This is a genomic window from Haloarchaeobius sp. HME9146, from assembly GCF_025399835.1.
Lineage (GTDB): Archaea > Halobacteriota > Halobacteria > Halobacteriales > Natrialbaceae > Haloarchaeobius.
Genome location: NZ_JAODVR010000001.1, coordinates 662843 through 775849 on the forward strand (window position 1 = coordinate 662843; position 113007 = coordinate 775849).

Annotated in this window: 99 protein-coding genes, 3 tRNA genes, 3 rRNA genes and 1 pseudogene (2 of these 106 only partly in view); 49 read left to right on the forward strand and 57 right to left on the reverse strand. The window is 65.6% G+C overall.

Annotated features, from left to right (window positions below; all coding sequences use genetic code 11):
* Positions 1 to 109, forward strand: partial view of a hypothetical protein gene (locus N6C22_RS03460; RefSeq protein WP_261649400.1) — the end only. It extends 263 nt beyond the left edge of the window; only the last 109 of its 372 coding nucleotides appear in the window; its start codon lies beyond the left edge, outside the window; its stop codon occupies positions 107 to 109.
* Between the two features lie 31 nt (positions 110 to 140).
* On the opposite strand, the gene N6C22_RS03465 is transcribed toward N6C22_RS03460, so the two are convergent.
* The 8 genes from N6C22_RS03465 to N6C22_RS03500 form a co-directional block, all read right to left on the reverse strand.
* Positions 141 to 1430, reverse strand: coding sequence for an MFS transporter (locus N6C22_RS03465; RefSeq protein ID WP_261649402.1), 1290 nt, complete (start codon positions 1428 to 1430; stop codon positions 141 to 143).
* Between the two features lie 588 nt (positions 1431 to 2018).
* Entirely contained in the window at positions 2019 to 3056 is a 1038-nt protein-coding gene (locus tag N6C22_RS03470) for a 3-oxoacyl-ACP synthase (RefSeq protein ID WP_261649404.1), read from the reverse strand.
* Positions 3053 to 4216: a branched-chain amino acid ABC transporter permease gene (locus N6C22_RS03475; RefSeq protein ID WP_369684430.1), complete on the reverse strand. Its 1164-nt coding sequence runs from the start codon at positions 4214 to 4216 to the stop codon at positions 3053 to 3055. The genes N6C22_RS03470 and N6C22_RS03475 overlap by 4 nt, the downstream gene beginning before the upstream one ends.
* A 193-nt stretch (positions 4217 to 4409) precedes the next feature.
* Positions 4410 to 5414 carry a branched-chain amino acid ABC transporter permease gene (locus tag N6C22_RS03480; RefSeq protein WP_261652531.1) on the reverse strand — a complete coding sequence of 335 codons (1005 nt, stop codon included), beginning with the start codon at positions 5412 to 5414 and terminating at the stop codon, positions 4410 to 4412.
* 5 nt (positions 5415 to 5419) lie between these two features.
* Positions 5420 to 6184, reverse strand: coding sequence for an ABC transporter ATP-binding protein (locus tag N6C22_RS03485; RefSeq protein ID WP_261649406.1), 765 nt, complete (start codon positions 6182 to 6184; stop codon positions 5420 to 5422).
* Positions 6181 to 7008, reverse strand: coding sequence for an ABC transporter ATP-binding protein (locus tag N6C22_RS03490; protein ID WP_369684386.1), 828 nt, complete (start codon positions 7006 to 7008; stop codon positions 6181 to 6183). The genes N6C22_RS03485 and N6C22_RS03490 overlap by 4 nt, the downstream gene beginning before the upstream one ends.
* Positions 7009 to 7012: 4 nt before the next feature.
* Positions 7013 to 8440 carry an ABC transporter substrate-binding protein gene (locus tag N6C22_RS03495; protein ID WP_369684387.1) on the reverse strand — a complete coding sequence of 476 codons (1428 nt, stop codon included), beginning with the start codon at positions 8438 to 8440 and terminating at the stop codon, positions 7013 to 7015.
* A gap of 89 nt (positions 8441 to 8529) precedes the next feature.
* On the reverse strand, positions 8530 to 9234 hold the full coding sequence (locus N6C22_RS03500) for a helix-turn-helix domain-containing protein (RefSeq protein WP_261649410.1): 705 nt from the start codon (positions 9232 to 9234) through the stop codon (positions 8530 to 8532).
* 133 nt (positions 9235 to 9367) lie between these two features.
* Between N6C22_RS03500 and N6C22_RS03505 the strand changes: the two genes are divergently transcribed.
* Together N6C22_RS03505 and N6C22_RS03510 are read left to right on the forward strand one after the other, a co-directional pair.
* Positions 9368 to 10126: a DUF429 domain-containing protein gene (locus N6C22_RS03505; protein WP_261649412.1), complete on the forward strand. Its 759-nt coding sequence runs from the start codon at positions 9368 to 9370 to the stop codon at positions 10124 to 10126.
* 32 nt (positions 10127 to 10158) lie between these two features.
* Positions 10159 to 10527, forward strand: coding sequence for a hypothetical protein (locus tag N6C22_RS03510; RefSeq protein WP_261649413.1), 369 nt, complete (start codon positions 10159 to 10161; stop codon positions 10525 to 10527).
* A 1-nt stretch (position 10528) separates the two neighbouring features.
* On the opposite strand, the gene N6C22_RS03515 is transcribed toward N6C22_RS03510, so the two are convergent.
* Positions 10529 to 12094, reverse strand: coding sequence for an AMP-binding protein (locus N6C22_RS03515; RefSeq protein WP_261649414.1), 1566 nt, complete (start codon positions 12092 to 12094; stop codon positions 10529 to 10531).
* Complete coding sequence (locus N6C22_RS03520; protein WP_261649416.1) at positions 12084 to 12917, reverse strand: alpha/beta fold hydrolase; 834 nt, start codon at positions 12915 to 12917, stop codon at positions 12084 to 12086. The genes N6C22_RS03515 and N6C22_RS03520 overlap by 11 nt, the downstream gene beginning before the upstream one ends.
* 215 nt (positions 12918 to 13132) lie before the next feature.
* Between N6C22_RS03520 and N6C22_RS03525 the strand changes: the two genes are divergently transcribed.
* Both N6C22_RS03525 and N6C22_RS03530 read left to right on the forward strand, forming a co-directional pair.
* On the forward strand, positions 13133 to 13573 hold the full coding sequence (locus tag N6C22_RS03525; RefSeq protein WP_261649419.1) for a MaoC family dehydratase: 441 nt from the start codon (positions 13133 to 13135) through the stop codon (positions 13571 to 13573).
* Between the two features lie 90 nt (positions 13574 to 13663).
* On the forward strand, positions 13664 to 14692 hold the full coding sequence (locus N6C22_RS03530; RefSeq protein ID WP_261649421.1) for a DNA primase large subunit PriL: 1029 nt from the start codon (positions 13664 to 13666) through the stop codon (positions 14690 to 14692).
* A 27-nt stretch (positions 14693 to 14719) separates the two neighbouring features.
* Here N6C22_RS03530 and N6C22_RS03535 read toward each other — a convergent pair whose 3' ends face one another.
* From N6C22_RS03535 to N6C22_RS03555, 5 genes are all read right to left on the reverse strand, one after another.
* The gene (locus N6C22_RS03535) at positions 14720 to 14938 is read right to left on the reverse strand and encodes a hypothetical protein (RefSeq protein WP_261649422.1); all 219 of its coding nucleotides are present in this window, start codon (positions 14936 to 14938) and stop codon (positions 14720 to 14722) included.
* A 46-nt stretch (positions 14939 to 14984) separates the two neighbouring features.
* The gene (locus tag N6C22_RS03540; RefSeq protein WP_261649423.1) at positions 14985 to 16037 is read right to left on the reverse strand and encodes a hypothetical protein; all 1053 of its coding nucleotides are present in this window, start codon (positions 16035 to 16037) and stop codon (positions 14985 to 14987) included.
* 77 nt (positions 16038 to 16114) lie between these two features.
* Positions 16115 to 17425, reverse strand: a complete 1311-nt coding sequence (locus tag N6C22_RS03545) for a Dyp-type peroxidase (protein WP_261649424.1) — start codon at positions 17423 to 17425, stop codon at positions 16115 to 16117.
* A 207-nt stretch (positions 17426 to 17632) separates the two neighbouring features.
* Positions 17633 to 18145, reverse strand: a complete 513-nt coding sequence (locus tag N6C22_RS03550; protein WP_261649426.1) for a winged helix-turn-helix transcriptional regulator — start codon at positions 18143 to 18145, stop codon at positions 17633 to 17635.
* Positions 18142 to 18486 carry a hypothetical protein gene (locus tag N6C22_RS03555; protein ID WP_261649428.1) on the reverse strand — a complete coding sequence of 115 codons (345 nt, stop codon included), beginning with the start codon at positions 18484 to 18486 and terminating at the stop codon, positions 18142 to 18144. Before N6C22_RS03555 ends, N6C22_RS03550 begins: the two co-directional genes overlap by 4 nt.
* Positions 18487 to 18693: 207 nt before the next feature.
* Here N6C22_RS03555 and N6C22_RS03560 point away from each other — a divergent pair, with 207 nt between their 5' ends.
* Positions 18694 to 19332, forward strand: coding sequence for an SWIM zinc finger family protein (locus N6C22_RS03560; protein WP_261649430.1), 639 nt, complete (start codon positions 18694 to 18696; stop codon positions 19330 to 19332).
* Complete coding sequence (locus tag N6C22_RS21135) at positions 19259 to 19474, forward strand: plastocyanin/azurin family copper-binding protein (RefSeq protein WP_369684388.1); 216 nt, start codon at positions 19259 to 19261, stop codon at positions 19472 to 19474. The genes N6C22_RS03560 and N6C22_RS21135 overlap by 74 nt, the downstream gene beginning before the upstream one ends.
* 194 nt (positions 19475 to 19668) lie before the next feature.
* Here the strand turns inward: N6C22_RS21135 and hjc are convergent, their stop codons facing one another.
* From hjc to N6C22_RS03575, 3 genes are all read right to left on the reverse strand, one after another.
* Positions 19669 to 20097, reverse strand: coding sequence for a Holliday junction resolvase Hjc (gene hjc / locus N6C22_RS03565; protein ID WP_261649431.1), 429 nt, complete (start codon positions 20095 to 20097; stop codon positions 19669 to 19671).
* Positions 20098 to 20162: 65 nt separating this feature from the next.
* The gene (locus N6C22_RS03570; protein WP_261649433.1) at positions 20163 to 22334 is read right to left on the reverse strand and encodes a hypothetical protein; all 2172 of its coding nucleotides are present in this window, start codon (positions 22332 to 22334) and stop codon (positions 20163 to 20165) included.
* A 154-nt stretch (positions 22335 to 22488) separates the two neighbouring features.
* Positions 22489 to 23772 (reverse strand): adenosylhomocysteinase, encoded by a 1284-nt coding sequence (locus N6C22_RS03575; protein ID WP_261649435.1) that lies wholly within the window; start codon positions 23770 to 23772, stop codon positions 22489 to 22491.
* Between the two features lie 140 nt (positions 23773 to 23912).
* Between N6C22_RS03575 and N6C22_RS03580 the strand changes: the two genes are divergently transcribed.
* Positions 23913 to 26303: a PAS domain S-box protein gene (locus N6C22_RS03580; RefSeq protein WP_261649436.1), complete on the forward strand. Its 2391-nt coding sequence runs from the start codon at positions 23913 to 23915 to the stop codon at positions 26301 to 26303.
* 125 nt (positions 26304 to 26428) lie between these two features.
* Here the strand turns inward: N6C22_RS03580 and N6C22_RS03585 are convergent, their stop codons facing one another.
* Together N6C22_RS03585 and N6C22_RS03590 are read right to left on the reverse strand one after the other, a co-directional pair.
* The gene (locus N6C22_RS03585; protein WP_261649438.1) at positions 26429 to 27016 is read right to left on the reverse strand and encodes a hypothetical protein; all 588 of its coding nucleotides are present in this window, start codon (positions 27014 to 27016) and stop codon (positions 26429 to 26431) included.
* Between the two features lie 213 nt (positions 27017 to 27229).
* On the reverse strand, positions 27230 to 28513 hold the full coding sequence (locus N6C22_RS03590; RefSeq protein WP_261649439.1) for an amidohydrolase: 1284 nt from the start codon (positions 28511 to 28513) through the stop codon (positions 27230 to 27232).
* Positions 28514 to 28586: 73 nt separating this feature from the next.
* Here N6C22_RS03590 and N6C22_RS03595 point away from each other — a divergent pair, with 73 nt between their 5' ends.
* Entirely contained in the window at positions 28587 to 29279 is a 693-nt protein-coding gene (locus N6C22_RS03595) for a stage II sporulation protein M (protein ID WP_261649440.1), read from the forward strand.
* Positions 29280 to 29338: 59 nt separating this feature from the next.
* On the forward strand, positions 29339 to 30187 hold the full coding sequence (gene hisG / locus N6C22_RS03600; RefSeq protein ID WP_261649441.1) for an ATP phosphoribosyltransferase: 849 nt from the start codon (positions 29339 to 29341) through the stop codon (positions 30185 to 30187).
* A 16-nt stretch (positions 30188 to 30203) separates the two neighbouring features.
* Here the strand turns inward: hisG and N6C22_RS03605 are convergent, their stop codons facing one another.
* The 3 genes from N6C22_RS03605 to N6C22_RS03615 all read right to left on the reverse strand — a co-directional run bounded on the left by N6C22_RS03605 (position 30204) and on the right by N6C22_RS03615 (position 31555).
* A complete protein-coding gene (locus N6C22_RS03605) occupies positions 30204 to 30527 on the reverse strand; it encodes a hypothetical protein (protein WP_261649442.1) in 324 nt (107 codons plus the stop codon).
* A gap of 61 nt (positions 30528 to 30588) precedes the next feature.
* Positions 30589 to 30960: a hypothetical protein gene (locus N6C22_RS03610; RefSeq protein ID WP_261649444.1), complete on the reverse strand. Its 372-nt coding sequence runs from the start codon at positions 30958 to 30960 to the stop codon at positions 30589 to 30591.
* Between the two features lie 34 nt (positions 30961 to 30994).
* Positions 30995 to 31555, reverse strand: a complete 561-nt coding sequence (locus N6C22_RS03615; RefSeq protein WP_261649445.1) for a TATA-box-binding protein — start codon at positions 31553 to 31555, stop codon at positions 30995 to 30997.
* A gap of 268 nt (positions 31556 to 31823) precedes the next feature.
* Between N6C22_RS03615 and N6C22_RS03620 the strand changes: the two genes are divergently transcribed.
* A complete protein-coding gene (locus N6C22_RS03620; RefSeq protein WP_261649447.1) occupies positions 31824 to 32864 on the forward strand; it encodes a methyltransferase domain-containing protein in 1041 nt (346 codons plus the stop codon).
* 5 nt (positions 32865 to 32869) lie between these two features.
* On the opposite strand, the gene N6C22_RS03625 is transcribed toward N6C22_RS03620, so the two are convergent.
* From N6C22_RS03625 to N6C22_RS03635, 3 genes are all read right to left on the reverse strand, one after another.
* A complete protein-coding gene (locus N6C22_RS03625; protein WP_261649448.1) occupies positions 32870 to 33313 on the reverse strand; it encodes an acyl-CoA thioesterase in 444 nt (147 codons plus the stop codon).
* A gap of 201 nt (positions 33314 to 33514) precedes the next feature.
* Positions 33515 to 34522, reverse strand: a complete 1008-nt coding sequence (locus N6C22_RS03630; protein ID WP_261649450.1) for an AAA family ATPase — start codon at positions 34520 to 34522, stop codon at positions 33515 to 33517.
* Positions 34523 to 34589: 67 nt separating this feature from the next.
* Positions 34590 to 35822 (reverse strand): DUF4382 domain-containing protein, encoded by a 1233-nt coding sequence (locus tag N6C22_RS03635; RefSeq protein WP_261649452.1) that lies wholly within the window; start codon positions 35820 to 35822, stop codon positions 34590 to 34592.
* Between the two features lie 184 nt (positions 35823 to 36006).
* Here N6C22_RS03635 and rnz point away from each other — a divergent pair, with 184 nt between their 5' ends.
* On the forward strand, positions 36007 to 36936 hold the full coding sequence (rnz, locus tag N6C22_RS03640) for a ribonuclease Z (protein ID WP_261649453.1): 930 nt from the start codon (positions 36007 to 36009) through the stop codon (positions 36934 to 36936).
* Between the two features lie 72 nt (positions 36937 to 37008).
* On the opposite strand, the gene N6C22_RS03645 is transcribed toward rnz, so the two are convergent.
* Positions 37009 to 37443 (reverse strand): rhodanese-like domain-containing protein, encoded by a 435-nt coding sequence (locus N6C22_RS03645; protein ID WP_261649455.1) that lies wholly within the window; start codon positions 37441 to 37443, stop codon positions 37009 to 37011.
* 137 nt (positions 37444 to 37580) lie between these two features.
* Here N6C22_RS03645 and N6C22_RS03650 point away from each other — a divergent pair, with 137 nt between their 5' ends.
* Complete coding sequence (locus tag N6C22_RS03650; protein ID WP_369684389.1) at positions 37581 to 39560, forward strand: DUF460 domain-containing protein; 1980 nt, start codon at positions 37581 to 37583, stop codon at positions 39558 to 39560.
* Between the two features lie 229 nt (positions 39561 to 39789).
* Positions 39790 to 40752: an oxidoreductase gene (locus N6C22_RS03655; RefSeq protein ID WP_261649458.1), complete on the forward strand. Its 963-nt coding sequence runs from the start codon at positions 39790 to 39792 to the stop codon at positions 40750 to 40752.
* Positions 40753 to 40842: 90 nt separating this feature from the next.
* On the opposite strand, the gene N6C22_RS03660 is transcribed toward N6C22_RS03655, so the two are convergent.
* The 3 genes from N6C22_RS03660 to N6C22_RS03670 are packed head-to-tail and all read right to left on the reverse strand — an operon-like array spanning position 40843 to position 42311.
* Positions 40843 to 41256 carry an HIT family protein gene (locus N6C22_RS03660; RefSeq protein WP_261649460.1) on the reverse strand — a complete coding sequence of 138 codons (414 nt, stop codon included), beginning with the start codon at positions 41254 to 41256 and terminating at the stop codon, positions 40843 to 40845.
* Positions 41257 to 41310: 54 nt separating this feature from the next.
* The gene (locus N6C22_RS03665) at positions 41311 to 42030 is read right to left on the reverse strand and encodes a cytochrome c biogenesis CcdA family protein (protein ID WP_261649462.1); all 720 of its coding nucleotides are present in this window, start codon (positions 42028 to 42030) and stop codon (positions 41311 to 41313) included.
* Positions 42031 to 42080: 50 nt separating this feature from the next.
* On the reverse strand, positions 42081 to 42311 hold the full coding sequence (locus N6C22_RS03670) for a hypothetical protein (RefSeq protein ID WP_261649464.1): 231 nt from the start codon (positions 42309 to 42311) through the stop codon (positions 42081 to 42083).
* 153 nt (positions 42312 to 42464) lie between these two features.
* Between N6C22_RS03670 and eif1A the strand changes: the two genes are divergently transcribed.
* The 10 genes and pseudogenes from eif1A to N6C22_RS03720 all read left to right on the forward strand — a co-directional run bounded on the left by eif1A (position 42465) and on the right by N6C22_RS03720 (position 53031).
* On the forward strand, positions 42465 to 42755 hold the full coding sequence (gene eif1A / locus N6C22_RS03675; RefSeq protein ID WP_261649466.1) for a translation initiation factor eIF-1A: 291 nt from the start codon (positions 42465 to 42467) through the stop codon (positions 42753 to 42755).
* A 260-nt stretch (positions 42756 to 43015) separates the two neighbouring features.
* Positions 43016 to 43914, forward strand: a pseudogene (rio1, locus tag N6C22_RS03680) (serine/threonine-protein kinase Rio1).
* Positions 43915 to 44125: 211 nt separating this feature from the next.
* Positions 44126 to 45331 (forward strand): tryptophan--tRNA ligase, encoded by a 1206-nt coding sequence (locus N6C22_RS03685; RefSeq protein WP_261649468.1) that lies wholly within the window; start codon positions 44126 to 44128, stop codon positions 45329 to 45331.
* 49 nt (positions 45332 to 45380) lie between these two features.
* Positions 45381 to 46301 (forward strand): helix-turn-helix transcriptional regulator, encoded by a 921-nt coding sequence (locus N6C22_RS03690; protein ID WP_261649469.1) that lies wholly within the window; start codon positions 45381 to 45383, stop codon positions 46299 to 46301.
* A gap of 139 nt (positions 46302 to 46440) precedes the next feature.
* Positions 46441 to 47784, forward strand: coding sequence for an MFS transporter (locus tag N6C22_RS03695; protein WP_261649471.1), 1344 nt, complete (start codon positions 46441 to 46443; stop codon positions 47782 to 47784).
* Positions 47785 to 47877: 93 nt separating this feature from the next.
* A complete protein-coding gene (locus N6C22_RS03700; RefSeq protein WP_261649473.1) occupies positions 47878 to 48432 on the forward strand; it encodes a pre-rRNA-processing protein PNO1 in 555 nt (184 codons plus the stop codon).
* Between the two features lie 227 nt (positions 48433 to 48659).
* Positions 48660 to 50348, forward strand: a complete 1689-nt coding sequence (gene thsA, locus N6C22_RS03705; RefSeq protein WP_261649475.1) for a thermosome subunit alpha — start codon at positions 48660 to 48662, stop codon at positions 50346 to 50348.
* A gap of 195 nt (positions 50349 to 50543) precedes the next feature.
* Positions 50544 to 50987: a cyclic nucleotide-binding/CBS domain-containing protein gene (locus N6C22_RS03710; protein WP_261649477.1), complete on the forward strand. Its 444-nt coding sequence runs from the start codon at positions 50544 to 50546 to the stop codon at positions 50985 to 50987.
* Positions 50988 to 51088: 101 nt separating this feature from the next.
* Entirely contained in the window at positions 51089 to 51967 is an 879-nt protein-coding gene (locus tag N6C22_RS03715; protein ID WP_261649478.1) for a hypothetical protein, read from the forward strand.
* 71 nt (positions 51968 to 52038) lie between these two features.
* On the forward strand, positions 52039 to 53031 hold the full coding sequence (locus N6C22_RS03720) for an ornithine cyclodeaminase family protein (RefSeq protein ID WP_261649479.1): 993 nt from the start codon (positions 52039 to 52041) through the stop codon (positions 53029 to 53031).
* Between the two features lie 17 nt (positions 53032 to 53048).
* Here the strand turns inward: N6C22_RS03720 and N6C22_RS03725 are convergent, their stop codons facing one another.
* Both N6C22_RS03725 and leuS (N6C22_RS03730) read right to left on the reverse strand, forming a co-directional pair.
* Entirely contained in the window at positions 53049 to 53264 is a 216-nt protein-coding gene (locus tag N6C22_RS03725; RefSeq protein ID WP_261649480.1) for a hypothetical protein, read from the reverse strand.
* A 68-nt stretch (positions 53265 to 53332) separates the two neighbouring features.
* The gene (gene leuS, locus N6C22_RS03730) at positions 53333 to 56206 is read right to left on the reverse strand and encodes a leucine--tRNA ligase (protein WP_261649482.1); all 2874 of its coding nucleotides are present in this window, start codon (positions 56204 to 56206) and stop codon (positions 53333 to 53335) included.
* Between the two features lie 156 nt (positions 56207 to 56362).
* On the opposite strand from leuS (N6C22_RS03730), the gene leuS (N6C22_RS03735) reads away from it, so the two are divergent.
* The gene (leuS, locus tag N6C22_RS03735; RefSeq protein WP_261649484.1) at positions 56363 to 59023 is read left to right on the forward strand and encodes a leucine--tRNA ligase; all 2661 of its coding nucleotides are present in this window, start codon (positions 56363 to 56365) and stop codon (positions 59021 to 59023) included.
* 291 nt (positions 59024 to 59314) lie between these two features.
* On the opposite strand, the gene N6C22_RS03740 is transcribed toward leuS (N6C22_RS03735), so the two are convergent.
* The 3 genes from N6C22_RS03740 to N6C22_RS03750 form a co-directional block, all read right to left on the reverse strand.
* On the reverse strand, positions 59315 to 59725 hold the full coding sequence (locus N6C22_RS03740) for an Hsp20/alpha crystallin family protein (protein WP_261649486.1): 411 nt from the start codon (positions 59723 to 59725) through the stop codon (positions 59315 to 59317).
* A 242-nt stretch (positions 59726 to 59967) separates the two neighbouring features.
* A complete protein-coding gene (locus tag N6C22_RS03745; protein WP_261649488.1) occupies positions 59968 to 60243 on the reverse strand; it encodes a hypothetical protein in 276 nt (91 codons plus the stop codon).
* 2 nt (positions 60244 to 60245) lie between these two features.
* The gene (locus N6C22_RS03750) at positions 60246 to 60620 is read right to left on the reverse strand and encodes a helix-turn-helix domain-containing protein (RefSeq protein ID WP_261649489.1); all 375 of its coding nucleotides are present in this window, start codon (positions 60618 to 60620) and stop codon (positions 60246 to 60248) included.
* 89 nt (positions 60621 to 60709) lie between these two features.
* On the opposite strand from N6C22_RS03750, the gene N6C22_RS03755 reads away from it, so the two are divergent.
* On the forward strand, positions 60710 to 61414 hold the full coding sequence (locus N6C22_RS03755; RefSeq protein ID WP_261649490.1) for a plastocyanin/azurin family copper-binding protein: 705 nt from the start codon (positions 60710 to 60712) through the stop codon (positions 61412 to 61414).
* Between the two features lie 118 nt (positions 61415 to 61532).
* Here the strand turns inward: N6C22_RS03755 and pheA are convergent, their stop codons facing one another.
* The 7 genes from pheA to lipA form a co-directional block, all read right to left on the reverse strand.
* Positions 61533 to 62339 carry a prephenate dehydratase gene (gene pheA / locus N6C22_RS03760; protein ID WP_261649491.1) on the reverse strand — a complete coding sequence of 269 codons (807 nt, stop codon included), beginning with the start codon at positions 62337 to 62339 and terminating at the stop codon, positions 61533 to 61535.
* A 55-nt stretch (positions 62340 to 62394) separates the two neighbouring features.
* Positions 62395 to 62661 (reverse strand): hypothetical protein, encoded by a 267-nt coding sequence (locus N6C22_RS03765; RefSeq protein ID WP_261649492.1) that lies wholly within the window; start codon positions 62659 to 62661, stop codon positions 62395 to 62397.
* 89 nt (positions 62662 to 62750) lie between these two features.
* Positions 62751 to 64211 (reverse strand): dihydrolipoyl dehydrogenase, encoded by a 1461-nt coding sequence (gene lpdA, locus N6C22_RS03770; protein WP_261649493.1) that lies wholly within the window; start codon positions 64209 to 64211, stop codon positions 62751 to 62753.
* 1 nt (position 64212) lies between these two features.
* Positions 64213 to 65736, reverse strand: coding sequence for a 2-oxo acid dehydrogenase subunit E2 (locus N6C22_RS03775; RefSeq protein ID WP_261649494.1), 1524 nt, complete (start codon positions 65734 to 65736; stop codon positions 64213 to 64215).
* A 1-nt stretch (position 65737) separates the two neighbouring features.
* Positions 65738 to 66745 carry an alpha-ketoacid dehydrogenase subunit beta gene (locus N6C22_RS03780; RefSeq protein WP_261649496.1) on the reverse strand — a complete coding sequence of 336 codons (1008 nt, stop codon included), beginning with the start codon at positions 66743 to 66745 and terminating at the stop codon, positions 65738 to 65740.
* Between the two features lie 5 nt (positions 66746 to 66750).
* Positions 66751 to 67857, reverse strand: a complete 1107-nt coding sequence (gene pdhA, locus N6C22_RS03785; protein ID WP_261649498.1) for a pyruvate dehydrogenase (acetyl-transferring) E1 component subunit alpha — start codon at positions 67855 to 67857, stop codon at positions 66751 to 66753.
* A 406-nt stretch (positions 67858 to 68263) separates the two neighbouring features.
* Positions 68264 to 69208, reverse strand: a complete 945-nt coding sequence (gene lipA, locus N6C22_RS03790; RefSeq protein WP_261649500.1) for a lipoyl synthase — start codon at positions 69206 to 69208, stop codon at positions 68264 to 68266.
* Between the two features lie 138 nt (positions 69209 to 69346).
* Here lipA and N6C22_RS03795 point away from each other — a divergent pair, with 138 nt between their 5' ends.
* The 3 genes from N6C22_RS03795 (at position 69347) to N6C22_RS03805 (ending at position 73835) form a co-directional block, all read left to right on the forward strand.
* Entirely contained in the window at positions 69347 to 70756 is a 1410-nt protein-coding gene (locus tag N6C22_RS03795; protein ID WP_261649501.1) for an MATE family efflux transporter, read from the forward strand.
* 77 nt (positions 70757 to 70833) lie between these two features.
* Positions 70834 to 73179 carry a DEAD/DEAH box helicase gene (locus N6C22_RS03800; RefSeq protein ID WP_261649502.1) on the forward strand — a complete coding sequence of 782 codons (2346 nt, stop codon included), beginning with the start codon at positions 70834 to 70836 and terminating at the stop codon, positions 73177 to 73179.
* 77 nt (positions 73180 to 73256) lie between these two features.
* The gene (locus tag N6C22_RS03805) at positions 73257 to 73835 is read left to right on the forward strand and encodes a hypothetical protein (RefSeq protein WP_261649503.1); all 579 of its coding nucleotides are present in this window, start codon (positions 73257 to 73259) and stop codon (positions 73833 to 73835) included.
* Here the strand turns inward: N6C22_RS03805 and N6C22_RS03810 are convergent.
* Complete coding sequence (locus N6C22_RS03810) at positions 73727 to 74386, reverse strand: HAD family phosphatase (RefSeq protein ID WP_261649504.1); 660 nt, start codon at positions 74384 to 74386, stop codon at positions 73727 to 73729. The genes N6C22_RS03805 and N6C22_RS03810 overlap by 109 nt on opposite strands.
* A gap of 389 nt (positions 74387 to 74775) precedes the next feature.
* On the opposite strand from N6C22_RS03810, the gene N6C22_RS03815 reads away from it, so the two are divergent.
* Positions 74776 to 75546, forward strand: coding sequence for a topoisomerase DNA-binding C4 zinc finger domain-containing protein (locus N6C22_RS03815; protein WP_261649506.1), 771 nt, complete (start codon positions 74776 to 74778; stop codon positions 75544 to 75546).
* Positions 75547 to 75556: 10 nt separating this feature from the next.
* Here N6C22_RS03815 and N6C22_RS03820 read toward each other — a convergent pair whose 3' ends face one another.
* On the reverse strand, positions 75557 to 76627 hold the full coding sequence (locus N6C22_RS03820) for a response regulator (protein WP_261649508.1): 1071 nt from the start codon (positions 76625 to 76627) through the stop codon (positions 75557 to 75559).
* A gap of 147 nt (positions 76628 to 76774) precedes the next feature.
* On the opposite strand from N6C22_RS03820, the gene endA reads away from it, so the two are divergent.
* From endA to N6C22_RS03835, 3 genes are all read left to right on the forward strand, one after another.
* Entirely contained in the window at positions 76775 to 77806 is a 1032-nt protein-coding gene (endA, locus tag N6C22_RS03825) for a tRNA-intron lyase (RefSeq protein WP_261649509.1), read from the forward strand.
* A gap of 317 nt (positions 77807 to 78123) precedes the next feature.
* Positions 78124 to 79701 (forward strand): tryptophan--tRNA ligase, encoded by a 1578-nt coding sequence (locus tag N6C22_RS03830; protein ID WP_261649511.1) that lies wholly within the window; start codon positions 78124 to 78126, stop codon positions 79699 to 79701.
* A 137-nt stretch (positions 79702 to 79838) separates the two neighbouring features.
* Positions 79839 to 81575, forward strand: a complete 1737-nt coding sequence (locus N6C22_RS03835; RefSeq protein ID WP_261649513.1) for a hypothetical protein — start codon at positions 79839 to 79841, stop codon at positions 81573 to 81575.
* 11 nt (positions 81576 to 81586) lie between these two features.
* On the opposite strand, the gene N6C22_RS03840 is transcribed toward N6C22_RS03835, so the two are convergent.
* Together N6C22_RS03840 and N6C22_RS03845 are read right to left on the reverse strand one after the other, a co-directional pair.
* Complete coding sequence (locus N6C22_RS03840) at positions 81587 to 82297, reverse strand: class I SAM-dependent methyltransferase (RefSeq protein WP_261649516.1); 711 nt, start codon at positions 82295 to 82297, stop codon at positions 81587 to 81589.
* Positions 82298 to 82366: 69 nt separating this feature from the next.
* Positions 82367 to 83020 carry a trans-aconitate 2-methyltransferase gene (locus N6C22_RS03845; protein ID WP_261649517.1) on the reverse strand — a complete coding sequence of 218 codons (654 nt, stop codon included), beginning with the start codon at positions 83018 to 83020 and terminating at the stop codon, positions 82367 to 82369.
* Between the two features lie 192 nt (positions 83021 to 83212).
* Here N6C22_RS03845 and N6C22_RS03850 point away from each other — a divergent pair, with 192 nt between their 5' ends.
* The 4 genes from N6C22_RS03850 to pheT all read left to right on the forward strand — a co-directional run bounded on the left by N6C22_RS03850 (position 83213) and on the right by pheT (position 88069).
* Positions 83213 to 83818, forward strand: coding sequence for a hypothetical protein (locus N6C22_RS03850; protein WP_261649519.1), 606 nt, complete (start codon positions 83213 to 83215; stop codon positions 83816 to 83818).
* Between the two features lie 123 nt (positions 83819 to 83941).
* Positions 83942 to 84577, forward strand: coding sequence for a hypothetical protein (locus N6C22_RS03855; protein ID WP_261649521.1), 636 nt, complete (start codon positions 83942 to 83944; stop codon positions 84575 to 84577).
* A gap of 229 nt (positions 84578 to 84806) precedes the next feature.
* Positions 84807 to 86309: a phenylalanine--tRNA ligase subunit alpha gene (locus N6C22_RS03860; RefSeq protein WP_261649523.1), complete on the forward strand. Its 1503-nt coding sequence runs from the start codon at positions 84807 to 84809 to the stop codon at positions 86307 to 86309.
* Positions 86309 to 88069 carry a phenylalanine--tRNA ligase subunit beta gene (gene pheT / locus N6C22_RS03865; RefSeq protein ID WP_261649525.1) on the forward strand — a complete coding sequence of 587 codons (1761 nt, stop codon included), beginning with the start codon at positions 86309 to 86311 and terminating at the stop codon, positions 88067 to 88069. The genes N6C22_RS03860 and pheT overlap by 1 nt, the downstream gene beginning before the upstream one ends.
* Positions 88070 to 88202: 133 nt before the next feature.
* Here pheT and N6C22_RS03870 read toward each other — a convergent pair whose 3' ends face one another.
* From N6C22_RS03870 to N6C22_RS03880, 3 genes are all read right to left on the reverse strand, one after another.
* Positions 88203 to 90983, reverse strand: a complete 2781-nt coding sequence (locus N6C22_RS03870) for a PGF-CTERM sorting domain-containing protein (protein ID WP_261649527.1) — start codon at positions 90981 to 90983, stop codon at positions 88203 to 88205.
* A gap of 183 nt (positions 90984 to 91166) precedes the next feature.
* On the reverse strand, positions 91167 to 92222 hold the full coding sequence (locus tag N6C22_RS03875; RefSeq protein ID WP_261649528.1) for a quinone-dependent dihydroorotate dehydrogenase: 1056 nt from the start codon (positions 92220 to 92222) through the stop codon (positions 91167 to 91169).
* 66 nt (positions 92223 to 92288) lie between these two features.
* Positions 92289 to 92486 carry a hypothetical protein gene (locus tag N6C22_RS03880; protein WP_121816299.1) on the reverse strand — a complete coding sequence of 66 codons (198 nt, stop codon included), beginning with the start codon at positions 92484 to 92486 and terminating at the stop codon, positions 92289 to 92291.
* 244 nt (positions 92487 to 92730) lie between these two features.
* Between N6C22_RS03880 and N6C22_RS03885 the strand changes: the two genes are divergently transcribed.
* The 6 genes from N6C22_RS03885 to N6C22_RS03910 all read left to right on the forward strand — a co-directional run bounded on the left by N6C22_RS03885 (position 92731) and on the right by N6C22_RS03910 (position 99082).
* Positions 92731 to 93036, forward strand: coding sequence for a non-histone chromosomal MC1 family protein (locus tag N6C22_RS03885; RefSeq protein ID WP_261649530.1), 306 nt, complete (start codon positions 92731 to 92733; stop codon positions 93034 to 93036).
* A gap of 771 nt (positions 93037 to 93807) precedes the next feature.
* Positions 93808 to 95280, forward strand: a 16S ribosomal RNA gene (locus N6C22_RS03890).
* 118 nt (positions 95281 to 95398) lie between these two features.
* Positions 95399 to 95470, forward strand: a tRNA-Ala gene (locus N6C22_RS03895).
* A 210-nt stretch (positions 95471 to 95680) separates the two neighbouring features.
* Positions 95681 to 98596: ribosomal RNA gene (locus N6C22_RS03900) — 23S ribosomal RNA — on the forward strand.
* Positions 98597 to 98724: 128 nt separating this feature from the next.
* Positions 98725 to 98846: ribosomal RNA gene (gene rrf / locus N6C22_RS03905) — 5S ribosomal RNA — on the forward strand.
* Together the 16S, 23S and 5S rRNA genes with 2 tRNA genes alongside form the textbook arrangement of a ribosomal RNA operon.
* A 160-nt stretch (positions 98847 to 99006) precedes the next feature.
* A tRNA-Cys gene (locus tag N6C22_RS03910) sits at positions 99007 to 99082 on the forward strand.
* Between the two features lie 219 nt (positions 99083 to 99301).
* Here N6C22_RS03910 and N6C22_RS03915 read toward each other — a convergent pair.
* A complete protein-coding gene (locus N6C22_RS03915) occupies positions 99302 to 99667 on the reverse strand; it encodes a hypothetical protein (protein WP_261649531.1) in 366 nt (121 codons plus the stop codon).
* A 340-nt stretch (positions 99668 to 100007) separates the two neighbouring features.
* On the opposite strand from N6C22_RS03915, the gene N6C22_RS03920 reads away from it, so the two are divergent.
* Positions 100008 to 101195, forward strand: coding sequence for a hypothetical protein (locus tag N6C22_RS03920; RefSeq protein WP_261649532.1), 1188 nt, complete (start codon positions 100008 to 100010; stop codon positions 101193 to 101195).
* Here the strand turns inward: N6C22_RS03920 and N6C22_RS03925 are convergent.
* Positions 101192 to 102325 (reverse strand): DNA cytosine methyltransferase, encoded by a 1134-nt coding sequence (locus tag N6C22_RS03925; protein WP_261649534.1) that lies wholly within the window; start codon positions 102323 to 102325, stop codon positions 101192 to 101194. The genes N6C22_RS03920 and N6C22_RS03925 overlap by 4 nt on opposite strands.
* A gap of 164 nt (positions 102326 to 102489) precedes the next feature.
* On the opposite strand from N6C22_RS03925, the gene N6C22_RS03930 reads away from it, so the two are divergent.
* From N6C22_RS03930 to N6C22_RS03940, 3 genes are read left to right on the forward strand one after another with little or no spacing between them, the layout of a single operon-like run.
* Positions 102490 to 102669, forward strand: a complete 180-nt coding sequence (locus N6C22_RS03930; RefSeq protein ID WP_261649536.1) for a hypothetical protein — start codon at positions 102490 to 102492, stop codon at positions 102667 to 102669.
* Positions 102669 to 103460, forward strand: coding sequence for a hypothetical protein (locus tag N6C22_RS03935; protein WP_261649537.1), 792 nt, complete (start codon positions 102669 to 102671; stop codon positions 103458 to 103460). The genes N6C22_RS03930 and N6C22_RS03935 overlap by 1 nt, the downstream gene beginning before the upstream one ends.
* 3 nt (positions 103461 to 103463) lie before the next feature.
* Complete coding sequence (locus tag N6C22_RS03940) at positions 103464 to 103886, forward strand: EVE domain-containing protein (protein ID WP_261649539.1); 423 nt, start codon at positions 103464 to 103466, stop codon at positions 103884 to 103886.
* 73 nt (positions 103887 to 103959) lie between these two features.
* On the opposite strand, the gene N6C22_RS03945 is transcribed toward N6C22_RS03940, so the two are convergent.
* From N6C22_RS03945 to N6C22_RS03955, 3 genes are all read right to left on the reverse strand, one after another.
* Complete coding sequence (locus N6C22_RS03945) at positions 103960 to 104091, reverse strand: hypothetical protein (protein ID WP_261649540.1); 132 nt, start codon at positions 104089 to 104091, stop codon at positions 103960 to 103962.
* 520 nt (positions 104092 to 104611) lie between these two features.
* Positions 104612 to 105082, reverse strand: a complete 471-nt coding sequence (locus N6C22_RS03950) for a hypothetical protein (RefSeq protein ID WP_261649542.1) — start codon at positions 105080 to 105082, stop codon at positions 104612 to 104614.
* A gap of 268 nt (positions 105083 to 105350) precedes the next feature.
* A complete protein-coding gene (locus N6C22_RS03955; protein WP_261649543.1) occupies positions 105351 to 106397 on the reverse strand; it encodes a hypothetical protein in 1047 nt (348 codons plus the stop codon).
* Positions 106398 to 106550: 153 nt separating this feature from the next.
* Between N6C22_RS03955 and N6C22_RS03960 the strand changes: the two genes are divergently transcribed.
* Complete coding sequence (locus N6C22_RS03960) at positions 106551 to 107408, forward strand: hypothetical protein (RefSeq protein ID WP_261649545.1); 858 nt, start codon at positions 106551 to 106553, stop codon at positions 107406 to 107408.
* A gap of 166 nt (positions 107409 to 107574) precedes the next feature.
* Here the strand turns inward: N6C22_RS03960 and N6C22_RS03965 are convergent, their stop codons facing one another.
* The 3 genes from N6C22_RS03965 to N6C22_RS03975 all read right to left on the reverse strand — a co-directional run bounded on the left by N6C22_RS03965 (position 107575) and on the right by N6C22_RS03975 (position 111840).
* Complete coding sequence (locus N6C22_RS03965) at positions 107575 to 109890, reverse strand: methyl-accepting chemotaxis protein (RefSeq protein ID WP_261649546.1); 2316 nt, start codon at positions 109888 to 109890, stop codon at positions 107575 to 107577.
* 2 nt (positions 109891 to 109892) lie between these two features.
* Positions 109893 to 111242 (reverse strand): Tat pathway signal protein, encoded by a 1350-nt coding sequence (locus N6C22_RS03970; RefSeq protein WP_261649547.1) that lies wholly within the window; start codon positions 111240 to 111242, stop codon positions 109893 to 109895.
* A 524-nt stretch (positions 111243 to 111766) separates the two neighbouring features.
* Positions 111767 to 111840, reverse strand: a tRNA-Lys gene (locus N6C22_RS03975).
* 94 nt (positions 111841 to 111934) lie between these two features.
* Here N6C22_RS03975 and N6C22_RS03980 point away from each other — a divergent pair.
* Positions 111935 to 113007, forward strand: partial view of an ArgE/DapE family deacylase gene (locus N6C22_RS03980; protein WP_261649548.1) — the 5' portion only. 184 nt of this gene lie beyond the right edge of the window; 1073 of the gene's 1257 nt are visible here — the first part of the coding sequence; its start codon is at positions 111935 to 111937; its stop codon lies beyond the right edge, outside the window.

Consider the following 113007-nt stretch of genomic DNA (forward strand, 5'->3'; position numbering starts at 1 on the left):
CACGGACGTCTTCGGCCCGGTCGCCGCGCTCCTCGTCGGGGCGCTCTCGCTCTATCTCGCGGCGGTCTCGGTCGCCATCGAGCCGAACAGCGTCGTGGTCGGGGCCTGACGCCCGCCCGATTCCGTTCTCCTCCTCCTCCTTACTCCCGAACGAACGCCAGCAACAGCCCCAGCACCGGGAGGAGCAACAGCCCGCCCACGATGAACGGGACCCAGTGGAACGCGAAGGCGTAGAGCCCGGCCATCGCCGGGGGTCCCACCGTCCGGCCGAGGCTCCCGGCACCCTGGGTGACACCGAAGGCGCTGCCCTGTGATTCCGCGCTCGCCGACTTCGACACCAGCGCGCCCAGCGCCGCATTGAGTAGTCCATTTCCGAACGAGAGCAGCGGCAGGACGAGCACGACCGCCAGTGCGCCGGCCGGCAGTGGCCCGAGGCTCGGCAGGAGCGTCCCCAGCGTCGGCGCGAACGGGATGCTCGCGACGCCGAGGGCCAGCGCCGACCCGCCCAGGACAGCCATGCGCTCGTCGCCCAGTCGCCTCGAGACCTTCCCGACGAGGCCGGCCTGGACGATGACGCCGAGCACGCCCACGTAGGTCATGAACAGCGCGGCCTGCTCGGACTCGTAGCCGAAGGTGTCCGCGAGCCACGGGATGAACGCGATGGTGACACCCGAGAACGCGACCGAGACGAGGAAGAACGCGAGGACCAGTCCTCGCAGGTCGGGGTCGCCCAGCGCGTTGCGGAACTGCCCGACCAGCGTCTGGCGCTCCCCCGCGGGCCGTAACCGGTCGGGCTCGGGCAGGAACGCCAGCGCGACCCCCACGCCCAGCAGCGACATCCCGGCCGCGGCGAAGCTCGGGATGGAGAACTGGGTCACCGGAACCGCCGCCGGGAGCACGTCGCGCGCCACGGCCAGCACCGGGTCGCTGGCGAAGAATCCGCCGAGGGCCGGTCCGAAGATGAACCCCAGCGCGAACGACGCGCCGAGGATGCCCAGCGCCTTCGCCCGCTCCGCGGCCGGCGTCACGTCCGCGACGTACGCCTGCGCGGTCGCGATGTTCCCGCCCATCGCCCCGGCGAGCATCCGCGCCAGGAACAGCACCCAGAGCGCGCCCGCCAGCCCGAAGATGATCCACGCGACGACGCTCCCCAGGAGGGAGAGCACGAGGACCGGTCGCCGTCCCCGCTGGTCCGAGAGGCGACCGAGCCACGGCGCGGCCAGGAACTGCATGATGGAGTACGAGGCCGCGAGCAGCCCGATGAAGAAATCCGACACCGCGAACGACCGGACGTAAAAGGGCAGGATGGGGATGACGATGCCGAACCCCACGAGGTCGAGGAAGACCACGAGGACGACCACCGCCATGGCGCGCTTGCGGGGTATCTCCGTGGGGTCCGGGACCGCCTCCTGCGCGTGGGTCGCCGCCATTTGGTTGGGCGTCGCAGGGTGGCAGGTTAGGTGTTGGGTTGCTGTCGGGCGTTCGACGGGGTGGTTTCGATGTTCGCCGGTTGTCGGTAGAGTCTGGGTGGGTGACGGTCGCTGCTGACCCGGGTGTTCGTGACGACGAGCAGGTCACTCGCGCTGGTGCAATGGGGACCGCCCCGCACCACAGCCTCCCCAGCCGACTCCCTCCGTTCCGCTGTGCTTCACTCCCGTCGTCCCTCGCGCGGCACCGGCTCGTGGCCTCGCTCGCGCTCGGCACACTCACCAGCGCACGCCAGACCGTCGTCGAGACAGCAATCGCTGGCAGATGCATCTGCTGTTGGCGCGCGTGGTCGAGACCGGTGAGCGACAGCGAACCGTGTCGGTGGCGACGCGCGAGGGATGAGCACCGCAGCGAAGCGGAGCGTAGCGAGGAGCACAGTCGGCTGGGGAGGGCGAGGTGCGGTGCTGTGCGGGGCGGTTTCCACTGCCATCGGCGCGAGCACGCTGCTCGTCGAATCTGATTACGGTACCTGGTGGCCCCCGAAGGACTGCATCGACCGACTCGAAAATCGGTCGTTCACCTCGACGAACTCACGACTGCCAGGTCAGACAGGTCGCGGCCCAGGTGTAGCCGGTCCCGGCAGCCAGGAACAGCACCGAATCCCCACTAGCCACCAGCCCGCGCTCCAGCCCCTCAGACAGGGCCAGAATCTGGTCGGCGGACTGGACGTGGCCGTAGTCGTCGAGGTAGTAGCTCTCCGAGCCGGGGTCACACCCCAGCTCTTCACACAGTAACTCGTGGAACGACCGCTTCATGTGCGTCAGCGAGACGAAATCCACGTCCTCCACGCTGGAGCGCTCCATCGCGGTCTCGGCGACTTCGCGGAAGTTCGGGAGGCTGACCTCGGCGAGGCGTTCCTTCATGCCCTGCTGGTCGGGCACGTCGAGGGTATGCAGGCCGTGCTGGACCGTCTCGGCGCTGGCGGGGCGGGCCGAGCCACCGGCGGGCATCACCACGTCGCGGGAGAACGACCCGTCGGTGATTGCGGCGCTCTCGTGGACGTGGGCGCGAACCTGCCCCGGTTCAGCATCGGACTCCAGCACCATCGCGGTGGCCCCGGAACCGAAGTTGAACATGAACGAGGAGCGCTCATTGTCGTAGTCGACGAGGTCTTCCTCGCGGCTGGCCGTCACGAGCAGTGCGGTGTCGACGTGGTCGGCGAGCAGTTGCGCTTTGACCTGCCGGATGGCGATTGGCGCGCCGGCACAGAGCGAGTAGCTCTCGGTGGCGAACGCGTCCGAACAGCCCAGGCGGGCCGCGATGTCGGCCGCGGCCGACCAGACGACGTGGTCCTTGTACTCGCTGCCGTGGTAGAGCACGAGGTCCACCTCGTCCGGGTCCACCCCGGCGTCCGCGAGTGCGTCTCGGCCCGCCTCCACACACATGTCGCTGCAGTGGTCCGCCTCCGGTGGGCAGACGTGCTTCCGGCGCAGGCCCATCTTCTCGGTGACCACGTCCTCGGGAATCCCGCTCCGCGCGGCGATTTCCGCGCCAGAAACGGTCTGGTCGGGAACGTAGGTCCCGAAGCCGGTGAGGGCGACTGCCCCTGCGTACTCCTCCCGGCTCACTTCAGGTACCTCTGGATGTGCGCCGGCAGTCGCTTCGCGACCGTCCCACCGAGGCGCACCCGGAGCGTCCCGAGCAGGCCGTGGGGGACGTAGAGGACGAACACGACGAACAGCAGGCCGATGTAGAGGCCGGCCCGGCCGTTCAGGAACACCTCGATACCCTCACCGACGGTGAAGCCGTTCAGGAGCACCGTGTCGAGGGTGCCCTGGCCGAGGGTCTCGCGGAGGTACGGCAGGAGCCCGCCGCCCTCCTTCGAGAGGAACTCGTGCAGCCCCTCGTGGAACAGGCGACCGAACAGCGGCCCGGCGAGGGTGCCGAACCCGCCGATGATCGATGCCAGGAGCGCGTCACCCGCCGCGAGGAAGTAGAAGGAGTTCTCGGGGGCGACCGAGCCTTTGAACCCGGCGAGCAGGCCGCCACCGATGGCTCCGAAGAACCCGGAGATGGCGAACGCGCCCATCTTGACCCGGAAGGTGTCGTAGCCGACGGCGCGGGCGCGTTCCTCGTTCTCGCGGATGGCGACCATGGCGCGGCCGAAGGGCGAGTGGAGGATGCGCTGCATCGCGAAGTAACACACCACGACCACGAGACCGACCATGTAGTACGACACCTCGGTCGGGCCGAGCGCGATGGTGTGGCTGATGGGCGCCAGGAAGCCCAGTCCGGTGAGCTGGACGAAGTCCATCCCCCAGACGAACTGGTCGCCGAGCAGCCGCCCGATGCGCATGTTCAGCGCGTCGACGTAGGGCACGCCGATGGCGAAGCCCTCCTGGATGGAGGCGGAGACGCCGTCTTGCGGGCTGTCGGAGACGAAGTCCCAGTTCGAGAACAGCACGTAGAGGATCTGGGAGAATCCCAACGTGATCATCGCGAAGTACACCCCGGAGAGCCGGAACGACACCGCCCCGACGAGCAGGGCGAGCAGCGCCGCCAGGATACCGGCGACGACCAGGCTCACCATGAACGGGGTCTCCGGCCCCAGCACCGGTATCTTCCCGTTGGCTACGAGGATGACGAAGTACGCGCCGAGACCGTAGAAGGCCGCGTGGCCGAACGAGAGGTAGCCGGTGTAGCCGCTGATGAAATCGAACGACATGGCGAACAGGCCGAAGTAGAACACCGTGACCATGGTGTCCACGCGCGGCAGGAACATCGCCATCTCGGCGGCGACCGGGGATTCGAGCAGGAAGGTGTAGACGAACGGGTACAGTCCCAGCAGCACGATGACCGCGAGGTGGACAGACTGCTCGCGGGCGTACTGGAGCAGGTAGTGCTCGTCGGTCGATTCCGTGGTCTGCGTGGCCGACCCGGACCGTGTGGACTCCCCTGCCGGGGACTCCGCGGTCGCGTCGCTAATGGCCACCCACCTCCTCGACGCCGTAGAGGCCCTGCGGTTTCACGACCAGCATCACCACCAGGATGAGGAATATCATCAGCTCCGGCAACGCGGAGAAGCTGACGATGTTGCTGGTGAACAGTTCGGTCGTGACCGCGTCGACGAAGCCGACGAGGATGCCCGCGATGACGGTCCCCCGGAAGGTCCCGAGGCCGCCGACGATGACGACGACGAACGCGGGCAACAGCACCTCGGCCCCGAGGCCGATGCTGGCGGCCCACGCCACGTCCCACATCAGCAGCGTCCCGGCGATACCGGTGACGCCGACGCCGATGCCGAAGACGACGGTGAACGCCTGCCGGATGTTGATGCCGAGCGCCTCGGCCATCTCGGTGTCCTCGCTCCCGGCGCGGATGTAGAGGCCGTACCGGGTCTTCGTGAGGAACGCCCAGAGGCCGGCGACGACGACGGCCCCGAAGACGATCTCGAACAGTTCGAGCCCCTGCACACGTGCGCCGAGCACGAGGAAGCTGTTCTCCGGCGACAGGAGGTCGGGCTTCGTGCCGAGGGCCTCCTGCCAGTCCGTCGAGGGCTGGACGTCGTAGAACAGCAGCACCATCCGGAGCACCTCCTCGAGGACCAGCGTCACCCCGAAGGTGAGCAGTATCTGGTACAGCGGCGGCCGGTCGTACAGCGGCCGGATGAGCTTCACCTCGAGCAGGCTCCCGAAGCCGGTCAGGAGCGCGAACACGACGACGACCGCGACGAAGAACAACCCGAGCCGCGCCACGTCGCCGCTGGCCTGCGAGACGAGTGTCACCATCAGCAGGCCGCCGAGGTACGCCCCGATGGTCGTCAGCGAGCCGTGGGCGAAGTTGAGTACGCCCATCAGGCCGAAGATGAGGGTCAACCCGGCGGCGATCATGATGTAGAGCGACGCCTTCGCCAGCCCGTCGAGCACGATGCCGACGAGGACGCCGAGGTCGAGGAAGTGCAGGATGGCGTCGACGAAGGAGACCATGGGAATCACGTCAGGTACCTCCGTATCTCCTCGTCGTCCGCACTGACGCCGTCGGTGGTGTCCGAGTGGACGACCTGCCCGTTGTCCATCAGGTAGAACCGGTCGGCGAGGTCCATCGCCAGCGGGAAGTTCTGCTCGACGAGCAGGAGCGAGGCCTCCTCCGAGACCTCACGGAGCGCCTGCGCGACGTTCTCGACGATCTGCGGGGCGAGTCCCTCACTGGGTTCGTCTACCAGCAAGAGGTCGTTCTCGCCGACGAGCCCGCGGGCGATGGCGACCATCTGTTGCTGGCCGCCCGAGAGGTTCCCGGCCTTCTTCTCGCGGAACTCCACGAGGTCGGGGAACGCCGAGAACGCGGTGTCGAGGTGTGACTCGACGTCCTCGCCATCCTTGACCGCGACGCGGATGTTCTCCTCGACGGAGAGTTGCGAGAACATCCGGCGGTCCTCGGGAATCCAGCCCATGCCGGCGCGGGCGACCTCGTGGGTCGCCGAACCGGTGACGTCCTCGCCACGGAGGCGAACCGTCCCTTCCCGGGGCGGCGTGAGCTGGAGCGCGGTCCGGAGCGTCGTCGTCTTGCCGACGCCGTTTCGCCCGACGAGGGCGACCGTCTCACCGGGGTCGACGTGGAGCGAGACGCCCTCGAGGATGTGGCTCTCGCCGTAGTAGGTGTGGACGTCGGACAGTTCGAGCAGATGACTCCCCCTGTCGCTCGAACGATTTCCCCCGTCGGTCGTGCTGTCCTGTCCACCCGTGCTGGACTCGCTCATACGGCACCCCCTCCGGTACCGCCAGTCGTGCCGCTGTTCGAACTCGCGACGTGCTCGGCGTCGGCGTCGTAGCCGCCGAGGTACGCCTCCTGGACCGCCTCGTCCTCGCGGACGGCCTCGGGCTCACCGTCGGCGATGAGGCTGCCGCGGTGCAACACGGCGATTCGGTCGGCGAGGTCCATCACCACGTCCATGTTATGCTCGACGAGCAGGACGGCGTGGTCGCCCGCGACGTCCCGGATGAGGTCGACGATGTCGCCGACGCTCTCGGAGGAGACGCCCGCGGCGGGTTCGTCCAGCAGGAGCACGTCGGGGTCGCCCGCGAGGGCGATGCCGAGTTCGAGCTGGCGCTTCTCGCCGTGACTGAGGTTCTGTGCGACCGTCTCCGTCTTCCCACCAAGGCCGACCCGGTCGAGGATGGCCTCGGCCTCCGCGACGAACTCGGGGAACGCGTCGACGTTGCGCCAGAAGCGCACCGTCGCGTCGCTGTGGGCCTGGGCGGCCACGCGGACGTTCTCCAGGACCGTCGCGGTCGGGAAGACGTTCGTTATCTGGTACGAGCGGTGGAGCCCGACCGACGCGGTCTGGTCGGGCCCGTGGTCCGTGATGTCTCGCCAGTCGCCGTCGACGCGGAACTCGACGCGCCCCTCGGAGGGCGCGAGCGCCCCCGTGAGCAGGTTGAAGAACGTCGTCTTGCCGGCCCCGTTCGGGCCGATGAGCGCACAGCACTCGTCGTCCGCGAGCCCGAAGTCCACGCCGTCGACCGCCGTCACACCGCCGAACCGTTTCGTCAGGCCGCTCGTCCTGAGCAGCTGTGCGGCCATCGGCCTACAGCGAGCACCCCATCTGGTCCGACCCTTCAGGGATGGTGACCTCGTCCGCGCTGACCCGGGCGACCGGGTCGCCGGGCATGATGGCTGCGCCCCAGTTGGACTTCCACTGGTCGCTGGTCGGCACCGGGTACGCGACCGTCATCTCGGAGCGCGCCTGGCCGTTGTACTCCTGGTAGGTGTAGCCGTCGGGCCCCTTCGGGGTATCCGCGACGGTCATGCCGGTGAGCGCCTCCCGGATATCGACGCCCTCGGTCGACCCCGACACCTGCACCGCCTGGTGCAGCGAGGAGGCCGCGGTGAACGTCCCCGAGGTGAACAGGTCGGGCACCTTCCCGTAGGCGCTGGTGTACATGTCGACGAAGGCGCTGTTGATCTCGTTGTCGTACTGGTTCCAGTGGTAGCGGGTGGTGAACGGCCCGACCTCGGCGTCCTGGATCTTCTGGGTCGTCAGCGGCTTGCCGAGGATGTTCTGGAGGACCGACCCGACCACGGAGTTCGTGATCTCGGTGGCGAACCCACCGAAGACGCGCACGTCGTAGTTCGCGGCCGTGGTCATGAAGTTCGGCAGCGTCGCGACGGTGAACCCGCCGACGACGGCGTCTGCCCCCGAATCGACGGCGGCCTGGAACAGCCCGTCGAACTCGGAGTAGCCCTGCGGGACGAACCGTTCGCCCGTGATGGTGATGCCGTTCGCCTCGAGCACGTTCCGGTAGTTGTTGACGACGGCCTTCCCGAAGGAGTAGTCCGCGCCCATCAGGAACACCTTCTCGATGTCGGTCTCCTTGGCGACGTAGGTCCCGCCGGAGCGGGCGTCCATCGCGGTGTTCTCGTTCGCGCGGAACACCTGGTTCGAGCAGGTGCTCTCGCTGGAGGTGATGTCCGCCGACGCCGCGGGCCCGGCGATGAACGGGATGTCGACCGCCGGGGTCTTCACGACCGTCTCGATGACGCGGGTCGCCGAGGCCGAGGAGGTACAGCCGAACAGCACGTCGACCTCCTCGTTCTGGACGAGGTCGGTCGCGATCGTCTGGGCCTTGTCGGCCGAGAAGCCGGTGTCCTTGAAGTGCAGCTCCCAGGTCACGTCCCCATCCTCGACGGTCCGGGTGCCGGTCTTCACGTCGGTCAGCGGGTCGGTGTCGGTCCGGTAGGCCAGCCCCGAGAGGAAGCCCCAGATGGACTGCATCCCGTAGTACTGGAGGTCACCCGACATCGGCTGCATGACGCCGACCTTGACCGTCCCCGACGCCGACACGTCGGCCTGCGTCGTGGTCTTGGTTCCGCCACCGCCGCCACCGCCACCGTCGGTGGCCGTGGTGTCTGTCTCGGTCTCCTGTCCGCCACTCGTACACCCGGCGAGGCCGCCGACCCCGAGTGCACCCAACGTTCCCAGCATTCGTCTTCGTGAGATGTCCACGCGCGACATGTTAAGGTCTATCGGGGAATATTAGGCAATAATTACAAGGTTAACATATCAACCTCTGCCGAGAACGGGCCGTACTCCGGCGGTCGCCGCTACTCGTCGAGTTCCGAGAGTGCGTCGACCACGCGCTCGACCATCTTCTGTTGACCGCGCCGGAGGTTCTTCGACACCGCCGGTTTCGAGACGCCGAACTCGTCGGCGAGGTCGCCCAATGTGGTCTCCCGGGGGCTCTCGAAGTAGCCCTCGCTGGCGGCGGTCTCGAGGGTCTTCCGTTCGACGTCCGAGAGGTCGCGACAGCCGTCGATGAGCGACATGGCGGCACCCGCGTTCCGGACGATATCGTTCATCGAGGGGAGCGTGGTCGACTCCCGTTCGAGCACCTCGAACTCGTTGTGCTTCTCCAGTTCCGAGAGGGTGCCGTTCGCGCGCCCCTCGTCGTCGAACCCGACGTGCCACATCTCGCTGCCGTCCTCGATGTAGAACGGGCCGGTGATGTAGCCGTCGTTGCGGCGGATGGTCGCCATCGCGTCGGTCTGTCCCATCACGGTCCGCAGGTGCGCGACGTTCTCCCGCTTGGCGAGCAGGTCGATATCGTGCATCTGGCCGTGGTCCTGCAAGGCGTGCAGGCCGTTGTCGAGCGCGCCTCTATCCGCTCCTTCGACGACCATCCGACACTCCAGCTCCTCCGCGACCGGGTTGAACTCCCAGTGAGCGGCCGCGAAGGCGACGTCATGGTCCGCAGTGGTGTCGATGAACGGGCAGTCGTACTGCTCCATGTCCATCGAGATGTCTATCATGATAGTGTGTGACTAGTACACAGGCAACGGGCCGGGCGTTGATAAGGGTTTTCGTACTGGTAGCTCCATTCCGGTTACTGCTTTCGATGGCAAGCCTGCGAGGGTTTTTGCCGATACGGGCTAACGTCGAGATATGAATTCAACCCCGCAGTTCGTCGGCGTCGATGGGAGTCCCGACGGATGGGTGGCGGTGCGGTACAGCGAGGCTGGCTTCGAAGACGTGCAGCGATACGACGCCATTCAGGAGCTGTGGGAAGAGAATTCGGCAGCGGAGACGATTCTGGTGGACATTCCTATCGGGCTGGCGAAGGACGCGGCTGCGCGGGAGCCCGAGAAGGCAACCCGAGAGAAGTTGACGGGACGCACCAGCAGCGTGTTCAACGTCCCGATTCGCGGGGTGCTGGATATCGAGGACTACGACGAAGCCAACGAGGAACAGAAGGACGAGATAGACAAGGGACTCCAGAAGCAGACGTTCAACATCACCCCGCGTATCCGCGAGGTAGACGAGTTGTTGCTGGACGACAATTCGGACGCGACACAGGAAACGCTCCGAGAATCACACCCCGAAGTCTGCTTCTGGGCGTTTCATGGAGAACCGATGCAGTACTCGAAGACCGGGCAGCCAGCCGCCGCCTTCTGGGAGCGCGTCGAGGTGTTAAAAGAGGTCGACAACTCCTTCACCAGCAATCTTGCCACGGCCGGGGAGACAATTGTCGGATGGGGGAAACCCGAACTCTCCAACGACGACCTACTGGACGCCTTCGTGCTTGCGCTGACGGCGAAGCAGGGTCACGAAAACGACTACCAGACGCTGCCGGAGAAGCCGACGCGGGACGAAAAGGAACTCAACATGGAGATGGTGTACGCCCAGCCTGAGTCAGGGAACTGACTTTTTTCAGACACGGCCACCTACCGCCGGCCATGCAGGCACGAATCAGGTCGATCTACGGTGCGTTCCTCCTCGCACTCGCCGCCTCGATGGCCGTCCTCGTCCCCGACGCGCGGTCGGAGCCACTCACGGCGCTCTACGTCGTCCTGTTTGGACTCGCCGGTGTGTTGTATCTGGCGAGCAGTCACCCGCCGGCAGGGTTCGACCGATTCCAGTTCCGGGGTGCCGGCGAGGTGAGTCTCGGACTGGCCTTCTTCGTCATGGTGGTCGGCGGGGCGTTCGGGCCGGACCCGTGGTGGGCAACCGCCGTTCTCGGCACGCTCGTCGGCGTCTCGATGGTGTGGATAGGCGTCCAGCGCGTTCGCGGTGTCGCCAGTCCCGGGACGTCGTGGCCGTGGTGACCTACTCCCCGCCGAACCGCGCTTTCACGGCTTCACGGTCTATCTTTGACGGCCCCGAGGTCGGCATCTCGTCGACGAAGTCGAGGTGTCGGGGACGCTTGAACCGCGCCAGCTTCCCCTCCAGGAAGTCGGTCAGCTCCTCCAGCGTGAGGCTCGCGTCGCCTTCGACCACCGCCTTCCCGACCTGCCCCCACTGCTCGTCGGGGACGGGAATCACGACCACCTCCTCGACCTTCGGGTGCTTCGCAACCACGTCCTCGACCTCGGCGGGGTAGACGTTCTCGCCGCCCGAGACGTACATGTTCTTCTTGCGACCCTCGATGTAGACGTAGCCCTCGTCGTCCCGGCGGGCGAGGTCGCCGGTGCTGACCCAGCCCGAACCGAACGTCTCCGTGGTCTCCTCGGGTGCGTTCCAGTACTCGTGGGCGGCGTGCGGACTCCTGATCTCGAGTTCGCCGATGTCGCCGTCGGGGACCGCCTCGCCCTCGGAATCCACGATACGGATGTCCACGTGCATCGCGGGGACGCCGACGCTGTCGGCCTTCTCGTGGGGCCAGCCGTCGGGCATGGCGAAGTTGTTCGGGCCGCACTCGGTGAGGCCGTAGCCCTGCGAGAGGTCGACGCCGCGAGACCACCACTCCTCCATGACGGTCTCGCGGCAGGGGCCACCGCCCGACTTCGCGAACCGGAGCGTCGAGAGGTCGGCGGTCTCCCAGCCGTCGGCCTGGGTCATCATCCGCAGGACCGCGGGGACCGCCACGAGGACGGTCGCGTCGCGCTCGTCGACGATTCTGAGTACCTCCTCGGGGTCGAACTCGCGGGCGATGACGACCTCTGCACCGAGGTGGAAGAGGGGGACGGTGAGGACGTTCCAGCCGCCGGTGTGGAACATCGGGAACACCATCGGGGTCACGTCCTCGGGGCGCAGTCCCCACGCCGTGATGGTGTTGAACGAGTTCCAGACGATGCTCCCGTGCGTGATGACGGTCTCCTTGGGCGTGCCGGTCGACCCGCCGGTGTGCAGGAACAGGTGCGGGTCGTCCATGGACAGGTCGGCCGTCTCGACCGGCGAATCGTCGTCGGGACGGGCGTCGACCAGTCCCGGGAACTCCGAGTCGCCCAGCCCCAGTACCGGGCCGTCGTAGTCGCACGCGTCGTGGGCGAGGGCCTCGGTCAGCAGGTCGTCGAAGGGGCCTTCAACGACGACGAGCTCGGGCGCGACGTCCGCCAGCAGCGCGGCCAGTTCCCGCTTCGCGAGGCGGTGTGAGAGGGGGGCGAGCACGCCGCCGGTCTTCCCCGTCGCGAAGAAGAGGTCGACGAGTTCGGGGCGGTTGCGTGAGAGGACGACGACGCGCCCACCTGCCTCACCCGAGCCGGTCTCCGGCCGGCTTTCGACGCCGTGTTCGCGGAGCAGTCGGGCGGTCCGGTTCGCGCGCCGGTCCAGCTCGGCGTAGGTGTACGCCTCGCCCGTCGTCGCGTCGCGCAGCCCCACTGCGTCGGGTGACAGGCTGGCGCGGCGTTCGGACCACGCGCCGACCCACTCGGCGGGGGTCGCGCTACGGTGCATCGGCCTCGACGTGCTCGCGGATAGCCGCCGTCACGGCATCGGCCGACTCGATGAAGAACAGGTGCGAGCCGTGCTCGTACAGGTCGAGGTCGCTCTCTGGCAGACGCTCGTGCAGCCGTTTCCCGTTCTCGACGGGGAGGACGCGGTCGGCGGTCCCGTGCAGGACCATGGTCGGCAAGTCGAGGTCGTCGAGCCACGGCGTGCTGTCGAAGGCGGCGACCGCGCCGGCCTGGGCCAGCCGGGCCTCTGGTGGCGCGTCGGAGGTCAGCCGCCAGTCGATGATCTCCTCGACGAGGTCGTCGTTGTCCTCCCAGAAGTCGTCGGACATCGCGGGCTGCATCTTGTAGCGCAGCGCCTCGCGCTCGTCGTACTCCGGCGGGACGTTGAACATCCGTTCCTGGGTCTCCGGGGGCGTCGGGACCGCCTCCTCACCGCCGTGGGAGGTACACAGCAAGGTGAGGCTCTCGGCGCGGTCGTAGTCCTTCGCGTACCGCTGGGCCGTCATCCCGCCCATGCTCGCGCCGACGACGTGCGCGGAATCCACCCCCTCGGCGTCCAGCACGGTCTCCAGGTCGCTGGCGAACAGTTCGATACTGTACCGCGGTTCTTCATCCTCGGCTGCCGGTTCGGGCACGTCCGAGTCGCCAGTGCCGCGGTTGTCGAAGACGATGGTCCGGTACTCGTCGAGCCGCCGTCGCTGGAAGCGCCACATCCAGCGCCCGTACCCGAGCCCCTCGCAGAAGGCGATGACGGGAGCGTCCGCCGGTCCGTCGACCTCGTAGGCGATATGAGTCTCGTCCTCGTCGTTTTTGACGCGTTCCATGCCGGTGGCAACGGCCGAGACGATAGAAAAGACCCCTCTTCACATGTTAACCTCCCACGGTGGGGGGACAAATCGCGTTCGCTCGCTATCTCGCCCGCTTCCGGGCGTGATTTCGAAGGTAGATGTCGACTCCGGTTCACGAACTACGGCGATATTCCCGGCGAGGTTGATATGTTAACGCATAACTTATACCCTTTCAGGGTAAGGCTCCGTTTATGGCAGTAGCTACGGTGGGTGATCTGGCGACTGCGACGATGACAGTAGAGACTGATGATATCGAAGCCTATGCGGCTCTCGTCGGCGACGAGAACCCCATTCACATGGAGGAATCGTACGCCGAGGAGACGATGTTCGACGGACGCATCGCACACGGGATGCTGTCGGCCGGCGTCGTCAGCGCCGCCCTCGCCGACCTCCCGGGCGACGTTATCTATCTCTCACAGGACCTCCAGTTCCAGGCACCAGTTCAACCAGGTGACACGGTCGAAGCAACGGCCGAGGTCGTCGAGCAGGTCGGCGACAACAGACTCCGCGTGACCACGACGGTCGACGTGGCTGAGACGACGGTGCTCGCGGGCGAAGCGGTCGTCATGTCGGTCCCCCACGAATCCCCCGAAGCGGGCGTCGGCTCCGAGGCCGAAGCAGGCGCGGACTGACCCACACGACCGAGACGAACCGCTGTTTTCTGCTGACGGTCGCACCGGCGACCGTCGCGTTTATCCGCGCGCACCCGGAACTGACCCTCGATGGAGCGTCTTCACGCCCGGTATCCGTTCTTCGCGGCGGCCCGCGAGGCGGTCGACGAGGCGGCGGTCGACCTCGGCGAGTTGGTGGCTCGCGAGGACGACCCCGCGGTCGACCGTGCCATCGAGCGGGTCACGACGGCCCTGACGGAACACACGACCGGCGAGATGCGACGCGATAACCGGACCGAACTCCTCTCGTACCCGGTGGCGCGCGTACTCGTCTCGCTCGTCGACGACCCGGTCGTCACGCAGACCTACGCGAAGGCGGAGGCCGCCACGGCCCACGAGCGCGTCCTCTCCGACCTCGATACCACGACCCAGCTGAAGTCCGCGAGCGGGAGCGACCTCACCGTCGAGCGACTGCTCCGCGAGTTCGACCTCGCGGGCGCGGTCCAGGACGCCGACACCGGCTACCGCGTCGCTGTCGGCGCGTACCTGCGGCTGACGGGTGACCTCGACGACGACGCTTGGCGGCTCCCCCGACGCAGTCTCGCCGACGGGACCGTTCCCGTGGGCCGTGACGAACTCCTCACGCTGCTCCGTGGCGCAATCGAGGAGCGGGTCATGCTCGGACTTCCGTTCCAGGTACCCGACGTCATCGCGGACCACCTCGTCGACGAGGTGGCGAGTATCGAGGACGTGCTCTCGGACCCCGCCCTCCCGACCTCGTTCGACACCGTCGACGCCAGCTCGTTCCCGCCGTGTATCGAGCACCTGCTCGAACGGGCACAGGACGACGAGGACGAACTCGCGCCGCCGTCGTGGTTCACGCTCTGTGCGTTCTGTGCGACCGTCGGGATGGACCCCGAGGAGGTCGTGGCGGTGACCCGCGCCGTCGACGAGACGGCCGAGCGCATCCGCTACCAGATGGACAAGCTCGCGCGCGAGGACGGCGCTATCGAGTACCCGCCGGTCTCGTGTACGACCGTCCAGGCCTACGGCGACTGCGTGAACCAGGACGAGGTCTGTGCAGAGATATCGCATCCGCTGGCGTACTACCAGCAGCGAGTAGAAGCCGCAGACGACTGATTCGGGCGTCGGTCGCCCGGTCGATGCTTACTCTTCGTCGAGGTCGAGCCAGTACTTGCGGGTGTACCCGATGATAGCCATCAGGACGACGAAGAAGGCGATCGCGTACGCGAGAATCTGACCGCCTTCCGAGGTGAGGACGCCATTGTCGCCGCCGTAGGTCATCCCGATGTAGACCATGATGCCGATGATGGTCACAACGGCCCCGGAGGAGACCACGACCTCTTTGAGTGTCTCCGAATCCATGTCGTTGCGTCGCGCTTCCCGCGGGCCGGACAAAAGCGTGTCGTAGTTACGCTACGGTGAACGTCGCCTCCGACATGTCGATGAAGGCTGTCTCGTAGCCCTCGTGACGGGCAGCCTGCGGCGGGATGGTCGGTCGAAGCGTCACCTCGTCACCGGATTCGATGGTCCCGACGGACGCGCCGTAGTGGTGGTGCAACTCGGGGTCGAACGTCGGGGTCAGGTCGCCGTCGAACACTGTCTCGCCGTCGCGGGTGACCGTCGCGGCCAGTCCCATCGAGGGGAGCACCATCCGGTTGTACGGCGACCGCGCGGACACGGCGAGGTAGGTCCCGTCGCCGAAGCGGTCGGCGTCGACAGCCTGCGTCGCCAGCACCGCGTCACCCGATTTCGGGGCGTCGAGCGCGCGACCCGGGAGGTCCGCCTGGGCGGGCGCGACACCGAGGGGCATCTGCATCTCCATCGGCGGGACGGCCTCGAGCGCGCCGGCGCGGTCCTCGGTGTTCTTGTACATGATCTGCTCCTTCTCGCCTTCGCTGTAGCTCAGGTCGAGGGTGACGGCGGCGGACTCCTCGAACTTCCCCTCGAACGCGCCGGTGGTCTCGACGCCAGAGAGCCCGCCGATGGACACCTCAACATCGTAACTCGCGGTTCCATCCAGTGGGAAGTTCGCGCCGTAGTGAAAGCCCATGGGCTGGGAGAGCATCGCGTAGATGGTCTCCTCGGTGACGAGTTCACCGTCTTTCGTGACCTCGATGCTCACGCCGGCGTCGGGTAGGACGACCTTGGTCTCGGGGTCCCAGACCGCGACCATCAGGTGGACCGCGTCGTCTGACTCGATGTCGACGAGTTCGGTCTCGGTCGCAGATACCGTCCAGAAGCGGTGCGGGTAGCTGTACATCAGCCCGACCGCGTAGTCGCCGCTCGTGGCCATGTTCTCCATCTTCATGCCCTCGACGTGGGTCGGGTAGTAGACCGCGTCGGGGCGGTCCGAGAGGACGGGCGGGACGCCAGCGGTCTGTGTCTCTAGCAGACCAGCACAGCCCGCGAGTCCTGCCGCGGTGGCGCTGGCCCCGGCCGCGAGGAACGTGCGTCGTCTCATGGTGGTCTCTCGGAACTTCGGGGAAAAGCGGCTTCTGGTTCTTCCGTCGAAATCGGCTGGTTCGCGCGTCGAACCCACTACTGCGGGTTCGGTTCGGGGAGCGCGCGGTGAGCCCGCGGCGGGAGCAGGAAGTTCCCGCGGCGCTTGACGAACGTGTACTCGAGGATGCCGTTGTTGACGCGCTGGCGGATGGTCGGGTGCTTCGTCTGGTCGGTGCCGTTCATCGCTTCGCGGGTCTTCTCGAAGTCCGCGATGGAGCGCTGGACCGCGAGGAAGTGCAGGCCGGCCTCGTCCTTGTCGGTGGAGTCGAAGTCCCGGCGGATGATGAGCGGGCTGCCGTCCTCGCGGGCGGCCGCGGTCTTCTGGGTGTGGCCGATCTTCCCGTAGTTCCTCGCATCGTCGTCGATGGACTCGACACAGCCCGCTTCCTCCACGCCCGAGGAGGTGCCGAGGTTGTCCCCTGCACCCTCGACCTTCCCCTCCCTGGCGTGGGCGGGACAGAACATCTTCGCGACGTTCTCCTCCCTATCGTTCTCGGTGTACCAGTCGTCGAGGCGCAGGCGGATGCGCGAGACGTGCTGGGTCGTCCCGCCGGCGAATGGACCCTCGGGAATGGTGACGAAGTCCTCGCTGGCCTGGTTCTTCTTGAAGCCCGACTTGAAGCCCATGAACAGCGGTGAGTCCTCGTCGATGTCCACGTCGCCGGGGATACCGGCCACGTCCTGGTGTTCGGCGGGCAGGCCCGCGCCGATGAACCCGGTCCGGCGGCCGGGGAAGTCACTCGGGAAGTCGAACACGTCGCCGAGGTGGGCGTCCATCGTCACGCCGTTGGCTTCCTCGCGGGCGCCCTTCAGGGCCTCCTCGGCTTCGAGGACGACCGACCCGTGGTCGCTGGCGAGGTGGACGACCGCGTCGTTCGTGTCGAACTCGGGTTCCTCGAACGGCGAGAGCGCCTTCGGCTCGGCCATGCCCGCCGACTCGGGCAACTCGTCGTCGAACCGGGCGAAGTACGCCGGGGAGTAGCCGACCGTGAACAGCAACCCCTCGTTCGACCACTCGAAGGCGCGTTCGAGGCTCTGGAGGGCGGCCTCGACGGTCTCGCGCTCGTCGCTACTCGGCGTCCCGTCGCCCGCGTAGTCGAGGTAGAGCAGGAGGTGGTGGCGTGGGGCGACATCGTTGCCGTGGTCGTCGGTCGCGAGGAACCGGTTCCAGGTGTGCTGGCCGCTCGGGAGACTCGTCGGGTCGTCGCTACCCGTGGGAATCGCGGCGGCGTCGTCACCGCTTCGCTCCCGGTCCAGGCAGGCGGCGAGGGCGGCCGTCCCGCCGATGGCGACGGCCGATTTGACGAACTCGCGGCGGGGAATTCCGCGGTTGTCGCGTGCTGTCATCGGCGTTCGCTAGGAACTGCCCCGCAAAAAACGGCGTGGTGCATGCGTCGAAAGGGCGAACAGGCGACACGTGGGCGTCGAGGCTGGTCTGGCGTCGGCTCCCGCCGAAGTCGACACCATGTCGTGTGGCGGCTGGTCGCGCACCCGCTGCCCGCCACACGGTCACTGGTCAGGACATGGCGGGGCTGGCCCCGTCCTCGTATAAAATCACTCGGCCAGCAGGTCGTCGACCAGCCGGGTGAACCGGTCCACCAGCCGAGCCGGCAGCGTCGGCGTCACGTCCGCCAAGAGGTCGCCGGTCCGTTCGGGGTCGGCGAGCACCAGCGTCACGCGGTTGCGCGAGTCGCGTTCCTTCTCGACGAGGCCGGCCTCACAGAGGTTGTCGAGGTGGTGTTCGAGCGTCGAGCGCGCCACACCCACATCCTCGGCCACCGCCGCCGGCCGTGAGGGCCCTGCCTCGATGAGGACGGCGAGGATGTCGCGGGTGGTCTCGCGGCGGACCAGCGCGATGGCGGCGCGTTCGAACTCGTCGTAGCTGGGTGGAAAGTAGTGAGTCCGGCCGAACAGCTCGTCGCGGAGAATCGACTCGTCGGCGACCAGCGAGCGGACGTGGTACTGGACGTGGCCGGCCGCAAAGGGGAGCGACCGGACGAGTTCGTTGAAGTGGACGCCGGGCTGTGCTGCGATCTCGTGCTCGATGCGGGTGCGTGCGTCGGTCATGTGTCGTCGGTACCTCGTCCCTGCCGGATCTCGCGGGCGTACCACACCGCGCCGACCACGAGCGCGGTCATCACCACGTCGAGGCCGTGTTCCGCGAGGTGGTGGTCGGCGTCGGTGAGCGGCCCCATCATGGCGAGCCAGGCGACCAGTGACCGGCCCGCGATGGTGGCGAGCGCCAGCGCGACCAGCAGATACGGGCGTGAGCGCCGCCGGACGTACGCTGCGAGCCCGAGCCCGAGCAACAGCGCGGACCCGAGCCCGGCGAGGGTGAGGACGCCCAGCAGCAGCGGGCTGACCGCGGTGCTGGCGTGCAGCGGTGCGAGCCCCGGCAGGGGTTCCATCGTACTGCGCTAGCGGGTCCAGTCACCTGAACTGTTCGATTGTGTGGGCTGTGCACGACCGGTGTTCTAATGGGGTCGGAACGGCCGAAATCGCGGTCGAAATCGGGCCGAATCGACGGTTTCGGGTGAAAGGCTTACGCTCGCAGAACCCGTACTTCAACTCGAAGCCGGACACCGGCATAGCCCACGCTCCGGCGGTGAATACGCATGACGCACACCAGAAGCACACCCGCGTCACAGAAGACGAACCTGCCCGTGCCCAGCGACGCCCATCTCGACGAGCGGTCGCGTCGCGCACGCGAAGAACCGATGCTCGTCACCGCGTTCGGCGGCGACGTGTACGAGGTCGAGACCGAACCCGGTCATCGCTACCTCGCGAACGTCGTGGCGGGCCGCTGCACCTGTCCGGACCACCTGTTCCGCGACGCGCGCTGTAAGCACCTCCGCCGGGTCGCCATCGAGATAACCGAAGGGCGAGTCCCGCCGCCGGGCCACGTCGCGGTCCCCTGCGCGGTCTGTTCCGAGGAGGTGTTCGTCCGCACCGCCTCTGCCGACCCGCATCTCTGCCCGCGCCACCGCTTCCAGCGCGGGGACGTGGCGCGCGACCGCGAGACCGGCGGGCTCGTCCTCGTCGTGGCGGTGTCGAACCGTCGCGCGGACGAGGTTCGGATTCCCAGCCAGGACTGCACGGTCGCCGAGTACGCCACCAACCGGGCGTACCCGGCGAGCGACCCGGTCGTGAGCGCGGTGTACCCGGCGGTCCGGGTCACGGGTGACGGGCCGGCCCCTGAGTCACTCCGCGTGTACTCGTTCCCCGTCTCGCGTCTCGTGCGGCCCGAATCCTGACTGCAGACTGTTTCCAATTCGCACGAAAATACGGTCTGGAGCATGCCACCGCCGCGGCGGAGCCCGAGGAGAAGGCCACGAGTACTACTGCATCCCGCACGCCGCGGCCGGCATGGAAGGCACGATAGTCGTCGAAGAGTAAGCACGACACCATCCCTGACCGCTGACGCTGCAACTGTCCTCCCACCTGCCGCTGTCGTCCCATCCTTTTTACCAGAAAACGCGGCCACCACCGGTGTGCCCCCACGAGCCACCGTCCGTGTGCCAGCGGTTGCGCGGTGAACACACGGACGGCCCGCGATCACCGCCTGTCCGCCAGGAGAGCACCCAGCGACGCTATTCGTCGTAGTCGGTCAGACTCCGCTTTCGCGGGCCGCCGACGAACTCCTCGAAGTCGGTCCCGTCAGCGAGTGCCGTCTCCTTCTTTACCCGGTAGTTGCCCCCGTCGGTGACGTACAGGTCGGCCGGATGGAAGAAGTACCAGTCCTCGCGGTCGAAACGCACGCCGACGCGCGCCTTCGCGCCGAAGTTCTGTGCGAAAAAGAGCAGCGCTTCGATCTCCTCTCCATCGAGGTAGATGGGCCGCCCCGATGACGACTTCGCCTCGATCGCGTAGAACACGTCGCCGTTGCCGGCGAGGACGTCGGGGAGCTCGCGCTCGGTCGCGCTGCCACTCGCCGGCGCACGCATGACCGCGAACCCGGCCTCGTCGAGCTTGTTGACGAGCTCGCGCTCCATGCGGTCACCCTTCCGGTTCGAACTCATGTTCCCCTCTCGGAGACGGGGGATGATAAGTCGGGCGACCCGAGAATCGCGTTCAGGAACAGGAGTCAGTCGGCCGATTCCTCGTCGGTGTCGGCCTCGTCGGCCGTGTCCTCGCCACCGTCAGTTTCGGCTGTGGCTTCGACCGCCCCATCTTCGTCCGGCACGGCGTCGTCAGCACTCTCTGCCGCCACCTCGTTCGCGTCGGCCTCAGCCTCGCCGGAGTCGCTCTGGTCCTCGGTGGTCTCGGTCTGCGTGGTCGCCGAGGTCGCGCTCTCATCGCCGTCGGCGATGCCGCTGGCCAGCCCGCCCGGCTGGAGATACCACCAGCCGCCCAGGATGACCGCGCCGAGGACGAACGAGCTGAGCGCCAGCGATGCCGACCCGGTCGCCGCGAGGACGAACGAGAGCAGGACGCCGCCGGAGCCGAGCCCCAGCAACAGGAGCGCCCGGATGCTGTTGTCGACCCGCTGGACGATGACGTCGTCGACGGTCCGCTCGGTGACGTACTCGTCTTCGAGCAGGTCGTGGAGCGCCGTGACGTCGTCGTCGGTCGACTCCCGCAGGTCGGACATGTCCGATTCGAGGGTCGACTGCATCTCCGCCAGGTTCGCTTCCATGTCGTCGCGGAGGTCACCAGCCGCGGCCTCGCGTTCGCGCCGAACCGCCTCGAGGTCGTTCTCGAAGTCCTTGCGGGCGTCCTCGACGGCCGCCGAGAGGTCGCTTCGCGCGTCCTCGATGGTCGATTCGAGGTCCGTTCTGAGTTCGTCGGTCGCCTTCTCGCGCTCCTCGCGGAGCGTCTCGAGGCCCTCGTCGAGAGTGTCGACGCGGTCTTCGAGGTCTCGGAGCGCCGCGGCCCGCGCGGCGAGGTCGTCGAGTCGCGCGAGATCGCGTTCGGCCTCGGCCAGTCCCCGGACCGTCGCGGAGCGATGGTCGAGCGCATCGACCTCCTCCGTGAGGGCCTCGAGGTCGTCGGCGCGAGCGGCGGCCTCGTCTAGCTCGGCCAGCCGGTCTTCGACGCCGTCGACGCGCGCGTCGGTCGCGGCGTCCGCGGCCAGCTGGTCGAGCTGGTCGGCCACGCTGTCGAGGCGGTTCGCCTCTGCCTTCGCGTCCTCGAGCGCCTGAACGGCCTCACGGACCATCGCGAGGTCCGTCTCGTCGGCCTTCTGGTCGGCGAGTGTGGCGAGGTCTGTGCGTGTCTGTTGCAGGTCTGCCGCGTCGGCTTTGAGGCCGTACACCTCGGTGATGCTCGATTCGAGGTCCTCGATGTCGCGTTCGAGCCGTTCACGCTGCTGGCCCGCACGGTCGCGGAGCCGGTCGAGGAACGCGGCCGTCGACTCCGAGAGCTCCAGGTTGAGCTCCTGTGCGATGGCGTCGCGGTCCTCGTCGTCGACCCTGTTGGCGCGGAACTCGCGAGCGAGGTCCGCCGCGACGGTACCCGTTCCTGTCGAATCTGTAGCCTCGCTCTCGTCCGGCGATGGCTCGTCGTCGATCGAGACGTCGTCGAGGCTCGGTTCGTTGTCGTCGATTCCCAGGTCGTCGACGCCCGAGAGGTCGAGACCGGCACCGAACCCGTCTTCTCCGTCGCCACTGTCGTCGATTTCGTCGACCTCGCTGTCGCCGGGCGCGGCGACGTCGTCCAGTGCGATGGGCTCGTCGCTGTCAGCCTCGGTCAGTTCGTCGAGCTCGAGTGCCTCTGCTGCGGCCTCCTCGACCGTCTCTGCGGTGTCGTCGTCCGCGTCGTCGTCGTTCGCCGCGAGGTCGCCCTCGTTGTGAACGTCGAGCGTCGGAACCGCCTCCGATGTCTCGTCGAGTGGGGCCGGCCCGTCCTCGTCCTCGGTGGAGACCGACAGTGTCGGTCGGCCGAGGAACGCCTCGGGGTCGTCGAGCGACGGCCGGCGGACGCCGTACACCGTCGTTACGGACTCGCCGGGGGCGAGCTGTCGTCTGTATGCGATCTCGTTCTCGTCGATGCGTCGCCAGTTCTCGGCCTCGAAGTCCTCGTGAAAGCCCACGTCGTCTCCGGAGAGGTCGTCGGGAGTCTCGTCACGGAGTTCGAGCGTGACTGGCTCGTCACGCATCGACGCGATGTCGTAGTTCACGACGGGCACGGCGGAGCCACGCTCCGTCACCCACTTTCGAACGCGGACACCGCGTTCGGCGACGTTCACTGCGTCACCGTCCGTCGGGGGCCAGTCCACCGCCTCCTCGTCAGTCGTAAGTTCGCTATCCTCCGTCACGCTGTCTGATGCTCAATCCGAATGCATTTCATGGTATCGGAAATTGTTGTAAAATTAAGGTTATTGGAGATTGAGGTGTGGGAGACCCAACTAGAACGGGGAAAAATCGCCAGAAAGCGCGGTTCTTCTCAGTCGCTGGGAGTGACGATTCTGCCTACGTTCCGTGCTCCCAGGAGCCCATGTACTCGCGCTGGGCCTCGGTGAGCGAGTCGAACTCGACGCCCTCGGCCGCGAGCTTGATCTCGGCGACCTGCTTGTCGAGGTCGTCCGGGACCTCGTGGACGCCGGCGTCGTAGGACTCGCCGTTCTCGACGAGTTCCTCGACACAGACCGCCTGGATACCGAAGGACTGGTCCATGACCTCGACCGGGTGCCCGAGCGCGATGGGCGTCGCGAGGTTGACGAGGCGGCCTTCGGCGAGGACGTTCAGGCGACGGCCGTCGGGCATCTCGTACGCCTGGACGCCGTCGCGGGCCTCGTAGCTGTCGACGGCCATGTCGTCCAGTTCGTCGAGGGCGATCTCGATGTCGAAGTGGCCGGCGTTGCTCAGCAGGACGCCGTCTTTCATCGACTCGAAGTGCTCGCCGGTGATGATGTCGCGGTTGCCGGTCGTCGTGATGAACACGTCACCGACCTCGGCAGCCTCGGCCATGGGCATCACGTCGTAGCCCTCCATGTGGGCTTCGAGGGCCCGGCGGGGCTCGACCTCGGTGACGATGACGTTTGCGTTCTGGCCCGCGGCCTTCTTCGCGACGCCCTTGCCACAGTAGCCGTAGCCGCCGACGACAACGTTCTTGCCGGCCCACGAGAGGTTCGTGGTCATGGCGATGCTGGCCAGCGAGGACTCGCCGGTGCCGTGGACGTTGTCGAACAGCGTCTTCATCGGCGTGTCGTTGACCGCGAAGACGGGGTACTTCAGCTCGCCGTCGGCGTCCATCGCGCGCAGGCGGTGGACACCGGTCGTGGTCTCCTCACAGCCGCCGACGATGGTCTCGATGAGTTCGGGGTAGTCCTCGTGGATGGCCGCGATCATGTCCATCCCGTCGTCGACGGTGATGGTCGGGTCGATGTCGATGACGGCCTTGATGGCCTCGTAGTACTCCTCGTCGTCGACGCCGCGCTTGGCGTAGCTCGTGATGTTCTCGTGAGTGTCGAGTGCCGCGCTCACGTCGTCGTGTGTCGAGAGCGGGTTGCAGCCGGTGATGGCGACCTCGGCACCACCGTCGGCGAGGAGTTCGACGAGGTTCGCCGTCTTCGCCTCGACGTGCATCGCCATCCCGATGCGCTGGCCGGCGAAGGGCTGGTCTGTCTCGTAGTCCTCGCGGAGGGACTCGAGGATGGGCATGTGCTGGCGAGCCCAGTCCATCTTGCGTCGGCCCTCCGTCTGGGCCGGTTCCGGGTCGTCGAGTTGTTCCGTGATGGTCGGGTACGTGCTCATGCCTGCGACCATGAGAAGCGGGAGGAAAACGATACCGAAGTCGGAGCATTGCCCCCGACCGCGGGTTCCGGTGAACCACCGGCCGTTCCCGATGTGTGTAGGTGCGCCGTTTTTTATCCCGGACCGGTGACCTGCCGCCAATGCAGTTCTCGGACGAGCAGCGGCGACTGCTCGGGGTCGGTAGCATCCTGAGCATCTGTGTGGCAATCCTGGCGATCCAGATTCGAAGCGTCCTGACGGACTCCTGGGCCGGTGAGCCACTGCTCTCGGCATCGCTGGAGGTCGCGTTCCCGGCCCTGTTGACGCTCGTCGTCGCCGGGGCCGCCATCTGGTTCCTGTTCGCGGAGTGGCCGGCTAACCGGGTCATCCACATCGCCCGCTGGACCTTCGTCGCCGTCGTGGTCGCGGTCGCGCTCGAATCGTGGGTTCTCGGCGTCCACGTGTTCCTGCAGGACCAGACCGCCTCGTACGTCACCGTCACGAACACCGTCCTGCTCGGGCTGGTGGCCGGCGGTGGTGTCGGGGTCTACAGCGCGAGACAGCGCGAGGGCCAGCGCGAACTGACCCAGAGCGAGCAGCGGTACCGGTCGTTGACCGAGGACGTCCTCGACAGTTCCGACGTGGGGTTGTTCATCCTCGACTCCGACCTCGACGTGGTCTGGGTCAACGAGGCGACCGAGCGGTACTTCGACCTCGAGCGGGAGTCGGTCATCGGCCGCGATGCCCGGACGCTCGTCGACGAGCACCTCAAGCACCAGTTCGAGCGGCCCGAGCGCTTCGCCGAGCAGGTCACCGCCGCGTACGACGACAACACCGGCGAGGAGCAGTTCGAGTGCCACGTCGTCGGCGACGGCGACGAGGGACGATGGCTGGAACACTCCAGCCACCCCATCGAGTCCGGCCTGTACCGCGGTGGTCGCATCGAACACTACACCGATATCACCGAGCGCAAGCGGACGAACGACCGGCTCGAAGCCCGCGAACAGACGCTTCGGCGGCTGCACGATGTGCTGCTCGACCGGTCGACTCCCCTCGAGGACCGCATCGACGAACTCCTCGACCTCGGGCTGGAGATGCTCGACGTGGAGCACGCGGTGTTCGCACAGGTGTCCGACGGCGAGGTGTTCGTCCAGTCGGTGCGAACCGAGATACCCGTCGACGTCCAGGAGGGGTACGCCATCTCCATCGACGGGACCTACGCGAAACGCGTGGTGGAGAGCAACGAACTCCGGTACGCGACCCACGTCTCCAAGGAGTGGCCCGAGTTCACCGAGTCGCGGTCCTACCAGGAGTACGGGCTGGAGTACTACGTCGGCGTCCCGGTCAGGGTCGAAGACGATCTGGACGGTGTCCTCGCGTTCGGGGACCCCGAGCCCCGCGAAGAGACGGCCGAGTGGGAACTCGCGCTCCTGGACATCATGGCGAACTCGCTGGCGCACGAACTGGAACATCGCCGCAACGAACGTCGGCGTGAGCAGGAACTCCAGGAGACTCGCGAGCAGTTCGAGTCGCTGGTCGAGGACGTCGAGGACTACGCCATCTTCCGGCTCAGCCCCGACGGCCACGTCGAGAGCTGGAACCGCGGGGCCGAGGACATCAAGGGGTACAGCGAAGCGGAGATCATCGGCGAACACGTCCGGTCGTTCCACACCGAGGAGGACCGCGAGGCTGACCGTCCGGGGACCCTCCTCCGGCGGGCGGCCGAGAAGGGCCGTGCCATCGACGAGGGCTGGCGCGTCCGCAAGGACGGCTCGCGCTTCTGGGCGAACGTCGTCATCACGGCCCTCGAGGACGACGACGGCGAGCTTCGCGGGTTCCTGAAGGTCACCCGAGACATCACCGAGCGCCGCGAGCGCGAACAGCAGATCGAACACGAGCGCGAGCGCCTGGAGTTCATGAACCGCATCATCCGCCACAACCTGCTCAACGGGATGAACGTGGTCGATGCGCGGGCGAGACTCCTCGAAGGGCACGTCGACGAGGAGATGGCGACCCACCTCGGGACGATCCAGACCCGTATCGCGGACATGATCGACCTCATCGAGACGATGCGGGCGTTCATGCGGGCCATCGTCGAAGGCAAGGAGCACGACCCCGAGCCGATGGCACTGGATACGGTCCTCGACGCCGAGATGGAGAAGGCGGCCGACGCGTACGACCACGCCCGGTTCGAGTGGGAATCGTTCCCCTCGGTCGAGGTGCTGGCCGACGACCTCCTCCCGGAGGTGTTCGAGAACCTGCTGACGAACGCGGTCCAGCACAACGATAAGGAGACGCCCGCCGTCGAGGTCCGGACCGAGGTGACCCCGGAGACGGTCGCAGTCGAGGTCCGTGACAACGGCCCCGGTATCGACGAGGAGCTCAGGGATGCCGTCTTCGAGAAGGGCCGCAAAGGGTTCGACAGCCCGGGAACCGGCTTCGGCCTGTATCTCGTGCGTGAGATAATCGACTCCTACGGTGGCCGGGTCGAGGCGGAGAACGGCCCCGACGGCGGGGCGGTGTTCACCGTCTACATGCCGCGGGTGGACTGACCCGGCCGGGCGCTCGGTTCTCCGGACGTCTCGGCGCGACACGGGAGAATCGGGAGTGCAGCCGCTCCGGGGGATTACTGTTCGAAAGGGAAGGGGAAGGGGGCCTCTGACTGCGCGTCCGAAACTTAGTCGAACGCGATGATGCTGAACTCCGAGACGAGTTGCTTGTCCGGTCCGTTACCGTTGTTGCCCTTCTCGTCGTCGTCATCCTCCTGACCGGGCGCGTCGTTAGGACCGCCCGAGCTGTTGGTGCCACCAGCCTTGTCCTCCGGTGGTCCCTGGTTGCCGGGTGCCTCGGTCGGCGGTCCGGCGTGGTCCGGCGCGTTGCCCGGGTTGTGCTCAAGCACCCACGTGGCGATGAGGCGACCCGGCGTCGAGACGCTGTCATCACCCGTGACCTCCTGGACGTACGAGGTGAGCTGTGCCGAGAACTCGTTCAGTGCGTCCTCGGAGCTCTCCGTCGAATTGGTGGAGTTGGTGGAGTTCGTGGTATTCGTGGTGTTGGTCGTGTTCGTCGTATTGGTCGTGTTGGTCGTGTTCGTCGTATTCGTGGTGTTGTCGTCGGTCGTGTTGTTGTCACCGACGAGGTCGCTGAGCGACGGGTTGCTCGTCTGCACCGTCGTCTCCGGCGACGCGGTCGCCGCTGCGGGGGCGACCATCGCCACGAGCAGCATCAGCACGCCGAACACCGCGAGTGTCGTCTTGGAGCGCATCACGACACAGCCTGAGACTACAGACACCATAAACCCGTACCGACGTTCACTTGGTTCAGTGCCCCTTCAGAGCCGTTCTATGGCCATCTAAATCGTTCAAAAACGTCTCTGGGAGTTTGTTTCGAAATCGATACTGTCTGTCTTTACTCGACAGAATCTCCGGGTGGACGTGGTGTCGGAGCGGTTCGTGGCGTGCAATCGACAGAAAACGGCTCAGGCGCGGTCGACCAGCGCGGTCGCGTGCTCCTGCGCGTCGGCTTTCACCCGCTCCTCGTCCAGCGTCAGCACCTCGCGGTCGCGCATGAGGACCTCGCCGTCGCACATGGTGTGGCGGACGTCCGAGCCCGCGACGGCGTAGACAAGGTGGCTCACGAGGTCGTGGGCGGGGGTCAGGTGCGCAGCGTCGAGGTCGAGCACGATGAGGTCGGCGGCCGCGCCGGGTTCGACGCGCCCACCCGGAAGACCCGCTGCGGCGGCGCTGCCTTCGGTCGCCATCCGGACGACGGCTTCGGCAGGGACCGCGCTGGCGTCGTCGGCCGCGAGCTTGCCGAGCATGGCCGCGTCGCGCATCTCGTCGAACATCGAGAGGTCGTTGTTCGAGGCCGCGCCGTCGGTACCAAGGCCGACGGTGACGCCCGCGTCGAGCATCTCCTGGACGGGGGCCATCCCGGAGGCGAGTTTCATGTTCGAGGCCGGGCAGTGGACGACCGCGGCACCGGTCTCGGCGAGCAGTTCGTGCTCGGTCGCGTCGGTGTGGACGCCGTGGGCGAGGAAGTCCTCGGGTTCGAGCAGGCCGTGTTCGCGAGCGTACTCGAGGGGACGCATCCCGTGCTCCTCGACGATGGGCGAGACCTCGTCGGCGGTCTCGTTGGCGTGGATGTGGACCGGGACGCCCGCCTCGCGAGCCTGCGGGACGTACTCGTCGAGGAACTCGGTCGCGACCGTCGTCAGCGAGTGCGGCATGAACGCGGTCCGGACCCGGCCGTCGGCCGCGCCGTCGTACTCTTTCGCCACTCGGATGCTCTCGGCCGCGTCGTCGTGGGCGGTGTCGGCCTCCTTCGCGATCGTGACGACGCCGTGGCCGACGCGAGCGCGCAGGCCGGCCTCGTCGATGGCGTCGACGATCTCCGGGACCTGGAAGTACATGTCCGCGAACGCCGTGGTCCCCGTCTTGATCATCTCCAGCATACCGAGTTCGGTGCCGACGCGTACGTCCTCGGGGGTCAGCGCGGCCTCGGCCGGCCAGATGTCCTCCTGGAGCCAGGCGTCGAGCTTCTTGTCGTCGGCGTACCCCCGGAGCAGGGTCATCGCGACGTGGGTGTGGGCGTTCACCAGCCCGGGCATGACGAGGCCGCCGGATGCGTCGAGTTCGTCGTCGCCGGCGAGGTCGTCGCCCAGCTCGACTATCTCGCCGCGCTCTGTGTCGACCAGCACGTCCGTCTCTCGAATCGTCAGGTCGGGCAGGAGCACTCGCCCGCCGCTGATGACGCGTTCCATGCCTCGCGATTTTCTCCCCGACGGCATGACTCCATCGGGACGGTTTTTCCGGCAGGCCGCCCAAGCATCGGGCATGTCCGCCGCCAGCGACCCCGCCGATACCGCCACTGCCAGCGAGCGCGAGGTGGTCGACCCGCCCGCCGACTCGCCGCCCGCCCGTGACGACCCGCCGTCGTGGACTCTGGCTGCACTTCGGCTCGCGTGGCGCGAGCACCGGCCCTACGTCGGCTTCTCGGTCGCGCTGTTCGTGTTCGGTATCGTCGTCGGAATCGGCATCTACAGCGCCGGAATCGACCTGTTCGCCGCGATGGGGCTGGAGTCGTTCGCCGACCTCCTCCCCGAGGACCCGACCGCGACGTTCGTCTTCCTGAACAACACGCGGGTGTTCTTCATCTTCATCTTCGGAGCGCTCACCGGTGGCCTGCTCACCCTGGTCGGCCTGCTGTTCAACGGGCTCCTCGTGGGGTACGTCGCCTCCCTCGCGGCGGCCCAGGCCGGCATCGGCTTCGTCCTGCTCGCGCTCACTCCCCACGGCGTGCTCGAACTCCCGGCCCTGTTCGTCGCCAGCGCGGTCGGTTTCCGGGTCATCGGCGTCGTCGTGAGCTACGTCCTCGACCGGCGCGAGACCCTCTGGACCCGCGCCGAGGTGGAACGGACCCTGTTGCTCGTGCTGGTCGCGTGGGTCGCGCTGGGGGTCGCCGCCGTCGTCGAGATGCACGTGACGACGTGGGTGCTGGAGCAGGTGTTCGGGACCTCGCCGGTGTGAACCGGCAAGTCACGAACAGAGGGAAAGGCAGTTCCCCCCTGACCGCGAACCCCCGGCAAATGCGAATCGCGGTGCCTAACAAGGGCCGGCTGCACGACCCGACCATCGACCTGCTGGAACGTGCGGGCCTCCACGTCGTCGACGGGGCGGACAGGAAGTTGTACGCCGACACCGTCGACCCGGACGTGTCGTTGCTGTTCGCCCGCGCCGCCGACATCCCGGAGTACGTCGCCGACGGGGCGGCAGACCTGGGAATCACGGGACTGGACCAGGTCTCCGAGGCTGGCGTCGATATCGAGGACCTGCTCGACCTCGGCTTCGGGCAGTGTCGCCTCGTGCTGGCCGCACCCGAGGACGACGACACCATCGAGACCCCCTACGACCTCGAAGGCCGGACCGTCGCGACCGAGTTCCCCCGCATCACTCGAAACTACTTCGAGGAGCGCGACATCCCGGTCGACATCGCCGAGGTGACCGGCGCGACCGAACTCACGCCCCACGTCGACATGGCCGACGCCATCGTCGACATCACCAGCACGGGCACGACCCTGCGGATGAACCGGCTGGGCATTATCGACGAGGTGCTCAAATCGTCGGTCCGGCTGTTCGCCCGCCCGGACGTCGTGGGTGAGGAGAAGGTCGACCAGATTCGGATGGCCCTGAACTCGGTCCTGACGGCCGACGGGAAGCGCTACCTGATGATGAACGCGCCCGAGGACAAGCTCGACCGCATCCGCGAGGTCATCCCGGGGATGGGCGGTCCCACGGTCATGGACATTGCGGGCACCGACAAGGTGGCGGTCCACGCCGTCGTCGACGAACGCGACATCTTCGAGACCATCAACCGGGTCAAACAGGAGGGTGCGAGCGACGTGCTCGTCACCGAGATAGAGCGCCTGGTCGAGTAATCACGCCTCGTTCTTTTTACCGTCCGACCTGCGAGAACAGCACCTGCGCCACGCCGATAGCACCGACGACGACCGACTGCGTGACGAGGTTCTCGCTCGGGGTGTCCTGCTGGAGGAAGAGGACGATGGCGGCGATCACCGGGGCGAACCACACCGCCGCCAGAACCGGGTTGTCGAGGACCTGTGACGCGATAGCGACGGCGACGCCGAGGACGACCAGCGCGGCGATGATGCCGTCACTGGGGTAGGTTCGCGTCGCGCCGAGGGCGAAGATGACGACCGCCGCCAGCATGAACGAGAGCCCGCCGCGGGCGATACCGGTGCGCTGGGACTGTTCCATACCCGGTCTGGGGGCGTCTCTGGCAAAAACCCCGCTATGTCGGGCCGCCCCACCGACCCAGCTACGTCGGCGCGGTCGACAGCAGCGACACCAGGTTGAACAGCGTGAACCCGAGGATGACCGCGACCGTGTAGTGGATGACGGCGACGAACGCCGTCTCGCGACGGTCGAGGTCGTACACCCAGTGGATGGCGAACGCGTCGAGCAACAGCAACACCGGAATCACGACCGCGGGGCCGCGGCGCTGGAGCAACAGCGAGACGCCGGCGAGCAGCGGCCCAACGACGAACGCGAGCTTGACCGGCACGCTGCCGAGGACGTTCCGTGCGGCGATGTGCAGCGTCACCGAGTAGAAGAGGGCTGCGAGGAGGAACGTGCCGAGGAACGCCACTGGCGAGCCGGTGGCTGGGTCGAGCTGTGCGGGAGTGAGCATACGGGTGGTTAGGGGGCCGTCGGTTTGTGCCCTACTATTCCAGCAGACCGAGGTCTTCGAGGCGCGAGACGATCTTGTCGACCGCGTGCTCGGCGTCGACGGGCTTCTTGCCGCCGGTGATGACGAGCTTCCCGGAGCCGAACAGGAGTGCGACGACCTTCGGCTCGTCGAGACGGTAGACGAGGCCGGGGAACTGCTCGGGCTCGTACTCGATGTTCTCGAGGCCGAGACCGATGGCGATGGCGTTCAGGTTGAGGTTCCGCCCGAGGTCCGCGCTCGTGACGATGTTCTGGACGACGATCTCCGGGTCGTCGTTCACCTGGATGTTCAGGTCGCGGAGCTTGTCGAAGACGATGCGGAGGCTCTCGTGGACGTCGTCGGTGCTCTTGGCACCTGTGCAGACGATCTTCCCGGAGCGGAAGATGAGCGCGGCGGATTTCGGGTCCTGCGTGCGGTAGACGAGGCCGGGGAACTGCTCGGGGTCGTAGTCCGCACCTTCGAGGTCCATGGCGACGCTCTGGAGGTCGAGCTCCTGGCCGATGCCGGTCGACGCGACCACGTTTTCGATATTGATGGTCTCCTTGGGGTCGGTCATATCTCGACTTAAAAGTCGTATTTAAGGTTTATAAAGGTTGGTGCCGTGTGCGTACAGCGGCCAGAATCGAGGGACGTGAGAGCGCTTTTCAGGAGGAAAAGCGCTGAATATTGCCGGTATAAGTCTGACTTGAAGGCTTTCAGCGGGGGGACTGACAGGTCGCGCGCAGATGAAGTCGGGTTTCCGGGGCGACTGGCCCTCGCGCGCGCTCCGCGAGACCCCGGGTCGCATCACAATCGTATTCAGTCACAGCCGAGTAGGGAGGAGCGTGTATCTGCTGGAACTCGGCGGCGAGGACGACGCCTTCGCCGCCCGCGAGGCCGCGAACGCGGCGACGGGCATCGAGCGCATCGCTGTCGGGCTCGCGACGGCCGGAAGCGTCGCGCCCGAGCGGGTGCGTGGCCTCGCTTACACGCACCGGGCGAGTGACCTCGTCGGCCGGACCGACGCCGACATCGACAGTGCGGTCGCCCTGCTCACCGCGGCCGGTATCGACCGCGAGGGGACGGTCGCGGTGCGCGCCAGGGACGTGCGGGGCGAGACCGGTATCTCGACGAGCGACGCCGAGCGCGCGCTGGGGCAGGTCCTCGTCGACCGCGGCTTCGAGGTGGACCTCGACGACCCGGACCACGAACTGCGAGCGATATTCGCGCCGCTGGACGAGGACGAGAACGAGGTAAGCGAGTCCGGTGCCGGGGAGGCCGGGGTCTGCGCACTGGGCTGGCTCGCGGTCGAATCGACCCGGGACTTCGGTGACCGCATGCCCACCGACAAACCGTTCTTCCAGCCCGGCAGCATGGACCCGCTCCTGGCACGTGCCGTCGTCAACATCGCCGGGGCGGCCCCGGGCCAGCGCCTGCTCGACCCGATGTGTGGCACCGGCGGCGTCCTCGTCGAGGCCGGCCTCGTCGGCGCGGACGTTGTCGGAACCGACGCCCAGGAGAAGATGGTCCAGGGCGCGACCGAGAACCTCTCACACTTCCTCGATTCGCCAGAACACGCCGTGGACGACCCCGGCGACTGGGACGTCTGCCGGGGCGACGCGACCCGCCTTCCACTGCGCGACGACGCGGTCGATGCGGTCATCTTCGACGCACCGTACGGCCGACAGTCGAAGATAGAGACCCACGCCCTCGACGACCTCGTCGCGGGCGCACTCACGGAAGCCCACCGGGTGGCCGACCGGTGTGTCGTCGTCGCGGACCGCTCGTGGGTCACGCAGGCCCGCGACGCGGGCTGGACGGTCGAAGAGACCTTCGAACGCCGCGTGCACCGGTCGCTGACCCGGTACGTCGTCGTGCTGTCGTAGCCACGTCACTCCGGCGTCCAGTTCTCCAGCGCCCGCTCCCGTCGCTGTTCTTCCTCCTGCCCTTCGACCGTCAGCTCCGGCACACCGGTCGGTTTTCCGTCCTCGCCCAGCGCCACGAACGTGAAGCAGGCGCTGGTCGTCTGCTCGCGCTCGCCCGACCGCGGGTTCTCCCGGAAGGCCCGGAGGAACACCCGCACACTGGTCCGCCCCGCCTCGAAGACGTAGGACTCGATGAGCGCCGTCTCCCCGACGGGAATCGGTCGTTCGAAGGAGAACTCGTCGACCGCGGCGGTGACGCAGGTCTTGCCCGCAAATCGCATGGCCGACATCGCACCCACCTCGTCCATCCACTTCATCAGGTTCCCGCCGTGGACGGCTTCGTAGTTGTTCGCGTGGTTCGGCTGGACGCGCTGGCGGTTCAGGATGTACGTCTCAGAGAGCGTCGGCATACGTCTCTGTTCGCGTGACGACGGCAAGAGTCCTCGCAAGGGTTCAAATACCAGGGCGGGGCGAAGACCGACGTGACCTGAGCGTCACCGTCGCGTGGTCGAGGCAGGTGTGTGGCCACCCCGCGACGGATTCGAGAGCGGCCACCTGTTCGCCACGCTATCGAGCCACTGCTCCGGTGTCCGAAAACACGATTCTCCGGCTCAGGCCGTCCCGCGCCCGAGCTCCGCCAGCAGGTGCGAGAGGTGCACCCGGTCCGAGGTCCCCTCGCTCATGTCCACGTCGATCTCGCCTGCGAGTTCGTGGAGTCGTGCCAGCCGGTCGCCGTCGTAGCGCTTGCGAGCCACCCGCAGGACCGAGTCCAGCACCTCCTGTCCGCTGTAGCCCTCGTCGACGAGCAGGTCGTCCAGCGTGCTCCGGGCGTCCGTGAACTCGCCAGCTTCGGCGTCGTCCAGCATCGACTGGATGACCTCTTCGTCGCCGACCTCACCGATGGTCTCGTAGGCGGACTGCATCGTCACCTCGCCCTCGTTCGTGTAGACCGTCTGCGTCGCCAGGATGGCCTCGCGGAGGTCTCCCTCGGCGTAGCCGGCGACGTACTGCAGGCCGTCGTCCTCGTAGTCGACACCCTCGGCTTCCACGATGTTCTGGAGCACGTCGACCGTCTCGGCGTTCCTCACGGCCCGGAACGACACCGGGAAGCAGCGCGAGCGGATCGGCGGGATGAGCTTCGTCGGCTGGCGCGTGCAGATGACGAACTGCGTCGTCCGGTGGTAGCGCTCCATCACCCGGCGGAGCGCCTGCTGGAAGTCGACGCGGATGTCCTCGGCGTTGTCCAGCACGACGGTCTTGTACGTGCCCGAGACCGGCGCGTAGCTCGCGGACTCCTTGAGGACGTGGTTGATCATGTCGCGCTTGGAGAGGTCGGACTTGCCGACGAGGAACGACTCGAAGCGCGGGTCGTTCTTGATCTCGGTCTTCGTCCGCCCGAAGAAGTCCGCGACGTTGATCTCCACGAGGTCGTTCTCGGGGTCGTCGTGGGACTCACGGGCGAGTGCGCGCACCGCCGCGGTCTTGCCACTCCCGGGTGGGCCGTGGAGGATGAGGTTCATCGGTTCCGAGACGGCCTTCTCGAGGTACTCACGAGCCTCGTCTTGCGGGAGGTCCGCGAGGTCCGGGGCGTGTACGTCGGTCCACAGCGGCGCGTCCATCACGCACCGCTATGAGCGGGTCGGGTAAGAATCGGTCGGATTCCCGACCGCGGAGGGCGGGTAGCCGTTAGAAGAGGGCTGCGACCGCGGCGACGATGGCGTTGTTACCGTTGCCGCCACCGTTGCCGTTGTTACCCGTTATCTTGCGTTCGAGCTCGGTCTCGGCGTCACCGTTCTCGACCTCTATCTCGAGGTCCTCGGCGTCCGGCACGTCGATGCTGAGCGTGCCGTCTGCGTCGGTCTGACCGGCTGCTTCACCGTTGACCGTCACGTTCGCGCCCTCGACGGGGCCGCTCGCGTTCGTGACCGTCAGGGTGACCGTCTCGCCGGCCTTGACCTGACCCTGCAGTTCGGCGGTCAGCTCGGCGCTTTCGTCGTCGCTGTCCTCACCCTCGGCGCTTTCGTCGTCGCTGTCGTCGTCGACGTCGTCAATCTCGACCTGGTCAGCGGTACCGGACTCGCTGATGACCGGCCGGAGGACGTACTTGCCCGAGTTGCCGGCCTTGTGGATCATGATGTCGAAGACGAACTTGGTGTTCTCACCCTCCTGGACGGTGAACTCCTTGTTGATCTGGAGCTTCCCGCTGGGGAGCTTGACGTTCACCTTGTCGCCGTTCTTCAGCGTGCCTTCGACGTTGCTGACGTAGACGAAGACCTTGTCGTAGTCCCCGGACTGCACCTGGAAGTCGGCGAGTTTCGAGGCGTTCGCGCCGCGAAGCTCGGTCAGGTCGACGGTCTTGCTGTCGACCTGGTGGGTCGTCCAGCCGTCTTCGGACTCGGAGTCGTCGGCTTCTGCGCTCTCAGACTCGGTCTCGGTCTCGTTGTCAGACTCGGACTCGGTCTCGGTTTCCGTCTCGTTGTCGGTCGCGGTTTCCGTCTCGTTGTCGGTCTCCGTCTCCTCTTGCTTCGCGTCGACGGACTGGTTCGTCATGGTGTCCGTCATCGTGTGCGTCGTCTCGTTGGGCTCCTCGACGGTCGTCGAGGTGCTGGTCGTGGTCGACGTGTTCGTCTCGGTCTCCGTCTCGTTCGCGTCCGACTCCGTGTCGTCGCCAGAGACGTCACCGGTCCGGTGCATGCCGACCTTCGTGATGGTCACGTTGAGGTGTTCGAAGTCATCGATCGCACCCGGGCGGTCGCTCACGTAGAAGGACATCGTGGCGTCGCCACCGCTACCATCGGTTGCTGTACCGTCACTGTTCGGGGAAGCTGTCTGCGTGCCGTCGACTGCGCCACCCATGCAGCCGGCGGTCACGAGCAGGGCGGCCATCGCGAGGGCCGCCAGGACGTTTGATCGCGTCATTACACTGCCTTCTCCGTCTTCGGACCTGATAAACCGGCGACTCCGTTCCACACTGTTCGCTTTATTCGGCCGATATCGGCAGTATTGAACGATAATGAACGGTTCTAGCTCTTATACGAATCCTGTCACAGGGGCTGTTTCACGATTCGACACCGGTTTCACGCTTCCGGGCGGACGGGTTCGTATGTCGCTTCGCGTGACGTTCCTCGGGACCAGTGGGGCCGTACCGACGACCCAGCGCAACCCGTCGGCCATCTACTGCCAGCGCGAGGGCGAGGGGTTCCTGTTCGACTGCGCGGAGGGGACCCAGCGCCAGATGATGCGCTTCGGAACCGGCTTCGGTATCGACCACATCTTCGTCACGCACACGCACGGGGACCACGTCCTCGGGATTCCCGGCCTGCTCCAGACGATGGACTTCAACGAGCGCGACGAGGCGCTCGCCATCCACTGCCCGGCGGGTGAGCGCCGCCTCGTCGAGGGACTCGTCCGGGCGACCGGCAACCGGCCGTCGTTCCCGGTCCGGGTCCACGAGGTGAGCCCTGGTGACGTCGCCCTCGACCGTGACGAGTACGAGATCCGCGTCTTCGACGTGGAGCACCGCACGAATGCGGTGGGGTATGCGCTGATCGAGGCCGACCGGAAGGGTCGGTTCGACCGGGAGCACGCGGAGGAACTGGGCGTGCCGGTCGGGCCGAAGTTCTCGAAACTCCACGAGGGAACCCCGGTCGAACTCGACGACGGCACCGTGGTCCACCCGGAAGAGGTCGTCGGGGACCCCCGTCCCGGCCGACGCTTCGTCTACACCGGCGACACGGAACCGGTGGGTGCGACGGCCGAAATAGCCGAGAACGCGGACCTGCTGGTCCACGACGCCACGTTCGCGGAGGACGGCCGCGAGCGCGCGGGCAAGACGGGCCACTCCACGGCGAAACAGGCCGCCGAACTCGCCCGTCGGGCCGGGGTCAAGCGCCTCGCGCTCACCCACATCTCCTCTCGCTACGCGAACGACGTCACGGCACACGAGGAAGAGGCCGAAGCGGTGTTCGACGGTGAGGTGTTCGTCCCGGAGGACGGCGACACCGTCGAGATTCCGTACCCGGAGAGCGAGTGACGGCGGTCGGGTAGTCGTCCGCACCGCGAGAACGGATAGTCGGCCCGGCGGTCAGCCTCGGTTGCGCTCTCTTCAGGTTGCGACGGTCACGGGTTCGACCGGCCCACCGGCCCGTCGCCAGCCGTCGAACCCGTCTTCGACCCGGATGACGTACGGGAAACCCATCTCGGCCGCGCGCTGGGCGGCGAGTGCGGCTCGGCTCCCGCCGGCAGAGTAGAAGATGAGCTCCTTCCCCGGGTCGATTTCGTCGATAGCGTACGGGCTCTTCGGGTCGAGATAGAACTCGAGCATCCCACGCGAGGCGTGTATCGCGTCGGGTATCTTGCCAGTTCTCCGGAGCTCGATTCCGTCGCGCACGTCGACGAACAGCACGTCGCTGTCGCCGAACCGGGCCAGTGCGTCTGCGGGCTGGTACGCCCTGACCGCGGCTTTCGCTTCCTTGACCAGCTCTCGATACCCCTTCGTCAGTGCCACCTGCTGGCGGCGTCCCCCCTGTTCGCTGGACATACCTGTGTCTAGTGTGAACGTTTCCCAGACAGATAGCTCACTCCCCGTTTCTGGGCGGGTGAGAATCGGATGTGGCGCTGTCGGGCGGGCAGGGGCGCGCCACGGGATTTATGGCCACTGATTGCCTACCCCGGCGTGTGAGCGCCCGTACCACGGCCCTCGACGCCGTCATCTTCGGCGTCGACATCCAGAGCGGGGACGTCCGGGGTGACGCACCTTCTTACGCGCTCGTCGTCTTCGACGGGGAATCCGTCGAACGCGACGTGGTCACCTACCGCAAGCTCCGCCGCCGCATCGACGCCGAGACGCCGGCTATCGTGGCCACCGACAACATGTACGAACTCGCCGAGGACAAGGACGACCTGGTCCGCTTCCTCGGGAGCCTCCCGGACGAGACACGCCTCGTCCAGGTGACGGGTGACGAACAGCCAGAACCCCTCTCCCGCGTCGCCTCGCGCTACGGGGTCCCTTACGGCAAGGACCCGATGCAGGAGGCCGAGGCCGCGGCCCGCCTCGCGGCCGGCAACGTCGGCTACGAGGTCAGCGCCTTCACCGACACGACACAGGTGAAGGTCTCGCGCGGTCGCTCGACAGGCAAGGGTGGCTGGAGCCAGGACCGCTACACGCGGCGCATCCACGGGAACGTCAAGAAGCGTGCCCGCGAGGTCGAGTCGACCCTCACCGAGGCCGCCCTCGACTACGAGGTGGACGTGACCGAGAAGTACGGCGGCTACTCCAGCGCGGTGTTCTCGGTGGACGCCCACCCTGCCGACATCCCACTCTCGCGGAACCGGTCGGGCGACACCCGCATCGAGATAGAACGCGAGCGCCGCGACGGCATCGAGTTCGAACCCCTCGCGAAGCGCCGCGACCACGTCATCGTCGGGGTCGACCCCGGCACGACGACCGCGGTCGCCATCGTCGGCCTCGACGGGCAGGTGCTGGACGTGCTCTCGACCCGGACCGCCGACATGGCCGCCGTCATCGAGTGGGTGGTCGAACGCGGCCGCCCCGTCATCGTCGCCGCCGACGTGACGCCGATGCCGAACACGGTTCAACGTGTCCGCACGAGCTTCGACGCCGTCGGCTGGGAGCCGACGAGTGATCTGCCGGTCGACGAGAAGCAACACCGGACCCGCGAGACGGGGTACGACAACGACCACGAGCGCGACGCGCTCGCGGCGGCCCTGTTCGCCTACGACGACCACGAGGACCAGTTCGACCGTATCGCCCGCAAGACGCCGCCCCAGCTCGACCTCGGGACGGTCACGGCGAAGGTGCTCGCCGGCGAGGGCAACGTCGAGGCCGTCATCGACGACCTCACCGAGTCCGAGGACGAGGGCGAGGAGGAGCACGAGCACGACCCACGCGAACTGACCCAGGAGGAGAAGCGCATCCGCGACCTCGAACGACAGGTCGAACGCCTCGACGAGCACGTCGATTCGCTCGAGTCGACCATCGAGGAGAAGGACGAGCGTATCGAGGAACTCGAGCAAGAGCTCTCCGAGGCCCGCCGCGAGGAGCGCCGGGAGGCCCGCGAACGCCGGACCGTCACGCGACTGGAGCGCCGGAACCGGGCGCTCGAACGCGACCTGGACGAGAAGGACGAGGAGATCGAGGCCCTCGAGGGCAAGCTGAAGCGGCTCAAGGAGCTGTGGAAGCTCGACCACTCGAACTTCGCGGACGTTTCGGAGAAGAAGAAGGGCCTCGTCCCGGTCAAACCCGTCGACAAGTTCACCAAGGACGCCATCGACGCCGCCCACGAGAGCTACGGGCTGGCGAAGGGCGACGTGGTGTACCTGCGCGACGCCTCCGGGGCCGGCCCGTCGACCGCCGAGAAGCTGGTCGCCCACGAGCCCCGGGTCGTCATCAAGGACGGCGGCCTGTCGGAGGCGGCCGACCAGATCCTGTTCGAGCACCGCATCCCGGTCGGCCCGGCCGACGACGTGGCGATGCAGGAGGTCGACGAACTCGCGGTCGCCCGCGAGGACGACGTGAAGGCCGTCATCGCGGACTGGGAAGACCGCGCCGAGGAGCGCAAGAAGTCCCAGAAGAACGAGATGGTCGACCAGATAATCAGCGAACACCGGGCCGAGCGCGGCACCGGGCGGTTCTAAGCGACTCTGCTTATATTCCGCTGGCTCTGTCGAAATACGCCGATGATGACAGGAGTGGCGTGCTGAATATAGAGGATGAGTCTATCAACGAACGAGTTGCTGGCAAACGCTATTGTAGTATCCACACGAATCTCAGTCATCACCAGCATGGACGGGCGTGAGCTATCCGACGAAATGGTCGCTGAGATGAGCTCGCACCACGTTCCGTCTCTCTGCGAACCCATCGCCAATGTCTGAACGACGCAATTCCCCCGATTCAGTCGACGAGGTAACTGGTGAGCTGCCTGCTGTCGGGACAGCCGTGGTGACGGGGGCGAACAGCGGACTCGGCTTCGAGGTGACGAAGGGTCTCGCCAAGAAGGGTACACACGTCGTGATGGCGTGCCGGAGCATCGAGCGCGGCTCGGACGCGAAACGGCGAATCGAAGCCGAGGTCCCGGGAGCGTCACTGACTGTGAACGAGCTCGACCTCGCCGACCTCGAGTCGGTCTCGGCGTTCGCCGAGTGGTTCACGTCGACGTACGACACGCTCGACGTACTCTGTAACAACGCGGGTGTGATGGCGATCCCACGCACGGAGACCGAACAGGGATTCGAGTACCAGTTCGGCGTCAACCACCTCGGACACTTCGCGCTCACCGCCCACCTCCTCCCCGTCCTACGGCAGACCACGGGCGAGTCCCGTGTCGTCGTGCAGAGTAGTGTCGGGCACAGGAACGGCGATATCGACTTCGAGGACCTCCAGGGCGAGGAGTCGTACAGTGCGTGGGGGGCGTACGGGCAGTCGAAACTCGCGAACCTCCTCTTTGCATACGAACTCGACCGTCGACTCCGCATGGCGAAGGCGAGCGTGAAGAGCCTCGGCTGCCACCCGGGTGGGTCCAAGACGAACCTCCTGAACCACAGCGCCACACAGGGCGGGTTCCGACCCGACCTCCTGCTGATGAGACTCCTGAACGCAGTAATCGTACGGAGCGCCGAACGTGGCGCAGAGTCGATGCTCTACGCAGCCCTCGACCCGAGTATCGACGGCGGCGAGTACGTCGGCCCCGACGGCTTCATGAACATGTACGGCGACCCGGTGGTCCAGCCGTCGAGCGACCGATCATACGATGAGACACTCGCCCGCCGTCTCTGGGGCGTCTCCGAAGACCTCACTGGGGTCTCGTTCGACCTCCCTGAACCGAACTAGCGAGAGCGCTCCTGATACACTCGCGCCCTGTATTCAGCAGAGTTGCCGAAATATGTCACTGGTTGAGAGTTTCAACAAGACCATTCAACGTTACTTGTCACCACCGAGCGCCTCACGAACCGCCGAGTAGTCCACGTCCCGTCCCCGTGACTCGTATTCGTGCTCTGGCCAGAGGTCCAGCCCGTCCCCGGCTCGCCGCGGCGCGACGTGCAGGTGGAAGTGTGCGACCGACTGATGGGCGGCCTCGCCGCTGTCGTGAAGGAGGTTCACGCCGTCGAAGCCGTGTCTCTGGAGGCGGGTCGCGATGTCCCTCGCGTGGTCGCTGACCGCCCGAAGAGCCTCCTCGGGGATGTCGAACAGGCTCTCGTGGTGCGCTTTCGGAACGACCAGTAGGTGTCCCTCCGAGAAGGGGTCGAGGGGGGCGAACGCGAGCGTCTCGTCGGTCTCGTCGAGGACGAGCGCGTCGGCCTCGCCGGCGACGATATCACAGAAGATACAGTCCATACCGGGGTGTCGCCCGTGGTGAGGGTAGTCGTTCCCCTGGTGTGTGGCGTGTTCTCACGCCAGCCCGAGCAGTGTCGCGCCGTCGAACTCCACGAAGAAGAGGTATATCTGGTAGACGCCAGCGCCCACGAGCAAGACCCCGGCGGCGCGGGTTATGCGTCCAGTGTTCCGGGTGAGTTTGCGCACGAACACGTCCCTCCCGAGCGCGGTCGCGACGGTCAGGAGTATCATCAGGACGCTCATCCCGGCCGCGTAGGCCACCAACCGGGCGACCCCGGCACCGGGGTTCGTCGTCAGCGCGCCGAGGACGACGCTGAAGAAGAGGGGTGCGGTACAGCCCGCGGCGGCCGCGGCGTACACCACGCCGAAGGCGACGTAGCCCCTCGCGGAGCGGTTCCGTTCCGGGAGGACGACCTGTCGGAGGCTGAGTTTCACGCCCAGCGCCATCGCCACGCCGAGGAGTATCAGCAGCGCCCCGACGACGAGTTCCAGAATCGCGATGTGCTGGAGGTACCGCGTGCCGAGGGTGACGACGACCCCGCCCAGAACGCCGTACACCGCGAAGAAGCCTACACTGACGAGCAGGGCGACGCCGACCGCCCGGCCGACGGTCGCCGCCGAGACGCCCCCGTCGGCGTCCTCGCTCTCGCTGGCACTCGTACCGACGTAGTAGGAGACGTAGCCCGGCAAGAGCGGAAACGCACACGGCGCGAAGAAGGCTCCTGCGCCGAGGGTGAACGCGTACCAGAGCCAGGACGCGGCGAGGAAGTCCATGGTCGATTCGAGGCTGTGGTCCGATATATAGCTCGGGCGGTCTGGCGTGCTCAGAACATTCCGCCCATACCGACCATCGAGAGCATGCTGCTCACGAGCGCCTTGACGAAGAGCGCCATCCCGAGGACGAAGACGGCGAGCCCGGCCGCGACGATGGGGTTCCCGAGCGCGACCACGCCGATGCCCACGAGCATCAGGATACCGCCGAGGCCTCCGTAGAGACCGAGCATCTTTCCGAACTTGCCGCCGAACGCGCTGGACTGGGACGAATCTGCTGCCATGGTCTCCCGTCGCGGGGCCACGGGATTAAACGGCATGGTTCGTGTGTGGAATCTGGCGTGACCAGTCGGGCGGTCGCGCTTCCGTGCCACCGCGCTCGAACCCCGTCGAGAGAGCTTGAAAAAGTTAAAAACGTCGGCCACCAAGCACCACGTATGAGTGACAACGAGGGCGGCGGTCGACGTAACCTTCGTATGCCAGACGACGACGAGGTGTTCGCGACGGTGACGAACATGCTCGGCGCGAACCGTGTCAGAGTCCGCTGTGCCGACGGCGTCGAGCGCACAGCCCGGATTCCGGGCAAGATGCAAAAGCGCGTGTGGATCCGCGAGGACGACGTGGTCCTCGTGAGCCCGTGGGACTGGCAGGACGAGAAGGCAGACATCACCTGGCGCTACGAGAAACAGGACGCCGACCAGCTCCGCCAGGAAGGTCACATCCAGTAACGCCGCAGTCGTCTTCGTTTCTGCGTGCTCGGTCCGGTAGCGGCTGCTGGGATGTTCGGCCGGTTTCCCTCGCTATCGGCGCGAGTGAATCGCCAATCCGCAGTCCCAGCGCTCGGAGCTCCAGAACTCTGGGCCCGCCCTGGTCCAGAACCGACCACTGTTCTCTGCCGGATGAAAGAGGAACGCACCGCTTCACGCCCTCATCTCTCCCAGCCGGCGATACCAAGGCTGATACCGCTACACCACATGGATTGGACTAGATGACAGAGGAGTACGGACTGGTGGAGCCCGAGGCCGTCGAGACGCCCGGCGACGAGTGGGAGGAGATCGACGTCTCCGACACGGAAGCCGACCGTATCGCACGGAAACGAGACCGAAAGTTCAGTCAGTTCCGGAAACGAATCAAGGACGCCGACCAGTTCAAGGTCGAGGCGTCGGTGTTCGACGACGCGACCTACGCCGCCCTGTACAAGCTGGTGCAGGACGGCTGGGTCGACGCGCTCGGGGGCCCATCTCGACGGGGAAGGAGGCGAACGTCTACACCGCACTCGGTGGGGACCGCTCGGCGCGTGACCTGGACGAGGAGAGCCCAGAGGTGGCCATCAAGGCGTACCGCATCAATGCCTCCGACTTTCGGGACATGCGGGACTACCTGACCGGGGACCCGCGCTTCGAGGGCATCGGCTCGAAGAAGTCACAGGTCGTGCTCGCGTGGGTACGAAAGGAGTATGCGAACCTCGAACGCGCCCAGAAGGCAGGCGTCAGGGTGCCACAGCCGCTGGCGGTCGAGCGAAACCTGCTCGTGATGGAGTACATCGGCGAGGAGGACGGGCGGGCGAAACGGCTCGCCGAGGTCCACGTCGAGAACCCCGAGACGGCGTACGAGGTCGTCCGCGAGTACATGCGGCGGCTGCACCGGTCCGGGCTGGTCCACGGCGACCTCTCGGAGTACAATATGGTCATCCACGAGGGTGAACTGGTCGTCATCGACCTCGGGCAGGCCGTGACAGTCCACCACCCGAACGCTCAGGACTTCCTCGAACGCGACTGCCGGAACGTCGCGAACTTCTTCGCCCGTCAGGGTGTCGACGTGACCGGCGACGACCTCTACGATTTCGTGGTCGAACAGGGCGACTGGGCCGACGACGACGAGGAGTAGCTCCGGTTCCCACGAGAGCGAAACGGCTAAACGACAGAAGCTGATACGTTCTCCCATGCAGTCCGCTCCCTGCTGGCGGTGGCACACGTTCTCGGGAGCGGACAGTATCGCGTGCGGCGTCGGCGTGGCGTAACCGGGCTGGCGGCGACGCGGTGCTCCCTTCGTTCTCTCTACGCACTGCCCGCAAGCCGCCAGTCTCACGCATATCACGATGACACACCACGACGACACGACAGACGCACCGCACGCCACGAACGACAGCCAGCACGACGACTTCACCGTCACACCCTACGAGGTCGCCGGGACGGTCGATTACGAGAGACTGCTCGAGCAGTTCGGTGCGGACCGCCTCACCCCCGAGCAGGTCGCGCGGTTCCCCGACCACCCGATGCTCCGGCGGGGCATCTACTACGCCGGCCGGGATGTCGACCCGTACCTCGACGCCGCCGAGAACGACGAGCCCCACAGCATCGTCACCGGTATCGGGCCGTCGGGGCCGATGCACATCGGGCACGTCCTCGTGTTCTACCTCGCGAAGCGACTCCAGGAAGTCACGGGCGCACACGTCTACATCCCGCTGTCGGACGACGAGAAGTACTACTCGAAGGACCTCACGTATCCCGAAATCGGCGAGTACACGCGACAGAACCTGCGGGACCTCCTCGCGGTCGGGTTCGACCCCGACCTGACGACCATCGTCGTCGACACGGCCGACGCCGACGTGGTGTACCCCCTCGCGAGCGCGTTCGCGAAGCACCTTACACAGGCGACGGTCGACGCGACCTACGGCGACCCGGAGAACGTCGGCCTCTCGTTCTACCCGGCGGTCCAGACCGCCCATCTCCTGCTGCCCCAGCTCGTCCACGGCGCGCACCCGACGCTGGTGCCGGTCGCGGTCGACCAGGACCCGCACATCCGGGTGTGTCGGGACGTGGCCGCGAAACAGCGCTTTCCAGTACAGAAACCGGGCGCGCTCCTGGGTAAATTCCTGCCGGACCTCTCGGGGCCGGGCAAGATGTCGAGCAGCGCCGACGTGCCGAGCATCACCCTCGACGACGACCCCGAGACGGTCCGCGATACCGTGTTGACCCACGCCTTCTCGGGTGGCCAGACGAGCCTCGAAGCGCACCGTGAACACGGTGGCGACCCGACGGTCGACGTGTCGTTCCAGTTGCTCCGGTTCTTCTTCGAGCCGGACGACGACGAGGTCGACCGACTCGCCCGCGAGTACCGGGCTGGCGAACTCCTCAGCGGGGAGTTGAAAGAACGGGCCGCCGAGCGAATCAGCGAGTTCCTCGCCGAACACCAGGACCGGAAGGCTGCCCTGGGTTCCCTCGACGACGAACTGCCGGCGTACCGGCTCGGAGCCGACGCGAGACGGACCGCCCTCGATGCCGTCGGCATCGGGGGACTCTGACCCGGAATGGCACGGAATCTAGATATCACCCGGTCGCCTGCTAGATGTCATGGAAGCGAGGGAAACAACCGAGGACGTCTCCCACGGGGCGGCGTTCGCGCTCCTGGGGAACGAGACACGGGTGGCCATCCTGCGCGAGCTCTGGGCGAGCGCGAAAGACGGGCCGGTGCCGTTCTCGGAGCTGCGTGAACGTGTCGGGATGCGCGACTCCGGCCAGTTCAACTACCACCTGACGAAGCTCACCGACACCTTCGTCAGGAAGGTCGAGGCCGAGGACGACGAGGACGGCGAGGGTGGGTACACGCTCCGGTTCGCTGGTGTCTCGGTCGTCGGGGCTATCCTCTCGGGGGCGTACCAGCAGGCCGGGTTCGACGACCCGATTCCGGTCGATGGCGAGTGTATCCGGTGTGGCGGCGTGCTCGAGCTGGCCTACGAGCACGAGCGCGCGAACCTCTCGTGCACCGAGTGCGACAACTTCACCACCCAGTCGAACGTCCCGGCGGGCGTGTTCTCCGAGGTCGACCTCGCGGAGACGCCCGCCGTGTTCGACCGCTGGATCCGGTCGCAGGTCGACCAGGTCGCGGCGGGCTTCTGCATGCTCTGTCAGGGCCCGACCGGGTTCGAGGTCTCCATCGGGGGTGGGACCGCGCTCGACGCGGCCGACGAGAACGAGGTACTGGTCCAGTACGAGTGTGAGCGCTGTGGTGCAACGGTCTTCGTGACCGTCACCGAGGCGATGACCCGCCACCCGGCCGTCGTCTCGTTCTACTACGACCACGGGCTCGACCTCCGCGAGGAACCGACCTGGGCGCTCGACTGGCTGCTCGACGAGGTCACCATCGTCTCCGAGGACCCGCTCGTCGTCTCCTTCGACGTCACGCTCGATGACGAGACGTTGCGACTGACGGTGGACGACCGGCTGACCCTCGTCGAGGAGGAACGGCTGCCCGTCGAGCAGGCCCGCACCTGACGCCGGAACTGGCGGTGGGCCGCATGGCCGACCGACACCGCCGATAGTCATACTTCTTACAGAAGAAACCATCTGTATCGGGTCGTACAGAAATGTAGTTCTGATTACCTATATTGGCGTGGCAGCTGGCTATACTGGTATGCAATCGCTCTTCGGGAACCGCGACTTCGCCCGGCTGTTCGCCGGTCGTGTCGTAACGAACATTGGCGACAGCCTGTACTTCGTGGCGGCGATGTGGCTCGTCTACGACCTGACAGGCAACGCCGCTTTCTCCGGTGTCGCCGGCTTCCTCGTCCTCGCCCCGGCTGCCCTGCAGGCGTTCGCCGGGCCCCTCGTGGACCGCTGGAACCTCCGGCACGTCCTCGTCGGCACCCAGCTCGTGCAGGGGACCATCATCCTCGCGCTGCCGGTCGCCGCGCACTTTGGCCACCTCTCGGTCTGGCTCGTCCTGACCGTGATGCCGCTGCTCTCGCTGTTGAACCAGCTCGTCTACCCGGCCCAGTCGGCCGCACTGCCCCGCATCGTCGACGACGACGAGCTGGTGCAGGCGAACTCGCTGTTCTCGCTGGCGTACCAGGGCGTCGACTCCGTGGCCAACGCGGCCGGCGGCGTCCTCATCGCGGTGGTCGGTGCGACCACCCTGTTCGTCGTCGACTCCGTCACCTTCGCGGCCGCGGCGCTCCTGTTCGCGACGGTGACCATCCCGGCCGCCGACGCAGACACCGGGCAGTCGGCTGAGGCAGGCGCAGCAGCCGGGAGTGAGCAGGGTGAGGCCGACGACGCACCCGCCGGCCCCGCCGTCACGGACGGTGGCGACCCCGATGGCGACGACGATTCAGGCTACCTCGCCGACCTCCGCGAGGGTGTGGCGTACATCCGCGGGACGCTCCTCGTCCCGGTGATGCTCGGGGCCGCATTCGTCAACTTCGCCGCAGGGGGGTCCATCTTCGCCGCGATGCCCGCCTTCGCGGATACCTTCGGCGGGGCCGGTGCCTACGGGGTGCTCATGGCCGCGGTCTCTGCAGGCTCGTTCGTCGGTGCATTCGGTGCGAGCCGGATGGACGACCGCCCGTTCGGCTGGACCTCCATCCTCGCGTTCGCGCTCGGCGGCTGCTTCTGGCTGCTCGCGGTGGCCGCGGCCGCCTCCACCGGGAACCTCGCCGTGACGGTGTGCCTGTTCGCCCTCTCGTTCGTCCCCATCGGCGTCAGCAACGTGTTGCTCACCTCGATGGTCCAGTCGGTCGTCCCCGAGCACCTGCTCGGTCGGGTGTCGGGCGTCCTCGGGAGCGCCGCGTCCGTGTCCATCCCGTTCGGTGCCCTGTTCGGCGGTGCGATCACCGAGGCGCTCGGCCCCTACGTCATCTTCGCCGTGGGTGGCCTCGGACTGCTCGTCCTTGCATTGTACTGGACCGCGAACGCGGGCCTGCGTGAGCTCCCCGCGGTCGCCGCCATCGAGACGTTCGAACCGGCCGGTGGCCAGTGAACACCGGGTTCCCCGGAAACGCTCGCGTGCGGGCCAGAGACACGGTACCGCGACTGCCGAAGTCTTAAACGGTCGGGAGACATACCGTCGCCCATGCAGCACGTGAAGATTCCGCAGGACCGCATCGGCGTGCTGATCGGTGAAGGCGGCGAGACGATGCGACGGATCGAGAACCGGGCCGGTGTCAGACTCGACATCGACTCCGAGAACGGCTCCGTCGCGATCGAGCAGGTGGGTGACCCCATCGACGCGCTGAAAGGCCCGGACATCGTCCAGGCCATCGGCCGTGGCTTCCCGCCCGAGGATGCGCTCTCGTTGCTCGACGACGAGATGCGCATGTTCGACCTCATCGACATCGACGCCGCAGCGCGGAACAAGCGAGACCTGAAGCGAAAGAAGGGCCGGCTCATCGGCGAGAACGGTCGGACCCGAGAACTGATGGAGGAACTCACCGGCTCCAGCGTCGTCATCTACGGCTCGACGATGGGGGTCATCGGTGGGCCCGAACAGGTCCAGATCGTCCGGGAAGCCGCCGAACGCATCCTCGACGGAGCCCCACACGGCTCGGTGTACTCGTTCCTCGAACGCAAGCACAACGAACTGAAGCGCAAGGGCATGAACTTCCACCGCTACCCCGGTGGGACCTGAGCCCGAGAACCGGCAAAACCGCACGACTGCGCGCCATTTTCCCGGTCCTGTTCGTCAGCTGGCGAGACGAATCGCCGGATTTCGGGCGGGTTCGGCACTGTCCATCGGTGGTATATAAACGTGGTGTGTGTCTCTGTCCCACACGGCTCCTATCGGGGCCCTGACGCGGCTATGGGCACCACCACAGAAAGCTTTATGTAGAATGCCATTCAATCCATCGAGTGACTATGGCACAACAGATGGGCGGTCAGCCCCTTATCGTTCTCTCGGAGGACAGCCAGCGAACGTCCGGACGTGACGCGCAGTCGATGAACATCACGGCCGGCAAGGCCGTCGCCGAGGCCGTACGGACCACACTCGGTCCGAAAGGCATGGACAAGATGCTCGTCGACTCCACGGGCGAGGTCGTCGTCACGAACGACGGTGTCACCATCCTCAAGGAGATGGACATCGAGCACCCGGCGGCCAACATGATCGTCGAGGTCGCCCAGACCCAGGAGGACGAGGTCGGTGACGGCACCACCTCCGCCGTCGTCATCTCCGGTGAACTCCTGAAGAAGGCCGAGAACCTCATCGAGCAGGACGTCCACGCGACGACCATCGCGAACGGGTACCGCCAGGCCGCAGAGAAGGCCAAGGAGGTCCTCAACGACGCCGCCATCGACGTCGACGCGGACGACCGCGAGTACCTCGAGAAGATCGCCGCGACCGCGATGACCGGCAAGGGCGCGGAGTCCGCGAAGGACACCCTCGCAGAGCTCGTCGTCGACGCGGTCCTCGCCGTGCAGGACGAGGACGGCATCGACGCCGAGAACATCAAGATCGAGAAGATCGTCGGCGGCTCCATCGAGAACTCCGAACTCGTCGACGGCGTCCTCCTCGACAAGACGCGCGCCCACGACAACATGCCCTTCTTCGTCGAGGACGCCAACGTCGCCGTCCTCGACGACGCCCTCGAAGTGCGCGAGACCGAGATCGACGCCGAGGTCAACGTCACCGACCCCGACCAGCTCCAGCAGTTCCTCGACCAGGAAGAGAAGCAGCTGAAGGAGATGGTCGACAAGCTCGTCGACGCCGGCGCTGACGCCGTGTTCGTGGGCGACGGTATCGACGACATGGCCCAGCACTACCTCGCCAAGGAAGGCATCCTGGCCGTCCGCCGTGTCAAGGACTCCGACGCGAAGCGCATCGCCCGTGCCACGGGCGCTCGCGTCGTCTCCAGCGTCGACGACATCGAGGCCGACGACCTCGGCTTCGCCGGCAACATCAGCCAGCAGGACGTCGGCGGCTCCGAGCAGATCCTCATCGAGGACGTCGAGGACGCCAAGTCCGTCACGCTCCTCCTCCGCGGCGGCACCGAGCACGTCGTCGACGAGGTCGAGCGCGCAATCGACGACTCGCTCGGCGTGGTCCGCACGACCATCGAGGACGGCACCGTCCTCCCCGGCGGCGGCGCACCCGAGGTCGAGCTCGCGCTCGCACTCCGTGACTTCGCCGACTCCGTCGGCGGCCGCGAGCAGCTCGCCGTCGAAGCCTTCGCCGACGCACTGGAAGTCATCCCGCGCACCCTCGCCGAGAACGCGGGTCTCGACTCCATCGACAGCCTCGTCGAACTCCGCAGCAAGCACGACGGTGGCGACTACGCTGCCGGTCTCGACGCCTACACCGGCGACGTCATCGACATGGAAGAGGAAGGCGTCGTCGAGCCGCTCCGCGTGAAGAGCCAGGCTATCGAGTCCGCGACCGAGGCAGCCGTCATGCTCCTGCGCATCGACGACGTCATCGCCGCAGGCGACCTCTCCGGTGGCCAGATCGACCCCGACGACGGTGGCGACGCAGGCGGCCCGCCGGCCGGCGGCATGGGCGGCGGTATGGGCGGCATGGGCGGTATGGGCGGTATGGGCGGCGCGATGTAAGCGAGGCGGCTGTAAGCCGCCTCGGGAAGTCGAGCGGGCGAAGCCCGCGAGACACGCCCCCAGACATCCCCCCCACACCCGACCCCTGCACCGCCAGTTGACCAACGCATTTCTTTCGACGCCGATTCGATAGCTGCAGCACTCACTCCCCGGGCGGCCACGACACTCTTGCTCCTCCCCGCGAGTACTGGGGTCATGCAGGTCCGCGACGTGATGGCCGAGGACGTGGTGACGGTCGCGGAGGACGCCACCCTCCGCGAGGCCGTCGACCAGTTCCTCCGGCACGACGTGGGGAGCGCCGTCGTCATGCGAACGGGCGAGACGCGGTCGTACAAGTGCGGTATCGTCACCGACACCGACGTGTTGCAGGCCAGCTATCGCACCGACGCACCGCTGTCGTCGCTGCGAGTCGCCGACGAGATGAGCAGTCCGGTCGTCACTGTTCCGCCCGATACGAGCATCGAGGACGCCCTGGAGACGATGCGGCGAAAGCGGGTCAAGCACCTCGTGGTCACCCACCAGATGCGGGTCGTCGGGATGGTCACACCGACTGACGTCGCGATGCACCACTCGGCGGCCATCGAGGCGGCGCGACGCGTCCGGGCCCGGCGGCCCGACTGGCGTCCCTCGGACGGCTGACCGACCGCCAGGGACGAGACGATACCGGAATCAAGAAACTATCGAAACCCGTAGATTCGAGAAGTACAAAGCATTTAACGGCGGTCTTGGTTGTGCAAGTCGTGTTCAGTCGCCGTTCGTATCTCACCGCAGTTGGTAGCGCGCTCGCGACCGCAACCGCAGGCTGTTCGGGGAACTCGAAGCCCAGGGGCGACGCGGACGCGACGGGGACAGCGCCGGGCACCGTCACGCAGGGAGACGGGGCCGGAACGACGGAGACCGACGCCCCTGACGCACAGCCCTTCGACCAGGCGCTCCAGGCCGGCGACGTGACGGTCAGGCTGTCGAACCCGGTCGTCCAGGACTCGTACTTCACGCGGCTCGCGGCGGACGCGGGTGGCGTGATGGCCGTCGAGGGCACACGCTTCGTCTTCGTCACGGTCGAATCGACCGGGACGACGGCACCGTCGCTCGAGGACTTCGGGATGGAATCGGCCGAGACCGCTGGCTCCGCGTGGACCGACTACGAGGGCGTCACACCGGCACGTCCCCCGACGGGAGAGGAACCGTACGACCCGGAGCGTGGCACCGGCTGGGTCGGGTTCACCATCCCTGCACCGCTGCAGACGTACCACCGAATCGCCCTCTCCGTCGGCGAGGAGACCGTCCGAACGCAGCTCCCCGAACCGGCCCGTGGGCAGCTATCGGACCCGGTTCCGACGTACGAGGTCTCCGAGTTCTCGGCTCCCGAGTCCGCGTCGCCGGGAGACGCGATTACCGTCTCGGCGACCGTCTCGAACACGTCCGACACTGCCGGGACCTTCCGCGGGGCACTGAACGGTGCCGAGACGACGTTCGTCGACCGCGAGCTCCAGGCCGGCGACACCACGGAGTGGCAGACCGAGGTCACGGCGACCGCCACCGACGAGGACGCCAACGAGCTCGACCTGTCGTTCCAGGCGGTCGGGGTCCGGGACGGGACGACCGTCTCCCTCGAATAGAGCTGCGTCGGGCGACCGCGTGAACGCGTTACCGATTCACATAAGTGGCCACCGGCGATATTTGCGGCATAATGCAGACACTCCTCCTGAGCAGCGAGGACGTCGACGAGAACGCACAGATGCCCGACGTCATCCGTGCCGTCGAAGAGGCGTTCGCCGCCTACGAGCGCGGCGACGCCCAGATGCCGGCCAAATCCTACATCGACCTCCCGCAGTACGATGGCGACTTCCGGTCGATGCCCGCCTACATGCAAGCAGCGGACTGGGCGGCGGCGGGCATCAAGTGGGTCAACGTCCACCCGAACAACCCGCAGGAACACGACCTGCCCACGGTCATGGGGACGATGATCTACTCCGACCCCGAGACCGCCTTCCCGCTGGCCATCATGGACGGGACCGAACTCACGATGAAGCGGACCGGTGCAGCCGCGGCGGTCGCGACCGACCACCTCGCCGTCGAGGACGCGTCCTCGCTGGGTATCGTCGGGGCAGGTGTCCAGTCCTACACACAGCTCGACGCCATCAGCCAGGTCCGCGACATCGAGGAGGTCGTCGTCGCCGACGTGAACGAGGAAGCGGTCCAGAAGTTCATCGACCGGTACGAGGACGAGTTCGACGTGCGCGCGGGGTCCATCTCGGAGGCCGGTCATTGCGACGTGCTCTCGACCGTGACCCCCGTCGAGGACCCCATCGTCTCCGCCGAGGACCTCGGCGAGCACACCCACGTGAACGCGATGGGTGCCGACGCCGAGGGCAAGCACGAGCTCACCGACGAGGTGCTCCTGAACGCGAAGCTGGTAATCGACGATTACGACCAGACGACCCACTCAGGCGAGATCAACGTCCCGTTCCACGCGGGCGTCCTCGGTGACGACGACATCTACGGCGAGATCGGCCAGATAGTCACCGGCAAAATCGAGGGGCGCACCGCCGACGACGGCGTCACCGTCTTCGACTCGACCGGCCTCGCCATCCAGGACGTGGCGACCGCTCACGTCGTCTACGAACACGCCGACGAGAACGACAACGGGACGCCGTTCGACCTGCTCGGCCTCGGGAACTGACCGGCTGCCCGTCCCTTCTACTTCGGTCGCACCGACTCCAGCACCTTCCCGACGAGCCAGACGAGCGCGATGACCGGGAGGATGGGGAGCATGATGACCAGCAGGAGGCCGAACATGACGAGGCCGACGGCCGACATCTGTTCGTTGGGGTGGCCACCCGGCAGTTTCGTCACCGTCCTGAGTGCCTTCTTGGCTGTCGACGGCTGCTGTTCCTCCGGTTCTGCTGTAGCCATACACCTCATAGGGGCTACCGACGAATAAGCAAGCACCCGTTAGGGTGTGCTGGCCGGAGCCAGCCCGGTCAGTTCGCCTCGAGGTCGATGCTCGGCCGGAACGGGGTCGCGCCGGTGTCGGCGTCGTCGGCCTCGGTCTCGACGACGACCTCGGCGTCGAACTCCCGCCCGAGGAAACCGGCGGCGTCCTCGTACACGTCGGCCTCGTCGAGGGTCGCCAGCTCCACGAGGCGGTCGTCGTCGGTCTCGCGGACGAGGTCGACGAGGTCCTGTACCAGGTCGTTCACCGCGTTGCCCTTCTCGCGCAGGGTGGTGTCGCTCATCACCTCGCTCATCACGGCCCCCTGGTCCGGGCCGACCTCGTGGACGGTCCCGAACACGTCGTGCTTCCAGTCGGCGGCGACCGTCACCCGGACCACGTCGGGGTCGGCCTCGGGCACCTCCTCGGCGGCGTTCTGGAGCGACTTCTGGATGCCCTTGATGTCCTCGGTCAGGCGCTCGACCAGGCTCTCGGCGGCCATGTCCTGCGGGCTCCGCAGCGATTCGTCGACCTCGGGCCAGGGGGCGTCTTCGGCGGGCGTCCCGGTCAGTTGCTCGTGGAGTTCGTTCGCCAGGAACGGGACGAACGGGGCGAGCAGGCGCAGACGGGTTTCGAGGACCTTGCGCAGGGTCCACTTCGCGCCCGCCCTGGCCGTATCGGTTCGGCGGCGGTACCAGCGCAGGTCCTCCTCGAAGTTGTAGAACGCGGCCTGCGAGGCGGTCCGCGTCTCGAAGCGGTCCATCGCCTCGGTGACGGTCGCGACGGTGTCCTGCAATCTGGAGAGGAGCCAGCGGTCTATCTGGTCGAGGTCGCGCTCGCCCTCCGTGCTCTGGATGACATCCTGGGCCCGTCGCCAGAAGCGGTCGAGCTGGTCCCTGGTACTGGAGACCTGCTCGGCGCGCCAGTCGTAGTCCTGCCACGGCTCGGCCGAGTTCATCAGGAAGAACCGGACGGTGTCCGCGCCGTACTTCTCGATGGCCTCGCCCGGCAGGACGACGTGGCCCTTCGAGGAGGACATCTTCTCGCCCTCAAGCAGGCCCATCCCCATGACGGTGATGCCCTGTGGCCACTTCGAGGACTCGAACAGCTCGGCGTGGTGGAACAGGTAGAACGTCAGGTGGTTGGTGACGAGGTCGTTGCCCGAACACCGGTAGTCGACCGGGTACCAGTACTCCCACTCCTCGCGGAGTTCGAGGGCGGTCGGGTGCGGGTCGTCGACGTTCTGGGGCCCGTAGAACAGGGTGTCGAAGAACGCGTGGTCCATCTCCTCGACCGGCACGTCGTCCAGCCGGTGGGCGATGGTGTAGTACGCCATGTAGATGGTCGAGTCCGACAGCGGCTCGATGACGAAGTCGGGGTCCCAGGGCAGTCGAGTACCCAGGCCGTAGTTACGGATGCAGGGCCACTCGTTCAGCCAGTCGATGGTGCGGTCGTACCGCTCGCGGGTGTTCTCCGGGATGGCGTCCAGCCCTGCGACGGCCTCGTGGGCCTTGCGTTTCCAGTCCTCGTCGTTGTAGCGCAGGAACCACGTCTCCTGCTTGGCGACCTCCACGTCGCCGCCGCAGCGACAGACGACCTCCTCGGAGAACTCCTGCATGGTGGCGAACGCGTCGCCCAGATATTCTTGCTTGAACCGGTCGCGAACGTCCTCGACGACCTTCCCGGCGAATTTCCCGTACTCCTCAAGCAGCGTCCCGGAGTGGAACTCGGCGTTGTAGAGGTCCTGCGTGACGTTCTTGAGGTCGGGGTCCTGGCTGTCGGTGATTCCGGCCTCCTCGACCGCCGACTTCGCGGGAATCTCGCCGTAGCCCTCGATGTCGAGGATTGGCACGGGCTCGATGCCCGCAACTTCGTCGGCGTCGATGCCGTACTCGGCCATCTCCCCGGCTGCGGCCGCCTCCTTCGCCTCCTGCAGTGCGAGGTAGTCGTCCGGGGAGTGTGCCGGAACGGACATCACGACCCCGGTGGCGTTGCCGGCATCCACGAAGCTCGCGGGAAGGACCAGCACGTCGTCGCCCGTGACCGGGTTCTCGACGTGTTTGCCCACTAAATCGGTCCCCGAGTACTCGTACCGGACCTCGACCTCGTGGCCCTGGAGGTCGAGTTTCTCGGCGGCGGTCTGCGAGACGAACCAGAACTCGTCGTCCACCTCGGCGACCACGTAGTCGGCGTCGGGGTCGACGAAGGCGTTGGTCACCCCGCGAACCGTCTCCGGGCGCAGGGTCGCCATCGGCACGGTCACGTCCGCGTCGTCCATCTCCGCGCCGAACTTGACGAGGGTGTACTCCTGGAACTCGGCCTCTTCACCTTCGAGCAGGTCGTGGGTCGTCACCGGCTGGCGCTCCTCTGTGCAGTACTTGACCGGGTGCAGTCCCTTCTCCAGCAGTCCCCGGTCGCGCAGGGTCTCGTACTGCCACGTGATGAACTTCGAGTAGCGCTCGTCGTTCGTGGTGAACTCCCGCCGCCAGTCGATGGAGAGCCCGAGTTGCTGCATCCCCGTCTTGTAGTGCTCCTCGATGAAGTGCCGGGCGAACCCCATCGGCGTCTCCAGGTCCTCGAGGGTCGCCTCGTCGACGTTGTAGGTGTTCGTGAGGACGTCGAGTTGTTTCGCTTCGCCCTTCTTCAGGCGCTCGACCGCCCCGATGATCGGCGTCCCCGTGACGTGCCACGCGATGGGGAACAGCACGTTGTCGCCCTGCTGGCGGCGATACCGGGCATAGACGTCCGGGACGGTGTAGGTTCGGGCGTGCCCGATGTGCATCCCGCCGCTCGGGTACGGGTACGGGACCGTGACGAAGGTCGGCTCGGCGTCCGAATCGGGGTCGGGTGTGGCCTCGTACCGGCCCGCCTCGGCCCACCGCTCGCGCCACCGCTGTTCGAGTGTCTCGGGGACGTACTCCATACCCTTCGATTCGCGTGGAGACGATAAAAAGGCAGGCGGCGGGGGGTGGGGACGGCTCGGTATCCGGGCAGAATCGCCGGGAGTCGGCCACTCCCACGCTGTCGGATTGAAAAGCCTTTCACGCTGCGTATCGTCGGCTCAGGCAACGAGATATCTATGCAGCGACAGCAGGGGTTCGACCACACACGAATCGAGCCACGATGGCAGGATGCATGGGACGACGCGGACGTGTTCCGCGTCGAGGACGACGCGACCGACCCGCAGTACGTCCTGGCGATGTTCCCGTACACGTCCGGCCAGCTCCACATGGGCCACGTGCGGAACTACGCCATCACGGACGCCTACGCCCGCTACCAGCGCCTCCAGGGCGAGGACGTGCTCCACCCGATGGGCTGGGACTCCTTCGGCCTCCCCGCGGAGAACGCGGCGAACGAGCGCGACACCAACCCCCGCGAGTGGACCGAGCGCTGCATCGAGCAGATGCGCGACCAGTTCGAGTCGCTGGGCTTCGGCTACGACTGGGAGCGCGAGGTCAAGACCTGCGACCCGGACTACTACCGCTGGAACCAGTGGATGTTCTCCCGGTTCAAGGACGCGGGTCTGGTCGAGCAGAAGGCCAGCGAGGTGAACTGGTGTCCCTCCTGTGAGACGGTGCTGGCGGACGAACAGGTCGAGGGTGACGACGAACGCTGCTGGCGGTGTGACACCCCCGTCGGCGAGCGCGAACTCGACCAGTGGTTCTTCCGCATCACCGAGTACGCCGACGAGCTGCTCGACGCCATCGACGACCTCGACGGGTGGCCGACGAACGTCCGGGACATGCAGCGCAACTGGATCGGCCGCACCGAGGGTGCGGAGATTCCGTTCACCATCAAGACGCCAGAGGGCGACGAGGACGTGACCGCGTTCACCACCCGGCTGGACACCATCCACGGCGCGACCTACTTCGCGCTGGCCCCGGACCACCCGCTGGCCGAGGCCGCCGCCGAGCGCGACGACGACGTGGCCCACTTCGTCGACGAAGTGGCGGACCCCGAGGGCGACGAGCCCCAGGGTGTGAAGACCGACCTCGTGGCCGAGAACCCCGCGACCGGCGAGGACCTGCCGGTGTACGTCGCCGACTTCGTCCTGAGCGACGTGGGGACGGGCGCGCTGATGGCCGTCCCGGCCCACGACGAGCGCGACCACGCCTTCGCGCAGTCCCACGACATCGACATCACGCAGGTCGTCGCGCCTGCGGACGACGCGGCGGACGAGGTCGACATCGACGACGCTGCCTACACCGAGGACGGCGTGCTCGTCAACTCCGGCGAGTACGACGGCCTGTCCAGCGCCGAGGCCCGCGAGGCCCTGACCGAGGACCTGCCCGGCGCCAAGTCCGCGGTCCAGTACCAGCTCCGAGACTGGGGCGTCTCCCGCCAGCGCTACTGGGGCACCCCGATTCCCATCGTCCACTGTGACGAGTGTGGCCCGGTGTCGGTCCCCGACGAGGACCTGCCGGTCGAACTCCCCGAGTTCGTCCACACGACGGGGAACCCGCTGGACGCCGCCGAGGAGTGGAAGCACACCGACTGTCCCGAGTGTGGCGGCGACGCGGTGCGAGAGACGGACACGATGGACACCTTCGTCGACTCCTCGTGGTACTTCCTGCGCTTCATCGCGCCCGACATGGAGGATGCTCCCTTCGACGTCGAGCGCGCGAACGACTGGATGCCGGTCGACGAGTACGTCGGCGGCATCGAGCACGCCGTGATGCACCTGCTCTACTCCCGGTTCGTCACGAAGGCGCTCGCCGACCTCGACCTGCTCGACCACCGCGAACCGTTCCACACCCTCGTCACGCAGGGGATGGTCCTCGGCGAGGACGGCGCGAAGATGTCCAAGTCGAAGGGCAACGGCGTCTCCCCCGAGCGCATCGTCGAGGAGTACGGCGCGGACACCGCCCGCCTGTTCGTCCTGCGCGCGGCCCGCCCGGACAAGGACTTCCCGTGGAGCGAGGAGGGCGTCCGCTCCAGCCACGAGTTCCTCCAGCGCCTCTACCGGCTGGCCGAGGACGTCGACCTCGACGCCACGCCCAGCACGGACTCGCCCGCCGCGGCGTACGTCTCCCGTGAGACCGACGCGACCATCGCGGCCGCCGCGACCCACTTCGACGAGATGCAGTTCAACCTCGCAGCCCGCGAGATAGACGAACTCGTCACGCTGCTGGTCCGCTACCGCGGGCGCGACGACGCCGACCCCGGCGTGGTCGCCCGCGGCGTCGAGGCCGCCGTCACGATGCTCGCGCCCATCGCACCCCACGTCTGCGAGGAAGCCTGGACCGAACTCGCCGGCGAGGATTCGGACTTCGTCGCCACCGCCGACTGGCCCGCCCCCGAGAGCGACGTGACCGACCACGAGCGCGAGCGCACCCTGGTCGAGAACACCCGCGAGGACGTCCGCCAGATCATCGACGTGGCCGGCATCGAGGACCCCACCGGCATCGACGTGGTCGTCGCGCCGCAGTGGAAGCACCGCGCCCTCGAACTCGCCATCGACGCCGACGACGACGTTGTCGGCTCCGTGATGCGCGATGAAGAACTCCGCCAGCAGGGCTCCGCGGCCGCCGACTTCGCGAAGGACCTCGCCGCCGAACACCCCGGCCTCTCCGAGGCGCTCCCGCCCGAGCGCGAGCGCGAGGCCCTGGAACGTGCGACCTGGCTCGTCGAGGACGAGTTCGGCGTCCCGGTGCAGGTGCTCGCTGCCGAGGAAGCCGACGACGGCGTGGCGAAGAAGGCTCGTCCGGGCCGCCCCGCGATTCAGGTCCACGAGGACTGAAGCCGGAGTAGCGGCTTTCTGTTTTCTGCCGAGTTTTCTATCTGGCGCGCGGTGTCGGCGCTCCGAGCGAAAGCGAGGGCTGCCGACGAAAGCGCGCGAGGGATGAGAAGCGCAGGCGAAGCCGAGCATCACAATCGGCTGGGGAGGGTGTGGTGCGGTCGTGGTGCTGTGCGGGGCGGTCTCCACTGCCATCGGCGCAAGTCACATGCTCGTCACCACCAGCACCACTCCCGAGCGTTGTCGCTGGATGATAGAACTTGCCCGAACGAGAAATATCGAAGACGGCCGGTATCAGTTGATGTCGATGGTGTGGCCCTCGTCTCCAGCTGCCTCCTCCTTCGGCAGCCGAACCGTCAGCGCGCCGTTGTTGTACGACGCGGTGATGGCGTCCTCGTCGACCGCCTCCGGAATCCGGACGCTGCGACTCACGGATTCGCGGCGCTCCCGGTGGATGTAGCGACCCTCGTCTTCCTCCTCGGTCTCCTCCTCGCGAGAGGCGTCGAGGTGGAGCGTGCCCTCCGAGAACGTCAGGTCGATGTCGTCGCTGTCGAACCCTGGCAGGTCGGCGATGACCTCGTACTCGTCGCCGTGGTCCTGCATGTCGATGGGGACCGTCTCCAGCGATGTCATCCCGGTCTGTTCGAACTGGCGACCCATGCGGTCGAACATCTCCTCGATCTCGTCGAACGGATTTCGTCGCATCACAGGCGACTGATACGGCCGCTGATACCTTAAAATCGACTCCCTCCGGGCCCCTGTCGTGTGGGTTTGAAGTATTCAGGGAAATGCGTGTTCAGCAGCCTGCACTACCCCGATACGTACATATCTCCGCACTCCGTATGCATGGATAGGCGGCGACAGCCGACAGGAAGGGGGAGTTGGCCAGCCGCCCCGCTGCTCATTCCGGCCGCACGTCAAACCACCGACGTGTCGCGCCGCACTTTTCAGAACGAGGTGTTCCCGTACAGCGAGTAGAGTACGAACAGCATCCCGATGGCGACGACGAGTGTCTGGACCAGCCCCGCGAGGAAGATCGACCAGCCCACCACGTCGAAGAGGACGCCCTCGATAACAGCGCCGATGCTGATGATGGCGAACCCGATAGCCACGTACAGCATCGGGGCACTCCGGTGTGTCTGATATCCCCGGAACGCCTGGTAGGCGATGAGCAGACCGAGCACCAGAGTGATGAGTTTCGCGATGACGAGTTCGATGTGCATGGTTACGAGTTCTTGATACCCTCCCAGATCTGTGCGAACCGCTGTGCCGGGTCGTCGAGCAGGTCGAGGTCGATCCGTAACTCCCCGTCTGCCAGCCCGACGTGGAAGCCCTCGACGGCTGTCTCGTAGACGCTGACGTGGGTCCCATCGGCGTCGATTCGCGTCGATTCGACGAGCAGGCCGTGTTCCAGCAGGTCGTCGACACGCCGGTAGACGGTCGACAGCGAGGCGTCACACACCTCGCTGAGGTCGCTGGCGGAGTGCGGTTCACGGCTCGCCGCGGCCAGTATCTCGCGGACGTACTCGTCACCGAGCAGCGAGAGGACCGCGTCGGCGTCCTGCTCGTCGGCCACGTCCGAGGATTCGGCGAACAGCACTTAAAAGAACGGGCGTTTCGCACCACGAGCAAAACGGCGACGGTTGCTTTTTCCCCCGTCTCGTACACCCAGGTAGAGGTGCCCCGAATATGGTAGACCCAAGCGATTCCCGGACGCGACGAACCGTGCTGAAAGCAGCCGGCAGTGCGTCGCTACTCGCGCTGGCTGGCTGTGTCGGTGGCGGTGGTGCCGGGACTGGCACGGACACGACGGCCGACGAGGCGGACCACCACGACGGGACGGAGACCGGCCACCACGACGAGGACAGCGAGCACGACGAGGCGGGCCACCACGACGAGACGGAGACCGGACACGACGACGGACACGGCCACGGGAGTTCGCTCCCCGAATCGCCCTCTCACAGCGCGACGGTCACGATGAAGACGACCGACTCGGGCCAGCACTTCGACCCCCACGTCGTCTGGGTCGAACAGGGTGGTACCGTCACGTTCGAACTCACCAGCGGTGCACACACCACGACTGCGTACGCCCCCGACAACGACCAGCCGCGGCGCATCCCCGACGCTGCCGAGAGCTGGGACAGTGGAACGCTCACCGAGTCCGGCGCGACGTTCGAGCAGACGTTCGAGACGCCGGGCGTGTACGACTACTACTGCATCCCGCACCACGGGATGGGGATGATCGGGAGCGTCATCGTCGGTGACCCCGGAACCGACGGGCAGCCCGGCCTGGCGGAACCACAGTCCGAACTCCCGGCGGACGCCCGGTCGAAGCTCGCCGAGCTGAACGAGATGTGTATGGAAGTGCTGGGTGGCGGTCACGACCACAGCTGACGGCCGCCGTCCAGTCGAGCATCCCCGAGGCGGCCAGAGAACGACTCGAGGAACTCAGGGACGCAGCCAGGTGGACGCTCATGGAGGACTGAGAACCCCCGAGCGACGCCAGTCCGAGTTACTCCAGGACTGTCCGCACGTCGTACGACCCGAGCACCCGCACCCAGCCGTTGCCGGCGATGTCCTCGATGACCGAGAGGGCGTCCTTCGTGCGCTGTTCGTACAGGCCGGCGTCGACGTCGATGTGGAAGACGTAGTCGCCGAGGCGCTCGCCCGATGGTCGGGACTCGATGCGGCTCAGGTTGATGTCGCGGTCCGCGAACGGCTGCAGGAGTTCGAGCAACAGGCCCGGGTAGTTCGTGTTCGGGTACACCACGAACGAGGACTTGCCGCCGGCTTCCGAACTCGCGCTCGGCGGGGCGACGACGAAGAAGCGGGTCGCGTTCGAGGTGCGGTCCTGGATGTCCGAGGCGAGCACCTTGACGGTCTCGTCGGCAGTTCCCGGGTGGGCGATGGCCGCGACGGTCTCGTCCTCGCGGGCGTTTTCGACGCCCTGGGCCGTGCTCGCCGCGGGCACGCGCGCCGCGTCGGGGTAGTTCTCGTCGAGGTACTCCCGGCACTGCGCGAGCGCCTGCGGGTGACTGGAGACCGTGTCGAACTCCTCGGACTGGGCGAGCAGCGCGTGCCGGATGGGGGTGACGACCTCCTGCAGGACTGCGACCTCGTAGCTCGCGAGGGCGTCGAGCGTCTCCGTGACGCTGCCCTCGATACTGTTCTCGATGGGGACGACGCCGCGGTCGGCCTCGCCCTCGGCGACGGCCTCGACGATGCTCGTCACCGATTCGCGGAACGACACGTCCTCGGCGACCGCGCGGGCGGCACGATGCGAGTACGTGCCCGCGGGCCCCAGCGTGACGACTGTCATGGCTGGCGATACACCCGCCCCGCGGAAAAACACGTCGGGGCCACAGTCAGCCCAGTCATAACGTCTGGCGCGAGCCGGGTGCCCGCATCGCCCGGAGCGTCAACCGGTCGGGCCCGTCGAAGGAGGCGACGTGGGTCGGTTCGAGGACGTACTTTCCCCCCTGGTTCTGCTCGATCGCGTGCCGGACCCGGCTGGCGGGGTGGCCCTTGCCGAGATCGACCAACGCCTGCCCGTCTTCGACGCGCTCGATTCGGCCGACAAGTTCGCCGTCCGCTGTGAAGACGTACTTACCCTCGTCGGTGCGCCGGAAGCCGCGAGCCATATGGTGGACTTGGCGGTCGGGGACCTTTGAGAGGTAGCCTAACAGGCTTTGGTCGGCGGCGGAGAACGCGAAAGCGAAAACGGATTCGGTTACCGGTTCAGCGTGTGGATGGCGTGGCCGAGCGCGTTCTCGGCGGCCTCCATCACGGCCTCGGCGAGCGTCGGGTGGGTGTGGACCGTCGCCGCCACGTCTTCGAGCGTGGCACCCATCTCGACGGCGAGCGAGAGTTCGGCGACGAGTTCGCTGGCCTCGGGGCCGACGATCTGTGCACCGAGCAGGAAGCCCGAGTCCTCGTCGGCGACGACGCGGACGAAGCCATCGGTCTCGCCCGTCGAGAGGGCTCGACCGCTGGCCTGGAAGGGGAACTTGCCCGTGACGGGGGTGAAGCCCTCCTCCTCGGCCTGCTGCTTGGTGAGTCCCACCGTCCCGATTTCGGGGTCGGTGAACACCGCGGCGGGCATCGCCATGTAGTCGAGCGCGGCGGGTTCGCCGGCGATGAACTCGGCGGCGACCTGGCCCTCCTTCGAGGCCTTGTGGGCGAGCATCGGCTCGCCGGCCACGTCGCCGATGGCGAAGATGTTCTCGACGTTCGACCGGGCGCGGTCGTCCGTCGGGATGAAGCCCTTCTCGTCGGTCTCGACGCCTGCCGCTTCGAGGTTCACCGTGTCGGTGACGGGCTGGCGGCCGACCGCGACGAGTACCTTGTCACAGTCGAGCTGGAGTTCCTCGGCCTCGGCTTCGGCGGCCTGGCCGCCGTCGGTGGCCGCCGGGCTCGCGGTGACGGTGATGCCGCGGCCGTCGGCGCGCTCCTCCCAGCCGGAGGCGGAGTAGCCGAAGTGGAAGTCGATACCGAGGTCCTCGGCGTGCTTGCGGACGATGCGCGAGATGTCGTCCTCGTACGGCGGGAGCACGTCGTCGAGCATCTCGACGACCGTGACGTCGGTGCCGAGCTTCGCGTAGACGGTCGCGAGCTCCATGCCGATGTAGCCCGCGCCGACGACGACGAGTTCGTCCGGAATCTCCTCCAGTTCGAGCGCGCCCTTCGAGGAGAGCACGTGCTCCTCGTCGAACTCGAAGCCCGGAATCTGGATGGGCCGCGAGCCGGTCGCGACGATGCAGTGCTCGAACTCGATGGATTCGGAGCCCTGGCCCTCGCCGCTGTGGACGATGCGGACCTTGTCGTTGCCGGCGAACTCCGCCGTGCCCTCGACGAGGTTGACGCCGTTGGCCTTGCAGAGCTTCTCGACGCCGCCGGTGAGCTGGTCGACGATGCCGTCCTTCCAGTTCACCATCTGCGAGAGGTCCACGGCCGGGTTGGCGTGGATACCCATCTCCTCGGCGCTGCCCGCGTCGTGGGCGAGCGAGGAGGCGGTGATCATCGCCTTCGACGGGATGCACCCGCGGTTCAGGCAGGCCCCACCGAAGGCGTCCTTCTCGACGAGCGTGACGTCGAGGCCGAGTTGCCCGGCGCGGATGGCGGCGACGTAGCCGCCCGGTCCGGCACCGATTACCAGTACGTCCGTTCCTGTCGTGACGTCTCCAACGACCATGTTATTCGAGTAGCAGGAGCTTGGGGTTCGAGAGGTACTCCTTGACCTTGTTGGTGAACTGTGCCGCGTACGCTCCGTCGACGATACGGTGGTCGAACGAGAGCGAGAGCGTCATGACGTGGCGGATCTCGATGCTGTCCTCGCCGTTCTCGTCGGTGACGACGCGCGGTTTCTTCTTGATGGCACCCAGTGCGAGGATGCCGACCTCGGGGTAGTTGATGATGGGCGTGGCGTACTCGCCGCCGATGACGCCGACGTTCGTGATGGTGAACGTCCCGCCCTGCATCTCGTCGAGCGCGATGGAGCGGTCACGGGCCTTCGCGACCAGCTCGTTCATCTCCGAGGAGAGCTGGAGCATGCCCTTCTTGTCCGCGTCCTTGACGACTGGGACCATCAGGCCCGCGTCGGTCGCCGCGGCGACGCCGACGTTGTAGTAGTTCTTCTGGACGATCTCGCCGTTCTCCTCGTCGAGCGACGAGTTGAGCTTCGGGTACTCCTTGAGGGCGGCGGTGACCGCCTTCATCGCGAAGGGCATGTACGTCAGCTTGATGTCCTTCTCCTCCGCGTGGGGCTTGAGCTCCTTGCGGGCTTCGACCAGTCCGGTCACGTCGACCTCGTCGTGGTGGGTGACGTGCGGGGCGGTGTACTTCGACTTCTGCATCTGGTCGCCGATGGCCTTGCGGACGCCCTTGTACGGGACGCGCTCCTCGCGCGGGCGGTCCTCGCCGGCCGCGAGTGCGGCGACGTCGGCCTGCTGGGCCTGCTGCTGGGCCTCGGCGTACTCCGTGACGGCCTCGGGCGTGACGAACGCCTGGCCCTCGCGCTCCTCGGTGGCGGGGACGGCGTTGAGGTCGACGCCCTTCTCCTCGGCGAGTTTGCGGGTCGCGGGTGCCGCGAGCGTCTTGTCGCGGTCGGCGGCCTCGCGCTGGATTGTCTGGGCTGCCTGGCCACCGGAACTGCCGGAGTCGGCGGTCGCCGGCTCCGACGCGCTCTCGGCTGCGCCTGCCTCTGCCGACGCGGGCTCTGCGGGTTCGGGCTCGCCGCCGGACTCTGCATGGGCGCGGACGTCCTGTTCGGTGATGCGGCCCGACGGGCCGGTGCCCGAGACCGCGTTGATGTCGACGTCGAGTTCGCGGGCGAGTCGCCGGGCGCTCGGGGGTGCGAACACGCGACCCGAGGGCGTCTCGGCTTCGGCCTCGGCACCGGCACTGGCGTCTGCTTCTGCCGCGCCTTCCGCCTCGGCTTCGGCCGGTTCGTCCGCGCCGACGGCGTCGAGGTCGTCCTCGCCTTCGACGTTGTAGACCATGATGACGTCGCCGACGGGGACCATCTCGCCTTCCTCGGCGCGGAGTTCTTTGACCGTGCCGTTGTACGGCGATGGCACCTCGACCAGCGCCTTGTCCGTCTCGACCTCTGCGACCGGCTGGTCCTCGGTGACCGTGTCGCCTTCTTCGACCAGCCACGACACGAGTTCGCCTTCTGCGACGCCTTCGCCGACGTCGGGGAGCTTGAATTCTCGTACCATCTTAGAAGTCCATCGCCTCGCGGATGCCCTTCTTGATGCGCGCCGGCTCGGGGAGGTAGTAGTCCTCGAGTGCGTAGAGCGGGAACGGCGTGTCGAAGCCGGTGATGCGCTTGACCGGTGCCTCCTGGTAGAGGAGCGCCTCCTCCTGGATGATGGTCGCGATCTCGCCGCCGAGGCCACCCGACTTGGGTGCCTCGTGGACGACGGCGGCGCGACCGGTCTTCTTGAAGGACTCGACGATGGTGTCCTCGTCGAGCGGGGAGATGGAGCGGATGTCGACGACTTCGGCGTCGATGCCGTCCTCCTCCGCGAGCTCCTCGGCGGCTTCCATCGTCGGCCGGGTCATCGCACCCCACGTGAACACGGAGATGTCCGCGCCCTCGCGGCGGACCGCGGCCTCACCGAGCGGGACCTCGTAGTCGCCGGTCGGGACCTGGTCGCGGAACGCGCGGTAGATGAGCTTCGGCTCGAGGAACACGACCGGGTCGGGGTCGCGGATGGCCGAGATGAGCATGCCCTTCGCGTCGTACGGCGTGCTCGGAATCTGGACCTTCAGGCCGGGCTGGTGGGCGAACATCGCCTCGGTCGACTCGGAGTGGTGCTCCGGGGCGCGGATGCCGCCACCGTAGGGGGCGCGGACGACCATCGGACACGTGAACCGGCCGCGGCTGCGGGTGCGCAGGCGGGCGGCGTGGCTCACGATCTGGTCGAAGGCGGGGTAGATGAAGCCCATGAACTGGATCTCGGGGACGGGCTTCAGGCCGTAGGCGGCCATGCCGATGGCGGTGCCGATGATGCCGGACTCCGCCAGCGGCGTGTCGATGACGCGGTCCTCGCCGAACTCGTCGTAGAGGCCTTCGGTCGCGCGGAACACGCCGCCGTTCTTGCCGACGTCTTCGCCCATGACGATGACGTCGTCGTCGTTGCTCATCTCGGTATACAGGCCGTCACGAACGGCCTGTACGAGAGTCAGGTTCTCGGTCTCGGTTTGGGTATCTTGCGTAGACATGTGTATCACTCCAGGAGGGCGTCGTCGCCGAACTCTTCACGGACCTCGTTGAACCACTCCAGCTGTCTCTGGAGCTTGCGGGGGGTGTCGGCGTAGACGTGCTTGAATATCTCTTCCGGCTCGGGACGTTCGACGGCCTCGGCCGCACTGATGGCGTCGGCGACCTCGTCCTCCACCTCGGCGGTGATGGCCTCGATGCGCTCGTCGTCGAGCAGTCCCCGGTTACGGAGGAACGTCTCCATCCGTGGTATGGGGTCCTTCTTTTTCCACTTCTCGACTTCGGCGTCGTCGCGGTAGACGCTCGGGTCGTCGGCGGTGGTGTGTGCGCCGAAGCGGTACTGGACCGCCTCGATGAGGGTCGGGCGCAGCTCGTCGTCGTCGGGGTTCTTCGCCTTCTCGACCGCGTCGCGGGTGACCTTGTACACTGCGAGGGGGTCCATCCCGTCGACCTGGACGCCCTCGAAGCCGTACGCGGTCGCCTTCTGGGCGATGGTCTCGCTGGCGGTCTGTTTCTCGCGGGGAACCGAGATGGCCCACTGGTTGTTGTTACAGAAGAAGATGTTCGGCGTGTCGAAGACGCCGGCGAAGTTGAGCCCCTCGTGGAAGTCCCCTTCCGAGGTCGCGCCGTCACCGAAGTAGGTGATGAACGCCTTGTTCTCGCCCTTGAGCTTCGAGGCCCAGGCGGCCCCGGTGCCGTGGACGACCTGTGTGGCGATGGGGACGGCGACGGTGAAGATGTTGCACCGCTCCGGGATGGCGTTGCCCTGTTCGTGACCCATCCAGTAGAGCAGCGTCCGTTTCAGCGAGAGCCCACGGACCATCGCGGCGGCGTGCTCGCGGTACGACGGGAACAGCCAGTCCTCGTCGTCCAGTGCGTGGGCACTGCCGACCTGTGCGCCTTCCTGCCCCGAGAGAGGCGGATAGGTGCCCATGCGGCCCTGCCGTTGCAGGCTGACGGCTCGCTTGTCGAAGTGGCGGGCCAGCCGCATCTGTTTGTACATCTCGACGAGCTTGTCGTCGTCGATGTCCGGCACCTCCGCACCGTCGAGGACTCGACCCGCGTCGTCGAGTACCTGCACACGGTCTCGGGGGTTGTGCTGTAGCGTGCTCACGGGAGAACCCACCTTGACATGTATGACACGTCTCCCGCTCGCGTTATATTGTTTTCGTAAAAACGTTGCTTTCGGACTCATTCTTGCCACACTGTCGCAAAGATTCACGGGAATCCGCGGAAAATCCGAACAAGTTTAAAATTCACGGGGTGAATCCACCGTGTTTGTTGGTCTGTCACGGTTTTCCCCGCGGGATTCTGGACGATTGGGCGGGTTCTCTCAGTGGGTCACGGTACCATACGGCGGTCGATTTCGGGCTGTCGCGTGCTAGCGGAACCCACGTTCTCCGGCGACATCTCACCCCTGCATGAATCTCAAACGGTTGGCAGTTTCGCCGTGGTGAGACTCGGCTTCTGTGGCTGGTCGCTCACCGATTTAAATACTGGATGGTGTGTTCTCTATTCGGCTAGTCGGAGGCCACCCTTCGGGCGGCCTCCCTTGCCTCCTCCACGCTCTTCCCATCCCGCAAGATCGCGTCGACGAACAGCTCGCCAGCCTTGTACGACGACCGGACCATCGGCCCGGAGGCGCAGTACAGGAACCCCAGCTCGTCCTCGGCGACCTCGCGCCACGTATCGAACTCGTCGGGGTGGACGTAGCGCTCGACGTCCAGGTGGGTCAGCGAGGGCTGGAGGTACTGGCCCAGCGTCACCACGTCAACGTCTCTCTCGTGGAGGTCCGAGAGGGTCTGGTATATCTCGTGGTGGTACTCGCCGACGCCGAGCATCAGGCTCGTCTTGGTGTAGATGTCGGACTCGCGAGAGACCTGTTCGAGCACCGAGAGCGACTGCTCGTAGCCGGCGCGGCGGTCCCGGACCGGCCACTGGAGCCGCTCGACGGTCTCGATGTTGTGCGCGATGACGTCCGGTTCGGCGTCGATGATCTTCCGGACGAGGTCGGGCTCCCCCTGGAAGTCCGGGATGAGGACCTCCACGAGGATGCCGGGATGTCGCTTCTTTATCTCGCGGATGGTCTCCGCGAAGTGGCCCGCGCCCTGGTCGGGGAGGTCGTCCCGGTCGACCGACGTGAGGACGACGTAGTCCAACCCGATTTCGGCGATGGCGGAGGCGACGTTCGCGGGTTCGTCGGGGTCCAGCGGCTCCATCCCACCGGTCTCGACGTCACAGAAGTTACAGCCGCGCGAGCAGCGGTGGCCCATCAGCATGAACGTGGCCGTCCCCCCGTCGCCCGACCCGTTGCGGCCGCTCCAGCACTCGCCGAGGTTCGGACAGTTGGCCTCCTCGCACACCGTGTTCAGGTCGTGCTCGCGGAGGGTCTGCTTGATGTCCGTGAACTGGCGGCCCGATGGCGGCCGCATCTTCAGCCAGTCGGGCTTGCGCGAGCGACTCATGGCAAAACCTGCGGTTCGGGTGGACAAAAAGCGTGGGGATTGTTCCGAACGGCAGTGAACTCGCCACCGAGTGCCCGTTTCCATCGGTGATGGTCGACAGGGTTTTATGTGATAGGTGTACCAGTTTACAAACACGAAATGTTCGATGTGTCACGTGATGACATCACGTCAGGGTCGATCGCCCAGACCCTGCTCCTCCTTGCCGCCCCCCTCATCGCGCAGAACCTCGTCCGGTTCGCGCAGCTCGTCGTCGACGCCTTCTGGGTCGGGCAACTCGGCGAAGAGGCGGTCGCGGCGGTCGGACTGGTGTTCCCGCTGATATCCCTCTGCATGGTCGCCGGTCTGATCGCAGTTATCGGCACACAGATAATCGTCTCGCAACGTGTCGGTGCCGAGGACTTCTCCGGTGCCCGCCGCGTGGCGTTCAACGGCGTCTTGTTGACGCTCTCACTCATCGTCCCCGTCACCGTCGCCGCCATCCTCGGCGCGAAACCCCTGCTCTCGTGGAGCGTCGACACCCTCAACCCGGCGAGTACCGTCGGAACCCCCGCGACCGCGTACTTCGTCGCCTACGCCCTCGGGTTCCCGGCGATGATGGCCTCCGACGCCATGGAGAGCGCGTTCGTCGGCTGGGGCGACTCCAAGGCTGCCCTGTGGGTCAACGTCGTGACGGTCGGGGTCAACCTCGTGCTCGACCCGCTGCTCATCTTCGGCGTCGGGCCGTTCCCGGAGATGGGCATCGAGGGTGCCGGGCTCGCGACCGCCATCGGCGGCGTGGCCGGCTTCGTCCTCATCCTCGCGTACGCGCTGGGTCTGCGCGACAGCTTCACGTTCACCTGGGACAGCGCGACCCTCCACTTCGACGACTGGCGCGAACTCCTCGACGTCGGCCTCCCGAACGTCGGCCAGCGCGTCGCCCAGGACGCGGTCCGGCTGGTCATGATCAGCGTCGTCCTGGCCGCCGGCGGGGCGGCCGGCCTCACGGCCTACACCCTCGGGTCGCGCATCTCGGCCATCGCGTGGATTCCGTCGGGCGGGTTCCAGCAGGCGGCCCAGAGCATCGTCGGCCAGAACCTCGGCGCTGGCAACACGGGGCGCGCTCGCCAGACCACCTGGACCGGCGTCGGCATCATCACGGTCGCGATGGCGGTCCTCGGTGGTCTCCAGTTGCTGTTCCCGGAGACCATCGCCCGACTGTTCGTCCCCGACATCTCCGGCGACGGGCTCGCGTTCACGGTCGCGTACCTCCAGATACTCGCGGTCGGCTACTGGGCCATCGGCGCGTCGTATCTGCTGCGGGCGGGGTTCAACGCGGCCCGGCGCACCCGGACCAGCATGATGGCCTCGCTGGTGCAGTACTGGGGTGTGCGCCTGCCGGTCGCGCTCGGCGGCGTCTACCTGCTCGACTACGGGGTGGTCGCGGTGTTCTGGGGCGTGACAATCTCGAACGTGCTGGTCGCCATCGGCCTCGGCCTCTACTACTGGTACGAGACCAGCGACGGCATGATGGAGCGGGCGGCCGACCGGGCCGCCGAGTCGGCCAGCTAGCGGGTTCGACCCTGCTCACCACTTTCGCCCCGGTACGGAAACGTTCTTGACACCAGGGAACTGGCTATGGAACGAGAATGGAGGTCGCCGAGGTCGTTCCAGATTTTGCCGACGCCTTCGCCTTCGAGGAGTTCAATCGCATGCAGCGGGAGGCGCTGCCGGCGTTGCTCGACTCGTCGGAGAACGTCGTCGCGAGCGCGCCGACCGCCAGCGGGAAGACCGCGCTGGCCGAACTCGCCATCTGTCGGGCGCTCGATATGGGGGGAACCGCGCTGTTCATCGCGCCGCTGCGGGCGCTGACGAACGAGAAGGAGGCGGACTGGGACCGCTTCGAGGAACTGGGCTACTCGGTGTACGTCGTCACCGGCGAGCGCGACCTGAACCCGCGCCGCGCGCGCCACGCGGACATCCTCGTGATGACGCCCGAGAAGCTCGACTCGGCGACCCGCAAGCACGACACGACGCGCTACGACTTCATCACGGACGTGGACGTCTGCGTCATCGACGAGGTCCACCTGCTGGATTCCGACCGACGCGGCGCGGTTCTGGAGGTCACGGTCTCCCGGCTCCGCCGGCTCTGTGCACCCCGCGTGGTGGCGCTCTCGGCGACCATGCCGAACATCGACGACGTGGCCGCGTGGCTCGACGCGCCGCCGGAGAACACCTTCGAGTTCGACGACGAGTATCGTCCAGTCGACCTCCACGCCGACGTGAAGACGTACAGTCACGGCGAGAATTCCTTCGCGGACAAGTACCGGCGGCTCTACCGCGCCATCGACCTCGCGGAGCCGCACCTGAACGACGACGGCCAGGCGCTCGTGTTCGTCTCGTCCCGGCAGGACACCGTCCAGGCCGCGAAGAAGGCCCGCGACGAGGTGGCCGAGCGCGACGTTGCGATGGGTGCGCGTGGCGACTACGACTTCCACACCGAGACGCAGGAACTCGACAACGACACCCTCAGGAACTCCTGTATCGACGGGGTGGCGTTCCACCACGCCGGCCTCTCGAAGAACGATAAGGACCGCGTCGAGGAGTGGTTCAAGCAGGGGAAACTCCAGTTGCTGTTCTCGACGTCGACGCTTGCGTGGGGCGTGAACCTCCCCGCCCGGTGTGTCGTCATCCGGGACACGAAGCTCCACGACCCCCTCGAGGGAGAGGTCGACATGAGCCCGCTGGACGTGCTCCAGATGCTCGGGCGCGCCGGGCGACCGGGCTACGACGACGTTGGCCACGGCTACGTGGTCTGTGACGCCTCGGATGCGGGCAAGTACCGACGGCTGCTCCGCGAGGGCAAGGAGATAGAGAGCCGCCTTGCAGAGAATCTCGACGCGCATCTCAACGCGGAGATCGCGATGGGTACGGTGCGGGACCTCGACGACGTGATGGACTGGCTGGAGACGACGTTCTACTACCAGCGCGCCCAGTCCGAACCCGAGCAGTACGACTTCGCGAACCTCCGCGAGCGGGTACGCGAGGTCCTCAAATCCCTCGTGGACCACGGCTTCGTCGACCTGGGCGACGACCTCGACATCTCCGCGACGGGCCTGGGTGTCCTCGCCTCGAAGTACTATCTCAGACTGGAGACCGCGGAGCGATTCAAGACGCTCGCCGATTCGGAGGGCATCACCGAGAAGGGTGTGCTCGGGGCAGTGGCGACCGCCGCCGAGTTCGACAGCGTGAGCGCCCGCCAGTCCGAGAAGGAGGCGGTCGACGCGATGCTCGTCGGGCAGGACACCGGCGAGATGGACGCGGGCGGCCGGAAGGTGCTCGCCATCCTCGTCGGGTCGATGAACGGGACGACCCCGGGCGACCTGCGCTCCGACGCCTGGGTCATCAAGCAGAACGGCCTGCGACTGCTCGCCGCCCTGCAGGCGTTCCTCGACCGCTTCGCGAACCCCCACGCGACCAACGTCGCCCGCCGGGTCGAGGCCCGCGTCGAGAACGGGGTTGCACCCGACGCGGTGGGCCTGACCGCCATCGACGGGGTCGGCCCCGGCCGGGCGAGCAAGCTCGCCAAGGAGGGCCTGCAGACCCCCGCCGACGCGGTCGACGCCGGTGTCGAGGGACTGGTCACGGCCGGCCTCTCCGAGGGCGTCGCCGAGCAGGTGTACGAGGGCGCGAAGAAACTGCCCGATATCAGTGTCGAGTGGGGCGACTTCCCGAGCACCATCGCCCGCGGTGAGAACGACATGTGCGACGTGACGGTCCGCAACGATGGCGGCAGCGGCTCTGCCGGGGTTCGCGTGACGGTCAACGGTGTCGAGATGTCCGCGGCCGAGACGTACCTCGACGGGGAGACGACGGTCCCGGTCGGCGTCTTCGGCGCGACCGACGACGAGCTCACCTACGAGGTGTCGGTCGCGTTCGCGAACATCCCGCTGGTGCCGGTGACCGAAACCCGGACGGTGCGGGTGCAGGACTGATTCTCACGGGGCGACGGCTGCTTTTCGGCCCACCTGAATGGTCAGAAATTAAATAGCGGTGGTCGGTACTGCTGAGTATGTCCCCCGCAGGTGACGGCCCTCCAGCAGCCGATGGGTTCCGGATTCCGCCCGCGGTCGTCGGGTCGCGGGTCGACGTGCTCCGGTATCCGGGTGAGGACGACGGCGAGGCGAAACATCGAGCCGTGCCGGCGGGTGAGGGGGCGGCCATCGCCGAGGAGCGAGAGAACGCGGCAAAGCGACAGTGGTTCACCGGCCAGAGCACGTTCTGGTGGGTGTCGATGGGGTTGGCCCCGATTTCGCTGTTCTCCGAACTCGCGGCGTCGGTCGGACTGCCGTATTGGACTGGCTACCTCTGGTTGGCTGTCGTCGCGGCGCTCCGGTGGTGGTACGACTCCGACGACCCGCGGGAATCGACTCCAGAAGTCGTCGCCGAGAACGTTCCAGTTGCGACCGCCCGGGAGTGCTTCGACGCGGTTATCGACGACGAGGTCGAGACGGTGACCGCGACTGTCGAGAACGCCCCGGTTCAGCCCTCGACGCCCAACAGGTCGTCCACCGTCGCGAGCAGGTCCGCGGGCGAATCAACGACGAATTCCGCGTTGGAGAGGTCGACCGACTCGTCCGCGCCCGAGTGATACCCGATACAGGTCGTGCCCGCGGCGACCGCCGAGTCGACGCCGTGTTCGGAGTCCTCGACCGCGATGCAGGCCTTTGGCTCGAAGCCGAGTTCGCCCGCGGCGTGTTCGAAGATGTGCGGTTCGGGCTTGCCCGGGACGTCGATGTCCTCGGCGCTGACGACGGCGTCGAATTCGAGGTCGAACCGGTCGAGCACGAGGTCGATCCAGTCGTGGGGCGAGGAGGAGACGACGGCCATGGGGATGCCCTGTGTTCTTCTCTGGGCCAGCCAGTCCGCGAACCCGGGCAGGAGGTCGACCTTCTCGGTGTAGATGGCTTCGGCCGTGTCGTCGAAGCGGTCGACCCACTCCTCTTTCGTGACGGCCACGTCGTAGTGCTCTGCGAGGTAGTCGTGTATCTCGCGGTAGTTCATGCCCGTGATCTCACGTACCGGGACCTCCTCGTCGGGGACCGCCCAGGGGAGCAGTTCCTCGCGTTCGCGCTCGACCCAGTAGTCCTCGGAGTCGACCAGTACACCGTCCATGTCGAAGAGGACTGCATCGTGACTCATGTGTTGGTTGCGTGGATGGGGGCGGGGTACTTCGTTTGGGTGGGTCTGTGCGTTGGGATTGGTTTCTGCTGTGGCTGGTGTTTCGACTGGTGTTCTGTGAGGTGCTTGGCTTGGTGTTCGTGACGACGAGCAGTTCACTCGCGCCGATGGCGATGAAAGACCGCACCACACCCTCCCCAACCGACTGCGCTCCTCGCTGACGCTGCGGTGCTCGTCCCTCGCGTGACACTGGCTCGCGGGCGCGCTCACGGGTCGTCCCTCCCCGTTCGCTGTCGAGGCGACTGCGTCGCCTCGCACGCCACGCTCACCAGCGCACGCCAGCCGGAAATCAACCAGTCGTCGCCACCCCTGTCCAATCATTCAAATACCAGCACGGGACCAACCCCGGCATGACAGCCGGAGCAGCAGTCCGCGTCTTTGCGGGGGATTGCAGCGTCGTCTTCGACGGCGCAGACAGAACGGAACATCGCGGCCACGTCGTGGTCGTCGTCAAGCCGGACGACACCGTGCTGGTCCACGACGCGAAGGGCTACCAGCCGGTCGCGTGGCTCACCCGGGCGAGCGAGGTGTGGGTGACCAACGACGGGGAACTCGACTTGCGAGCCAAAGACGGCGACCAGACGTTGCTCGTGAAGTCACACCAGCTCCACCTCACCGGCTCGTACCCGACGAGCACTGCGGGCACCCCGGCGGGTCGGTGCCCGGACTGTTCGGGGGCACTCGTCAGGACCCGGCGGGCCGTGACCTGCCTCGACTGCGAGCGCCATCACGGGATTCCAACCGATGCGGTGGTCCACGGCGGGCGCTGTGACTGCGGCCTGCCCCGGATGCGGGTCGAGCGCGGCGCACCGCTGGACCTCTGCATCGACCGGGACTGCGAGTCGCTGGACAGCGCCGTCGTCGAGCGGTTCGACCGGGCGTGGGACTGTCCGGAGTGTGGCGACGACTTACGGGTACTCCGGCGGGGTGGTCTGCTCGCGGGCTGTGACGCCTACCCCGACTGCGACACCGGGTTCTCGTTCCCGGCAGGGACCGTCGTCGCGTCCTGCGAGTGCGGGCTGCCAGTGTTCGAGACTGCCGGTGGCCGGCGCTGTCTGGACAGCACCTGCGACGGCGACTGGACGGATGCCGGTGGGGTCGAAGCCGAGACGGGACCGTAGGGTTCGGCGGTCACTCGTCGCTGTCGCCAGCGTCGGTGCCCGTGACCCCGCCGTCGTCGGGCTCGTCGCCAGCGTCGGCCACATCGCCCACATCGGTCGCCAGCTCGGTGGTCCACTCCCCGCCCATGCGGTCCAGTTCGTAGCTCACCCACTGCTTGGCGATCCAGACGAACGACCGTTCTTCGACGCTGAAGTCCAGGTCCCGTGGGTCGCTGCTCGCGAAACAGAGGGTCCCGTACAGGGTGTCCTCGACGTTGGTGGTCCCGCCGATGTAACAGCCGAGTTCGAACGTCTGATACCCCGGGTCGTCGTGCATCCCGGCGTCGATGGCGTTCTGGATGCCGAAGAGGTCCTCGTGCTGGATGGTCAGCCGGCAGTAGGAGTTGCTGAGACGGTTCGACTCGCCGGGCTGGAGCAACTCGTGGTCACCGACCGAGAGGACGATGGTCTGGGTGCCTCTGGTCGGGTCGGTCGGATCCGGTCGCTCGATGCGGGTGAGAAAGCCGTAGGGGACGCCGAGGTACTCGGTCCCGAGTTCGAGCACGGCCTGGACCCGGTCCTCGAACGACCGGTCGACGTCGTTCGTTATCTCGTAGAACTCGACGAGGGCGTCGATGTAGCGCTGCCGGTATCCCCTGGCCCGGTCCTGCTCGACGTAGCCGACGATCTTCCTCGCCAGGAATGCGAACTGGTCGGTGCCGTGTTGTTTCCGGAGGTAGTCGGTGACGTTGGCCGAGAGCGCCCTGTTCGCGACGGTCTCGGAGTCCTTCCCGGTGAAGAGGACGAACGGGAGGGTCGCGTCGGTCTCGCGAACGGCCTCGAGGAACTCGACACCGTCCATCACGGGCATCTCGTAGTCGGAGACGACGCAGTCGAACTGCGCTGTCCCGAGGCGGGCGAGCGCCGACTGGGCGTCGGTCGCCGACTCGACGGTGAGGCGGTCGTCGAGCCGTTCCAGGTACTCCGCCGCGACGGCGACGAGGTCGGGCTCGTCGTCCACCAGGAGGACACGGTAGCGGTCACTCCGGTCGCTGGCTGCCTGGCGCGTCTCCGCCGTGGAGTCCGTCTCGTCCTCCGTCATCGGGGATGGTGCCTGCTCACGGCTGATGTACGTTCCGTGCCAAGATAAGTCTGGACGCGGGAGCGTCGTGGTCCGGTCCGGCCCCGGTGGCTGCGACGACGACCGGCGACCGTCATCCCTTTGCCCGCCCGGGGCGCATCCGCGGCCATGGACGGACACCTCGACGGCGGCGTCGTGCACGTGGGGCAGGACGCCCGCCAGCGGTACTACGACTCGCGGGGGTACGGCTACCCCCTCGGCGGGAACGACGTGGCGCTCGCGCCGGTCGAGGCGGCCCACCTGCTCTACCGGGGCGACCTCGACTCGGTCGACGGGATGCGATTTCGCGAGTTCATCCGTGACGCGACCGATCCCGGCTTCATGCCGCGGTTCCTGGTCTACGCCGACCTCCGCGAGCGCGGCTTCTACCTCTCGCCGGCGAAGGCTGACTGGCTCCACGGGGTCGAGCCCCAGTCCGAAGACTTCGTGGTCTACCCCCGCGGGAAGGGCCCGACCGACGGCGAGGTCGAGTATCGCGTCCGGGTCGTCGGCGAGCGCGAGATGGTCGACGCGGTGGCGCTGGGTGACGGCGTCCTCGCGGTGGTGGACGAGGAGTCCGAGATAACCTACCTCGACACCGACCACCCCGACATCGAGGGCTCGGCCGGTATCGACCTCCCCGTCGGCGTCGACTGCGACCTGCTCGCGGACCGCGCGACCTGCTGGAACCCGCCCGCGACGCTGTACGAGAAGGGATTCTACGGCACGCCACTCGACGGCCGCGACTCCGACCTCGACGCCCTCCAGCTCTCGCTGGTCGAGGCGGCCTACCTCGCCACTCGCGGGGCGGTCGACGTGGACCCCGAGACGGTCTGTGCCCGCGGCCGCGAGGTCGAAGGCGAGCGATTCGACCGCCGGCTCCGGGTCTACGCGGCCCTGCGCGAGGCCGACGTGGTGCCCAAGACCGGCTTCAAGTTCGGCGCTGACTTCCGGACCTACGCCGAGTTCGAGTCCGTCGACGACTTCGGACACTCGGAGATGCTGGTCCGCGTGTTGCCCATCAGCCACACCTTCGCGCCGCGTGACCTGGCGCTCGACGTCCGGCTGGCGAACGGGGTTCGCAAGGAGATGGTGTTCGGGCTGGTGGATAGGCCCGGGGATGGGGTGACCTGGCTGCGGGTTGGGAGACTGACGCCGTGACTGTCGGGAACCAGTGCTGTTCTGTCGGTCGCTGACCAGTCACTGTGGCGCGCGCTGACTCGCGTGCCGGAGGCCGCGAGTCGGCATCGTGCGAGGGACGACCGAAGTGGAGCGAAGCGGAACGAAGGGAGTCGGATGGGGAGGGTGTGGTGCGGTCACCATTTCCACCAGCGCGAGTGAACTGCTCGTCGAAACCAACTGCAGAAGAACAGGTCTCCGTCCCGGTGACCGGTGTTGCACTCTCGAATACGCACCACACCCCAGAACACGGGAAGCGAAGCTTTTTGCGCGGCCCGACGCCACTCTCCGGTAGTCAAATGACGCGCGATTCCGAGTCGTCGACACCCGACGACGAGCTGGTTCCGGACGGTGGCGAGACGGCAGCCGAGGGAGCCGACGAGGTCGCACTCGACCCGTGGGGCTCCTCGACCGTCTCCGACTACCGCAAGCTGTTCGACGAGTTCGGTATCGAGGAGTTCGACGAGGTCCTCCCCGAAGTACCGAACCCCCACTACCTGATGCGCCGCGGGGTCATCTTCGGCCACCGCGACTACCGCCCCGTGGCGGAGGCGATGCGCGAGGGCGAGCCGTGGGCCGTCTTGTCGGGATTCATGCCGACGGGGGACCCGCACATCGGGCACAAGCTGGTGTTCGACGAGATAATCTGGCACCAGCAGCAGGGCGGCGAGGCGTACGGCCTCATCGCTGACCTGGAGGCCCACAGCGCCCGCGGGCTGACGTGGGACGAGATCGACGAGCACTCGCGTGACTACATCCTGAGCCTGCTCGCGCTCGGGTTCGACCCCGAGGAGGGCGAACTCTACCGGCAGTCCGATAACCGGGAGCTGCAGGACCTCGCGTTCGAGCTGGGCATCGAGGCGAACTACTCCGAGCTGCAGGCTATCTACGGCTTCGACGGCGAGACCGACGTGAGCCACATGCAGAGCGTCGTCACGCAGATGGCGGACATCCTCTACCCGCAACTCGACGAGCCCAAGCCCACCGTGATTCCGGTCGGGCCGGACCAGGACCCGCACATGCGCCTGGCGCGCGACCTCGCGACCCGGATGCGCTTCTTCAAGGTCTCGAAGGCGTACGCGAGCTTCGAGGCGGACGACGACGAGCGCGAACTCATCGCGGCGGCCTACGCGGCCCTCGCCGACGAGGCACCCGAGGGGGAGCCGGTCCGGTGTGAGGACGGTGCGGCGTGGCTGCGCGAGCACACGCCCGAGCCGGCGGACGCCCGCGATGCGGCGGTCAAGAAGCTCGATTCGGCCGGGAAGGAGCCGCTTCGCCCGCGGACTCGCTTCTTCGACCGGCAGGCGACCGACGAGGCGTTCGAGGCGCTCATCGACGCGGTCGAGGGCGAGAAGCGCGTCTACGAGGGGCACATCGACGCGTTCGACCTCGAACGCGGTGAGGCCGAGGAGCTGGCGAGACAGGTCGAGGTCGACCACGGCGGCTACGGCTTCATGGCTCCGTCCTCGATCTACCACCGGTTCATGACCGGGCTCACCGGCGGGAAGATGTCCTCGTCGGTCCCGGCGAGCCACATCTCGCTGCTCGACGACCCCGAGGACGGCTACGACAAGGTGAAATCGGCGACGACTGGCGGGCGCGAGACGGCCGAAGAACAGCGCGAGAAGGGCGGCGAGGCCGACAAGTGCCCGGTGTACGAACTGTACGCCTACCTGCTCGCGGGCGACGACGACGAGTTCGCGACCGAGGTGTACGAGGAGTGCGTCGGCGGCGAGCGCCTCTGTGGTGGCTGCAAGGAACAGGCGGCCGAACTCATGGAGGAGTTCCTCGAGGAGCACCAGGAGAAGCGCGAAGAGGTCGCCGAGCACCTGGACGACCTCGACATCGACCTGGACTCGGACCGCAAGCACGCCTGAGACACGACCTGTTCGATTTCTATCTGTTTTCACCCGCGCTCGAAAGTGCCAACAGAACGTCCAGAACTGGACACATGATGCTCCTTTCACATCTTCCAGAGGTAGATTTAACCCGCTCGTGATACATCTGCAGGTAGATGGATTTCCGGTCGAGTCGCGATTCCGACGACGTCCGTGACGTGGTCGTCTGTGCGGACGTGCTGGGTGGGTTCGGTGTCTCGACCGACGCGGTTCGCCAGCAGGAGGACGTCCCGGGTCGGGCGCTGGAGGACATCATCGCGGACTCGCTCGACGGCTCCGAACATCCCGCTGAGTTCGTCCGCCGGACCATCGTCCGGTCTGACCGCGGTATCGACGCGCCGGCACGCCACTGGCGGCACGCGCCACAGGTCCAGCTCTCGGCGGTGTTCGAGGCGCTCGACTGGGCGGCGGAGCTCCGTGACGCCCACGGCCGCCGGCTCGACGAGGAGGGGTTCGCGGACCTCCCGTGGACGATCTCGCTCACGGACGCGAACGGCATCACCCGTGAGGCACCCTTCGAGTACCCGGACACCCCGCTGGGTGACGACAACTACCCGGCGCTCATCCACGCGGTGAACACCCGGCTGCTGTACGGCCTCGGCGTCGAGTTCGTCCAGCTTTCGGAGGGGACCGACCGCTGGCGCTTCGCCCTGGTCGAGACGGACGAACTCGCCCGGCTGCGCGACCAGTTCGGCCTCCGAGTGACCGTGTTCGACCGACCGCTCCTCTCGGCTCCCCAGCCCCCGGCGTACCTGCCCGAGAAGGGCGGTGACGTGCCCCTGCCGGACTGGGTGACGGCAGGTGACGAGGGGCCACGGCTCGGTCGCGACCGGGCCGACACCGCCGACGTGGTCTCGTCGGTGGAGACCGACGTGGACGCGGTCCTCGAGGAGAGCGGGGCGTCCGAGACGGCGGACGAGTCGGACCACGAATCGGCCGCTCCGTTCATCGACTTCGTGGAGTCGGACCCCGCACAGGAACCAGTGGACGAGTCCGAACCCGAGCCGGAGGATGGTGTCGGGCTGGAGCCGGAACCGGAGGGTGGTGCCGGGCTGGAGCCGGAGCCGGCACCCGAGGGTGAACCGGGAGCGCTAGAACCGAGCGCGGATGCCGGGGAGGGCAGCGACTCCTTCTGGGACGACACGGGTGACTGGGTGCTGGAACCGGTCACGAGCGAGGCCTCGGTGGGGAGAGACGACGAGGGAGACGGTGGGATAGCGGACGAAAGAGACGGCGGGATAGTGGGCGAGGTGGACGCTGAGGTAGCGGACGAGGTAGACGCCGAGCTCGCGGACGAGACGGACGACGGGGCAGCCGACGCGCTCGCGGACGAGAGCACAGTCGACCCGGAATCTGGTGACAGTTCGGCCGACGACGGCGGGCTGGAACTCCTCGGGGGCGGCCCGTCGGTGTCGCGTCAGTCCTCCTCCCCGTCGGACGACCCGCTCGACGACCTGTTCGACTCGGTCGAGGAGAGCGCGGCGACCGGGTCGGCGGGCCGGACCGACCCCGAGTACGACGGGTTCGACGCCGACGACCTCGCGGACTTCAAGCGCGGTGCGCGCAAGGACCGTGTCGAGAACAACTCGTTCGGCGTGGGCGTCGAGACCCCGACCGAAGACGACCGGCTCGCGGCCTACGGGGCGGCCATCGACGCGGGTGGTAACCTCTCGGTCCGGGGACTGCTCGACGACGACACCTTCGTTCCGACGTTCCCGGCGGCCGACCAGGACGAGGTTCGCATCGCCTACGACGACGGGTGCGACCTCGACGCGCCGCCTGCCGCCGAGATAGAGACCGACGAGGGGTTCGTCTGGGTGAACGCGGACGGGCTCTCACTGGACGACGACTGACTCGCGGGCGCTCACTTCGGGACGGCGACACAGGGCGTGTCCCGGCCGACGAAGGAGTGGTGTCTCGCACCGACGAGCGCCCAGTAGTCGCGGGGGCGGGTCCCGAGCAGGTCCTCGATGTGCCGGTACGACAGCAGGTTGTCGCCCTCGACCACGTGCCGGAACAGCTCCCGGCGTGCGCCCGTGAACTCGCGGTCGAACCGGGTGTGGGTGTAGCGGTTGGGATAGTTGAAGACGAGCTGGCCGCCCGGCCGCACGTGGTCGTACATGGCCCGGACGGCTGTCTCGGCGTCGTCGACGAAGTAGAGCGTGGCCATGCAGTACACCAGGTCGAAGGTCCGGCCGGTACCGAGCTCGGGAAGGGCATCGACGGCGAAGTGAACGTTGTGGAAGCCGAGTTCGTCGGCCAGCCGGCGGTTGTCCTCGATGACGGACGCGGAGACGTCGTAGCCGTAGAACTCGGTGTCGGGGTAGCGGACCGCGAGTTCGAACAGGTCGACGGCGGGACCACAGCCGACCGAGGCGACCGAGGCGGGCCCGCCGAGGGTGCGCTCCGCGCTCGGTGGCCAGTGACGGTCGATGAAGCGGGCCAGCAGGCCGGGCATCGCCTCGCGGCCGATGTAGGCCACGCGGTCGTAGTCACCGGTCGAGTAGAAATCCTCCCAGCGTGTGGCCGCCCCCGGGTCGGCCCACGTCGCGTCGGTGATGGCGTTCTCGGACATACTACTCTGAATGCGACGATCAGTGATAACGGGACACCGGGAGTGCGGGAGTCCCGCCAGGGAAGGAGATTACGCGGGTGCCGGTTTCCGGACGAACACCGCGGGACTGCGCCGGGTCGCGTAGGTTTCGTCGCGAGCACCGACGGCCGTCCAGTAGCTCCGTGGGCGGCGGCCGAGGACGGCCTCGATGGCGTCGTAACTGAGCAGGTTCTCACCGCGGGCGACGCGCTCGAACGCCTCGCGCTTGTGTTCGGGTGCCTCCTCGCGGACCCACGTCCGGGTGTGGCGGTTCGGGTAGTTGAAGACGAGGTGGCCGCCGGGGGCCACGGTGTCGTAGAGTTCGGCGAGGGCGCGCTCGACGTCGTCGACGAAGTAGAGGGTCGCCATGCAGTAGACCAGGTCGAACTCGCGGTCGATGGCGAGGTCGGGGAGCGAGTCGACGGCGAAGTGGACGTTCGACAGGCCCGCCTCGGCGGCGTGTTCGCGGTTCGCCTCGACCACCGACGGGGCCAGGTCGTAGCCGTAGAACTCGGTCTGGGGGTAGCGTGGAGCGAGCTCGAAGTCGACGAGGGCCGGGCCACAGCCCACGTCAGCGACCGTGTCGGGGACGCCGACGCGCTCGATGAACGTCTCGAGGTGTGCCGGCATGTCGTCGCCGCCGACGTAGGCCCCGCGGTCCCAGTCCGTGGCGGCGTAGAAGTCCGCTTCCCAGTCGAAGGGCATGCGTAGCCATGACAGAGCGGGGCGCAATAGCGTTGCGGTCAGAGCAGGGACCAATAGCATTGTGGTCAGCTCGGGGCGCGATAGCCTTGCAGTCGGGTCCTATCCAGGGTCTTTCGACACTGTTGGCTATCCGTCTTGGAAAATATAACGACCACAGAAAGAATTAAATGTATTTAGAACCAGTTAGGAATAATGGTTGTTGGGGAATCTGACACGAACGAGGCGGAGGCCGAGGGGTTGTCCGACGTGCTCGACGCGTTCGACGTCGACACGGCGGACGAGGTCGTCGAGGCGAACGACACGGGGTCGAGCGACGACGCGGTCGCCGTGGTCGAGACGATACTCGGAGACCTGGACGAGCCGGTCTCGACCGGGGAGGACGAGGAGCTGGACCACGACGCCGAGGGCACGGGTGACGACGAACCCACCGGCCTCGACGGCGCGTTCGCCGACTTCGAGGCCGATGCCGAGCCCGGCGTCGAGACGATGGCGATGATGGGGACGATAGAGACGGCCGGGACGATGGAGACGGCCGAGACAGCCGGGACGACCGGGAGGGGAGAGCAAGTCAGCGCGACGCTGGTACGGGTCCCCAACGAGGCGTTCGGGTCGGCACCGGTTGCGGGCCGACCCGGCGACGAGGACTACGACACCGCCCACGACGAGTTCAAGGCGCTCGCCGAAGAGATGGACACCGACGACGTGGACGTCGAGGAGCTCGACCTCTCCGAGTTGACCCTCGGCGAACCGATGTCCGCATCACAGCTCGCCGAGGGCCTCCCCGAATCCGACGACTAGGACACGCGATTCGCCCGGAGTTCCTTCTTGGCGCGTTCCTCTCGCGGTCGCCCCCACGAAAACATCTCGAAATTGAAAGGAGCCGTGCGAGGAATTAACTACCAGTAGGCTGAAACCGTAGCCATGCCAACCCGGGAGTCCGAGCCGAACACCGGGTCGACGGGCGAACTGTCGGACGTCGTCGACGCGTTCGACGTCGAGACGGTCGAGGAGGTCATCGAGGACAACGACACCGGCGACAGCGAGGTCGCCGACCCCGACGCCGTCTTCGATTCGCTCCTCGATGCCGACGGGTCGACCACGGCCGAGGAGCGCCGGCTCGACCACGAACCGCCGGTGACCGAACTCGACGGGGCGTTCGCCGCCGTCGAGACCGAACTCGACCACGACGAGGCACCCGACCGTCTCGGCCGCTGGCTCGCGTACGACGGGTTCGACTTCGCGGACGAGCAGGCCGCACCCACGGCGACCCCCGGCCCGAGCGCCCACGAGGAGTTCAAATCGCTCGCCGCCGAGTCGGAGACGGTCGACCTCGACGACCTCGACCTCGACGACCTGGCGCTCGGGGACGGGACCGTCGCGGCCTCGCTCGACATCGACATGCCGGCCGAGGAGGACTCGCTCGCCGAGGCGATGCTGGCCGGCGACGAGGAGGTTGAGGGAGGCGAGACCGACGTGGGCGAGACCGGTGGTGGCGACAGCACCGGGGACGACAGCGGCGAGGACGCCATCGACGAGACCGGCTTCGACTGGGACTGAGTCGGGCCGTCTCACGGCTCCCGAAGGCTTTTCTTCGGTCACGCGAACATCTGGGGTATGGCAGCCGAATCCAGCCATCGTGGTATCGCACGCCAGCACTGCGACAGCCCCGGGTTCGGCTTTTTCTTCGCGGTGTAGGCACGGCGGACTCGGCCGGGGCGGTCTCGGCGGACGAAATCGTGCGCTTCGGAATAGCTAACTGACTGACCCGAGGAAGCAGACACAAGAGATGCAACTAGCAGCGACACAGGCCGCGGTCCTCGAAACCGCGAGCGCGACCGACCCGAAGTCGGTCGTGGCGCTGGCCGACGAGCTGGGCGAGAAGCCCGAGTCGGTCGCGGGCGCGGCCTTCGACCTGGAAGCACAGGGCCTCCTCACCATCGAGGAGCGAACCACAGAACACGTCGAACTCACCGACGAGGGCGAGCGCTACATCGACGAGGGCCTCCCCGAGGTCCGCCTGTACGAGGCGGCCGTCGAGGTCGGCGCGACCGACGAACCGGTGTCGATGGGGCAGGTCATCGGGGCGTCCGGCCTCGGCGACCTCGTCGACATCGCGCTCGCGAACTACGCCCGGAAAGGGTATGGGGAAATCGACAGCGGCGAACTCTCCGCGAACGCGGACGCCGACCCCGCCGACGACGAGGAGGCGCGGGCGCTGTCGGCCCTGCAGGCCGGCGAGTCCGTGACCGATTCGGGCGTCCTCGACCAGCTCGAGCGCCGCGGCCTCGTCGAGCGTGTCGAGCAGACAGACCGGCTCATCACGCTCACCGAGGCGGGCGTCACCGCCATGATGGAGGGCGTCGAGGTGGCCGAGTCCGTCGGCCAGCTCACCCCCGAGCTGCTCACAAGCGGCGAGTGGCAGGACGTCGAGTTCGCCGAGTACAACGTCGAAGCCGACGCCGAGACGCTGTACGGCGGCAAGAAGCACATCCTCCGCCAGACTGCGGATAGGGTCAAGGACGTACTCGTCGGGATGGGCTTCCAGGAGATGGAAGGCCCGCACGCCGACGCCGAGTTCTGGATCAACGACTGCCTGTTCATGCCCCAGGACCACCCTGCCAGAACGCACTGGGACCAGTTCGCGCTGGACGTCCCGCCGATGCAGGACCTCCCCGAGGACCTCGTCGACCGCGTCGAGGACGCCCACAAGAACGGCGTGGGCGAGGACGGCGACGGCTACCACTCGCCGTGGACCGAAGACGTGGCACGCGGGGTCGACCTCCGCGGGCACACCACCTCGCTGTCGATGCGCTACCTCTCCGGCGAGGCCGTCGGCGACCTCGAACCGCCCCAGCGGTACTTCAGCGTGGAGAAGGTGTACCGCAACGACACGCTCGACGCGACCCACCTGCTGGAGTTCTTCCAGATCGAGGGCTGGGTGATGGCCGAGGACCTCTCGGTCCGTGACCTGATGGGCACGTTCACCGAGTTCTACGAGCAGTTCGGCATCACCGACCTGCAGTTCAAGCCCCACTACAACCCGTACACGGAGCCGAGCTTCGAGCTGTTCGGCGAACACCCGCGCACGGGCGAACTCGTCGAGATAGGCAATTCGGGTATCTTCCGCGAGGAGGTGCTCCGCCCGCTCGGCGTGGAGTGCGACGTGATGGCGTGGGGGCTCGCCCTCGAACGCCTGCTGATGCTCACGCATGGGTTCGAAGACATCCGAGACGTGCACGGGACGCTGTGTGACCTCGACTTCCTGCGGAACGCGGAGGTGATTCGCTAATGCCAGTCGTAGACGTCGACCCCGACGAACTGAGAAGCCTGACCGGCCACGACGAGAAATCGGACGAGGAACTCAAGGAGGACATGTTCGGCCTCGGCCTCGAGTTCGAGGGCGAGACCGAAGACGGCGAGTTCCAGCTGGAGTTCGCCCCGGACCGCCTCGACCGCCTCTCCGTCGAGGGCGTCGCGCGTTCGCTTCGCTACCAGTACGGCGACGACCGCGGCGTGTACGTCCCGAAGACGAACGACCCGGACTGGACCATCGAGGTCGACGAGTCCGTGCCCGACGAACGCCCGTACGTGACTGGCGCGGTCATCCGCGGTGTGAACCTCAGCGAGTCGGCACTGGATTCGCTCATCCAGCTGCAGGAGAAGCTGCACGCGACGATGGGCCGAAAGCGCGTCAAGGGTGCCATCGGCATCCACGACCTGACGATGCTCAAAGGCACCTCCGCCGGTGAGGACGGCGGCAACAGCATCCAGTACGTCGGCGTCGAACCCGACGAAGACGTGTTCGTCCCGCTCGACTCCGACGTGGAGATGACGCCCGCGGAGGTCCTGACCGACCACCCGACCGGCGAGAAGTACGCCGACGTCATCGCCGACTACGAGCGCTACCCGGCCATCTACGACGACATCGGGCTGTTCTCGTTCCCGCCGGTCATCAACGGCCGCCGGACCGAGGTGAGTACGGAAAGCCGGGACCTGTTCGTCGAGCTGACCGGCACCGACCAGTGGACCATCGACAAGATGTGCAACATCATCTGCTACGCGCTCGACGCCCGCGGCGCGACCATCGAGGAGGTCACCGTCGACTACCCCGACAAGGACGTCTACGCCGGGGACAAGGTGGAACTGGTCGCGCCCGACGTCGACCTCGTCCGCCCGAACTTCGAGACGAGCGACAAGACGGTCCGGCACAGCCGTATCGAGTCGCTGCTCGGCATCAACCTCGACCCCGAGGAGGTCGTGGACCTGCTCGAACGCGCGGGACTCGACGCCATCCAGGCAGAGAACGATGACGGTGAACTCGTCTACGAGGTGGACGTGCCGCCGTACCGCGTGGACGTGCTCCACCCGCTCGACATCGTGGACGACGTGGGCCGTGCCTACGGATTCAACGAACTGGAGCCGACGTACCCCGAGGTCGGGACTGTCGGCGGCCGCCACGAGCGAACCGGGCTCGAGGACGCGGTCCGCGACCAGCTGGTGGGACTGGGCTTCGAGGACATGCTCAACTTCCACATGATAAACGAGCGCGAGAACTACGAGCGCATGCGCCTCGACCCCGACGCGGACGACTGCCTGGGCGCAGGCCAGCCCGTGACCATCACGGAGCCCTACAGCGAGGACTACACGATGGTCCGCTCGTGGGCGCTCCCGTCGCTCATGATGGTGCTGGAGAACAACACCCACCGGTCGTACCCGCAGGACATCGCCGAGGTCGGCTTCGCCGCCCACTACGACGACTCGGTGGACACCTACGTCGCGGAGCGCCGGACGGTCGCCGGGGCACTGGCTCGTCACGACGCCTCCTACGAGGACGCGAAGGCCCGCCTGCAGGCGCTCGCGCGCAACTTCGAGGTCGAGCTGACGACTCCGCCCACGACCCACCCGTCGTTCATCGACGGCCGGACCGCCGAGGTCCGCATCGACGGCGAGGTCGCCGGTGTGGTCGGTGAGGTCCACCCGGCGGTGCTCGTGGAGCACGATCTGGAGGTTCCGGTGACCGCGTTCGAGTTCGACCTGGACGCGCTGTAGTCGCGCTTCGGTTCTCTTTTCGGTGCACCGGTCGCGGGAGCGGAGCGCGACGCCCGGGGAAAATAGTGTAGTCGAATCGTGTAGTCGAACCGTGGACTCGAATCGTGGGTTCGAATCGCGGAGTCGCCGTGATTCAGGCGCGGCGGTGACCGACCAGGACGGTTCCTGCAAGCGCGAGCAGTGCCAGTAGTGCACCGAACCCGGGCGAGCCATCGGTCGAAACTCCCGTTCCCGAGGTGCCGTTGCTCGCCACTGTGGTCTCCGTTTCTCCGGCAGTGGCCGTCGAGTCGGTCGGTTCGCCAGTGGTCGCTCCGGCTGTCTTCTCGTCGGGGCTTCCCTCCGTCCCTTCGTCGGCGCCTCCCTGCGCGGTGGTCGTCTGTTCCTGTTGCTCGGTGTCCGACTGGTCCGACCCGCTCTCGACGGTCAGGTCGACGGACGCGACCGCGGTGGTGTCGGCGCTCTCGAACGACAGGGTGTACGTTCCGGGCGGAACCCCGGCGGCGTCGGCGGTCACCGTGGTGTCGGTGCCATCGACCGCGATGCGGGCGTAGTCCGGGTCTGAGTCGTCGTCATCCGGCGAATCGACGGGTTCGCCAGCGCCGAGGATGGCGACGAGATCGGTCGGGGAGAGGGATGCCGACGTGACGTGGAGCGTGTAGCCGTCCCGGTTGCTCGACACGTCGAGCGTGGCCGTCGTGGTTCCGTCGTCGCCGACGTTCTCGACGGTGGTCTGGTCTGCGCTGGCGGCGAGTGCCTGCTCGGTGGCGGTGAACGTGACCGTGGTGTTCTGCTCGCTGACGAGCCGGTAGGCACCCGGGTCGAGGTCTACCGTCTCTACCGTGAGGGACCCGTCGTCACCGGTTGCGAGCTCGGCGACGAAGGGCCAGGTGTCGCCGTCCTGTTGCTGGAGTTCGACGGTCGCGTTGGCGTCGAAGGTGTCGGTCTCGAGGAGTTGCCCACGCCAGAGTCGGCCGGCGTCGGTCGTCGACTGATTGTCCGTGTCCGCCTCGTCGTCGACGAGTTCGAACTGTCGCTCGACCCCGTCGTCATTCACGACGCGGAAGGTTCCGGGGGCGAGGCTGTCCGTCTCGACGAGGAGAGTGCCGGCGCTGTCGGCGGTGAGCTGGGCGACGAAGGCCCAGGCGTCGCCGTCCTGTTGCTGGAGTTCGACGGTCTCGTCTGCGTCGAAGGCGTCGGTTTCGAGGGTCTGACCGACCTCGTGGGGGCCGTCGGAGAGTGAGACGGTCTCGCCGGTCGAGCCGTCGTTCTGGTCCGAGCTACCATCGTCGCCGGTACTGCCGTCGTCTCCGGAGCCACCGTCGTCACCAGTGCTACCATCGTCGCCGGAGCTACCATCGTCTCCAGAGCCGCCGTCGTCTCCGGAGCCGTCGTCGCCCTCTCCGGCGAGGAGGTCGAACGTCAGTTCGGTGCCGCCGTCGGCCACGAGGCGGAAGGTGCCGGGTTCGAGGTCGACCGTCTCGACCGTGAGGGACCCGTCGTCGCCGACGGCGAGTTCGGCCACGAAGGGCCAGGTGTCGCCGTCCTGCTGCTGGAGTTCGACGGTGGTGTTGGCGGCGAAAGCGTCTGTCACGAGCGTGTCGCCGACCTCGTGGGGGCCATCGGAGACGTTCGTCACGTTCCCATCGGTGACGGTAAGGTCGAGCGAGTCGGCCGCCGGCGTGTCCGCGCTGGTGACCGAGAGCGTGTAGTTCCCCGGGCTGACGCCGGTGAGGTTGGCCACGATGTCGGTATCCGTGCTCGCGTTCGCGATGGTGACGTAGTCGGGCTCGGTGTCCGCGTCGTCAGGGTCGTCTTCGAGGCTCCCGGCGGCGAGGACGGTCGCGAGGTCGGTGGGAGACAGGTTGTCGGCCGTGATGTGGAGGGCGAAGCCGGTCCGGTTGCTCGCGACGTGCAGCGTGGTCGTCGTCTCGGTTCCGTTCGTCTCGACGACAGTCTGCTCTGCCTGGACGTCCAGCGTCTGCTCGGTGACGGTGAAGCCGACCTCGGTCCCGTTGCCGTCGACCAGCCGGTGCTCGCCGGTCGTGTGGCCGAGGGTGTCGATGGTCAGGTTCCCGGTGCCGTCGGCGGTGTCCTGGCCTTCGGTGACCCAGTCCGTGCCGTTCCATCGCTGGACGTCGACGGTCGTGTCGGCAGCGAAGGCGGTGGTCTCGAGGAACTGGCCGCGCCAGAGGCGGCCGGCGTCGACGGTGGTATTGTCGTCGCCGTCGTCTCCGCTGGAGTCGGTGACAGAGAGGTCGAGGCTGTCGGATTCGCCCGTATCTGCGACCACGAACGAGAACGTGTAGGGACCGGTCGCGACGCCGCTGAAGTTCGCCGTGACCGTCGTCGATGTACTCGCATTCCGGAGCACGACGTAGTCGGGGTCGGTGTCGTCGTCCGTGGGGTCGTCTTCCAGTGTCCCGGCGTCGAGGACGCCCGCGAGCTCGGCCGGTGTCAGGTTGTCGGCCGTGACCTGCACGTCGTAGCCGACACGGTTGCTATCGAGGGCCAGCCCAGCACTGGTGTTGTTTCCGCTGGTCTCGACGGTCGTCACGTTCGACCCGGTGGCGAACGCTTGTTGTGAGACGGCGAACTCGAGGACCGTCCCGTTCCCGTCGGTCAGGCGGTAGTCGTTGGTCTCGAGGTCGGCTGTCTGGATGGTCACGTGGCCGGTCTCGTTGGGTGGTGCCTCCGAGACGAACTGCCAGCCAGAACTACCCTTCCGCTCCAGTTCGACCGACGCGTTGGTGTCGAAGGCGTCGGTCTCGAGGACCTGGCCGGCCCAGTAGCGACCACCGTCCTCGATGGGCGGGCTGGTGGTCGCGGTGACGGCGGGGATGGCGGCGGTCGCGACGAGCGATACGGCAAGTACCAGTGCGAGTAGCTGACTCGCGCGGAGAGGGCTCAGTGTCATCGTCGGGGACGTCCCACCGCTGGGCAGCCAGACCGTGACAGCCAGCGAGCAGGGCGCATTCTCGAAAAATTTTCACCCAACATATTTGTAACTTGTTGTGTCTCTCTGCTGGGATTCGGTCGGTCTTCCTTGGGGACGAGCGAGAGAACGAATGCTCGGAATGCTGGCGCTCTACGTGGCCGTCTACAGGTCCGCCCCGACCGCGGCCTCGACGGAGTCGAACCCGTCGCGTTCGAGCAGGTCGAGCAGACCGCGGTTGATGTCGCGCGCGAGGGAGGGACCCTCGTACACGAGGCCGGTGTAGAGCTGGACGAGCGAGGCCCCGGCGCGAATCTTGTCGTAGGCACCCTGGGCGTCCGAGACGCCACCGACGCCGACGACCGGGACGTCGACGCGCTCGGCGACGAAGCGGATCATCTCGGTGGCGCGGTCCTCGATGGGCGCACCCGAGAGCCCGCCGGTCTGGGCTGCATTGGGACTCCGAAGCGAATCCGGGCGTTCCGTGGTCGTGTTGGTCGCGACGACACCGTCGAGGTCGAGGTCGGTCACGATGTCGAGGGCGTCCTCGATGGCCGGCTCGGGGAGGTCGGGTGAGAGCTTGACGAGCAGGGGGGAGGCACCCGCGTCCTTGACTGCACCGAGGATAGCCTCCATCTCGTCGCGGTTCTGCAGGTCGCGCATCCCTTCCGAGTTCGGGCAGGAGACGTTGACGACGAAGAAGTCACCGCCCTCGGCGACCTGTTCGTAGGTGTAGCGGTAGTCTTCGGGGGCCTCCTCGGCCGGCGTAGATTCGGAGAGGGCGATGTTGACGCCCACGGGGATGTCCGGGCGGTTCAGCTCTCGGAGGCGGCGGCCGACGCGGTCGGCACCCTGGTTGTTCAGCCCCATACGGTTGACGATGGCGCGGTCCTCGCGCAGCCGGAACATGCGTGGGCGCGGGTTGCCCGGCTGTGCTTCGGCGGTAACGCCACCCACCTCGATGTGGCCGAATCCGAGCGCGGCGACCGCCCGCGGGACCTCGGCGTTCTTGTCGAAGCCCGCGGCGACGCCGACCGGGGTGGGGAACGTCTGGTCGAACACGTCGACGTGGAGCCGGTCGTCGTCGATTCGATATCGGCTCGCGAGTGCTGTCTCTACTGGTGTGTCCTGTACCGCCGACAACAGTCCGTGGACCGTGTTGTGCGCTGTCTCTGCGGGCAGCGCGAAGAACAACGGCCTGGCGACGTCGTAGAGAGTCATCTACGCATCAGGGGGATACCGACCCGTAAAAGCGTCCCGAAGCCCCGGCGACCGATGGTACGTTGCTTAGAACTCGTGTTCGACCTCGTCCTTGTCTGCTTTCTGGATGATAATCTTGTCCTCTCGCACGCGTACGAAGACCTCGTCTCCGATCTCCATGCCGGCGACCGCCAGCTCGTCTTCGTGGAGGTTGATGTGCACGTTGTGGTATTCCCCGTTCTCGTCTTTGGCACCACTCGGGCTCAACTTCTTTTTCCGTACCATCGCGGTAGTCTATCTCGTGTGTTCGCCACAGGACATACATAAGTGTTTTCTACGGCTGAACACACGGCGACACGTCACGCGCACAGAACATTCCACGGGTGGAATCCGGCCCAAAACCGGGAATCAGGAGACGGGACCGACCCTGGTTTTGGGGCCCGTATATAAACACATCGTCGCCGTCACCCGTTTTCGGGGGATATCTTTATGACGGGTCGTGTGTTGCCTTGACATGGAGGGAAAAATCATGGTACGTGAAGATGGTAAGCGAAACTTCGCGCTGCGTGAACAGAACGGCGAAACAAGTGTCTTCTCGGGTAACACCCCACGACAGGCAGCGCTGAAGGCTGCGCGGCGACTCGAACCGGCACCGAGTGAGGGCGATGCTGACCGCATCGAGCTCCGACTCCGCGAGAAAGGCACCGACAAGGTACACATCTACGAGGGATGGGCCTGGCGCGAGACCGCGCCGGACGACAAACCGGACTGGATGCCGAGCGAGATCACCGAGGCGAACGTCTCCAAGAAGGGTATCGAACACCTCGAAGAGTGACGTCGGGTGCTCGAGCGCGACTCGCGCGAGTACACGCGAATCAACAACCGTTTTTAGGAGGACACCGCACTCAGTCGTACGCGGTTCACACCCGACCAGACCTGACGCGACCAGCGAGGGATGACCGGTCGGCCTCCACCCGCGTCACATCGTTCTGACCACCGACCTCGGAGCGGCTGCACTGTCGTGACTGTAGTTGCCCCTGTGTGACCGCTGTCTCACGTCAACAGGTTCTCACACCGCGCGCAGTTCGACGAGGTTAAATGTCTCACCCTACTCTCTCAGAATGTGAACGACGTGGCGCTCAGCGCCACTCCCTCCGGCCGTGACCCGGCACGGAGGCAGGCACGTTTCCAGCGCGGTCGGCATCGACACGCTGGTCCCGTCGAGGAACCCTCGATGTCGGACTCGATTCGATGCCCTTATACGTACGAGCACGCTGGGATGAGAACGCAGACAGCACACACGCGATTCGGGACGCGTTGAACTCGTGTCCCAATCTCGGGCCATGTCCGCCGAGGTCGTCTCGGTGGACGCACGCGAACTTCGATGGGTTTAATACCTGTCTCGAAGTACGTTCAGGTCCGAAAGGAAATGAGGATTCCACCCCTGCGGTCCGCCGTATACGATGGAATCTGATGTTAGCCTTGGTAGTTCGGTGACGCCTGATCGGCCACGCCGGTCGGTTCACCGAACATGGACCACGCAATGCAATGGATACACCATTCACATGGTGTACCCGCCAAGCCCCCCGAGCATCAGCTCGGGAGCATTCCGGTTGATCCTGCCGGAGGTCATTGCTATTGGAGTCCGATTTAGCCATGCTAGTTGCACGAATTCATATTCGTAGCAGATAGCTCAGTAACACGTGGCCAAACTACCCTATAGACCAGAATAACCTCGGGAAACTGAGGCTAATGCTGGATACTCCTCTATTCCTGGAATGGATTGAGGTACAAATGCTCCGGCGCTATAGGATGTGGCTGCGGCCGATTAGGTAGACGGTGGGGTAACGGCCCACCGTGCCAATAATCGGTACGGGTTGTGAGAGCAAGAGCCCGGAGACGGAATCTGAGACAAGATTCCGGGCCCTACGGGGCGCAGCAGGCGCGAAAACTTTACACTGCACGACAGTGCGATAAGGGGACTCCAAGTGCGAGGGCATAGAGCCCTCGCTTTTGTGTACCGTAGGGAGGTACACGAATAAGAGCTGGGCAAGACCGGTGCCAGCCGCCGCGGTAATACCGGCAGCTCGAGTGATGACCGATTTTATTGGGCCTAAAGCGTCCGTAGCCGGCCAGGCAAGTCTGTTGGGAAATCTACTCGCTCAACGAGTAGGCGTCCAGCGGATACTGTTTGGCTCGGGACCGAGAGACTCAAGGGGTACGTCTGGGGTAGGAGTGAAATCCTGTAATCCTGGACGGACCGCCGATGGCGAAAGCACCTTGAGAGATCGGATCCGACGGTGAGGGACGAAAGCTGGGGTCACGAACCGGATTAGATACCCGGGTAGTCCCAGCTGTAAACGATGCCAGTTAGGTTTGGCGCGGGCTACGAGCTCGTGCTGTGCCGCAGTGAAGACGATAAACTGGCCGCCTGGGAAGTACGTCCGCAAGGATGAAACTTAAAGGAATTGGCGGGGGAGCACTACAACCGGAGGAGCCTGCGGTTTAATTGGACTCAACGCCGGACATCTCACCAGCTCCGACAGTATGCAGTGAAAGTCAGTGTGATGAGCTTACTTGAGCTACTGAGAGGAGGTGCATGGCCGCCGTCAGCTCGTACCGTGAGGCGTCCTGTTAAGTCAGGCAACGAGCGAGACCCGCACTCTTAATTGCCAGCAGCAGTTTCGACTGGCTGGGTACATTAGGAGGACTGCCAGTGCCAAACTGGAGGAAGGAACGGGCAACGGTAGGTCAGTATGCCCCGAATGAGCTGGGCTACACGCGGGCTACAATGGTCGAGACAATGGGAAGCCACCTCGAGAGAGGGCGCTAATCTCCGAAACTCGATCGTAGTTCGGATTGTGGGCTGAAACTCGCCCACATGAAGCTGGATTCGGTAGTAATCGCACCTCAGAAGGGTGCGGTGAATACGTCCCTGCTCCTTGCACACACCGCCCGTCAAAGCACCCGAGTGAGGTCCGGATGAGGCCATCGCAACGATGGTCGAATCTGGGCTTCGCAAGGGGGCTTAAGTCGTAACAAGGTAGCCGTAGGGGAATCTGCGGCTGGATCACCTCCACAGACCGGGACCGGGCAGTACGCCCGGCCCACCTTATCCATGTTCGACGAACCGCCGTCGTGCCCGTTCAGGCACCTTTGAACTACCAAGGCTGATATTGTACCCCCGATTTGGGGGTGGGCCCATAGCTCAGTGGTAGAGTGCCTCCTTTGCAAGGAGGATGCCCTGGGTTCGAATCCCAGTGGGTCCATCTCATCGAAACCGGTTCGAATCGTTCCCCTTAAGTGTGGGACGACGGAACCGTGTTTCGAAGACAGAACCGATGCACCATCCCGTGCAAGCGAGGGTGGGAAGGGTCGAACGTGCGCCAAGAAGACTACTTGGCTGCGTAATGAAACCGTGTGTAAACGCAATCCAGACGTCCACTGGACCTTTCACCAGGTAACAGTGAACGTCCCACTCAGCGTGGCTACTTTGCCACCTGGTGGATGGCTCGGCTCGAGTGCCGACGAAGGACGTGCCAAGCTGCGAAAAGCCGTAGGGACCCGCACGGAGGGTAAGAACTACGGATCTCCTAATAGGAATCCTCTCGCAATTGCCTTGCGCAATGGGGAACGCCGGGAATTGAAACATCTCAGTACCGGCAGGAAGAGAAAGCAATCCGCGATGTCGTTAGTAACGGCGAGTAAACGCGACACAGTCCAAACCGAAGCCCTCACGGGCAATGTGGTGTTCGGACTGACTCTCACTGCTCGACCGTCTGCATGAAGTCTCTTGGAACAGAGCACGATACAGGGTGACAGTCCCGTAATCCAGACCAGTACAGCACGCGTCAGCTCCAGAGTAGCGGGGGTTGGATATCCCTCGTGAATATGGCAGGCATCAACTGCTAAGACTAAATACTACTCGAGACCGATAGTGAACAAGTAGCGTGAGCGAACACTGAAAAGCACCCCGAAAAGGGAGGTGCAATAGGGCCTGAAATCAGGTGGCGATAGAGCGACGTGGCACAAAAGGTCCTGTGAAAAACGACCCGCCCGCAAGGGCACAGTAGGAATCACAGGAAGCCGGTGTCGCGTCGTGCGTTTTGAAAAACGAGCCAGGGAGTGTATCTGATCGACGAGTCTAACCCGTTAACCGGGGAAGGCGTAGGGAAACCGACAGGGCCGCAGTATTACCAGGGCCGCCGTGTTCAAGCGCGGGGAGTCGACCGGATACGACCCGAAACCAGGCGATCTATGCGTGGGCAAGGCGAAGCGTGCCGAAAGGCACGTGGAGGCCTGTTAGAGTTGGTGTCCTTCAATACCCTCTCGTGACCTACGTATAGGGGTGAAAGGCCCATCGAGCCTGGCAACAGCTGGTTCCAGCCGAAACATGTCGAAGCATGACCTCTGCTAAGGTAGTTCGTGGGGTAGAGCGACCGATTGGGAGACTCGCCATCGAGAGATGTCGACCTCCCTGTCAAACTCCAAACCTACGAACGCCATCGATGCAGGGAGTCCGGTGTGCGGGGTAAGCCTGTGCACCATGAGGGAGACAACCCAGAGTCGGGTTAAGGACCCAAAATGCGGACTAAGTGCGATTGAAGGTGGTCTCAAGCCCTAAACAGCCGGGAGGTGAGCTTAGAAGCAGCTACCCTCTAAGAAAAGCGTAACAGCTTACCGGCCGAGGTTTGAGGCGCCGAAAATGATCGGGGCTCAAGTCCGCTTCCGAGACCTGACGATGCTCTTGACCGAGCAATTCCGTAGGCTGGCGCTCTGATCGGGTGGAAGCACGGGTGAGAACTCGTGTGGACCGATCAGTGACGAAAATCCTGGCCATAGTAGCAGCGTTAGTCGGGTGAGAACCCCGACGGCCGAACGAGCAAGGGTTCCTCGACAATGCCAATCAGTCGAGGGTTAGCCGATCCTAAGTCACACCGTAATTCGAATGTGACAACAGGGAAACTGGTTAATATTCCAGTGCTCTCATACACTCAAAGTTGACGCTTTGGGGACAGTCGAGCTGGGCCTTCGCCCAGTCGAATCGTGGAAATCCGTGGAAGCCGTAATGGCACGAAGCGGACGAATCACGAGATAGCGTAAGTCGACCGTACCTAGAGCCCGTGAAAAGACGAGTATGAGATTCGTACCAAGAACCGACACAGGTGCTCGTGGCAGTGAAAGCCAAGGCCTGTCGGGAACAACCGACGTTAGGGAATTCGGCAAGTTAGTCCCGTAAGTTCGCGATAAGGGATGCCTGCCCTGTATAGGGGCAGGTCGCAGTGACTCGGACGCTCCGACTGTCTAGTAACAACATAGGTGACCGCAAATCCGCAAGGACTCGTACGGTCACTGAATCCTGCCCAGTGCGGGTATCTGAACACCTAGTACAATAGGACGAAGGACCCGTCAACGGCGGGGGTAACTATGACCCTCTTAAGGTAGCGTAGTACCTTGCCGCTTCAGTAGCGGCTTGCATGAATGGATCAACGAGAGCGTCACTGTCCCAACGTTGGGCCCGGTGAACTGTACGTTCCAGTGCGGAGTCTGGAGACCCCCAAGGGGAAGCGAAGACCCTATAGAGCTTTACTGCAGGCTGTCGCTGGGACACGGTCGCTAATGTGCAGGATAGGTAGGAGTCATTACACAGGTACCCGCGCTAGCGGGCCACCGAGACATCACTGAAATACTACCCATTAGTGACTGTGACCCTCACTCCGGGAGGAGGACACCGGTAGCCGGGCAGTTTGACTGGGGCGGTACGCGCTTGAAAAGATATCGAGCGCGCCCTAAGTCCATCTCATCCGAGTCGGAGACTCGGAGAAGAGCGCAAGAGCATAAGATGGGCTGACAATGATCTTCCTAACGAGGATCGTTGACGCGAAAGCGTGGTCTAGCGAACCAATTATCCTGCTCGATGCGGGAAATTGATGACAGAAAAGCTACCTTAGGGATAACAGAGTCGTCACGCGCAAGAGCACATATCGACCGCGTGGCTTGCTACCTCGATGTCGGTTCCCTCCATCCTGCCCGTGCAGAAGCGGGCAAGGGTGAGGTTGTTCGCCTATTAAAGGAGGTCGTGAGCTGGGTTTAGACCGTCGTGAGACAGGTCGGCTGCTATCTATTGGGGGTGCTATGGCACCTGACGTGAACGTTCGTATAGTACGAGAGGAACTACGAATGGTGACCACTGGTGTACCGGTTGTCCGAGAGGGCACGTGCCGGGCAGCTACGTCACACGGGGTAAGAGCTGAATGCATCTAAGCTCGAAACCCACATGGAAAAGAGGTGCCGCTGAGACCACTCGTAGAAGACGAGTTCGATAGACTCGGGATGTACGCGCCAAGGCAACGAGGCGTTCAGTCCGCGAGCACTAACAGGTCAAGCCACACAATCATACCGCATACTGGGATCTTCACCACATGGTGGAAGGTCCAGGCGTTAACTGGATTGCGTTTACACACTGGTTTCAATGACCACCGATATTGGATCGTTGTCGCGGTTCGATTCCGCGGATCGGCGTTAAGGCGGCCAGAGCGGTGAGGTTACACCCGTACCCATCCCGAACACGGAAGTTAAGCTCACCTGCGTTTGGGCGAGTACTGGAGTGCGCGAGCCTCTGGGAAAATTCATTCGCCGCCTCCATTCATACTACAAGCCACACACCCGTCGGGGTGTGTGGCTTTCTTCATTTATAGCCGGGGAGTACCGACAGCGGTCGGCGCTCTCCGGGTGCGTTCGGACACCCAGTGGCAACACCGTATCGCTACGTTTAAACGCCAGAAAGCAGTACTATCTGTTGCGTGCCAAGGTGGCAGAGTCCGGCCGAACGCAGCGGCCTGCAGAGCCGCCCATCGCCGGTTCAAATCCGGCCCTTGGCTTGATACCTCCTTTATACAGTTAGTTCAAAGCCATACCTCGACAACCCTCGCCGGTGTGGATCACCGCGTCATTTCCACCACGGATCCCTGTATCTGATTATTGCCACATCTTCGACGTGCATGACTCCACGGATGAAATCAAAGGTCTTCGCAACCCCGCCGAATATGTTGCCATTCTCCCGGTAATTCGTGGGGAGGATGAGACACCCAATCTCAATTCTATGCCTTTTTACGGTACGCCTGAGCTCTATTGATGAATTTCAAGAGGTCGTCACTTACGCGCTTGCGCTCGCTTTTCTCTATCTCGATAGCAATGCGGTTCTCAGCGTGATAGAGGTCAACGCTGTGGTCGAAGTTCTTGTCTTTCCAAATCTCAGTTGCCGAGTATCGTCCGGATTCGGGTGCTTGTTCGTACTCATACTCCGGAAGCGAATTAGCAATCTCGTTGTCGAAGGCTTGCAGTTCATGACGACTCTCGATTTCGACGAAAGCGGTATCTCGGATCCCAAGATACCTTCCCACGAACGTATAGCCAGGCGACTTGGTGAGGCTGGCCTTGATACCGAACGGTTCATCGACGTTCACGACGGCGAGAAGAAAATCTCGGACCACGCGAAGTTCGGTCCAGAGCGCGTCAAAGTGTTGAGGCGGTTGCCACGCTGCCGGCAGTGCTCAACCGAGGTAATCACCGGTTGCCGGGTAAGACCTCATCTTCGTGGGGAGCGGCAAGGTCTAGCTCAACGTCCTGATAGGTTTAACGCTGCCAGCGTGAGTGGGCACAGCTGTTTGTTGTCGTCTGGTTCGATGTGTGGCTACAAGATAACCCCGCATCCACAATGGTGGGAACGTTATAAACGAATCGAACGAATTAGTTCAATTAGTCTGATACTTTTTAAGCGGGCACAGGCGGTACGTCCAGCTACCAATGCAGGATATCTGGGATGTCATCGACGTTGATACCTATCTCGCGTCGATCGTCAACGAGGACAATATTGAGGAACACCTGATCCAAGAAGCCCGATGGAAGGTATCTTACCGAGACACTCAGTTCAATCAGCGTGGTATGATGGACCGGTACCACCGTGCCATGGAACTTGACGAAAGATCTCTGGACTGGGAGGACCTCGGTGTCTCCGACCAAGCTATCGAAACCCTAGGAAATAACGGCATCACACAACAGCAGCTGCACCAGTTCTTTGCCCACCCGACCATCCTCACAGCAAACAACAACCTGTTCGAACACTACCGAACCCTTGCCGGTGTCTCCGACAACCGGCTCCGCGACATAGGAAGTGTCCGGTCCGCCGTTCGCCAGCTTCGGAACGACAACCAGAGGGTCACAGAAACCGAGGAACTCCGCCGGCTTTGTAGGTTCTTCAACTCCTTGATTAGCACATGGGCATCCAGCCTCACCGACGACGATCCAGAGGCACGGGCCCTGATTAGCGTTGCTTTGACCGAGGGCTCGGCAATCGAAGGTTCCTCGCGGAACGCTGGTGGGAGAAAAGCCGTGGTCAATGTTGGATCTGTTATCGTTGAGGACCTGTGGGAGCACGACCAATTGGAGTCGTTCCGGTTCAAACTCACATCTGGCGATAGCTTCAAAACCGTACCGGTCTCCTTAGTCGGAGAGGAACACACCATATCGGAGATCTCCGGTGCATACGCCATTGAGAAAATCACTGCAACCAACGGTGGTGAGGTTGCGTTCACCGAGCCTGATATGATCGTGCGGTCTCCACGGGGTGTTGAGGGATTCGGCGAGATCAAGGACCGAAAGGACACCAGCAACCAGTGGGAGGGTTGGCTACCGCTAATCAGAAGTAAACTTGAGGACTTCAAGGATCGGAACCCAGATGCGAAACGGATTATGATCCAGCCAGTCTATACCGAACGCATGATCCACGGTGAGCGCGGTAGTGATGCACGGGACGTCGGAATCCGCGACTTCATTCTGGAAGACGACCTGCTGGATGTCCCGTTCAACATGAGCCAGATGCTCGCAGACGAAGACGTCAGAGACTTCTTCGGTAGCTACATCCGCTACCTCATGGGTCTGACTGACAGCTTCGAGTATCGACGGGTACCAGAAACAGCCGACTCTCAGGGTTAGTCGCTGAAGGCGTTCTCCAACGTCGCCTGCCGCGCACCTTTCTCCTCGATCGGATACCATTGCTTGACCTCTTCCGCAATCGCTTCCCCCAGTTTCGGCGGCACCGCGTTCCCATTCTGTTCATACCACGAGATAAATGAGCCCTGGAACTCCCAGTCGTCGGGGAATGACTGCAGCCGAGCTGCTTCACGGACAGTGATGTTCCGGTTCTGCTCCGGGTGGACGTACCGGCCGCATGACGGTGTCGAAGATTTTCGGGTTATCGTACCGGCCGGTCGGTCCCAGTGCATCCGGCCATACGTATCACAGAACGATCCCAGATCGCCGTTTTCGGCCCTTTTCTTCATTGAGTCCAGCCAGTACTCGTCCTGATATGGTTCGGGAATATCCATCCAGGACCCGCCGTCATTCGGAACCAGGTCCAACATTTTGACGATTCGATCGGTGTGGTTGGGGGCCCGATGCATCGGATCGTCCGGATCCTCTTCCCCGGCCTTAACGGGTGGCAGATCCTCGATTGCATCCCGAACTGTACGGTGGTCATCAACGTTTGGACTAGGTAGCTCAACTTTACGGCTGTCTTTTCGAGCAATGATAATTGCCCGGTTCCGGCGTTGCGGCACCCCGAAGTCTGCCGCGTTAAGAATATCTGACTTGACTAGATAGCCGGCGTCTTTCAGAATCTCGTAGGTCCGGTTCCAGTACTTCTCCTTCGATCCCCGGATCAGTTCGGGAACATTTTCCATGACGAAAAACTCGGGTTCCATCTCGACAGCGAGCTCAGCGCTGAACGAAACCAGCGTGTTCCGCTCGTCATGGTCATAGTCATCCTTGTTACGGTGCTGGCTGAAACCCTGGCATGGCGCACAGGAGATCAGGACATCTAATTCTCCCTTGCTGACACCGAACTCGTCAAGGAGGCCGTCAGCAGTGTAATTTGTAATATCTCCAATAATTGGTTCGGTCCCGATGTTGTGCCCGTAAGTTTCACAGGCGTTTTCGTTCTGATCGATTGCGCCGACGCAGTCGAATCCCACCTGTTCGAAACCCTGGCTCATACCGCCGCACCCGCTGAAAAGGTCTACGTATTGAAGGTCGTCCAGTTCGTCAGTGACGTTTCTATCCGACATCGATTCTTCAACTGTATTTTCACCGGGCATGTGTCTTATAACCTCTGCTGTTGACGGGTCCTAGTGGTAAAGAACTTTCTAGTATTATTCGACTCAAAAGTCCAATTAGGCCTTCAAGCGCTCTTTCGTGCAATTATTACAATAGAGGCATCCAGTGCCTATGTATGGAAAAATACTTGCTCAACGTGACCACAATCCAGCAGGGCCATAAGATGCAGCTGGTGAAAGAGGTCCGCGAGAAATGGGGTGAGGACATGACAGAACCGGGTGGTAAGATCGCGTTCTACGAAGATGACGACGGTAACATCATTATTGAACCCGCGGGTAAGCCTGGCGAGGATTGATGAACGCGACCGCAACGTTACCGTTCGGTCAAACCACAACAAGCTACGAGGAGCTACTGGACACTACCGATATCGATGCGGCCTCGGATATCGCATCCAACTTCGGAGTTACCGACCCGAAAGCTTCGACTGACGCATTTCTTCGGCAGGTACCCCACCTGCTCTCCTGGCTTGCAGAATACGGTCGCCAGTATCCATGGAGGGACACGAAAGACCCATGGAAGGTGTATCTTACCGAGATACTGCTACAACGTACCAACGGTAACGCTGTTGCTACCATCTACGACGATGTCCTTGATCGCTTCCCGTCGCCATGTAGTCTTGACCGTGCAACAGATGAAGAGATCCAGCAAGTCGTCTACTCATTAGGATTGGTCGATAACCGTGTAAAGACCCTACGCAGTATCGGAACCACGTTCTGCAACGAATACAATAATAACGTCCCCGATGCACTTGAGAAGCTCAAAGAACCGTGGGGCGTCGGAAACTACTCCGCACGAGCTACCCAGCTGTTTGCCAGAGACCGAGCACTTGCCCTGGTCGACGCAAATATTATAAGAGTCATCGAGCGGGTTCTGGATTTAGAGATGCCCCAACAACCCCACAAAGACGACGATGTATACCGGTTCATGGAAGCTCTGACGCCGGATACACCGGAATTGGCCCGCGCATTCAACCTGGCACTGCTCGACCTCGGTGCCCTCATATGTACACCGACCAATCCAGCATGCGAATCGTGCCCTATTAACGAGTGCTGCACATACTATATGAAAACAAAGCTGGTCAAGTGATCTATGAAGTACTTCTGGCTCAATCAAAAGGACTCAGATAGCAGTCCATACAAGGACGAGGAGGGACAGGTCTACCACTACCGTGAGTACACACCGGGCTACAAGCAACTTTCGACTGGTGACCGGTTCGTCTACTACCGACCTGGCAAACATGTCTTGTTCGGGACCGGAACAATCGGAGATGTCGAACAACGGGAGTGGGGCATGGGAGATGGGACAGAAACCCACATCGAGTACTACGCCCACATCGAGAACTATCGGCCGTTCGACCCTGAACTCAATGTCAGGGAGATTAAGAACCAGATATCGTTCCTTCAGGACCGCAATGGACTATCTGGAGTACCGCAAAATAGTATCCGCCGTCTCGATAAAGATGATTTCTTGACAATTATTGAAGCGGCTGGTGTCGAACTGTTCGATGTCTAAACTGATTGGCCCTATTGGAATAGTTAAAATTACGGTGTGGATAGTCGCGAGAAAGATAACAAATGTAGACATTCTATTCGCCGACTCTCATTCGTTCGAGAAGCGCCGTCTTCACGTCCGGGTCGTCGAGGAGGCTGTCAATGGTCTCGATTTTCTCTCGTATGCTTGTGTCCTCCGGGTCCGTTTCGGCGTAGTCCTGTTTCACGTCGTCCTGTATTTCCTCAACCTGGCTGCCGCCTCAACGCGCATGGCTTGACCACAGCGGGAACAGAAGTGCGCTCGCGCTTCTCCTAATACCCACACCGGGGGACAGGGAACCGGTCCGATATGCTCGGTCTCCCTTCGTCGACATCGAGACCATGGAGCCTCGCCAGTTCGTTGTCGGTGTCCTCGCCGAAGATGGTAACGTACCGGCTGGCGGTCGCGAACCGCGGACCCACCCGTGTCGCTGTTTGAGGTGTGCCTGGCTCAGCCCTTTGCTGGCGTGGTAACTCGCGCTACTCTTGCGGAAGTTCGTCAGCGTCACCGGTTTGCCCACGCCGGCGCGGTCGGCCGGCTTCTTGAACATCTTAGTGAGCAGCCGATAACTGATACCCTCGGGCTCGGTCAGTTTCGACCACAGTGGGGCGTCGAGGTCCGACGGCTCGGGGTGTTCGTCGAGCCAGTCGCGCACGTAGGGGGACGCTCGGAATCAGTAGTACCGTCCGGCTGCTTTCCGCCGGCCGTCACCCGGAGTCCGTGTTCGTGGTCCGTGACGTCCCCGACGGTGAGGTCGCTGAACTCGAACCCATGAAGCCCAGCGTCGAACTGGAGTGCAATAGCAGCGGCATCGCGCCTTGTTTTGTCGGCTCAATCATCGGGATGACGTCCTTGTTCCAATCGAGCATGTTCCCAGGCTTGGGTGCCGGGTCGTAGTTCCTCGACGTACTGGATGGAATCCAGTTGAGGGAAGCGGGCGGTTCGTCGGGGTCGCCCCCCACGCCGTCGTCGGTGACACGGCAGCCGAACACTTTCAGCGCCACACGGTAGTCCTGATTTATTTCCTCGGTGTTGTAGCCCCGATTAATCCAGCGAACGATGGCCTCGGCGTCCGGTTTTTCGATCAGCGCCGTGTTAATGCTGCCCACCCGTTTCGCGATGGTGAGAACGTGGCGTAGCAGTTTGACGTGCCGGTAGGTGGAGTAGTTCGAGTGCAACAGCGTCAGCGCGTCGTCGAACGCCGGAGGGCGTCACGGTCGTCCTCGCTAACGTCGGCTTCCTCTATTCGGTCGCGTAGGTTTTTTAGTTGGACCTCCAGGGAAGTCATGATTACCCTACGTGACCACTTCAAATATCGTTACTAATTGGCCTTGAGCTCGACTTATTTAGCCAGTTCAGGGCCGGCCCTTGGCTTCTTTCGAATTCGATTCGTGAGCGACCGGTCTCGACTTCAGGCCGCGTCGTGGCGACAAATCTTCCGAGTCGTCACGCCCAGTCGAGCCCGCTCGGCTCGACCGGCGCAGGCAACGGACTCGTCGGCAGCTCCGCGTCTAGCTCGGGGTCGTTGTACCCGCCGGGGGCCACGTCGTTGGGGGCGTCGGGGTAGAACAGCGAGGCGAGCGCCTGGATGTGGCCGCGCCCGACCACGAGTTCGAACTGGCCGCCGCCGTACATCGTGATGTCTCGTTCCACGCAGTAGTCGATGGTGTCGAGCAGGGACTCGACGGTGCCGAACCGCGAGGGTTTGATGTTGAGCCACCGGGGCTCGAACGGGAGGGATTCGACGCTCTCGATGCCGGTGATGGGGTAGTCCCAGCTGACGCGGGCTTCGTGGTCGTCGAAGATGTGTCGAGTGTCGTCGGTGATCCCAGGGTCTTCGATGACGCTGTCCGGGAACCCCTCGACGACGCGCCGGTAGAGCTCGGGGTCCGGTTCCTGGTCGACGCTCGTACCCTCGTAGAGGCCCTTGAGGTCGAGGACCCGGACCGCCCCGGTGTCGGCGAGGCTGGCGACGAGGTCGTCGTCCCAGTCGGGGGTCGGGTCGAGTTTGAACTCGGCGTCGGGGAAGACGCGCTGGATCGCGTCGATGCGGTCGAACGTCGGCGGGTCGCCGAGGCGGGTGCTGACGATGAAGCGGACGGGGTCGTAGGACCGCCCGAGTGCCTCCCCGAGCGAGGTTCCGGCCTGCTTGAGCGCGAGGTCGAGGGCGGCGCTCTCGACGGCCCAGCGCCGGTAGTGGTGGGCGGTGTCGCGTTCGGGTGGCTGCGGGAACAGCGAGACGTCGTCGAGGAAAGCGGAGAACGTTCCGTGCGTGTACGTGCCCGCGAAATCGAAGTCGTGGTTCTCGATGAGGGCGTCGTGGTCCGGGGTGTCGTAGGTGACGTCCTCGCCACGGCCGACGTGCCCGTCGCCGTGGAGTTCGAACACCGTCGAGACGCGGGTGAAGTCACTGGAGGTGTCGCGTTCGTGTCGGGTCAGCTCGTAGCTGTCGATGTTGAGGGTGAGGTCGGCCAGGGCGTCGTACAGTCCCATGGACTGATGATTGGGCAGACAGGGAGAAGGGTCTACCGCCGACCCGGTTCCAGACGGCTGTTCGCGAGTCGGCGAAAGGGAGCCAGTGACGGTCGGTCTCACCGGTTGAGAGAGTTAGTAATCGTTATACGCGGGGCGTACTACGCCCCACACATGCAACGACGAGCAGCGGCGGCGTACGTCGCTATCTTCCTCGTACTCATAACGGGGGCGTACGCGTTCATCACGATCGCGGAAGCACCCGAGGTGGGTCTCGAGAACCCGGATGCCACGTTGAAATCGGGAGACACCATCACGGTCGACGGTCGCCAGTACAACGCGACCGAGGTCTCGGCGAGTGAGTCGTCCGGTGGCGGCCACGGCGGCGGTGGCGGCGTCACCTACACGGCCAAGCTGGTCTGGGTGAACGAATCCGCGACGGCCTCCGAGACGTGGACGAACAACACGACGGTCACCTTCGAGGACGCGACCTACCGCGCGTTCATCGCGAACACGTCCTCGCCGAGCGAGGTCACGCTCCGCTGGGAGCCCGGTGACCAGTACAACGCCCAGTGGGTCAACGGCACCCAGTACATCGACGGCGACCTCGACAAGCCGGACCGTCAGGCCGTCACCGTCGAGGAGTTCATCGCGTCCTCGAACAACAGCTCCATCCAGACGCGCACGCTCGACGTCTCCGGGGAGACGATGACGTTCAAGGGCAACCAGAGCACGGTGACGCGCGCACCCGAGACCGTCACCTTCACCTGGACCTCACCCACGGAGAACGAGGTCTCGTTCGGCCAGAACGCGAACGTGTCCCTCAACGGTGTCGCGTACGCTGCGCACTTCCCGACCGATGACTCGGTCGAGCTCAAGCGTGGCGAGTCCGCTCAGCAGTCCCTCGCGGCATCCATCGAGACCCAGCACCGCTTCAAAGAGCGCATCAACGGTGTCTGGGGCGTCGTCCTCGTCGGTGGCACCGGCCTCATCCTGCTGGTCGGCTTCGCGTTCCTCCCGCGCAAGGAGTAGCGCGACTCGTCTTCTTCGGTAGCGACCGTTTCTTCACGGCTCGACTGTGCTCCCCGAGCCTTGCGTTCGGGACCGTTCTGGGATGTCGAGTCGAACAGACCGGTGTCTCGCCTGGGCTGTCGTCGTGTGTCTCTCCGGCCTCGAAAAAAGTGTAACAGCGTCGCGGTCAGTCCTCGCCGCTCGGCGTCGGTGAGTCTTCGAGCTGTCGGTCGGCAGGCGTCTCCGTGGCTGCGGCCTGGCCGTCGACGTCGGTCTCGAAGCGGTCGAGCGCGTCGCTCAGCTGTCTCGCCTGCTTGGCGAGGCCGTTCGCGTTCTTCGTCACCGAGGACAGCGCCGAGGTCTGTTCCTCGGTCGCTGCGGCGACGCTCTCGGTCTCGGCGGTGGTCTCTTCGGCGATACTCGCGGCGTCTTCGACCATCGAGACGACCTCCTGGGTCGTCATGGACTGGCGCTCCGCCACGGTCGAGATCTCCTGGACGCCGTCGTTCGTCTTGCGGGCGTACTCGGCGATCTCGTCGAGTGCGTCGACCGCGTTCTCGACGGCATCGACGTGCGTCTCGATGCTGGCTGCGGTCGTCTGCACCTCGTGTGCGGTGCGGTCGGTCTCGTCCTGCAGGTTCTCGAGGCTGCCTTCGATGGACTGGACCGCTTCCTTCGTGTCCTGGGCGAGGTCTTTGACCTGCTGGGCGACGACGGAGAACCCTTCCCCGGACATCCCGGAGCGGGTCGCCTCGATGTTGGCGTTCAGCCCGAGCATGTTGGTCTGGTCGGCGACCTCGGAGATGAACTCGATGAGCTCGTCGATCTGCTCCATCTCGGCCTCGAGCGATTCGATGGCGTCGACGGCGCGCTCGGACTTCTCCTCTATCTCGCGCATCCCGGCGATGGCCTCCTGTGCGGCCTCCCGGCCGCGGTTCCCGGTCTCGGCCGTCAGTTCGGCGATGTCTGCGACCTCGTTCGAGGAGACGGCGACCTCCTCGATGGTGGCAGAGAGGTCACTCATCTCCTGTGAGACCTCCTGGAAGCGGTTGCTCTGTTCCTCGGCACCGTCGGATATCTGCTGGGTGGAGGCCGTGACCTGCTGACTGGACTGCTGGACCTCTTCGGCCCCGGCGACCACCTGTTCACTCGCGGCGGCGACGTCGGTCGCGAACGCGTTGATGTGGTTCAGGGTCTTCTCCATCCCGGCGACCATCGCGTTGAAGTCGGTCGCGATCTGCTCCATCGCCTCGCTCTCGCTCTGGGTGTTCATCCGCTGGGTGAGGTCACCCTTGGCGATGGCCGAGAGGGTGTCACCGTACTCGGTCGCCTTCTGCTCCAGGTGGCGGTTCATCTGCTCGGCCTCGCGGCGGCGGCGGTCGGCGGCCTCGCGGGCCTCCTTCGCCTCCGTGATCTGTTCGCGGAGCGAGTCGCGCATCTCCGCGAGCGTCGCGGCGAGTGTGCCGATCTCGTCGGTCCGCTTGGACTCGATGTCGGCGTCGAGGTCGCCGTCACGCATCTGGCGGGCACCGCCGGCCAGCGAGCGCAACGACTTCGTGGTGCTGCGGCCGATGGTGACGCCGACCAGACCGAGCGAGACCAGTGCGACGGCGATGAGGCCGCCGAGTCCCTCGCGGACGGTCGAAGTCAGCGCGTAGGCGTTCGATGTGGGGGCGTGGATGAGGACGACCCAGTTCGTCGAGTCGAGCGACGCGTAGCCGACCAGTTCACCGTCCTGTGTCTCCTCGACACCGGAGGGGTTGCCCGCCGCCCGGTCGAGGACCAGTTGCTGGTTCTGGTCGGTGAGGTTGGCCCCGCTCTCGGGTGATGCGACGACGGTTCCGTCGGTCGTCACGACGCGGGTGAAGCCCTCGGCGACCGGCTGTTCGAGCTCGGTCGTTTCCCCGGTCGGGTTGATCATGAACACGACGACGCGGTTGTCGACCCGCGGCACCGGCGTGAGCACGGCGACGACGGGGAAGTCAGCGACGGGGATGCTGAACGGCTTCGAGACGTACACTTCGTCGGGGCTCTCGAAGCCCTCCTTGAGTTTCGAGACGAACGGCGCGCCCTGTTTCGCGGGCTTGACGCCGACGAACTTGTCCTTCGAACTCGTGATGACCTGGCCCTTCGAGGTGTCGACGTAGTGGATGGCGACGACCTCGTCGGAGACCTGGCCGTCGTTCACGAGTTCTTTCAACTTCGGTTGTATCTGTTCGGGGTCGTCCGTCTGGAGTTCGTACAACTCAGAGACGGTCCGGGCCTGGCGTTTGTTCCCCTTGATCCACTGGTCGAGTTCGTTCGCCTGCACCTGGGCGGCAAGCGACAGGTCGCCCTCGGCGTCCTGTTTGACCTCGGCCGCGGTCTGGGCCTGGACGAGGTAGCCGGCGACCAGCATGAGCAGGACGGCTCCGAGGAGCGCGAACCCGAGCTTTCTGGCGTAGCTCCGGCGCACCCATCCCCACGGCGTCGGGATGCCGGAGCTGTCTGTGTCTTCCGCCATTGTCACGGGTTGGCCGGGGGCAACGCGCGAAGGTCACGCGGCGGCACCAGGTAGGTTCCACGGCTCTGCACCTTGAAGTGGCCCTGGATACCGTGGTCTTTCAGCTGGACCTCGGACTCGGCCGGGTCGGGGTCGTCGGCGTTCCAGTCGACGAACGCCATCGCCTTCCTGACGCTGATGAAGTCGTCGATGCTTCGCTGGTTCGAGATGAACTGGGTGTGGGCGCGACCACCGTCCGTCGAGGGGAAGTCACGGCGCAGGAGCAGCGGCCGGCCGTCCTCCCAGTCGGGGTCGTCGACACGGGCGCGGGCCAGCTTCTGTGCGTGGCCGACGACGCCCTTCTCCTCGGCGTCCTCGGCGGTCTCCGTGGCGGCCTCTCCCATCGACTTCTCGTCGCTGGGGGCACTCGTCGGTGCGAGTTCGCGGCCGAACCTGCCCGTCTCGTCGAGGGTGTGGCTCGGGCTGTACATCCGCTCGATGCGCTCTTCGATGTCGTGCTTGTTGTACCACTGCTTGACGTTGTTGTCGAGCAGCAGCGACACCTGCTCGGTGGTGCCGTCGGCGAAGGGCCCCTCCTGGATGGCCACGTCGTCCTCGCTCGGCTGGCTGTCGGTGAACAGCGACTTGAAGCCGAAGAAGACGGACGCGCCCTCCTCGATGGGGTTCTTGCCCTGGAGGTCCTCGTCCCACCGTTCCTTCGGGTTCCCGATGAAGCCGGTCCGGCGGTCCGTCTTCTCGAACACGCCCGAGAGGTCGGTCTCGACGTCGACACCGTTCACCTCGTCGACGGCCCCGAACAGCGCCTCCTCGGCCTCCAGCAGCACGTGGGCGTGCTTGCTGGCGAGATGCAGGTGGGCGTCGGCGTGGTCGGCCGTTATCTGCCCGCTACTGGCGATGTCGGTCTCGTCGATGATGTCCTCGGGCGGCCGCATCCCGGTCCCCTCCGGGAGGTCCTCGTCGAACCGGTCGAAGTACGACAGGGAGTACCCGATGGTGAACATCAGGCCCTCGTTGTCCCACTCGTAGGCGTCTTCGAGCGTCCGGAGCGCGGCTTCGACCTGCTCGCGGTCGTCCTCGGTCGGGGTGCCGTCGCCGGTGTAGTCCAGCAGGAGCTGGAGGTGGTGCGCCGGCGTCTTCGCGAGGCCGGTCAGCCCGTTCTTCGGCATGAAGTCGTTCCAGGCGTACTGCCGTTCCGGCAGGCCCTCGGTGCTTCCCTGGAGCACCGGTTCCCCGCGGGCCTTGGCCGCGAACATCGCACTGGTCCCACCGATGGCGAGTGCGGTCTTCATGAACTCGCGCCGTTCTATCCCGTGGTCTTCGTCATCCGTCGACCTGCTGTGTGGACAGGGCATGCTATGACAACCACACTGTACTTATATGTAATAAAATTAATCACCAATCCACATGGCCTATGGTTTTATTACCCTTGGTCACCGGGCTTGCTTCAGTTCTGCCCTCACCCGACTGCAACGAAGCGGCGTCTAGAAGAATCAATTTACCAACTCACCCGTTACGATTAAAATCTTCTGGATGGGAAGCTATCGGACGGTGGTACGTCGGCGGATTCACGGGGAGACGGTGAACGACTCCGAACCCGACGACAGGTCCGTGGTGGAAGAGCCGCTAGCCGCTTCGCTGCTCACGAATAGTTTGCAGCAAAAGCGGGCCGGGAGGGACTTGAACCTCACTCGCTCCGCGTTCGCTTCGCTCGCTGGTTCACGTTCTCCATGGCGTTTTCACTGCTCACTATCGTTCGCAGGAAAACGGGCCGGGAGGGACTTGAACTACGCCCAGACGTGCTCGCTTCGCTACGCTCGACTGGTCTCTTCAAGACCCTCAAACCGCTTCGCTCGTCACGTCCGTGACTTCGCAGAAGCGGGCCGGGAGGGACTTGAACCCCCGACCGTCTGGTTAAAAGCCAGACGCTCTGCCGAACTGAGCTACCGGCCCCGTACTGCGAAATTGTTCCGGCGACAGTTAAATGGTTATCGTTCTGTCGGGGCGTAGCGAGGGTGTTTTAGCGCCCCGTGTCTTGCTCGCAAATATGACCGCATTCGCCGGCTACGACGAGGAGTTGCGGGCGTTTCTCGAGGAGCTGTTGCGATTCGACACGACCGATGGGGGTGAACTCGCGGCCCAGCGCTGGCTTCGCGAGCAGTTCGAGTCGTTCGGGTTCGAGACGTACGAGTGGGTGGCCGACGCGGACGAACTGGCCGCACACCCGTCGTTCCCGGACGACCCTGCCGAGATCGAGACGGTGGCCCGGCCGAGCGTCGCGGGTGTGGTCGAGCTCGGGGACCCGGAGGCGGGGCCGACCATCGTCCTGAACGGGCACGTCGACGTGGTGCCGGCGACCGAGAGCGCGTGGGACACGGACCCCTTCGAGCCGACGTGGAACGGGTCCGAGGTGACGGCACGGGGCGCGGCGGACATGAAATCGGGGCTTGCGGTGGCGGTGTTCGTGGCCCGCCATCTCGCCGAAGTGGGCGAGTTCGACGGGCGAATCGTGGTCGAATCCGTCGCCGGCGAGGAGGAGGGTGGTATCGGGGCGGCCGCGGCGGCACTGTCGAACCCGTACCCGTTCGACCGGGACGCAGCCATCGTCACCGAGCCGACCGAACTGGACGTGGTGACGGCGGTCGAGGGGAGCGTGATGATGGAACTCCGGCTGGAGGGCCGGTCCGCGCACGCGGCGACGCGCTGGCGCGGCGAGTCGGTGCTCCCGCACTTCGAGACCATTCGGCGGGCCTTCGCGGAGCTGGAGGCCGAGCGCGAGGAGCGCGTGACCCACCCACTGTACGAGGAGTTCCCCATCAAGTGGCCGGTGAGCTTCGGGACGGTCCAGGCGGGCAACTGGGCGTCGGCGGTTCCCGACGAGCTGGTCGCACAGGTCCGTATCGGCGTCGCCCCGGGTGAGACGGTCGCCGACGTGGAGGCCGAGTTCCGCGAGCGCCTCGAATCGGTCGCCGAGGAGAGCGAGTGGCTCAGCGAACACCCGCCCGAGTTCGAGCGCTTCTCCATCCAGTTCGAGTCGGCCGAGGTCGACCCCGAGGAGCCGGTCGTCGGGGCGGTCCAGGCCGCGGCCGCGGCGGCAGGACTGGAGCGCGAGCCACGCGG

What these genes read in the sequence shown, in the direction of transcription:
- N6C22_RS03535 (WP_261649422.1), bottom strand. Translation starts at nt 14,938, where the DNA reads ATGGATTCGGAGACACTCAAAGAGGTCGTGGTCTCCTCCGGGGCCGTT.
- N6C22_RS03860 (WP_261649523.1), top strand. Translation starts at nt 84,807, where the DNA reads ATGCAACTAGCAGCGACACAGGCCGCGGTCCTCGAAACCGCGAGCGCG.
- N6C22_RS03585 (WP_261649438.1), bottom strand. Translation starts at nt 27,016, where the DNA reads ATGCGCTCCAAGACGACACTCGCGGTGTTCGGCGTGCTGATGCTGCTC.
- N6C22_RS03960 (WP_261649545.1), top strand. Translation starts at nt 106,551, where the DNA reads ATGCAACGACGAGCAGCGGCGGCGTACGTCGCTATCTTCCTCGTACTC.
- N6C22_RS03670 (WP_261649464.1), bottom strand. Translation starts at nt 42,311, where the DNA reads ATGGCAGCAGATTCGTCCCAGTCCAGCGCGTTCGGCGGCAAGTTCGGA.
- hjc (WP_261649431.1), bottom strand. Translation starts at nt 20,097, where the DNA reads ATGAGTTCGAACCGGAAGGGTGACCGCATGGAGCGCGAGCTCGTCAAC.
- N6C22_RS03590 (WP_261649439.1), bottom strand. Translation starts at nt 28,513, where the DNA reads ATGGAACGCGTCATCAGCGGCGGGCGAGTGCTCCTGCCCGACCTGACG.
- N6C22_RS03495 (WP_369684387.1), bottom strand. Translation starts at nt 8,440, where the DNA reads ATGTCGCGCGTGGACATCTCACGAAGACGAATGCTGGGAACGTTGGGT.
- leuS (WP_261649484.1), top strand. Translation starts at nt 56,363, where the DNA reads ATGCAGCGACAGCAGGGGTTCGACCACACACGAATCGAGCCACGATGG.
- N6C22_RS03840 (WP_261649516.1), bottom strand. Translation starts at nt 82,297, where the DNA reads ATGTCCGAGAACGCCATCACCGACGCGACGTGGGCCGACCCGGGGGCG.
- N6C22_RS03725 (WP_261649480.1), bottom strand. Translation starts at nt 53,264, where the DNA reads ATGGCTACAGCAGAACCGGAGGAACAGCAGCCGTCGACAGCCAAGAAG.
- N6C22_RS03935 (WP_261649537.1), top strand. Translation starts at nt 102,669, where the DNA reads ATGAACGCGACCGCAACGTTACCGTTCGGTCAAACCACAACAAGCTAC.
- N6C22_RS03880 (WP_121816299.1), bottom strand. Translation starts at nt 92,486, where the DNA reads ATGGTACGGAAAAAGAAGTTGAGCCCGAGTGGTGCCAAAGACGAGAAC.
- N6C22_RS03875 (WP_261649528.1), bottom strand. Translation starts at nt 92,222, where the DNA reads ATGACTCTCTACGACGTCGCCAGGCCGTTGTTCTTCGCGCTGCCCGCA.
- N6C22_RS03700 (WP_261649473.1), top strand. Translation starts at nt 47,878, where the DNA reads ATGCAGCACGTGAAGATTCCGCAGGACCGCATCGGCGTGCTGATCGGT.
- N6C22_RS03660 (WP_261649460.1), bottom strand. Translation starts at nt 41,256, where the DNA reads ATGGACTGTATCTTCTGTGATATCGTCGCCGGCGAGGCCGACGCGCTC.
- N6C22_RS03500 (WP_261649410.1), bottom strand. Translation starts at nt 9,234, where the DNA reads ATGATAGACATCTCGATGGACATGGAGCAGTACGACTGCCCGTTCATC.
- N6C22_RS03615 (WP_261649445.1), bottom strand. Translation starts at nt 31,555, where the DNA reads ATGACCGACCCCAAGGAGACCATCAATATCGAAAACGTGGTCGCGTCG.
- leuS (WP_261649482.1), bottom strand. Translation starts at nt 56,206, where the DNA reads ATGGAGTACGTCCCCGAGACACTCGAACAGCGGTGGCGCGAGCGGTGG.
- N6C22_RS03520 (WP_261649416.1), bottom strand. Translation starts at nt 12,917, where the DNA reads ATGGAACGCGTCAAAAACGACGAGGACGAGACTCATATCGCCTACGAG.
- pheA (WP_261649491.1), bottom strand. Translation starts at nt 62,339, where the DNA reads ATGACAGTCGTCACGCTGGGGCCCGCGGGCACGTACTCGCATCGTGCC.
- N6C22_RS03710 (WP_261649477.1), top strand. Translation starts at nt 50,544, where the DNA reads ATGCAGGTCCGCGACGTGATGGCCGAGGACGTGGTGACGGTCGCGGAG.
- N6C22_RS03795 (WP_261649501.1), top strand. Translation starts at nt 69,347, where the DNA reads ATGTTCGATGTGTCACGTGATGACATCACGTCAGGGTCGATCGCCCAG.
- N6C22_RS03515 (WP_261649414.1), bottom strand. Translation starts at nt 12,094, where the DNA reads ATGCACCGTAGCGCGACCCCCGCCGAGTGGGTCGGCGCGTGGTCCGAA.
- N6C22_RS03685 (WP_261649468.1), top strand. Translation starts at nt 44,126, where the DNA reads ATGACACACCACGACGACACGACAGACGCACCGCACGCCACGAACGAC.
- N6C22_RS03665 (WP_261649462.1), bottom strand. Translation starts at nt 42,030, where the DNA reads ATGGACTTCCTCGCCGCGTCCTGGCTCTGGTACGCGTTCACCCTCGGC.
- N6C22_RS03930 (WP_261649536.1), top strand. Translation starts at nt 102,490, where the DNA reads ATGGAAAAATACTTGCTCAACGTGACCACAATCCAGCAGGGCCATAAG.
- N6C22_RS03465 (WP_261649402.1), bottom strand. Translation starts at nt 1,430, where the DNA reads ATGGCGGCGACCCACGCGCAGGAGGCGGTCCCGGACCCCACGGAGATA.
- N6C22_RS03805 (WP_261649503.1), top strand. Translation starts at nt 73,257, where the DNA reads ATGTCCCCCGCAGGTGACGGCCCTCCAGCAGCCGATGGGTTCCGGATT.
- lipA (WP_261649500.1), bottom strand. Translation starts at nt 69,208, where the DNA reads ATGAGTCGCTCGCGCAAGCCCGACTGGCTGAAGATGCGGCCGCCATCG.
- N6C22_RS03645 (WP_261649455.1), bottom strand. Translation starts at nt 37,443, where the DNA reads ATGTCCAGCGAACAGGGGGGACGCCGCCAGCAGGTGGCACTGACGAAG.
- N6C22_RS03550 (WP_261649426.1), bottom strand. Translation starts at nt 18,145, where the DNA reads ATGACCGACGCACGCACCCGCATCGAGCACGAGATCGCAGCACAGCCC.
- N6C22_RS03720 (WP_261649479.1), top strand. Translation starts at nt 52,039, where the DNA reads ATGCAGACACTCCTCCTGAGCAGCGAGGACGTCGACGAGAACGCACAG.
- N6C22_RS03540 (WP_261649423.1), bottom strand. Translation starts at nt 16,037, where the DNA reads ATGAGACGACGCACGTTCCTCGCGGCCGGGGCCAGCGCCACCGCGGCA.
- N6C22_RS03800 (WP_261649502.1), top strand. Translation starts at nt 70,834, where the DNA reads ATGGAGGTCGCCGAGGTCGTTCCAGATTTTGCCGACGCCTTCGCCTTC.
- N6C22_RS03625 (WP_261649448.1), bottom strand. Translation starts at nt 33,313, where the DNA reads ATGCCGACGCTCTCTGAGACGTACATCCTGAACCGCCAGCGCGTCCAG.
- N6C22_RS03780 (WP_261649496.1), bottom strand. Translation starts at nt 66,745, where the DNA reads ATGTCTACGCAAGATACCCAAACCGAGACCGAGAACCTGACTCTCGTA.
- N6C22_RS03490 (WP_369684386.1), bottom strand. Translation starts at nt 7,008, where the DNA reads ATGGCCGCACAGCTGCTCAGGACGAGCGGCCTGACGAAACGGTTCGGC.
- N6C22_RS03595 (WP_261649440.1), top strand. Translation starts at nt 28,587, where the DNA reads ATGTCCGCCGCCAGCGACCCCGCCGATACCGCCACTGCCAGCGAGCGC.
- N6C22_RS03970 (WP_261649547.1), bottom strand. Translation starts at nt 111,242, where the DNA reads ATGCCCTGTCCACACAGCAGGTCGACGGATGACGAAGACCACGGGATA.
- N6C22_RS03530 (WP_261649421.1), top strand. Translation starts at nt 13,664, where the DNA reads ATGGAGCGTCTTCACGCCCGGTATCCGTTCTTCGCGGCGGCCCGCGAG.
- eif1A (WP_261649466.1), top strand. Translation starts at nt 42,465, where the DNA reads ATGAGTGACAACGAGGGCGGCGGTCGACGTAACCTTCGTATGCCAGAC.
- N6C22_RS03505 (WP_261649412.1), top strand. Translation starts at nt 9,368, where the DNA reads ATGAATTCAACCCCGCAGTTCGTCGGCGTCGATGGGAGTCCCGACGGA.
- hisG (WP_261649441.1), top strand. Translation starts at nt 29,339, where the DNA reads ATGCGAATCGCGGTGCCTAACAAGGGCCGGCTGCACGACCCGACCATC.
- pheT (WP_261649525.1), top strand. Translation starts at nt 86,309, where the DNA reads ATGCCAGTCGTAGACGTCGACCCCGACGAACTGAGAAGCCTGACCGGC.
- N6C22_RS03740 (WP_261649486.1), bottom strand. Translation starts at nt 59,725, where the DNA reads ATGCGACGAAATCCGTTCGACGAGATCGAGGAGATGTTCGACCGCATG.
- N6C22_RS03830 (WP_261649511.1), top strand. Translation starts at nt 78,124, where the DNA reads ATGACGCGCGATTCCGAGTCGTCGACACCCGACGACGAGCTGGTTCCG.
- N6C22_RS03855 (WP_261649521.1), top strand. Translation starts at nt 83,942, where the DNA reads ATGCCAACCCGGGAGTCCGAGCCGAACACCGGGTCGACGGGCGAACTG.
- N6C22_RS03940 (WP_261649539.1), top strand. Translation starts at nt 103,464, where the DNA reads ATGAAGTACTTCTGGCTCAATCAAAAGGACTCAGATAGCAGTCCATAC.
- N6C22_RS03870 (WP_261649527.1), bottom strand. Translation starts at nt 90,983, where the DNA reads ATGACACTGAGCCCTCTCCGCGCGAGTCAGCTACTCGCACTGGTACTT.
- lpdA (WP_261649493.1), bottom strand. Translation starts at nt 64,211, where the DNA reads ATGGTCGTTGGAGACGTCACGACAGGAACGGACGTACTGGTAATCGGT.
- N6C22_RS03885 (WP_261649530.1), top strand. Translation starts at nt 92,731, where the DNA reads ATGGTACGTGAAGATGGTAAGCGAAACTTCGCGCTGCGTGAACAGAAC.
- N6C22_RS03850 (WP_261649519.1), top strand. Translation starts at nt 83,213, where the DNA reads ATGGTTGTTGGGGAATCTGACACGAACGAGGCGGAGGCCGAGGGGTTG.
- N6C22_RS03690 (WP_261649469.1), top strand. Translation starts at nt 45,381, where the DNA reads ATGGAAGCGAGGGAAACAACCGAGGACGTCTCCCACGGGGCGGCGTTC.
- N6C22_RS03655 (WP_261649458.1), top strand. Translation starts at nt 39,790, where the DNA reads ATGTCTGAACGACGCAATTCCCCCGATTCAGTCGACGAGGTAACTGGT.
- N6C22_RS03580 (WP_261649436.1), top strand. Translation starts at nt 23,913, where the DNA reads ATGCAGTTCTCGGACGAGCAGCGGCGACTGCTCGGGGTCGGTAGCATC.
- N6C22_RS03695 (WP_261649471.1), top strand. Translation starts at nt 46,441, where the DNA reads ATGCAATCGCTCTTCGGGAACCGCGACTTCGCCCGGCTGTTCGCCGGT.
- N6C22_RS03475 (WP_369684430.1), bottom strand. Translation starts at nt 4,216, where the DNA reads ATGGCGATGTTCCTGCCGCGCGTGGACACCATGGTCACGGTGTTCTAC.
- N6C22_RS03765 (WP_261649492.1), bottom strand. Translation starts at nt 62,661, where the DNA reads ATGGCTCGCGGCTTCCGGCGCACCGACGAGGGTAAGTACGTCTTCACA.
- N6C22_RS03955 (WP_261649543.1), bottom strand. Translation starts at nt 106,397, where the DNA reads ATGGGACTGTACGACGCCCTGGCCGACCTCACCCTCAACATCGACAGC.
- rnz (WP_261649453.1), top strand. Translation starts at nt 36,007, where the DNA reads ATGTCGCTTCGCGTGACGTTCCTCGGGACCAGTGGGGCCGTACCGACG.
- N6C22_RS03845 (WP_261649517.1), bottom strand. Translation starts at nt 83,020, where the DNA reads ATGCCCTTCGACTGGGAAGCGGACTTCTACGCCGCCACGGACTGGGAC.
- N6C22_RS03575 (WP_261649435.1), bottom strand. Translation starts at nt 23,772, where the DNA reads ATGAGCACGTACCCGACCATCACGGAACAACTCGACGACCCGGAACCG.
- N6C22_RS03480 (WP_261652531.1), bottom strand. Translation starts at nt 5,414, where the DNA reads ATGGTCTCCTTCGTCGACGCCATCCTGCACTTCCTCGACCTCGGCGTC.
- N6C22_RS03755 (WP_261649490.1), top strand. Translation starts at nt 60,710, where the DNA reads ATGGTAGACCCAAGCGATTCCCGGACGCGACGAACCGTGCTGAAAGCA.
- N6C22_RS03635 (WP_261649452.1), bottom strand. Translation starts at nt 35,822, where the DNA reads ATGACGCGATCAAACGTCCTGGCGGCCCTCGCGATGGCCGCCCTGCTC.
- N6C22_RS03775 (WP_261649494.1), bottom strand. Translation starts at nt 65,736, where the DNA reads ATGGTACGAGAATTCAAGCTCCCCGACGTCGGCGAAGGCGTCGCAGAA.
- N6C22_RS03630 (WP_261649450.1), bottom strand. Translation starts at nt 34,522, where the DNA reads ATGGACGCGCCGCTGTGGACCGACGTACACGCCCCGGACCTCGCGGAC.
- N6C22_RS03610 (WP_261649444.1), bottom strand. Translation starts at nt 30,960, where the DNA reads ATGCTCACTCCCGCACAGCTCGACCCAGCCACCGGCTCGCCAGTGGCG.
- N6C22_RS03835 (WP_261649513.1), top strand. Translation starts at nt 79,839, where the DNA reads ATGGATTTCCGGTCGAGTCGCGATTCCGACGACGTCCGTGACGTGGTC.
- N6C22_RS03560 (WP_261649430.1), top strand. Translation starts at nt 18,694, where the DNA reads ATGACGCACACCAGAAGCACACCCGCGTCACAGAAGACGAACCTGCCC.
- N6C22_RS03485 (WP_261649406.1), bottom strand. Translation starts at nt 6,184, where the DNA reads ATGAGCGAGTCCAGCACGGGTGGACAGGACAGCACGACCGACGGGGGA.
- N6C22_RS03925 (WP_261649534.1), bottom strand. Translation starts at nt 102,325, where the DNA reads ATGTCGGATAGAAACGTCACTGACGAACTGGACGACCTTCAATACGTA.
- N6C22_RS03605 (WP_261649442.1), bottom strand. Translation starts at nt 30,527, where the DNA reads ATGGAACAGTCCCAGCGCACCGGTATCGCCCGCGGCGGGCTCTCGTTC.
- N6C22_RS03965 (WP_261649546.1), bottom strand. Translation starts at nt 109,890, where the DNA reads ATGGCGGAAGACACAGACAGCTCCGGCATCCCGACGCCGTGGGGATGG.
- N6C22_RS03820 (WP_261649508.1), bottom strand. Translation starts at nt 76,627, where the DNA reads ATGACGGAGGACGAGACGGACTCCACGGCGGAGACGCGCCAGGCAGCC.
- N6C22_RS03810 (WP_261649504.1), bottom strand. Translation starts at nt 74,386, where the DNA reads ATGAGTCACGATGCAGTCCTCTTCGACATGGACGGTGTACTGGTCGAC.
- N6C22_RS03510 (WP_261649413.1), top strand. Translation starts at nt 10,159, where the DNA reads ATGCAGGCACGAATCAGGTCGATCTACGGTGCGTTCCTCCTCGCACTC.
- N6C22_RS03545 (WP_261649424.1), bottom strand. Translation starts at nt 17,425, where the DNA reads ATGACAGCACGCGACAACCGCGGAATTCCCCGCCGCGAGTTCGTCAAA.
- N6C22_RS03525 (WP_261649419.1), top strand. Translation starts at nt 13,133, where the DNA reads ATGGCAGTAGCTACGGTGGGTGATCTGGCGACTGCGACGATGACAGTA.
- thsA (WP_261649475.1), top strand. Translation starts at nt 48,660, where the DNA reads ATGGCACAACAGATGGGCGGTCAGCCCCTTATCGTTCTCTCGGAGGAC.
- N6C22_RS03920 (WP_261649532.1), top strand. Translation starts at nt 100,008, where the DNA reads ATGCAGGATATCTGGGATGTCATCGACGTTGATACCTATCTCGCGTCG.
- N6C22_RS03555 (WP_261649428.1), bottom strand. Translation starts at nt 18,486, where the DNA reads ATGGAACCCCTGCCGGGGCTCGCACCGCTGCACGCCAGCACCGCGGTC.
- N6C22_RS03815 (WP_261649506.1), top strand. Translation starts at nt 74,776, where the DNA reads ATGACAGCCGGAGCAGCAGTCCGCGTCTTTGCGGGGGATTGCAGCGTC.
- N6C22_RS03745 (WP_261649488.1), bottom strand. Translation starts at nt 60,243, where the DNA reads ATGCACATCGAACTCGTCATCGCGAAACTCATCACTCTGGTGCTCGGT.
- endA (WP_261649509.1), top strand. Translation starts at nt 76,775, where the DNA reads ATGGACGGACACCTCGACGGCGGCGTCGTGCACGTGGGGCAGGACGCC.